Source organism: Verrucomicrobium sp. 3C, from assembly GCF_000379365.1.
In the GTDB taxonomy this organism is placed as follows: domain Bacteria; phylum Verrucomicrobiota; class Verrucomicrobiia; order Methylacidiphilales; family Methylacidiphilaceae; genus Methylacidimicrobium.
The window spans coordinates 1,629,418-1,740,215 of record NZ_KB901875.1 but is presented as its reverse complement, the minus strand read 5'-3'; the positions used below and the strand labels follow the sequence as shown (position 1 = coordinate 1,740,215).

The 110,798-nt window shown below is 62.7% G+C and carries 102 protein-coding genes, 1 tRNA gene and 7 pseudogenes (1 of these 110 running past the window's edge); 51 read left to right on the top strand and 59 right to left on the bottom strand.

The window, feature by feature from the left end; genetic code table 11:
• Together A37A_RS18385 and A37A_RS18380 are read right to left on the bottom strand one after the other, a co-directional pair.
• Positions 1 to 1,967, bottom strand: the 5' portion of a protein-coding gene (locus A37A_RS18385; RefSeq protein WP_020494228.1) for an FkbM family methyltransferase. Its footprint begins 145 nt before the window's first position; the window shows 1,967 of its 2,112 coding nt (coding positions 1–1,967); its start codon is at positions 1,965 to 1,967; the stop codon falls past the left edge of the window.
• A 172-nt stretch (positions 1,968 to 2,139) separates the two neighbouring features.
• Positions 2,140 to 3,243 carry a glycosyltransferase family A protein gene (locus A37A_RS18380; protein WP_081616235.1) on the bottom strand — a complete coding sequence of 368 codons (1,104 nt, stop codon included), beginning with the start codon at positions 3,241 to 3,243 and terminating at the stop codon, positions 2,140 to 2,142.
• On the opposite strand from A37A_RS18380, the gene A37A_RS20625 reads away from it, so the two are divergent.
• Complete coding sequence (locus A37A_RS20625; protein ID WP_040887698.1) at positions 3,224 to 3,925, top strand: hypothetical protein; 702 nt, start codon at positions 3,224 to 3,226, stop codon at positions 3,923 to 3,925. The genes A37A_RS18380 and A37A_RS20625 overlap by 20 nt on opposite strands.
• A 217-nt stretch (positions 3,926 to 4,142) precedes the next feature.
• Positions 4,143 to 5,843 (top strand): glycosyltransferase, encoded by a 1,701-nt coding sequence (locus A37A_RS16735; protein WP_051076260.1) that lies wholly within the window; start codon positions 4,143 to 4,145, stop codon positions 5,841 to 5,843.
• A 295-nt stretch (positions 5,844 to 6,138) separates the two neighbouring features.
• Here the strand turns inward: A37A_RS16735 and A37A_RS16730 are convergent, their stop codons facing one another.
• From A37A_RS16730 to A37A_RS0109145, 5 genes are all read right to left on the bottom strand, one after another.
• Complete coding sequence (locus A37A_RS16730; RefSeq protein WP_040887697.1) at positions 6,139 to 7,488, bottom strand: IS1380 family transposase; 1,350 nt, start codon at positions 7,486 to 7,488, stop codon at positions 6,139 to 6,141.
• 114 nt (positions 7,489 to 7,602) lie between these two features.
• A complete protein-coding gene (locus A37A_RS16725) occupies positions 7,603 to 8,856 on the bottom strand; it encodes a DEAD/DEAH box helicase (protein ID WP_020494227.1) in 1,254 nt (417 codons plus the stop codon).
• A complete protein-coding gene (locus A37A_RS0109155) occupies positions 8,853 to 9,068 on the bottom strand; it encodes a hypothetical protein (protein ID WP_018291213.1) in 216 nt (71 codons plus the stop codon). The genes A37A_RS16725 and A37A_RS0109155 overlap by 4 nt, the downstream gene beginning before the upstream one ends.
• Positions 9,069 to 9,076: 8 nt before the next feature.
• Positions 9,077 to 9,985 (bottom strand): hypothetical protein, encoded by a 909-nt coding sequence (locus A37A_RS0109150; RefSeq protein WP_231363842.1) that lies wholly within the window; start codon positions 9,983 to 9,985, stop codon positions 9,077 to 9,079.
• A gap of 32 nt (positions 9,986 to 10,017) precedes the next feature.
• Positions 10,018 to 11,217 carry a DUF3631 domain-containing protein gene (locus A37A_RS0109145; protein ID WP_155996544.1) on the bottom strand — a complete coding sequence of 400 codons (1,200 nt, stop codon included), beginning with the start codon at positions 11,215 to 11,217 and terminating at the stop codon, positions 10,018 to 10,020.
• 73 nt (positions 11,218 to 11,290) lie between these two features.
• On the opposite strand from A37A_RS0109145, the gene A37A_RS0109140 reads away from it, so the two are divergent.
• The 4 genes from A37A_RS0109140 (at position 11,291) to A37A_RS0109120 (ending at position 15,783) form a co-directional block, all read left to right on the top strand.
• Entirely contained in the window at positions 11,291 to 11,620 is a 330-nt protein-coding gene (locus tag A37A_RS0109140; RefSeq protein WP_018289699.1) for a transposase, read from the top strand.
• Positions 11,620 to 12,477 carry an IS3 family transposase gene (locus A37A_RS0109135; RefSeq protein ID WP_018290086.1) on the top strand — a complete coding sequence of 286 codons (858 nt, stop codon included), beginning with the start codon at positions 11,620 to 11,622 and terminating at the stop codon, positions 12,475 to 12,477. The genes A37A_RS0109140 and A37A_RS0109135 overlap by 1 nt, the downstream gene beginning before the upstream one ends.
• A gap of 125 nt (positions 12,478 to 12,602) precedes the next feature.
• A complete protein-coding gene (locus A37A_RS0109125) occupies positions 12,603 to 14,240 on the top strand; it encodes a SagB/ThcOx family dehydrogenase (RefSeq protein WP_018291210.1) in 1,638 nt (545 codons plus the stop codon).
• A gap of 109 nt (positions 14,241 to 14,349) precedes the next feature.
• Entirely contained in the window at positions 14,350 to 15,783 is a 1,434-nt protein-coding gene (locus A37A_RS0109120; protein ID WP_026195757.1) for an NAD-dependent succinate-semialdehyde dehydrogenase, read from the top strand.
• 13 nt (positions 15,784 to 15,796) lie between these two features.
• On the opposite strand, the gene A37A_RS0109115 is transcribed toward A37A_RS0109120, so the two are convergent.
• Positions 15,797 to 16,465 (bottom strand): isoprenylcysteine carboxylmethyltransferase family protein, encoded by a 669-nt coding sequence (locus A37A_RS0109115; protein ID WP_018291208.1) that lies wholly within the window; start codon positions 16,463 to 16,465, stop codon positions 15,797 to 15,799.
• Between the two features lie 205 nt (positions 16,466 to 16,670).
• Between A37A_RS0109115 and A37A_RS0109110 the strand changes: the two genes are divergently transcribed.
• Both A37A_RS0109110 and A37A_RS0109105 read left to right on the top strand, forming a co-directional pair.
• Positions 16,671 to 16,970 carry a type II toxin-antitoxin system Phd/YefM family antitoxin gene (locus A37A_RS0109110; RefSeq protein ID WP_018291207.1) on the top strand — a complete coding sequence of 100 codons (300 nt, stop codon included), beginning with the start codon at positions 16,671 to 16,673 and terminating at the stop codon, positions 16,968 to 16,970.
• A complete protein-coding gene (locus tag A37A_RS0109105; protein WP_018291206.1) occupies positions 16,967 to 17,401 on the top strand; it encodes a type II toxin-antitoxin system VapC family toxin in 435 nt (144 codons plus the stop codon). The genes A37A_RS0109110 and A37A_RS0109105 overlap by 4 nt, the downstream gene beginning before the upstream one ends.
• 55 nt (positions 17,402 to 17,456) lie before the next feature.
• Here the strand turns inward: A37A_RS0109105 and A37A_RS16720 are convergent, their stop codons facing one another.
• On the bottom strand, positions 17,457 to 18,173 hold the full coding sequence (locus A37A_RS16720; protein WP_018291205.1) for a cyclase family protein: 717 nt from the start codon (positions 18,171 to 18,173) through the stop codon (positions 17,457 to 17,459).
• 627 nt (positions 18,174 to 18,800) lie between these two features.
• On the opposite strand from A37A_RS16720, the gene mdh reads away from it, so the two are divergent.
• The gene (gene mdh, locus A37A_RS0109095) at positions 18,801 to 19,727 is read left to right on the top strand and encodes a malate dehydrogenase (RefSeq protein WP_018291204.1); all 927 of its coding nucleotides are present in this window, start codon (positions 18,801 to 18,803) and stop codon (positions 19,725 to 19,727) included.
• A 153-nt stretch (positions 19,728 to 19,880) separates the two neighbouring features.
• On the opposite strand, the gene A37A_RS0109090 is transcribed toward mdh, so the two are convergent.
• Both A37A_RS0109090 and A37A_RS0109085 read right to left on the bottom strand, forming a co-directional pair.
• Positions 19,881 to 20,240 carry a type II toxin-antitoxin system RelE/ParE family toxin gene (locus A37A_RS0109090; protein ID WP_018291202.1) on the bottom strand — a complete coding sequence of 120 codons (360 nt, stop codon included), beginning with the start codon at positions 20,238 to 20,240 and terminating at the stop codon, positions 19,881 to 19,883.
• On the bottom strand, positions 20,237 to 21,583 hold the full coding sequence (locus tag A37A_RS0109085) for an exo-beta-N-acetylmuramidase NamZ domain-containing protein (protein WP_018291201.1): 1,347 nt from the start codon (positions 21,581 to 21,583) through the stop codon (positions 20,237 to 20,239). Before A37A_RS0109085 ends, A37A_RS0109090 begins: the two co-directional genes overlap by 4 nt.
• Positions 21,584 to 21,707: 124 nt before the next feature.
• Here A37A_RS0109085 and A37A_RS0109080 point away from each other — a divergent pair, with 124 nt between their 5' ends.
• Positions 21,708 to 22,757 carry an Mrp/NBP35 family ATP-binding protein gene (locus A37A_RS0109080; RefSeq protein WP_018291200.1) on the top strand — a complete coding sequence of 350 codons (1,050 nt, stop codon included), beginning with the start codon at positions 21,708 to 21,710 and terminating at the stop codon, positions 22,755 to 22,757.
• A 491-nt stretch (positions 22,758 to 23,248) separates the two neighbouring features.
• Positions 23,249 to 23,416, top strand: coding sequence for a DUF4032 domain-containing protein (locus A37A_RS0109070; protein WP_231363840.1), 168 nt, complete (start codon positions 23,249 to 23,251; stop codon positions 23,414 to 23,416).
• Positions 23,417 to 23,429: 13 nt separating this feature from the next.
• On the opposite strand, the gene A37A_RS0109065 is transcribed toward A37A_RS0109070, so the two are convergent.
• Positions 23,430 to 24,758, bottom strand: coding sequence for an ankyrin repeat domain-containing protein (locus tag A37A_RS0109065; protein ID WP_018291197.1), 1,329 nt, complete (start codon positions 24,756 to 24,758; stop codon positions 23,430 to 23,432).
• Between the two features lie 169 nt (positions 24,759 to 24,927).
• On the opposite strand from A37A_RS0109065, the gene A37A_RS20090 reads away from it, so the two are divergent.
• Positions 24,928 to 25,092: a hypothetical protein gene (locus tag A37A_RS20090; RefSeq protein WP_020494222.1), complete on the top strand. Its 165-nt coding sequence runs from the start codon at positions 24,928 to 24,930 to the stop codon at positions 25,090 to 25,092.
• A 204-nt stretch (positions 25,093 to 25,296) separates the two neighbouring features.
• On the opposite strand, the gene A37A_RS16715 is transcribed toward A37A_RS20090, so the two are convergent.
• From A37A_RS16715 to A37A_RS16710, 3 genes are read right to left on the bottom strand one after another with little or no spacing between them, the layout of a single operon-like run.
• Positions 25,297 to 26,688 (bottom strand): glycerate kinase, encoded by a 1,392-nt coding sequence (locus A37A_RS16715; RefSeq protein WP_018291195.1) that lies wholly within the window; start codon positions 26,686 to 26,688, stop codon positions 25,297 to 25,299.
• Positions 26,685 to 27,476, bottom strand: a complete 792-nt coding sequence (locus A37A_RS0109050) for an ABC transporter permease (RefSeq protein WP_018291194.1) — start codon at positions 27,474 to 27,476, stop codon at positions 26,685 to 26,687. The genes A37A_RS16715 and A37A_RS0109050 overlap by 4 nt, the downstream gene beginning before the upstream one ends.
• Before the next feature lie 9 nt (positions 27,477 to 27,485).
• Positions 27,486 to 28,286, bottom strand: a complete 801-nt coding sequence (locus A37A_RS16710) for an ABC transporter ATP-binding protein (protein ID WP_018291193.1) — start codon at positions 28,284 to 28,286, stop codon at positions 27,486 to 27,488.
• Positions 28,287 to 28,395: 109 nt separating this feature from the next.
• Here A37A_RS16710 and glgP point away from each other — a divergent pair, with 109 nt between their 5' ends.
• Genes glgP through A37A_RS0109015 form a run of 6 tightly spaced genes read left to right on the top strand, consistent with a single transcriptional unit; the run spans position 28,396 to position 34,690 of the window.
• Entirely contained in the window at positions 28,396 to 30,918 is a 2,523-nt protein-coding gene (gene glgP / locus A37A_RS0109040) for an alpha-glucan family phosphorylase (RefSeq protein WP_018291192.1), read from the top strand.
• Positions 30,911 to 31,243, top strand: a complete 333-nt coding sequence (locus A37A_RS21395; RefSeq protein ID WP_018291191.1) for a hypothetical protein — start codon at positions 30,911 to 30,913, stop codon at positions 31,241 to 31,243. Before glgP ends, A37A_RS21395 begins: the two co-directional genes overlap by 8 nt.
• A 31-nt stretch (positions 31,244 to 31,274) precedes the next feature.
• Positions 31,275 to 32,417 carry an ABC transporter permease gene (locus A37A_RS0109030; RefSeq protein WP_018291190.1) on the top strand — a complete coding sequence of 381 codons (1,143 nt, stop codon included), beginning with the start codon at positions 31,275 to 31,277 and terminating at the stop codon, positions 32,415 to 32,417.
• Entirely contained in the window at positions 32,417 to 33,202 is a 786-nt protein-coding gene (locus tag A37A_RS0109025; RefSeq protein ID WP_051076280.1) for an ATP-binding cassette domain-containing protein, read from the top strand. The genes A37A_RS0109030 and A37A_RS0109025 overlap by 1 nt, the downstream gene beginning before the upstream one ends.
• Positions 33,192 to 34,004: an MlaD family protein gene (locus A37A_RS0109020; RefSeq protein ID WP_018291188.1), complete on the top strand. Its 813-nt coding sequence runs from the start codon at positions 33,192 to 33,194 to the stop codon at positions 34,002 to 34,004. The genes A37A_RS0109025 and A37A_RS0109020 overlap by 11 nt, the downstream gene beginning before the upstream one ends.
• Entirely contained in the window at positions 34,001 to 34,690 is a 690-nt protein-coding gene (locus A37A_RS0109015; RefSeq protein ID WP_018291187.1) for an ABC-type transport auxiliary lipoprotein family protein, read from the top strand. The genes A37A_RS0109020 and A37A_RS0109015 overlap by 4 nt, the downstream gene beginning before the upstream one ends.
• On the opposite strand, the gene A37A_RS0109010 is transcribed toward A37A_RS0109015, so the two are convergent.
• The 8 genes from A37A_RS0109010 to A37A_RS18375 form a co-directional block, all read right to left on the bottom strand.
• Positions 34,687 to 35,907 carry an NnrS family protein gene (locus A37A_RS0109010; protein ID WP_018291186.1) on the bottom strand — a complete coding sequence of 407 codons (1,221 nt, stop codon included), beginning with the start codon at positions 35,905 to 35,907 and terminating at the stop codon, positions 34,687 to 34,689. The genes A37A_RS0109015 and A37A_RS0109010 overlap by 4 nt on opposite strands.
• Before the next feature lie 108 nt (positions 35,908 to 36,015).
• On the bottom strand, positions 36,016 to 36,378 hold the full coding sequence (locus tag A37A_RS0109005; RefSeq protein WP_018291185.1) for a hypothetical protein: 363 nt from the start codon (positions 36,376 to 36,378) through the stop codon (positions 36,016 to 36,018).
• Positions 36,375 to 36,674 carry a hypothetical protein gene (locus tag A37A_RS0109000; protein WP_018291184.1) on the bottom strand — a complete coding sequence of 100 codons (300 nt, stop codon included), beginning with the start codon at positions 36,672 to 36,674 and terminating at the stop codon, positions 36,375 to 36,377. Before A37A_RS0109000 ends, A37A_RS0109005 begins: the two co-directional genes overlap by 4 nt.
• Positions 36,671 to 38,080, bottom strand: a complete 1,410-nt coding sequence (locus A37A_RS16705; protein ID WP_018291183.1) for a cbb3-type cytochrome c oxidase subunit I — start codon at positions 38,078 to 38,080, stop codon at positions 36,671 to 36,673. The genes A37A_RS0109000 and A37A_RS16705 overlap by 4 nt, the downstream gene beginning before the upstream one ends.
• 12 nt (positions 38,081 to 38,092) lie before the next feature.
• The gene (locus A37A_RS16700; protein ID WP_018291182.1) at positions 38,093 to 38,668 is read right to left on the bottom strand and encodes a c-type cytochrome; all 576 of its coding nucleotides are present in this window, start codon (positions 38,666 to 38,668) and stop codon (positions 38,093 to 38,095) included.
• Between the two features lie 137 nt (positions 38,669 to 38,805).
• Positions 38,806 to 39,639, bottom strand: a complete 834-nt coding sequence (locus A37A_RS0108985) for an N-acetylmuramoyl-L-alanine amidase (protein WP_020494221.1) — start codon at positions 39,637 to 39,639, stop codon at positions 38,806 to 38,808.
• Between the two features lie 108 nt (positions 39,640 to 39,747).
• On the bottom strand, positions 39,748 to 42,555 hold the full coding sequence (locus A37A_RS0108980) for an excisionase family DNA-binding protein (protein ID WP_018291180.1): 2,808 nt from the start codon (positions 42,553 to 42,555) through the stop codon (positions 39,748 to 39,750).
• A gap of 124 nt (positions 42,556 to 42,679) precedes the next feature.
• A complete protein-coding gene (locus A37A_RS18375; protein ID WP_051076259.1) occupies positions 42,680 to 43,060 on the bottom strand; it encodes a hypothetical protein in 381 nt (126 codons plus the stop codon).
• A gap of 274 nt (positions 43,061 to 43,334) precedes the next feature.
• Between A37A_RS18375 and A37A_RS0108970 the strand changes: the two genes are divergently transcribed.
• The 5 genes from A37A_RS0108970 (at position 43,335) to A37A_RS0108950 (ending at position 47,555) form a co-directional block, all read left to right on the top strand.
• The gene (locus A37A_RS0108970) at positions 43,335 to 43,853 is read left to right on the top strand and encodes a hypothetical protein (protein ID WP_018291178.1); all 519 of its coding nucleotides are present in this window, start codon (positions 43,335 to 43,337) and stop codon (positions 43,851 to 43,853) included.
• A 120-nt stretch (positions 43,854 to 43,973) separates the two neighbouring features.
• Complete coding sequence (locus A37A_RS16690) at positions 43,974 to 44,903, top strand: glycosyltransferase family 2 protein (RefSeq protein ID WP_018291177.1); 930 nt, start codon at positions 43,974 to 43,976, stop codon at positions 44,901 to 44,903.
• Entirely contained in the window at positions 44,900 to 45,892 is a 993-nt protein-coding gene (locus tag A37A_RS18370; RefSeq protein WP_018291176.1) for a glycosyltransferase family 2 protein, read from the top strand. Before A37A_RS16690 ends, A37A_RS18370 begins: the two co-directional genes overlap by 4 nt.
• Positions 45,889 to 46,704, top strand: coding sequence for an FkbM family methyltransferase (locus A37A_RS0108955; protein ID WP_018291175.1), 816 nt, complete (start codon positions 45,889 to 45,891; stop codon positions 46,702 to 46,704). Before A37A_RS18370 ends, A37A_RS0108955 begins: the two co-directional genes overlap by 4 nt.
• 221 nt (positions 46,705 to 46,925) lie before the next feature.
• Positions 46,926 to 47,555: a YceI family protein gene (locus A37A_RS0108950; protein ID WP_018291174.1), complete on the top strand. Its 630-nt coding sequence runs from the start codon at positions 46,926 to 46,928 to the stop codon at positions 47,553 to 47,555.
• Positions 47,556 to 47,586: 31 nt separating this feature from the next.
• On the opposite strand, the gene A37A_RS0108945 is transcribed toward A37A_RS0108950, so the two are convergent.
• The gene (locus A37A_RS0108945; protein WP_155996543.1) at positions 47,587 to 49,107 is read right to left on the bottom strand and encodes an aldehyde dehydrogenase family protein; all 1,521 of its coding nucleotides are present in this window, start codon (positions 49,105 to 49,107) and stop codon (positions 47,587 to 47,589) included.
• A gap of 268 nt (positions 49,108 to 49,375) precedes the next feature.
• Between A37A_RS0108945 and A37A_RS19225 the strand changes: the two genes are divergently transcribed.
• The 3 genes from A37A_RS19225 to A37A_RS18365 are packed head-to-tail and all read left to right on the top strand — an operon-like array spanning position 49,376 to position 50,663.
• The gene (locus A37A_RS19225) at positions 49,376 to 49,609 is read left to right on the top strand and encodes a type II toxin-antitoxin system Phd/YefM family antitoxin (protein WP_018291172.1); all 234 of its coding nucleotides are present in this window, start codon (positions 49,376 to 49,378) and stop codon (positions 49,607 to 49,609) included.
• Positions 49,606 to 50,013 carry a type II toxin-antitoxin system VapC family toxin gene (locus A37A_RS0108935; protein ID WP_018291171.1) on the top strand — a complete coding sequence of 136 codons (408 nt, stop codon included), beginning with the start codon at positions 49,606 to 49,608 and terminating at the stop codon, positions 50,011 to 50,013. Before A37A_RS19225 ends, A37A_RS0108935 begins: the two co-directional genes overlap by 4 nt.
• A 59-nt stretch (positions 50,014 to 50,072) precedes the next feature.
• Positions 50,073 to 50,663 carry a Uma2 family endonuclease gene (locus tag A37A_RS18365; RefSeq protein WP_026195753.1) on the top strand — a complete coding sequence of 197 codons (591 nt, stop codon included), beginning with the start codon at positions 50,073 to 50,075 and terminating at the stop codon, positions 50,661 to 50,663.
• Here A37A_RS18365 and A37A_RS0108925 read toward each other — a convergent pair.
• On the bottom strand, positions 50,660 to 51,076 hold the full coding sequence (locus A37A_RS0108925; RefSeq protein ID WP_018291170.1) for an HI0074 family nucleotidyltransferase substrate-binding subunit: 417 nt from the start codon (positions 51,074 to 51,076) through the stop codon (positions 50,660 to 50,662). The genes A37A_RS18365 and A37A_RS0108925 overlap by 4 nt on opposite strands.
• Positions 51,073 to 51,402, bottom strand: coding sequence for a nucleotidyltransferase family protein (locus tag A37A_RS18360; protein WP_155996542.1), 330 nt, complete (start codon positions 51,400 to 51,402; stop codon positions 51,073 to 51,075). Before A37A_RS18360 ends, A37A_RS0108925 begins: the two co-directional genes overlap by 4 nt.
• A 262-nt stretch (positions 51,403 to 51,664) precedes the next feature.
• Here A37A_RS18360 and ppa point away from each other — a divergent pair, with 262 nt between their 5' ends.
• A complete protein-coding gene (gene ppa / locus A37A_RS0108915) occupies positions 51,665 to 52,201 on the top strand; it encodes an inorganic diphosphatase (RefSeq protein WP_018291168.1) in 537 nt (178 codons plus the stop codon).
• Between the two features lie 235 nt (positions 52,202 to 52,436).
• On the opposite strand, the gene A37A_RS0108910 is transcribed toward ppa, so the two are convergent.
• The 3 genes from A37A_RS0108910 to A37A_RS18355 form a co-directional block, all read right to left on the bottom strand.
• Positions 52,437 to 52,658, bottom strand: coding sequence for a type II toxin-antitoxin system HicA family toxin (locus tag A37A_RS0108910; protein WP_026195752.1), 222 nt, complete (start codon positions 52,656 to 52,658; stop codon positions 52,437 to 52,439).
• A complete protein-coding gene (locus A37A_RS0108905; RefSeq protein ID WP_018291166.1) occupies positions 52,651 to 52,857 on the bottom strand; it encodes a hypothetical protein in 207 nt (68 codons plus the stop codon). The genes A37A_RS0108910 and A37A_RS0108905 overlap by 8 nt, the downstream gene beginning before the upstream one ends.
• Before the next feature lie 147 nt (positions 52,858 to 53,004).
• Positions 53,005 to 55,638 carry a glycosyltransferase gene (locus A37A_RS18355; protein WP_018291165.1) on the bottom strand — a complete coding sequence of 878 codons (2,634 nt, stop codon included), beginning with the start codon at positions 55,636 to 55,638 and terminating at the stop codon, positions 53,005 to 53,007.
• A 96-nt stretch (positions 55,639 to 55,734) separates the two neighbouring features.
• Here A37A_RS18355 and A37A_RS18350 point away from each other — a divergent pair, with 96 nt between their 5' ends.
• Positions 55,735 to 56,733, top strand: coding sequence for a glycosyltransferase family A protein (locus A37A_RS18350; protein WP_231363837.1), 999 nt, complete (start codon positions 55,735 to 55,737; stop codon positions 56,731 to 56,733).
• Between the two features lie 47 nt (positions 56,734 to 56,780).
• Here A37A_RS18350 and A37A_RS0108890 read toward each other — a convergent pair whose 3' ends face one another.
• The 4 genes from A37A_RS0108890 to A37A_RS0108870 all read right to left on the bottom strand — a co-directional run bounded on the left by A37A_RS0108890 (position 56,781) and on the right by A37A_RS0108870 (position 59,785).
• On the bottom strand, positions 56,781 to 57,233 hold the full coding sequence (locus tag A37A_RS0108890; protein ID WP_155996541.1) for a hypothetical protein: 453 nt from the start codon (positions 57,231 to 57,233) through the stop codon (positions 56,781 to 56,783).
• Between the two features lie 6 nt (positions 57,234 to 57,239).
• Positions 57,240 to 58,067 carry a peptidyl-prolyl cis-trans isomerase gene (locus tag A37A_RS0108885; RefSeq protein WP_231363836.1) on the bottom strand — a complete coding sequence of 276 codons (828 nt, stop codon included), beginning with the start codon at positions 58,065 to 58,067 and terminating at the stop codon, positions 57,240 to 57,242.
• A gap of 78 nt (positions 58,068 to 58,145) precedes the next feature.
• Entirely contained in the window at positions 58,146 to 58,316 is a 171-nt protein-coding gene (locus A37A_RS20085; protein ID WP_018291160.1) for a hypothetical protein, read from the bottom strand.
• Positions 58,313 to 59,785: a ShlB/FhaC/HecB family hemolysin secretion/activation protein gene (locus A37A_RS0108870; RefSeq protein ID WP_155996540.1), complete on the bottom strand. Its 1,473-nt coding sequence runs from the start codon at positions 59,783 to 59,785 to the stop codon at positions 58,313 to 58,315. Before A37A_RS0108870 ends, A37A_RS20085 begins: the two co-directional genes overlap by 4 nt.
• Positions 59,786 to 59,906: 121 nt before the next feature.
• Between A37A_RS0108870 and A37A_RS0108865 the strand changes: the two genes are divergently transcribed.
• Positions 59,907 to 60,731, top strand: coding sequence for a tetratricopeptide repeat protein (locus A37A_RS0108865; protein WP_018291158.1), 825 nt, complete (start codon positions 59,907 to 59,909; stop codon positions 60,729 to 60,731).
• Positions 60,732 to 60,820: 89 nt separating this feature from the next.
• On the opposite strand, the gene A37A_RS18345 is transcribed toward A37A_RS0108865, so the two are convergent.
• Together A37A_RS18345 and A37A_RS0108855 are read right to left on the bottom strand one after the other, a co-directional pair.
• The gene (locus A37A_RS18345) at positions 60,821 to 64,072 is read right to left on the bottom strand and encodes a class I SAM-dependent methyltransferase (RefSeq protein ID WP_018291157.1); all 3,252 of its coding nucleotides are present in this window, start codon (positions 64,070 to 64,072) and stop codon (positions 60,821 to 60,823) included.
• 82 nt (positions 64,073 to 64,154) lie between these two features.
• Positions 64,155 to 65,306: a sulfotransferase family protein gene (locus A37A_RS0108855; RefSeq protein WP_155996539.1), complete on the bottom strand. Its 1,152-nt coding sequence runs from the start codon at positions 65,304 to 65,306 to the stop codon at positions 64,155 to 64,157.
• Positions 65,307 to 65,455: 149 nt separating this feature from the next.
• Here A37A_RS0108855 and A37A_RS18340 point away from each other — a divergent pair, with 149 nt between their 5' ends.
• Both A37A_RS18340 and A37A_RS22150 read left to right on the top strand, forming a co-directional pair.
• Positions 65,456 to 66,145, top strand: coding sequence for a class I SAM-dependent methyltransferase (locus tag A37A_RS18340; protein WP_018291155.1), 690 nt, complete (start codon positions 65,456 to 65,458; stop codon positions 66,143 to 66,145).
• A 326-nt stretch (positions 66,146 to 66,471) separates the two neighbouring features.
• The gene (locus A37A_RS22150) at positions 66,472 to 67,056 is read left to right on the top strand and encodes a hypothetical protein (RefSeq protein WP_369324018.1); all 585 of its coding nucleotides are present in this window, start codon (positions 66,472 to 66,474) and stop codon (positions 67,054 to 67,056) included.
• A gap of 234 nt (positions 67,057 to 67,290) precedes the next feature.
• Here A37A_RS22150 and A37A_RS0108835 read toward each other — a convergent pair whose 3' ends face one another.
• From A37A_RS0108835 to A37A_RS0108815, 5 genes and pseudogenes are all read right to left on the bottom strand, one after another.
• The gene (locus tag A37A_RS0108835) at positions 67,291 to 69,588 is read right to left on the bottom strand and encodes a hypothetical protein (protein WP_018291152.1); all 2,298 of its coding nucleotides are present in this window, start codon (positions 69,586 to 69,588) and stop codon (positions 67,291 to 67,293) included.
• Positions 69,589 to 70,010: 422 nt separating this feature from the next.
• On the bottom strand, positions 70,011 to 72,386 hold the full coding sequence (locus A37A_RS0108830) for a glycosyltransferase (RefSeq protein ID WP_018291151.1): 2,376 nt from the start codon (positions 72,384 to 72,386) through the stop codon (positions 70,011 to 70,013).
• A gap of 195 nt (positions 72,387 to 72,581) precedes the next feature.
• A pseudogene (rfaD, locus tag A37A_RS0108825) lies at positions 72,582 to 73,550 on the bottom strand (ADP-glyceromanno-heptose 6-epimerase); the annotation flags it as partial.
• Between the two features lie 181 nt (positions 73,551 to 73,731).
• Positions 73,732 to 74,229 (bottom strand): glycosyltransferase family 9 protein, encoded by a 498-nt coding sequence (locus A37A_RS20620; protein ID WP_196799559.1) that lies wholly within the window; start codon positions 74,227 to 74,229, stop codon positions 73,732 to 73,734.
• Positions 74,157 to 75,551 carry a glycosyltransferase family 9 protein gene (locus tag A37A_RS0108815; RefSeq protein ID WP_026195750.1) on the bottom strand — a complete coding sequence of 465 codons (1,395 nt, stop codon included), beginning with the start codon at positions 75,549 to 75,551 and terminating at the stop codon, positions 74,157 to 74,159. The genes A37A_RS20620 and A37A_RS0108815 overlap by 73 nt, the downstream gene beginning before the upstream one ends.
• Here A37A_RS0108815 and A37A_RS18335 point away from each other — a divergent pair.
• The gene (locus A37A_RS18335) at positions 75,519 to 77,858 is read left to right on the top strand and encodes an FkbM family methyltransferase (RefSeq protein WP_018291148.1); all 2,340 of its coding nucleotides are present in this window, start codon (positions 75,519 to 75,521) and stop codon (positions 77,856 to 77,858) included. The genes A37A_RS0108815 and A37A_RS18335 overlap by 33 nt on opposite strands.
• A gap of 12 nt (positions 77,859 to 77,870) precedes the next feature.
• Positions 77,871 to 78,716, top strand: a complete 846-nt coding sequence (locus A37A_RS0108805) for a methyltransferase domain-containing protein (protein WP_018291147.1) — start codon at positions 77,871 to 77,873, stop codon at positions 78,714 to 78,716.
• A gap of 297 nt (positions 78,717 to 79,013) precedes the next feature.
• On the opposite strand, the gene A37A_RS16650 is transcribed toward A37A_RS0108805, so the two are convergent.
• Complete coding sequence (locus A37A_RS16650; RefSeq protein WP_018291146.1) at positions 79,014 to 79,526, bottom strand: hypothetical protein; 513 nt, start codon at positions 79,524 to 79,526, stop codon at positions 79,014 to 79,016.
• A 352-nt stretch (positions 79,527 to 79,878) separates the two neighbouring features.
• Positions 79,879 to 80,897, bottom strand: a pseudogene (locus A37A_RS16645) (integrase core domain-containing protein).
• 434 nt (positions 80,898 to 81,331) lie between these two features.
• On the opposite strand from A37A_RS16645, the gene A37A_RS16640 reads away from it, so the two are divergent.
• Entirely contained in the window at positions 81,332 to 81,820 is a 489-nt protein-coding gene (locus tag A37A_RS16640; protein WP_018291143.1) for a VOC family protein, read from the top strand.
• Positions 81,821 to 81,888: 68 nt separating this feature from the next.
• On the opposite strand, the gene A37A_RS21785 is transcribed toward A37A_RS16640, so the two are convergent.
• Complete coding sequence (locus tag A37A_RS21785) at positions 81,889 to 82,011, bottom strand: hypothetical protein (protein WP_018291142.1); 123 nt, start codon at positions 82,009 to 82,011, stop codon at positions 81,889 to 81,891.
• Between the two features lie 167 nt (positions 82,012 to 82,178).
• On the opposite strand from A37A_RS21785, the gene A37A_RS0108760 reads away from it, so the two are divergent.
• The 5 genes from A37A_RS0108760 to A37A_RS0108740 all read left to right on the top strand — a co-directional run bounded on the left by A37A_RS0108760 (position 82,179) and on the right by A37A_RS0108740 (position 88,941).
• Entirely contained in the window at positions 82,179 to 82,667 is a 489-nt protein-coding gene (locus tag A37A_RS0108760) for a nucleoside deaminase (protein ID WP_196799558.1), read from the top strand.
• A gap of 196 nt (positions 82,668 to 82,863) precedes the next feature.
• Positions 82,864 to 83,910 (top strand): aromatic ring-hydroxylating dioxygenase subunit alpha, encoded by a 1,047-nt coding sequence (locus tag A37A_RS0108755; RefSeq protein ID WP_018291140.1) that lies wholly within the window; start codon positions 82,864 to 82,866, stop codon positions 83,908 to 83,910.
• 124 nt (positions 83,911 to 84,034) lie between these two features.
• A complete protein-coding gene (locus A37A_RS0108750; protein WP_020494210.1) occupies positions 84,035 to 84,778 on the top strand; it encodes a hypothetical protein in 744 nt (247 codons plus the stop codon).
• Positions 84,775 to 88,320, top strand: coding sequence for a DNA translocase FtsK (locus A37A_RS18330; RefSeq protein ID WP_018291138.1), 3,546 nt, complete (start codon positions 84,775 to 84,777; stop codon positions 88,318 to 88,320). Before A37A_RS0108750 ends, A37A_RS18330 begins: the two co-directional genes overlap by 4 nt.
• A gap of 123 nt (positions 88,321 to 88,443) precedes the next feature.
• Positions 88,444 to 88,941, top strand: a complete 498-nt coding sequence (locus tag A37A_RS0108740) for a MarR family winged helix-turn-helix transcriptional regulator (RefSeq protein WP_018291137.1) — start codon at positions 88,444 to 88,446, stop codon at positions 88,939 to 88,941.
• Positions 88,942 to 89,045: 104 nt separating this feature from the next.
• Here A37A_RS0108740 and A37A_RS0108735 read toward each other — a convergent pair whose 3' ends face one another.
• The 5 genes and pseudogenes from A37A_RS0108735 to A37A_RS22020 form a co-directional block, all read right to left on the bottom strand.
• Positions 89,046 to 90,674, bottom strand: a complete 1,629-nt coding sequence (locus tag A37A_RS0108735; protein ID WP_026195747.1) for an IS200/IS605 family accessory protein TnpB-related protein — start codon at positions 90,672 to 90,674, stop codon at positions 89,046 to 89,048.
• Positions 90,667 to 91,227, bottom strand: coding sequence for an IS607 family transposase (locus A37A_RS0108730; protein WP_018291136.1), 561 nt, complete (start codon positions 91,225 to 91,227; stop codon positions 90,667 to 90,669). Before A37A_RS0108730 ends, A37A_RS0108735 begins: the two co-directional genes overlap by 8 nt.
• Before the next feature lie 171 nt (positions 91,228 to 91,398).
• Entirely contained in the window at positions 91,399 to 92,547 is a 1,149-nt protein-coding gene (locus A37A_RS0108725) for an RNA-guided endonuclease TnpB family protein (RefSeq protein ID WP_018291135.1), read from the bottom strand.
• A 3-nt stretch (positions 92,548 to 92,550) separates the two neighbouring features.
• Complete coding sequence (locus A37A_RS21780) at positions 92,551 to 92,703, bottom strand: transposase (RefSeq protein ID WP_255324891.1); 153 nt, start codon at positions 92,701 to 92,703, stop codon at positions 92,551 to 92,553.
• 77 nt (positions 92,704 to 92,780) lie between these two features.
• Positions 92,781 to 92,915: pseudogene (locus tag A37A_RS22020) on the bottom strand (transposase); the annotation flags it as partial.
• Between the two features lie 124 nt (positions 92,916 to 93,039).
• Between A37A_RS22020 and wrbA the strand changes: the two are divergent.
• From wrbA to A37A_RS0108710, 3 genes and pseudogenes are all read left to right on the top strand, one after another.
• On the top strand, positions 93,040 to 93,534 hold the full coding sequence (gene wrbA, locus A37A_RS0108720) for an NAD(P)H:quinone oxidoreductase (RefSeq protein WP_231363832.1): 495 nt from the start codon (positions 93,040 to 93,042) through the stop codon (positions 93,532 to 93,534).
• A gap of 26 nt (positions 93,535 to 93,560) precedes the next feature.
• A pseudogene (locus A37A_RS22145) lies at positions 93,561 to 94,261 on the top strand (pirin family protein).
• 48 nt (positions 94,262 to 94,309) lie between these two features.
• Positions 94,310 to 95,254, top strand: a complete 945-nt coding sequence (locus A37A_RS0108710; RefSeq protein WP_018291132.1) for a glutathione S-transferase family protein — start codon at positions 94,310 to 94,312, stop codon at positions 95,252 to 95,254.
• Here the strand turns inward: A37A_RS0108710 and A37A_RS0108705 are convergent.
• The 3 genes from A37A_RS0108705 to A37A_RS0108695 all read right to left on the bottom strand — a co-directional run bounded on the left by A37A_RS0108705 (position 95,251) and on the right by A37A_RS0108695 (position 98,522).
• The gene (locus A37A_RS0108705) at positions 95,251 to 96,030 is read right to left on the bottom strand and encodes a M48 family metallopeptidase (RefSeq protein ID WP_196799555.1); all 780 of its coding nucleotides are present in this window, start codon (positions 96,028 to 96,030) and stop codon (positions 95,251 to 95,253) included. The two genes, A37A_RS0108710 and A37A_RS0108705, sit on opposite strands and share 4 nt — an antisense overlap.
• Positions 96,031 to 96,139: 109 nt before the next feature.
• Positions 96,140 to 97,333 carry a serine hydrolase gene (locus A37A_RS0108700; RefSeq protein ID WP_026195744.1) on the bottom strand — a complete coding sequence of 398 codons (1,194 nt, stop codon included), beginning with the start codon at positions 97,331 to 97,333 and terminating at the stop codon, positions 96,140 to 96,142.
• A gap of 181 nt (positions 97,334 to 97,514) precedes the next feature.
• Positions 97,515 to 98,522: an NAD(P)-dependent alcohol dehydrogenase gene (locus A37A_RS0108695; protein ID WP_026195743.1), complete on the bottom strand. Its 1,008-nt coding sequence runs from the start codon at positions 98,520 to 98,522 to the stop codon at positions 97,515 to 97,517.
• 230 nt (positions 98,523 to 98,752) lie between these two features.
• Between A37A_RS0108695 and A37A_RS0108690 the strand changes: the two genes are divergently transcribed.
• The gene (locus A37A_RS0108690; RefSeq protein WP_018291127.1) at positions 98,753 to 100,360 is read left to right on the top strand and encodes an inorganic phosphate transporter; all 1,608 of its coding nucleotides are present in this window, start codon (positions 98,753 to 98,755) and stop codon (positions 100,358 to 100,360) included.
• A 75-nt stretch (positions 100,361 to 100,435) separates the two neighbouring features.
• On the opposite strand, the gene A37A_RS0108685 is transcribed toward A37A_RS0108690, so the two are convergent.
• Positions 100,436 to 100,765 (bottom strand): hypothetical protein, encoded by a 330-nt coding sequence (locus A37A_RS0108685; protein ID WP_018291126.1) that lies wholly within the window; start codon positions 100,763 to 100,765, stop codon positions 100,436 to 100,438.
• 216 nt (positions 100,766 to 100,981) lie between these two features.
• Between A37A_RS0108685 and A37A_RS18325 the strand changes: the two genes are divergently transcribed.
• The 4 genes from A37A_RS18325 (at position 100,982) to A37A_RS0108660 (ending at position 103,032) form a co-directional block, all read left to right on the top strand.
• Positions 100,982 to 101,650 carry an NlpC/P60 family protein gene (locus A37A_RS18325; protein ID WP_018291124.1) on the top strand — a complete coding sequence of 223 codons (669 nt, stop codon included), beginning with the start codon at positions 100,982 to 100,984 and terminating at the stop codon, positions 101,648 to 101,650.
• 119 nt (positions 101,651 to 101,769) lie between these two features.
• A tRNA-Leu gene (locus A37A_RS0108670) sits at positions 101,770 to 101,852 on the top strand.
• Between the two features lie 309 nt (positions 101,853 to 102,161).
• Positions 102,162 to 102,320, top strand: a complete 159-nt coding sequence (locus A37A_RS20080) for a helix-turn-helix domain-containing protein (protein WP_018291123.1) — start codon at positions 102,162 to 102,164, stop codon at positions 102,318 to 102,320.
• A 301-nt stretch (positions 102,321 to 102,621) separates the two neighbouring features.
• Complete coding sequence (locus A37A_RS0108660) at positions 102,622 to 103,032, top strand: hypothetical protein (RefSeq protein ID WP_018291122.1); 411 nt, start codon at positions 102,622 to 102,624, stop codon at positions 103,030 to 103,032.
• Between the two features lie 305 nt (positions 103,033 to 103,337).
• Here the strand turns inward: A37A_RS0108660 and A37A_RS16615 are convergent.
• The 3 genes and pseudogenes from A37A_RS16615 to A37A_RS16610 form a co-directional block, all read right to left on the bottom strand.
• Positions 103,338 to 103,724, bottom strand: a pseudogene (locus tag A37A_RS16615) (transposase); the annotation flags it as partial.
• Positions 103,725 to 103,990: 266 nt separating this feature from the next.
• Positions 103,991 to 104,983: a DUF6607 family protein gene (locus tag A37A_RS0108645; RefSeq protein ID WP_020494205.1), complete on the bottom strand. Its 993-nt coding sequence runs from the start codon at positions 104,981 to 104,983 to the stop codon at positions 103,991 to 103,993.
• 297 nt (positions 104,984 to 105,280) lie between these two features.
• Positions 105,281 to 105,952: a FadR/GntR family transcriptional regulator gene (locus tag A37A_RS16610; protein WP_018291118.1), complete on the bottom strand. Its 672-nt coding sequence runs from the start codon at positions 105,950 to 105,952 to the stop codon at positions 105,281 to 105,283.
• 197 nt (positions 105,953 to 106,149) lie between these two features.
• On the opposite strand from A37A_RS16610, the gene A37A_RS0108630 reads away from it, so the two are divergent.
• The gene (locus tag A37A_RS0108630; protein WP_018291117.1) at positions 106,150 to 107,085 is read left to right on the top strand and encodes a hypothetical protein; all 936 of its coding nucleotides are present in this window, start codon (positions 106,150 to 106,152) and stop codon (positions 107,083 to 107,085) included.
• Between the two features lie 131 nt (positions 107,086 to 107,216).
• On the opposite strand, the gene A37A_RS20605 is transcribed toward A37A_RS0108630, so the two are convergent.
• The gene (locus A37A_RS20605) at positions 107,217 to 107,489 is read right to left on the bottom strand and encodes a hypothetical protein (protein ID WP_018291116.1); all 273 of its coding nucleotides are present in this window, start codon (positions 107,487 to 107,489) and stop codon (positions 107,217 to 107,219) included.
• A gap of 171 nt (positions 107,490 to 107,660) precedes the next feature.
• Positions 107,661 to 107,966 (bottom strand): hypothetical protein, encoded by a 306-nt coding sequence (locus tag A37A_RS0108620; RefSeq protein WP_018291115.1) that lies wholly within the window; start codon positions 107,964 to 107,966, stop codon positions 107,661 to 107,663.
• A 176-nt stretch (positions 107,967 to 108,142) separates the two neighbouring features.
• Here A37A_RS0108620 and A37A_RS0108615 point away from each other — a divergent pair, with 176 nt between their 5' ends.
• A complete protein-coding gene (locus A37A_RS0108615) occupies positions 108,143 to 108,448 on the top strand; it encodes a transposase (RefSeq protein WP_018291114.1) in 306 nt (101 codons plus the stop codon).
• A 31-nt stretch (positions 108,449 to 108,479) separates the two neighbouring features.
• Positions 108,480 to 109,334: pseudogene (locus tag A37A_RS0108610) on the top strand (IS3 family transposase); the annotation flags it as partial.
• 101 nt (positions 109,335 to 109,435) lie between these two features.
• On the opposite strand, the gene A37A_RS20065 reads toward A37A_RS0108610, so the two are convergent.
• Positions 109,436 to 109,606: a hypothetical protein gene (locus A37A_RS20065; RefSeq protein ID WP_155996535.1), complete on the bottom strand. Its 171-nt coding sequence runs from the start codon at positions 109,604 to 109,606 to the stop codon at positions 109,436 to 109,438.
• A gap of 12 nt (positions 109,607 to 109,618) precedes the next feature.
• Complete coding sequence (locus tag A37A_RS0108605; protein WP_018291112.1) at positions 109,619 to 110,239, bottom strand: plasmid pRiA4b ORF-3 family protein; 621 nt, start codon at positions 110,237 to 110,239, stop codon at positions 109,619 to 109,621.
• 334 nt (positions 110,240 to 110,573) lie between these two features.
• On the opposite strand from A37A_RS0108605, the pseudogene A37A_RS21380 reads away from it, so the two are divergent.
• Positions 110,574 to 110,798 (top strand): annotated as a pseudogene (locus A37A_RS21380) (hypothetical protein); the annotation flags it as partial.

The window sequence follows — 110,798 nt, the reverse complement described above, 5'->3', positions numbered from 1 at the left end:
GCCTCGGGGTCGATCGCCGTCAAGCAGGCCTTTGCGTGGGGACAGCGGTTGGAATAGCAGGGAGAACAGGAAATCGGGATGCGAAGCAGGCTCACGCGGTGGCCTGCCGGATGGGCCATCCTCCAATCGACGACACCGGAAAAAACGGTCACCGTCGGAACCCCGAGCGCAGCGGCAATGTGGCTCAAGCCCGAGTCGTTGCCGACGAAGACCCGGGCCGAGGCGAGGAGGCCCGGGATCTCTGCCAAGGGAACCTTCCCGACGAGATTCCGGCAGCGCTCGGGCGGGAGGTCGCGGGCGAGCGCCTCGCCCGCCTCCCGTTCCGCGGGGCCGCCGACAAGCAGCACGGTGCAATGGTGCTTCTGGGTCAAGAGCGCGCAGAGCCGGGCAAAATGCTCAACCGGCCACGCCCGGACCGGGTCGCCGCAGCCGAGAGCGACGGCGATGAGCCTAGGCAGGGGGCTCTCGGTCGTGGCGATCCCTTGCAGGAAGGAGGGCAGGCAAGAAGAGGGGTCCTGGAGGGCTGCGCGGATCGCCTCGACGAGGAGCAGGGCCGAGGAGCGCCGGTGGGTCGGGGCGTAAAGATCCCCGGAGAGTTCTCCGTTGGGCAGTGCGATATCGAGGACGACGTCGACCTCGGGGGCGGCGAAGCCCGCGCGAAGCTCGGCTTGAAAATGGGAGAGAAGGAAGCGGGTGTCCGGGTCGGTGCGCAGGTCGACGGCCAAGTCGAACCGGCCCAGCGAGCGCGCGGTGGCGGCAACCCGCTCCGCCTCGAGGTTGCTCACTCCCCGCCATTCTCCGGCGCGCTCCCGGAAGAACTCGAATGGGATGATCTGCTGGAAGCAGCCGGTCCGCTCCGCCAGGGGAACGTTCCATGGACCGCAGAGCAGGGTGATCTCCGCTTCGGGCCAGGACCGGCGCAGGAGATCGTGCGCCGGCAACCGGTTGATAAAGTCGCCGATGTGATCGAGTTGGACCACCAGGATGCGTCGGATTGCGCCGATACGCCCGCGAAGTCCTTGGATTCCCGATAGGCGGAGGAGCTGGAGGGGTCCGCGGACCGGTTCCGCTCTCTCTCCCGCTTCGTCGATAGCGGTTCGGATGGCTGGTTCCTCCGACGGCTTTCCCCGACGTGCGAAGGACGTGCGGAGTGCCCGCTCGATCCGGCGCAAGGGCTGGCTCTCCCGCTTCCGGTGCAACCGGTCGACCTCGCGCCGGAGCTGCTCGTTGTAACCCTGAAGCTGCGCGATCTGCACGCGGAGCGTGCGGATCTCTTCCGGTAGTGCATGTATAATGAACCTGTCGAAGACATTGGGAGGAAGGGCGAGCCGCTCCCGCAGCGCCATCCGCTCCTTCGCCAGGTAGAATCGGTTGAGTCCGTCGAAGTAGACGAAGCAATAATCCTTGGCCAAAAGCAGAGGCTCCCATTCTTCGTGGGAAGGCTCTTGGCTGTTCGGCTTCGTCGCTTCCACGAGGACGATCCAGGGACGAACGGCCTGGAACGAAAACCCTCGCAATGCGTCGGCCTCCGACCCTTCGCAGTCGACCTTAAGGAAGTGGATCGTCTCGACGCGGTGCTCCGCGACGATCTCGTCGAGGGTCCGGACCACGACGCTGGCGGCTTGCGAAACCAAGCCGAGCTGCTTTCGGTGATCGAGGGCATACGGCTCGCGGAAGGTGCTTAGGCCGGATCCAGGGATCAGCCAGAATGACCGTTCCTCGTTCCGGGCCCCGGCCGCCATCAGGAGGTTGATGTCCCGCGGTCTTGCGCTCGCCAGTCTTTGCCAGAATTGAGGGTCGGGCTCGAGGTTGATTCCCCTCCAGCCATGGTCATAGAAGTGCTTGGTGACCGAGCCCCTGACCGGATCTCCGGCTCCGACGTCGACGTAAAACCCGATCGGGACTTCGGCCAGGGCCCTGCGGAGGATCACGTCTTCGAAGTTTTGCGCGTAGGAAATCCAGGGCATTCCCCCTTCCCGGTTTGCCGGTCCGCAGCATTCCCCAGCCAGAAGCCGGCCTCCAAGAGGAGGCGCGAACCCGCGCGGTTCTATCCGTTTTCCCGTAGGAAAAGGCAAGTTTATTTTTTTTTTTTTCTCTGCATCGCCATGGTGCGCCGAGCGCCTCGGCGCCCCCGCGGGACTACGAGCCATCCGCGGTCGAGCGAGGATCCAGGGCCCCCTTCCGCGCGCGGCGCACGGCTTGGCCGCAGGAGCGAACGAGGCGACGGACGCGGCACGCCCGGCGGAAGCCGAGAAGGCGAACGAGCCAGCGGACATGCGGCTCGGCCGCTTCGGCGAGCGCCCGCTCGCTCCAGAGATCGGAAAGTCGGGCCTCGCGGGAGAGCGGCTCGACCGACTGCGGGGCCAACCGGTCGAGCACTCGGAGGATCCGGGCGTATTCGGCCTGGGCCGCCTCGCGGCGCGGACGCGTCCATTGGTCCATAGCCTGGAGTTCCTTGGCGGCCTCCCGGACCATCGAAGCGCGCCAGCGGAGGGCTTTCGGGGATGTTGGAGGAGGTGAGGCTCGGCTCGTGGCAGACCCGGTAGACTGCCCCGGGGGTGGGGGTGTAGCGGAAGCGTAAGCCCGCTCGGATGGCCCGCCAGTAGATCTGGTAGTCGTCGTAATAGTCGACGGGAAGATCCTTCCAGCCGCCCAAGGCCAGAAGCTTCTCCCGGCGCCAGAGGAGGGCGCCGTTTTGGGGAAACTGCGAGGAGAGGCCAGGTCCGCGGGGAGATCCCGGGGGATCGTCGAGCGGCTGGCGCCTCGCAGGATTTGGACGCTTCCGTTGCTCCATCGCTCGAGAAGAAAGGGGGAAAAGAGGACGTCGGCCTCGGCGAGGCTGCCGGCCTCGGCGATCTGGGTGGCGATCTTTTCGGGTAGGAGGTAGTCGTCGTGGTCGAGCCACTGGACCCACTCGCCGGAGGAGGCTTCGAGGAGGAGCTGACGGGCGAGGCTACTCCGGCCCGTGCGGGCCTGGAGAAGCCGGAGCCGGTCGCCGAAGGCGGCAAGGCGTTGGACGGTCCGGTCGCTTGAGCCGTCGTCGAGGACCAGCACCTCCTTGTTCGGCCAGCTCTGCCCTAGGGCGCTCTCGATGGCGGGGACGATCCACGGGCCCGAGTTGTAGGCGGGGATCCCGATGGTGACCAGGGGGAAGGAGTTGCTCATCGGCGGAACGGAAAAGGGTAGCGCCGAGCCCAGGATCCCGGCAATAACTCCCTCGTCTATGGAGCCCCTGGTCACCATCGCCGTCGTCTCGCCGGCGGGCGGGGAGGAAGAGGAGAGGCTCGTCGCGGAGGCCCGCGGGCAGAGCTGGGCGAGGAAGGAGATCCTGGTCGCCGGGCCGGGGAGGGCCGGAGGAGCCCGGAAGCGCGGGCTGGCGGCGGATTCCGGTGGCGGCCGGGGAGGATCCCCGGGCGGCGCTGGTCCGGGCGGCCCGGGGGGAGTGGATCCAGTGGCTGCGGGGCGGGGAGAGCGGCTCTCTCCCCCTCCAAGATCGAGGAGCAGCTCCGGGAAGGGGCGAAGCTTAGGGGGAAGGGGATCTTCTCCTGCTCCCCCTATCGGCTCGGGGCGGGGGAGGGGACGCTCCGGTCGTCCGATCCCCGGGAAGGAGCCGCTGAGCTATGTCGCTCGTCTGGGGAGCCACTTTCCCTTGGTCGCTCCCGTTCTCTGGTCCGCCAAGGCGCTGCGCTCTTTTTTGCGGGATCCGGGCAGGGGATGGCTGCGGCTGTGGATCGGGTTGGGAGCCGAAGCGGGAGCCGCTTGCCCGGAGTCGGAGGGAGAGCCGGCGCAGGCCGAGTGGGCGGCGGCTTTGGCCTGGGCGTTTCTCTTGGCGTCCGCAACACCGGCCGTGTCCGTGGAGCGAGAACGTCTTTATCGTCTCTTGCGGGAGATGTCCCCGGATCTGGCGCAAGGGATCGCGCGGTGAGGCTGCGTGCTTGGGATCTCCTGGAAAAGATGGCCCCCAAAAAGGGCGTGGCGGGTGCCGTGGGCCGGGTAGGCGGTCCGAAGGCCGCCCTTCGCGTGGAGGCGACGATGCAGCGGCTGCGCCGGGCCGAGCGCGCTTTCCGGCGAAGGCGGAGGCAGATCCTCTATCGGATGGGGTTGCGGAAGCAACCGATCCCGGCGTGCCGGGAAGATACCGAATGGCGAGCCTTTGGGACCATGGCATCGGAAGCCTACGCGAGCTGGATCGCGGCCTACCAGCAACTCGACGGGGCGGATCGGGAGGCGATTCGCAGGGAGATCGCGACCGGTTTTCCCGAAGGCCGCTGCTTTCGATCGTCATGCCGGTGTTCAACAGCCCGGAGAAGTGGCTTCAGCGGGCCATCGATTCGGTGCGGGAGCAGCTCTATCCGGATTGGGAGCTCTGCATCGCCGACGATGGATCGACGGCTGCCCACATCCGGCCCTTGTTAGAAAGGAATCGGGAGAAGGACCCCCGGATCCGGGTCGTTTTCCGCGGGGAAAATGGGGGGATTTCCGCCGCCTCCAACAGCGCGCTCGAACTGGCGCGGGGGGAGTGGATCGTCCTCTTGGATCATGACGACGAGTTGCCCGAGGAGGCGCTTTATATGGTGGTGCGGGAGATCCTGCGCCATCCGGAGGCTGCGCTGATCTACTCGGACGAAGACAAGATCGACGAAGAAGGAAGGCGGTTTGGGCCCTACTTCAAATCCGACTTCTGCTACGACCTGCTGCTTTCCCAAAACTGCATCAGCCACTTGGGAGTCTATCGGTCGGACCTTTTACGCTCCCTGGGTGGATTCCGGATCGGTTTTGAGGGAGCCCAGGATTACGACCTGGCGCTTCGCTTCGTGGAAAAGCTCAAGCCCTGGCAGATCCGTCACATCCCCCGGGTGCTCTATCACTGGCGGGCGATTGCGACCTCGTGCGCGAGCCGGGAAGAAGCGAAGCCCTACGCCTACGCGGCGGCCCGAAAGGCGATCGGGGATCATCTTCAGAGAGTCGGCGAACGGGCGGAAGTCCTCTTTATGCCGATTCGCTGGGCCTATCGGGTGCGCAGGAGTCTCCCGGAGAATGTCCGCGTCAGCCTCTTGCTCAGGGCGGGAACGACGGCGGAGGCTCTGGGACGATCGATCGAGAGGATTCGGAAGCAGGCGGATTGCCCGGAATCGGAATTGCTCGTGGTTGCCGGCAGCCCGAGTTGCCCGAATGAGGACGATGAGGGCAAAGAAGGGGTGCGCTTCTTGGCTCCGCCGGCGGGACTGGCCGGCCCCTCCCTTTGGAACTGGGCGGCGCGGCAGGCGAAGGGGGAGATCCTGGTCTTCCTGGAGGCTCCGGCGGAGCCCAAGGGGGAGGATTGGCTTGCGGAGCTTGTGAGCCAGGCGGCCCGGCCCGAGGTGGGGGCGGTGGGAGCGCGGATCCTGGCCCCCGACGGCACGGTGGCCGAGGCGGGGGTCGTGATCGGGCCGGGTGGAGCGGCCGCAGCCGCCTTCCGGGGGTGGAGCGGGGGGTCGAGCGGCTATGTGGGGCAAGCGGTCCTGATCCGGAATCCGTCGGCGGTGAGCGCGGCCTGCCTGACGACGCGGCGGGCGGTTTGGGAGGAGTGCGGGGGATTCGACCAAGGGTATGGCCGGGATCTGTGGGACATCGACTACTGCCTGCGGCTGCGGGAAAAGGGCTACCGGATCGTGTATACTCCTTATGCCGAACTCGTGCGCCTCGAGGATTCCCCTGAGGAATCTACGGAGGATCGGGAGCGCTTTCGATTGAAGTGGCCAGAGTGGATCGAATGGGATCCGGCCTACAACCCGAACTTGAGCCTGGAAGAGGGGTACGCCCTGGCCTGGCCGCCGCGGGTCGGGCGGCCGTGGAGGGAGTAAGCGATCTCTGGTCGGGCTGAAAAAAGTCGAAGGCGGCGAAAACGGGTTGGGCGGGCGGAAAAAGGCTAGCCCCCATTTCTCACCAGTACGAGCTTTCGGGCGAGAGAGGTGCCGGTTGAGTCGCTTGCGAGCAGTTCCGCCCGCGCAGAGCTCTTCGTGAGGCGGGATCGAGCAAGATTTTCATTTGATTTGCCTTAACGCGAGCACTGCAAAGCGCAAAAAGCCGGTTGTGGAGCAAGGCTCCGCCTGGTCGTAGGCTTTGCCGAAGGAACAGATCTGCGGTTTTGGCACATGCTCAGCAACGCAGCACTCGGAAGACGTGGGTAAAGAGGCTCTTCCAAGGATAGGCGCTGCTCATCGAGAGGAAGACGCGGCGGACGCTGACTCGGACCAGCGTGCCGATCTTAAAGAGCTTGAGCCGGAGGGTGTCGACCTGGGCCTCGGCCCAGTCCGTTCCTCGCAGAGCCAGCCGTCGCAGCGCTTCGACCAGGGTGTAAGCAAGAGCCGAGAAGTAGAGGCGAAGTTGGTTGCTGGCCATTTGCGCGGTCGAGAGCCGGTCGGCAAAGAGGTGGAGTTGTTCCTTGATCCGATTCTCCATGTCGCCACGAGCACAGTAGAGCTTCTCGTAAAGGTTTTGGGCGGGCCACTCCTCGGTGGAGAGAGAGGTCACGACAAAGCGCGGATTCTCCCCTCTTTCCAGGTACTCGGCTTTGGCGACCACCCGGCGCTCCCTCGACCAGCTGCTCAAGGTGCGGTAGGCAAACTCGGTAAAGAAGCGGGCCGGCTTGCCACTCGACTCGTGCAGACGACGGGCTTGCTCCATCGACCCCTGAATGGTCCGGCACAAGCGCTCGTTGCGGGCCAAGCCGAAGAGGTAGTCGACTTGATGGGCTTCGCACCAAGCCATGATCTCTTCCCGGCAGAAGCCCGAATCGGCCCGGAGCACGATCCGGACTCCGGGCCAACGGGTACGGAGTTGTTCCACGATCCGGCTCACCTCCGTAAGGGAGCCCGCCGACGCATCCTGGTTCGATGGCCGAAGCCGGACGCCAAGGAGTTGATCGCCAGCAAAGATGTAGAGCGGCAAATAGCAGTAGGAGTCGTAGTAACCATGGAAGAAGCGCTCCGGCTGATGTCCGTAAAGGGGGATGTCGGTCGCATCCAGATCGAGAACCACCTCCTCAGGGGGCTGGGGATGCGATTCGAGGTAGAGATCGACCAGAAGACGGTCAATCGCTTCGGCCGAGTAGTCGATCTTGTGGTAGCGCTCGCTTCGACCCACCAGCTCCAGCCGGTTGAGCGTGCTCTTGCCCGCCAGATCCTCTTCCAGATCGCTTTTCCCGCTCAGGAGAGCAACCAACGGATCGGTCCGCAACTGCTCATGGTCGTTGAGGTCTTCGTAGCCCATCGCAATCCCGAAGATGCGCTGGGCAAGCATCTCCCGTACCCGATGCACAATGCGTTTCGGATGGCGTCGATCCCGAAAGCAGCCCTCCAGCCGTCTTAACAAACCGATCTTCCGATCCGCTTCCCGCAACAGAATTGCGCCCCCATCGCTGGAGATCCGACCCGCGGTAAATCCCGCTTCCACCCGTCGCGAAAAATGCGCTGTAAACCCAAAAGTCTCTTGGCTACACTCTGTCATGGAAGGCCGTTTCTTTTTTCTGGTTGTAGTAACGTCTTCTTAACGCACTTATACCAGGGAAAGACGGCCTTTCCTATGCCCTTTTGCGAACTTTTTTGCCTTCCGCTATGCCCGCTATTGGTGAGATATCGGGGTTAAGTAGTCCGCGACGATGCGGCGCGAGTGATCTTGCAAGCGGGATACCAGCGTTTCTTCCCGCTCCCGGCGCGCTTCTTCTGCTTTCTCGGCTGCCTCCAGTAGGTCCTTGCAGCCGGCTGTATCGATGCGCTTCTCTTCTTCTGCGTCCTTGGCGATCAGGGAGGAGGCCCGCAAGGGCGGCAGGCGATCGTGAACAAAGCAGGGATCGAGTATCAAACAATCGCGCTTGCCCTCGAAGAGCCTCGTCCCCCTCCCGATCATCTGCTGGTAGAGAACTCTCGAGCGCGTTGGACGCAAAAGCAGGATGGCGTCAACCGGGGGGCAGTCGAAGCCCTCCGTGAGCAACATGGCATTGCTCAAGACTTGGGTTTCGCCCTTCCGAAACCGCTCAAGGATCTCCGACCTATCGGGAGATTCCCCGTCAACGTGTTCTGCCCGCAGTCCGGCATCCCGGCAGAAGGCGACGAAGCTCTTGGAGGTTGCGCGGAGCGGGAGAAAGGCCAGGATGCGGCGTCCGGCGTAGTGCGTGGCGATAATCCCGGCAATCTCCTCGAGATAAGGCGTGATGGCGTCTGCCGCTTCCTCCTCGGCAAACTCTCCCTTTCGGATTGAGACACCGGCCAAATCAATTCCCCCGCCGGACAGCGGCAGGGTGTCCACGGTCAAGCGCGAGAGATAGCCTTGGCGGATCAGGTCGGCCAGCCCGATGCGGTAGGCTTCCTTCTCGAAGATAGTCCCTAACTGCTTCTCGTCTGCCCGGAATGGTGTCGCGGTGGCGCCCAATACGCGAGCGCTCGAGAAGTAATCGAGGATGGTGACGTAGGTTCCGGCGGCGGAATGGTGCGCTTCGTCGACGATCACCAGACCGAAGTGATTCTTCGGGAATCGAGACAATCTCCGCACCATCGTCTGCACGCTCGCCACCACCACCGGGCTTTTGAGCGATGCAACGGCGTTTGCCTGCTCGAGCGAAGAGGGAAGGCCGCAAAACTTCTTGAGTGAAGCCTGAGCTTGGCTTAGGAGTTCCTCTCTGTGGGCAAGCACCAACACCTTCCGGCCTGCCCTCGCCTCCTCGGCGGCGGCATGAGCGAAGATTACGGTCTTGCCCGATCCAGTTGGCGCAGAAATCAAGAGACGGCGGGCTTCCTTCCAACCCTCGCGGATGGCTTCTAAGGCGGCGCTTTGGTAGGGCCGGAGCAAAGCCTTAGTTGTGTAAGGAAGTCCGCTCATCTCTGCCCCTCCGCGCCGGCCAGGGTCTCCTCGATCAACAGGCGGAAGTAATCCTCGGGCTCCGTCTCCAATCCGGCCTTGACGGCTACCATGACCGATTCGGCGATCTCGGTGGCTAAATCCAGCGCTGCATCCTTGCCCGCTCCTGCGCGCAGCAAAGTCCGGTAGGCCCGGTCCTGCAGGTCGAGGAATAGTCTGGGGCGGCTGTTCATTCTAAAGCCTATCCTTGTTCTCCCCTCCTCTGCGCGCCGTTCCCCCACATTTCATTTCTCTCTCGCTCTCTCAGGCTCTTCTCGATTGCGCGGAGTGTTACCGACGGAAGAAAACCTTTCATCCGTTGGGCGCGCTCGCAGATCTGCTTGATGTCCTGAGGAGTAGGCGGTCGCTCCAACTGGTTAAGCTCCGACATGACAAGCAAGCGAAGCTCGTTGCGGTCACGCTTGGTTTGAAACCAGCCAGGCGGCTCCGGGTGAGTGCAGGCGCCAATCTCAAGCCTCCGGGCGCAATCGGGGCAGACTTGCGCCATATCCTCTATGGCTGCGCGAACCGCAGTCTTGGGATGCCTGGGATACCTGTGAAACGACTCGTCGATGGTCGGCGTGCGCCCGTATACGTTCCAGTAGGTAAGAAGCTTTTCCCGAAGATCCTTATACTCTTCGGTCTCCCGAAGCTCCATCTCCTCGGTGGAATCGAGCGGGATGGGCTCTTCCTCCCGCGGGCTCGGTTCGGCCGCGGCCAACTGCTTCTGGAGTTCCTCTAGGATGGCAGCCTGGTGGTAGACGTAGACGAGGGTGAGTTCGTCCTTCACCTCTCTGGGGGTGTCGGCGGCGAAGCTGATCCACGGCCGGCCGTCGTCTTTGATCGTGAGCGAGCCTCCGGTTGCGCGTAGCTCCTTGAGGAACTCGGCGGGTTGCATGTAATGGCGGCGCGCGGGATCGTCGGGTTCCTGCTCTGCTGCTTCGGCGCGGAGAGCCTCTTTGAGTGCCTCTATGTTCTGCTCGATGATCTGCCCGAATTGCATCCGTTCGCTCTCGGGCAAGTTCTTCGCCCACTTAACACGGATCCTGCCGTCCGGAACCAACTCAATCGTCGATCCGGTTGCTCGCAGTTCGGAGATCAATGTTTTCATCGTTTCCCCTTTCTGCCTAATCGTCGGGTTCATCAGCCGAAGTATTTCTCATCCTTAAAATCCATCCCGGCTTCGGAGGTGGGTAAACCTTCCGATTTCTGTCCTACATCGCTCCCCCCCGCAGACTCGGCTTCCAGTCCAAAATCGGGCTGAATACCCCCTCCCCCCGAAAAATCCGCATTTTGAAACGCTGCTCCGCTGCTTTTGTTCGGCATCAACGAGTTACATGCGGTTTTTGAAACGCTTGAAACGCCACAAAAGGGGTTTATAGAGTTTTGAAAATCGGGGTTAACTCTTTGGCCATCAACATTTGCAGCGGAGTATCGGATTGAATCCCCGAAATTAGGGGTGGGAGGGGTGTTGGCGTATAACTCGCATGCTTTCCGAATCGGCGCGGCTTCATACCCTTTGCCTACACCACCCTCTTGAGTTCTCATGTTTTTTGAGCCGATGCGGAACCGCCGCAGTGCCCTGGCCAGCCAGTGTGCATTGACTCCCTGACCGCGGCGCTGGTCCCTCCACGGAGCTTCCTCCATGTCGTTGAGCTTTTGGATGATGGCTCGCGTGGTTAGCTTATTGGCCCTCTCCTGGTCGAAGATGGTGCACAGATCCCGCAGGAGAGCGATCTGTAGCGGTTCCTCGTCTGGTGTCAGGCTGAAGGCGTGGGAGATGGCTGCCCGTGCTCTCTTCTCCCAATCCTGCCCCGCCATCGAGGCCAGGATGAGGATCGGCTCCGCTACCTCCTGTTGGCGGCCATCCGCTAGCCAAAAGAGATCGGGAGGCTGTGCGCTCTTCAGCGCGGGCAAAAGGCCCCGCAGCCTGTCCAGCCGAGAGCGGATCTCCGCGGCCTTCGCTTGCTCCGACTTGCGGTCCGGGCGGAACGGCTCGAGGGTAGCCGTCGGAGGCCGCTTCTCCATCAGGATGGTGAAGCAGCGAGAAGCGGTTGTGTTTGGTAGCCTACCCAGTCCGGCAATCACCTTGGGGCAGAATACGAGGTAGTCCGTATCCTGGTAGTTCCCATCCGGCATCCTCACCGACCGCGTAACCAGAGCGCCTCTCCTGTAGCCGGCATTGATGATCTCCCGGATGGCGGCGGCATCCTCTCCTGCTAGGTTGTTTAGCTCGTCCAGCAGAAGGATGAGACCCTCTCCAAGCCTATCGATCTTCCGAAAGAGCGAAGACGCCGAAGGAGAGACGGCATGGCATGTCCGGTCTCCTCCGATCTTGTCCATGATCTCCAGCACCAGGTGAAGTTTCTTCGATTTTGCGGACGAGGGTTTTGGGGGATAAAAAGGAAAACCCCAAATGAACAACGGAAAGAGCAGCAGCAAGTTCGCGCGTCGTTATGACCGCGAGTTCAAAGAGAATGCGGTGGCCCTGGTGCGAGGGGGGCGTTCGGTTCTCGAGGTAGCTCGCGATCTCGGCGTTTCCCATTGGTCGCTGAATCTGTGGGTCAAGGATGCCCAAGGCGGTCGGATTTTCAGCGATCCCAAGACTTTGGCGGCCGAATCGCCCGAGCAGCGCGAGCTGCGAAGGTTGCGCCAGGAAAACGACTATCTGCGCCGTCAGCGCGACATTTTAAAAAAAGCATTGGGCATCTTGTCGGCCGAGATGCCTGCCAACGATATGCGGTGATGCAAAAAATGACCAAAGATCATTGCCTCACTGAATTGGCCGAAGCTCTGGAGGTTTCGCGGAGCGGCTTCCATGCTCACCAGCACAAGGACCGGGGAAGCCGTCGGCAACGGGACAAGCAACTGCTTGCGGCCATCCATCCAGTTTTCCTGGAAAGCCGGAGAACCTATGGCAGCCCGCGCATCACCTGGGCGCTGCGTAAGGCCGGAGAGCCTTGCGGCAAAAATCGCGTGGCCCGCTTAATGCGGGAGCTCGGTCTGCGCGCGAAACAAAAACGCCGCTTCCGTCCCCGAACCACCGATAGCGCCCATCGCCTTCCGGTCGCCGACAACTGGCTGGCCCGGATGCCCGCGCCGGATCGCCCCAACCAGATCTGGATCGGTGACATCACCTACATCCCCACCGCCGAGGGCTGGCTCTATCTTTGCGGCATCCTCGATGCTTGTTCCCGCCGGTGTGTCGGCTGGCATGCCGAGGACTCGCTCTCNACGCCTTTGGTGACAAGAGCCTGGAACAAGGCGTGGAAAAGCCGGCGCCCCGACCCAGGGCTCTTGCACCATTCCGATCGCGGCGTCCAGTATGCCAGCGGAGAGTTCAACGCGCTACTGCACTCCTGCGGTGCCGTCGCCTCCATGAGCCGCAAGGGACAGTGTTATGACAATGCCATGATGGAATCCTTCTGGGCCACGCTCAAAACCGAGTGCTTCGGCTCCTTCCTCCCGAAAACAAAACAAGAGGCCAAGATCATGATCTTCGATTACATCGAATGCTTCTACAACCGTCGCCGCCTTCATAGCGGCCTCCATTACCAATCCCCGCTGGACTTCGAAAAGAATCTCGCTAACCTAAACAACTAAATCCTCCGAAGCCCCGTCCACGTTTTCGAAGAAAGATCACCGGAGGGAGAAGAGGTGGGACGATCCGTGCGAGGTCGAGAGGATTGCTTTTTGGGCCTTTCTTCCCAAGCTTGGGAACACATCCGATGGCCTCCTCCATCCTCGCCTATCACACCTCCTCCAAGCACTCCTTTTCGGGCTACGCGGACAGCCCCGGATTCCTCGACTGGGAGAACCAGCCCGACCCCTTCCGCCGGTTCGAAGGCAGTCCCGAAACCCTACTCGACCTCCCTTCCGATGAAGCGGGACCCTGCTACGACCTTCTTTTGGATCGGCCTCCGGAACCCGCACCCCTCTCTCTCCGCTCGCTGAGCCGGTTCCTCTATGAGAGCCTCGCCCTTTCGGCTTGGAAGCAGGCGGCCCACTCCTCTCCCTGGTCGCTGCGAGTCAATCCTTCGAGCGGAAACCTCCATCCGACCGAAGGCTATCTCCTCCTTCCGCCGCTCTCCGGGAACGAAAGCGCCGGGGTCTTTCACTATTCTCCTCTTCGGCACAGCCTGGAGGCCCGCCGGTTTCTTGGGGCCGACCAGTGGGAGGAGATCGTCGCCAGCCTGCCGCCGGGAACCTTCTTCGTCGGCCTGAGCTCGATCTATTGGCGCGAAGCGTGGAAATATGGAGAGCGGGCCTTCCGATATTGCCACCACGACCTCGGGCACGCCCTCGCCACCCTAGCGCTTTCCGCCAGGATCCGCGGCTGGCGATCGCTCGTCTTGCCAGCGGTCGGCGCGCCCGAGCTCGCCCGGATCCTGGCGGTTGAAAACCAGCAGGGGCCCGAAGCGGAGCATGCCGACTGCCTGCTGGCCATCTTCCCGAACCGGAATGCCCGCCTCGACGGGGCCACCCGAAGCTTTCAGCTTCCCTCCGCCCTTCTCGCCACTCTGCGGGACCAGCGTCCCCTGGGAGATCCCAACCGGCTCTCTTCCGATCACCTCCCCTGGCCGCTCCTAGAGCAAGCGATCATCTCCGCTGCCTATCCCGGCGGCTGGTCGGGGGAAGAACCCCTCTCTTATCCCACCGTCCCGCCCGTGGTCCCTCTCTCCTCGGAAGGGGCGAGCCTTCTGCTGCGCCGGCGGCGGAGTGCCATGGCGATGGACGGCAAGGCGTCGATCTCCCCAGACTCTTTCCTTCGCATTCTCTCCCAACTCCTGCCCAGGGGGGACGGCTTCCCCTTCTCCCTTCTCCCCTGGAGGCCGAAGGTCTCTCTCCTCTTCTTCGTTCATCGGGTCGAGGGCCTCTCCCCCGGACTCTACCTCCTCCTCCGTTCCCCGGCCCACGAAGCCTCCCTTCGCCGGGAGCTGCGCCCGGAGTTCGCGTGGCAGACCCCTCCCGGCTTTCCGGATGCTCTCCCCTTCTGCCAGCTCGCCCAGGGAGATTTCCGAGAGTTGGCAGCCAAGATCAGTTGCTACCAGACCATTGCCTCCGGCGGCTGCTTCGCCCTCGCCATGCTGGCCGACCTCTCCGGCGTCCAAGAGCGACCCTGGTTCTATCCCCGTCTCTTTTGGGAATGCGGCCTCCTCGGCCAGCTCCTCTACTTGGGGGCCGAAGCCGCCGGGCTCCAGGGGACCGGGATCGGCTGCTACTTCGACGACGGCCTCCACGATCTCGTAGGCATTCGCGGACTCCCGTGGCAGAGCCTCTACCATTTCGCCGTTGGCCGAGGAGTCGTCGATCGCCGCTTGCAGACGCAGCCCGCCTACGCCCGCCTCCGTCGCGCCGCCGACTAGACAGACTCCGTAGGGAAGCCGGGAGGGCGCATTGCTCTCGCCCGCGAGCCGCTCTTTCGCTAGAATGAGATTCGCCGACCGATCCCTTCTTCTCAGTTTGGAGCCATCGATGGATAACCCCTCCCCTTTTCTCTCCAAGGCATTCCTTGCCGGTTCCTGGGTCGAAGCCTCGCGCACCTTTTCCGTGAGAAGCCCGGCAACGGGCTCTCTTCTCGCCGAGGTGGCCGACTGCGGAGCCGCAGAAGCCCGCATCGCGATCGAGTCGGCGGCAGAGATCTTCCCGCAATGGAAATCGGCGACGGCCTACGTCCGCTCCAACCTGCTCCGGCAATGGCACGGCTCGATTCTTCGCGATGCCGAAACGCTCGCCCGAACGATGGTGCAAGAGATGGGGAAGCCGATTGCCGAAGCCAGGCGTGAGGTTCTCTATGCTGCCAGCTTTGTCGAATGGTACGCCGAAGAGGCCAAACGGATCTACGGAGAGACCGTTCCGAGCCAGCACCCTCACAAGCGCATCCTGGTGCGCTCCCAACCCGTCGGACCCGTCTACGGGATCACCCCGTGGAACTTCCCCGCGGCCATGGTCACGCGGAAGGTGGCTCCGGCCCTTGCGGCGGGCTGCCCCTTCGTGCTCAAGCCTGCCGAGCAGAGCCCTCTCACCGCCCTTCTGCTTGCCAGGCTCTGGGAGGAGTCGGGAGGATGGCCCGCCCTCTTCCAAGTTCTTCCCAGCTCCGATCCAGAAAGCCTTTCAGCGCCATTTTTGGCCGACAGCCGCGTTCGCAAGCTCACCTTTACGGGAAGCACTCCCGTGGGAAAGCGCCTCTACGAGGGGAGCGCCTCGACTCTCAAGCGGGTCAGCCTTGAGCTCGGCGGCGGCGCTCCTTTCCTCGTATTCGCCGACGCCGACTTGGAAAAGGCGGCCGACGGAGCGATCACCGCGAAGTTCCGCAACGGGGGACAGAGCTGCGTCGCGGCAAACGCGTTTTATCTCCAGAAGGAGATCGCACGCGAGTTCACGCGGCTTTTCGCCGACCGCGTTGCCTCCCTTCGGCTGGGAGATCCGCTCGATGAGCGGACCCAGGTGGGCCCGCTCGTCAACGCGCAGGGCCTGGCCAAGGTCCGGGATCTCGTCGAAGACGCTCTCGCCCGCGGAGCAAAAACCATCCTGGGAGGTCCGAGCCACGAGCTTTTCTTCCCCCCGACGATCCTTGCCGAGATTGGCTTCACTTCCCGGATCCTGGAGGAAGAGGCCTTCGGTCCGGTCGCTCCCGTCTGCACGTTCGATAGCGAAGAGGAGGCGCTGACCGCCGCCCGCCGCGGCCGGGCCGGGTTGGCCGCTTATCTTTGGACCCGTGACCTCGAGCGCGCCCTCCGCTTCGCCGAGGAGATCCCCTACGGGATCGTCGGCATCAACGACGCCCTTCCCTCGACCGCCCAGGCCCCGTTCGGCGGCTTCCGCGAGTCGGGACTCGGCCGGGAGGGCGGCAAGTGGGGCCTCGCGGAATATCTCGAGCCCCAATACCTCTCTCTCGGCCTGGACTGAGCCAGCCAAATCGCTAATAGATTCCCGGAATCATCCGGGCAGTCCGCGAGCGATACGCATCGTATTCGGCTCCGAACTTGGACCGTAGGAGCCGCTCTTCGGCCGCGATCCGCGCCAAGAGCGGAGGAAGCAAAAGCCCGGCGAGGACGACCCCAGCCCATGAGCGAAACGCCAAGCCCCATCCCAACACGTAGACGAGCAGCCCAAGGTAGCTCGGGTGCCGGAGATACCGGTAGGGGCCGCTCGTCACGAGCTTGTGCTCCGGCTGAATCGCCACCAGCCCGCTGAACCGCCGCCCAAGCACGAAGACCGGCCAGATCCGCAGAGCTCCCCCGCCCACATAGAGCACTACCCCCACCCAGCGGACCCCTTCTCCATCCACGACCCAGAAGTTCCATCGATCGCAGAGCGCCGGGAGAAAGCCGTCCAGAACGCCGATCAACCCGAAAGCGAGAACCACCCAGCGATTCCCGCGGTCCTCGCGCTCCCCCGGGCTCAGATTGCCCCGGCTGAAGAGGGAGATCCCGGCAAGGAGGAGCGTTGCCAGGGCGAGTGCCGCCCGCGCCGGGTTGGCCAGGAAGGGACGGATTCCCCCGAAGAGCAAGATCGGCAGCGCGAGATAGGCGAAGGTCGATACGAAGATGAGCCCAATCGGCAGCGCGGGCCTCGCCTTGAGTTTCATGGAGCAGTGAAGATTCGCCGGAAGTTTGCACCGGCTATTCGGAAAAGAAGACGCTTTCCTCTCACACAAGAGCCGGCCAGGCTGCGTGTTCGGCCCGTCCAAAGCGCCGGGAATGCCCGCGCTACTGTTCCTAACGCTATCCAGCCTGCCTGTCTCACAAATGGACTAGCTTGAATAGCCTATTCATTCCGACTATTCTACCCTCATGAGAAAGGCGAGCGTGACCGAAGCCAAAAACAACCTAAGCGCCCTGATCGATAGCCTCAAAAGCGGCCAACCCGTGCTGATCGTCGATCGGGGCCGGCCGGTGGCTCGCCTGGAACCGGCCCGCGGAGATTCCCGAGAAGAACAGGAGGGGAAGCTCTCACGGCTCGTCCGGCAAGGGCTCGTCCGGCCGGGCCGCGGCCCGATGCCCTCGCCCCTTTTGCGCAGCCAGCCGCCTCGAACCGTTTCCGGAGCCTCGGCGCTGGAAGCTCTCCTGGAGGAGCGCCGACAGGGGCGATGAACTTTTGGGATTCGTCGGCCATCGTTCCCCTGCTGGTCGCCGAACCAGCAACGGCACAAATGCAGGCCCTCGCCCGACAGGACCCGGATCTGCTCGTCTGGTGGGCGTCCCAAACGGAATGCGCCTCCGCTCTCGCCCGCCTCGAGCGCTCCGGAGCCCTTAGCCAGGAAGGCGTCGAGGAAGCGCTCCGCCGCTTGACGGATCTGGCTCAGGGCTGGCACGAAATCGAACCTTGCGAGATCGTGCGGGAAGCCGCAGCGAGGTTTCTCCGCGTCCATCCGCTGCGGGCGGCGGATGCGCTGCAGCTTGCGGCCGCGTTCGTGGCAGCAGAGGGTCGGCCAAGATCGCTCCCGCTCGTCGCCCTGGACGACCGCCTCCTCGAGGCAGCTCGAAAGGAAGGCTTTCCCCTGGCGGAACGGGTGAGGCCGTAGAGAGAGCGCGCTTCTCCTCCGGGGAGCCAACGCCTAGGGACTTCTCCTCACTTCCTCAAGGGATGGCGGCAAAGACGCGAGCCGGAGCGCCGGTGCCCCCGGCGATCTTCATCGGAATTCCGTAGATCGTCGCTCCCCGCGGGGGAAGTGCTCCGACGTTCGCGAGATTCTCGAAGCCGGGCCGACCCGCCCCGAGCCAGAGCCGGTGGACGGGAAAATCCCGCGAGCGACCCGGATCCAGGCTGGCCGTGTCGATCGCCAGCGCCGCAATATTCCGCTCGCGGAGAAGAAAGGAGGCCAGCTCTGACGAATAGCCCGGAAAGTGGAGGTTCTCGACATCCGCCCACCGGTCCGTTCCGAGGTACTGCTTCTTTTGCGGCCAGAACCTCCCCCACCCCGAGTAGGCAACGACAATCGCTCCGTCGGGTAGCCGGCCCCATTGCCGCTCATGCCGCTCAAGGTCGGAGACCGAAAGAGCCGCGTCGGCATCGCTCTCCGCCCGCCTTCGAAAGTCGATCACGCAAGCCGGCCCAATGCACTTCTCCAGGGGAACCCGATCGACGGAAGCTCCCCCCTCCGAAAAGTGGAGCGGGCCATCTAGGTGAGTGCCGCCATGCTCGGGAGCGTAAAAGGTTCCAGCTGCGTAGAAGCGTTCCTCCCCGGCAACCGGCCCATGGTGTTCGTACCAGTAGTGGAATCCCGTCTCCGTCGGCCAATAGAGGGTACGCTCCTCGAAGGAATAGGTGAGATCGAGCACTCTTTGCGCGCTCATGATCTACTCCCCACGAGCGAAAGCCGAAACCGCGACCCTGCCGAGAAAATTGCGCGCCCCCACCCCTCCCGCTTTTCTTCCCGCTTTTCGTTCAAATGACAAGGAGAATGCGATTCCCAGTTTCTCCGCGGATTTGCCCCTGGATCGCAGTGCCGGGGGGGGCGGCCTCTCGGGCCGCCCTCCCCCAGCTAGGAGAACAGGCAATGGCTAACCATAACAAAGCATGACGCGTGCCAAAAGGAGGCGTTCGCCGAAAGATTCTCCGCTCTCTTCGTCTCAAGCCCGAAAGCGCGCAAGCCGATTGTTGCGTGTTTCTGCCGTCATCGGCGAGCCGCAGCTTGTCAGGCCGTCCTCTGATTCCCTAGAATCCCTAACCTGCATGTCTCACAAAGTTCGTACCCGAGGCGAGGGCCGATGTGCCTGGAGGCAAGGCGGGGCACAGGTTTCCCCCGGAATGGTATGACGACATACTGCGAGGAGGACCAAAAACCCAAGCCCCAACGAAGCAGACAGGTCCAATGCGCAAGCCGCAGGAGAACGCTTAGGAAACAGGCAGGCCAGGACGGGGCATCACTCCGGGCAGAAAGTCTTCCCCAAGGGAATTGAGCAGACCAGAAACAAGACATCATGAAGATCGCAGTCATCGGAGCGGGTTTTGTCGGCGCAACCACGGCTCAGCGCCTGGTAGAGAGGAACTTGGGCGACGTGGTTCTCTACGATATCGTCGAGGGTCTTCCACAAGGAAAGGCGCTCGACATGATGGAGTCCGCTCCAATCTGGGGATTTGAGTCCCGCGTGTTCGGGACGAACGATCCAAAGGATCTATCCGGATCGGAGATCGTCGTCATCGCCAGCGGGATGGCTCGCCTGCCGGGGATGAGCCGCGATGACCTCCTGGAGAGGAATGCGGGCATCGCGGCTTCGGTCGCGGACCAGGTTCGCGAGCATGCACCCCAGGCGATGGTCATCGTCGTGACCAATCCGGTCGATGCCCTCACCCACCTTGTGGCCGTGAAGGTTGGCACACCAAAGGCGCGCATCTTCGGGATGGGAGGCATTCTCGACTCGGCGCGCTTCCGGCATTTCCTCGCATCAGAGCTGGGAGTCGCTCAGGCGGACGTAGATGCGATGGTTCTGGGCGGCCACGGGGATGACATGGTTCCCTTGCCGCGGTTCGCCACGGTCAACGGGGTTCCCATCGAACTCCTGCTCCCTGCGGACCAGATCCAGAAGCTCGTGACGCGAACGCGGGATGGAGGGGCCGAGATCGTCCGCTATCTCAAACGGGGCAGCGCCTACTACGCCCCGGCCGCAGCGATCGCCCAAATGGTCGAAAGCGTGGTCCGCGACCAAAAGCGGCTGCTTCCCTGCTCAGCCTGGTGCAGCGGGCAATATGGCATTACCGGCCAGTTCGTGGGATTGCCGGTCATTCTCGGTCGCTCGGGCGTGGAGAAGATCGTCGAGCTACCTCTCAACGCGGCCGAGCTAAAGGACTTACAGGTAAGCAGCTCCCGCGTGGCCGCGAAGGTAGCCAAGCTGCAGCTCGCCGGTTAACCTGCCTGTCTCACAAAGTTCGTACCCGAGGCGCGGCGACGGTTTTCCCCCGGAGCTGGATGACGACGTACTGCAAGGAGGGAAAACCAAGCGAGAGCGAAGCAGGCAGGCTCATTGCGCAAGCCGCAGGAGAACGCTTGGGAGAAATAGCGGCTAAGGCTCTCGCCCGTCGATCATCCGCCAAAAAGCGGCGCTCTTTTCCAGTTCCTCGTCTTCGGCCAAGGGCAGGTTGCTGCGAAAAAGAAAGTCGGCGAGGGTATTTTTGTGGAGAATCCGGTAGACCTCCACTCCGCTGTCCCGAATCGCAAAATAGATGCGGTAATCCCGGCAGCGAAAGCGACGAAGCTGCCGTCCTTCCCGCTCGAGCGTTCCGAGCTTCTCTGACCCTCCTCCTTCTAACTCCCGCGGGAGCACTTCGAATTCGGCGAGCACCTGGAGCTGGATATCCTTGGGAAGCACCGCAAGCTCACCAAGGCTTGCTTTGCTGAACACGATCTGGAAGGGCTTGCTCATGGGTCCTTTCGGTTCGCGGGTACGGGTTGCGCTTTGGGAATGGCCCCTTCCAGGGGTGGATCCTCGCCCCCCGTCTCTCCGAAGGAAGGATGAGCAGCGGCTTCCGGATAGAGAAGATATTTTTTCCGCCGCGTTCGGTACTCGTCGAGGTAGGGCTCCCAGCTCTCCCACAGGTCCTTGACGGACTTCCCCTGCTGGAGGGCCAGCCGCACGGCATCCCCGCCGCAGAGCTTGTCGAACATCACGCCATCGTCCGCCCGCATGCCGGCGATCGGAGTTCCGTTGAGCGCCTTGTTCACCTCCTCCAAGAGCGTCAAAGCCGTCGGGACCAACGGCACCCTACGGGGATCACGTAAATGGATCTGAGTTCCTCCGAAGATCTTGCCCCGCCCTTCCTTGCCGAACAACCGGTACCAGGCCGGCCGGAAGACGACCCCCGCGATGCGCGACCGGCTCATGGCTCGAACGAAGCCATAGGGATCGAGCTCCGGAGAGCCGACCAGGGCAAACGGCAGAGGGGTGCCGACCCCGTTATTGACCCCGCTGGCCTCTCCGAGCAGCCCCGTGAGAACGTAAAAGAAGGCGCTCTGGGACTGGGGAATATTGGGGGAGGGCGGAATCCAGAGAAGCCCCGTATCCTCCCAGATCATTTCCCTGCGCCATCCGTTCATGGGGATCACCGTAAGCGCGGGGCGCTTGCTGATCCACTGCTCTCCGGCGATCATCTTCGCCAGCTCCCCAGCGGTCAGCCCATAGACGTAGGGAACGTCCCACTCGCCAACAAAGGAACGAAAGCGAGAGTCGAGCGGCATGCCTTCGCAGCGCACGCCCCCGAGCGGGTTCGGCCGATCGAGCACAAAAAACTCCTTGCCGTTTTCCGCAGCCGCCTCCATCGCCAATCCGAGCGTGCTGATGTAGGTGTAGCTCCGGCAGCCGATATCCTGAACATCATAGACCAGCGCATCGAGGTCTCGAAGCATCTCGGGCGTCGGTTTCCTCGTCTCTCCAAAGAGAGAGTAGATCGGCAGGCCGGTCCGTGGATCCTGAACGGAAGCGACCCGTTCTCCCGCCCAGGACGTTCCGTAGAGGCCATGCTCGGGAGCAAGAATCGCCGTCAGACGCACTCCAGGGGCATGGAGCAGAAGATCGAGGGTCGATGCTCCGTTCTTGTTGACTCCCGAAGCGTTTGTGATAAGTCCCACTCGTTTGCCTTGGAGTTCGCGGAATTGCCCCCTCGCCAAGACGTCGACACCCAAATCGACCAGAGCGGCAGCTTGCAAGGCTTGGGGAAGAGCCGATACTAGGAGTAGGAAACGGAACCCGAAGCCGATGAGTCGTGTCATATGCCGGTAAGAAGCAGGGCCTTTCATACGGGCTTGCCCCGCTCCGGGTCAATGGCGTTCCCCGAGCGAGCCTCTTCCTTGCGCACTCCCTTGCCGAGCAGGCTTACTGCTTCCTCCTAGTCTTATGCCGGAATCCGTTACAACCGAAGCGGTCCGTCAGGAGCTCCGGCAGGTCAAATACCCCGGCTTCAGCCGGGACATCGTCTCCTTCGGCCTCGTCAAGGAGGTCAGTGTGCAGAACGGAACGGTTTCCCTCCGTCTGGAGATGACGACGGCCGATCCCCAAGTGCCCGCGCAGATCGAGCAACGGGTGCGGGAACGGCTCTCCGGGCTTCCGGGTGTCGCGCGGGTGGAGGTGGCCATCGTCCCGTCCGGTTCCCAACCGGCCGCGCGCACACGGCCGGCCGCTCCCTCTTCGATCCGCCATATCGTCGCGGTAGCCAGCGGAAAGGGCGGGGTCGGCAAGTCAACGGTCGCCGTCAACCTGGCGATCGCCCTCCAGAAGGAAGGGACGAAGGCCGCCGGCCTCTGCGACTGCGACATCTACGGACCCAGCATTCCCCTCATGCTGGGTACCCAGGAGTCTCCGCAGGTCACTTCGGAGCAGCGTCTCGTCCCGATCGAGCGGTTCGGCTTGCGGGTCATGAGCATGGGGTTCTTGCTCGAATCCAATCAACCCGCAGTCCTCCGTGGACCGCTCGTCACCCGTTACACGCAAGAGTTTCTTCGTAACGTGGAATGGGGCGATCTCGACGTCCTCGTCCTCGACCTCCCGCCGGGAACCGGAGACATTCAACTGACGATCGTTCAAACCGTGCGCCTCTCCGGAGCCGTGGTCGTGACCACGCCGCAGGAGGTCGCCTTGATCGACGCGCGGAAGGCGGTCGGCATGTTCGGAAAGGTCAACGTCCCGCTGCTCGGCCTCCTCGAAAACATGAGCTACTTTCTCTGTCCCAACGATCAGAACCGCTATGACATCTTCGGGGCGGGCGGGGGGAGGAGGGAGGCCGAGCGGATCGGCGTGCCCTTTCTCGGGGAGATCCCCTTGGAGATCGCAATTCGGGAATCGGGCGACCTGGGTGTTCCCATCGTCCTTGCGGAGCCCGATCGCCCCTCGAGCCGAGCCTTCCGGGATGCGGCAAAGAAAATCCTTGACACACTTTCTGTATCGTAGTTTCCATCACCCCACAGTTAGGCGCAGGGAGGGTGCGGCACCCTCCCTTCTTATCGGGAGCACGAGGAGAACGAGGAGTTCGAGAAATTGGTTTGCGAGGTTCAACGCGGGAGCGCAAAAACGCACGGGATTGAGCATTTTCTGCAGGGCCCAACGGATCGGCATCTTCGCTGGTCAAGCCTGCGGAATCCCGGCGTCCTTTGCGGATCGGCCCTGGATTGGGACAACCACTCCCAAGCAAGCGTCGCATTGGCTTCAACCGAAAGGAGCTATTCGAGAAGAGCAGGAGCGCCTTCTTTGGCACCGCGCTCTTCGGTCTGTGGTGGGAACTTTGGCTCTCCGAAGCCGAGCCACCTCCCTCCCAATCCTCATCAAAGGGCTTTCACGTGAGCCGCCTAGCATTTGCGAGCCAAGGAGGAAGGGTTACTGCCAGAACCATGCAACGCGTCTCTGACCAAGATTCGTCCCTGCGGGAAGGGGAATCGCTACTCATGAACTCCGCACTCTATCGAGCCTACCTGGAGGAGCGAAAAGAGATCCTGAAACACAAATGGCTGGAGAGTGAGAAGCAAGGCCACGACATCGGCTTTGAGAAGGCGCTCCTCGACTGGATTCTCCACCACCGCGCGGGCTGGCGCGAAGGGCGTCGTCTCGAATAGCCCGACCACGCCTTCAAGGGCTCTCGTTCAGCAGCTTCGTCAGGGTCGGATCTTGCAGGCGGAGCGCCATTTCCGCTGCCGATTCCCCGACGCTGTTTTTCTCCGTGTGCGCCTCGGCGCCGTGCTCCAGGAGAAGCTTCGCTATCCTCGCATCCCGCCGCTCCACCGCGATCATCAGCGGCGTCATTCCGTTGCGATCTTGCCCATTGAGGTTGGCCCCCTGGGCCAGCAGGAAGGCGACCGCGGTCGGATAGCCGAGCGCCGCGCACCGATGCAGAAAGGTCTGTCCCGTTTCCGACGTAGCTTCGATTCCAAGACCGTGCTTAAAGAAACTCTGGAGCATCCTAACGATCGCTTCCTCGTTGGCCGACGGGGGAAGAGCGGCGACCAGGGTGGAAGCCTGATGAGCCGGATCCGCACCGTAGCGCTCGACCAGGAGACTCGCTAGCCCGGGATCCCGGCGGGTTGCTTCCGCCAGCGCCGAATCGGAATTCCCGTAATCGATGGGATAGCGGGGCTCGGAGGCAAGGATCCGCTCCAGGCTTGCCTTGGAATGGTCGCGGATGGCGTCCCTCAGCGCGGAGAGAGTCTTCCGCCTCCGGGCATCCTCACGTCCAGCTCCTTCTCCCTCCCTCGCCCCCTCGTCGGCGACTCCCGAGGCCTCCCCTTCCCCCGGTCCCCAAGTGATCCTCACCTGCCGCCGGGAGATCTCCTGGGGAAAAACGGCGGCGGCCATCTCCGCGAGTCCGACGGTACCCGCTGCGATCACCTCCGCTCCGGCAAAATTGCCCTGTCCGTTCGGAAGTGATCCTGGTCGAATCACAAAAAAGGAGAGCTTTTGCCGGCGGAAGTAGGGCGCGCGCGAACCAACCAACTCGTTGTAGTAGGAGAGATAGGCGTCCCGCAAAAGCCGCTCGAGCGTTTCGCGCGGTCTCAGGCCCTCGGAGGTGGAGGGGAGGATGAGAAGGCAGGAGATGTCTCTTTCTCCCTCTTCCCGACCCTTTGCCAGAGCGGCATCCTGAAATCCGACGATATCCGGTGAATGATGAACAAAGATCCAGCGCCCGCCTTGCGGAAAATTCCGCGCCTCGCCAAATTCGATGGCTGCCGGCGATGGCAGGCTTCCCCCCACCCAGAAGCCGGCGACGGCTGCCCAGACCCACCGGGGAACCCATGCGCTTCCCCGATCTCTCCCCATGCCTATCCGCCTTACCTCACCTCTCACCGGAAACCCAAGGGAAAAGAAGGTTCCCCAAGGGGGAAGAACCGGGGAGACGATTCCTGCACTCTTCCTCTGAAACAGGTTGGCAAGCAGCCGCACGCAAGCCGCTTCGAAGCGCACCCATCCCGACGGCTCCAGCCGCCCGCCAGGGTGAGATCCGCCACCCCATCCATAGAAGCAATGCCGGCAAAGTTTTCTCTCGACAGATACATTCGCTCTGCTTATATATCGGCAATTGATTCTCACGCATTAATCACAAAGACAAGCAGCATAGAAAATGGAGACTATTATGTTAATTAATGTCATTGCCGCTTTGGCGACCGGGGTGGCGACCTCCTGCGGTCTTTTGCTTCTCTTTCTTCTCTTCGGGGGCTGGATCGTGGCTCTCGGCGCCGCAGCCGCTTTCAGCTGGTTGCAGGGCGATCGTCCGGAGTCCCCGGCGCTCCCCGAATAGCTTAGCCGCCATTTCTCAATTTCTCACAAAGTTCGTAGCCGAGGCGCCGCGAATGGACTTGGATGCGAGGCGCGGCGCCGGTTTTCCGGCCAGAGCTGTATGAGGGACATACTGCAAGGATGGAAAACCGAGCGAGGGCGAAGCAGACAAGCCCATTTTGCAAGCCGCAGGAGAACGCTTGGGAGAAATGGCGGCTAGAACCCGCTACTCGGCCAACAGCAGGCTGAAGTCGTTGACGTTCGTGCCGGTCGGCCCGGTGCGAAGCAAGCCACCCACGACCTGAAAGAAGGCGAGCGAATCGTTCCTTGCCAGAAGGCCATCCGGGTCGAGGCCCGACGCCTCCGCGCTCTTCCAGCTCTCCCCATCCACTACGACTCCTGCCGCTCCGCTGTTACCGTCTATCCCGTCGCTCGCCACGGTGGCGAGCAAGACCCCGCGGAGCCCGGCCAGACGTGAAGCGGCGCTGAGGCCGAGCTCCAGATTCCGTCCTCCCCTCCCCTTTCCCGCGATCGAAACCGTCGTCTCGCCGGCGGCCAGGAGCGCACAGGGGCGTGGCAGCGGGCGGCCGTGGAGGGCCTCTTCCCGCAGAATATTCCCAAGCACCAGGCCGACTTGCGACGCTTCTCCTTGGAGCGTGCTCGTGAGGCACGCGGCGGCAAAGCCCTGGGCCTGAGCCGAACGCATGATCGCCGCAACCGCCTCTTGCGCGCTGCCCACGCAGAGGTTCTCCACCCGCGCAAAGACCGGGTGGCCGGCTTTCGGAGTCTCCGGGAGCTTTCCGGAGAGCCCATCCTCCAGCCGGGCTCGCACCGCGGAAGGGATCTGATCGAGTATCCGCCTCCGCTCCAGGATGCGCCATGCGTCGGCGAAGCGAGAGGGATCGGGCATCGTCGGGCCGGACGCGACCGCCTCCAGCCGGTCTCCGACGACATCGGAGAGAACCAAGCCGAGAAAGCGGGCCGAAGGGGCCAGGAGGGGAACTCCGCCACCCTTGAGGAGCTCGAGATGCTTGCGAACCGCGTTGATCTCCTCGATCGCGGCTCCGCTTTCGAGCAGGAGCCGGGTCGTCTCCCGAAGATCCGTGAGGCCGAGTCCGTTTGCCGGCAGGCTCCAGAGCGCGGAAGCCCCTCCGGAGAGAGCGACGAGCACGAGATCTCCGGATCTTGCCCCTCGCAGCAGCCGGGCCGCCTCCTCCGCACATGCCCGGCTGGCCTCGTCCGGAAGCGGATGGCCCGCCTCCCGCACCGGGAGGGAGAGCGGGGGAGCGGTCGCCCCCGCCGGCATGGTCACGAGCCCGCCTGCGATCCATCCATCCAGGATCTCCTCGAGCGCCGCCGCCATCCCGCCCGCTGCCTTGCCCACGGCGAGCAAGAGCACCCTCCTGCCGACCAGCCGATATTCCCTCCCGCCGGCCCAAAGGGTCTCTCCCTCCCTGCGCACCGAGCGGCGGACCGCTTCCTCCGGATCCACGGCCCGAAGGCCGCTTTCGAGCATCGTCAAGGCGGCGTCGGCTAGACCGGTCCGAGCGAGCCCCCGATGACTGCCCTCCAGAGCAATGCGGATCCTCTTCTCCCCAATTCGCTCGGCGCCGGTCATTGGGTGCCGATCTTCACGAGCAGCCCCTTCTCTCTGGCGGAGGCGAAGAGAAGGGCGAACAAGATGCCGGCCAGGGCCAGATAGACGAGGTTGAGCAGCGTCGCGTAAACGAGGTGATCCCAGGCAAAGCCTCCGCGGAGAGCAAGGCGCATCCCCTCGAAGACATGGGTTGCCGGGATGCTCCAGGCCACGGGCTGCAGCCAGGAGGGCAGAACGCTCACCGGATAGAAGACGGCGGAGAAAGGCTGGATCGCGAAAGGGACGGCCCAAGCGATCCCTTCCGCAGCCTGCCCCCAGCGCAGAAGGAGAGCGGTCGTCGCGATTCCCAGCGCCCAACCCGTCAAGAGCAGGTTGACGAAGAGCGGGAAGAGCGCCGGCCCTACGGCGAGCAGGTTGAATCGGTAGAGGAAAAAGGCGAGCACGGTCAAGTAGAGTCCAACCACCAAGGTCTTCAGGATCCCCACGACACAGGTCGCTCCCACGAACTCCGTGACCCGCACTGGAGCAGAGAAGAGGTTGAGGAGGTTGCGAGACCAGATGTCTTCCAGGAACGAGAGCGTAATTCCCTGCTGGGAGCGGTAGATGACGTCCCAAAAGATCACGGCTCCCACCAGGAAGGCGACTCCGGAGGGAAGCTCCCGCCCGCGCTGCTGCAGGTAGAGGGTCAGGAAGCCCCAGACCAACAGGTCGATGGCCGGCCAGAAGAAGACCTCGAGAATCCGAATGGCGCTCCTCCGATAGACATAGGTGTAGCGAAGGACAAGAGCCCAGATGCGCCAAAGATTCATCGCATCGTCTCACCGCGTCCCGGGCAGCCTCCGCGACGGCTCCTCCGGGCCCGCCTCGCTCTCCACGGGCAGACTCTCGCTTTCCTCCCGGGACAATTGGATGAACAGCGTTTCCAGGTCATCGCATCGGAAGCTCCGGAGAATTTCAACCGGGCTTCCCTCGGCGAGCAGGCGGCCCCTCCGAAGAAAGAGGACCCGGTCGCAAACCGCTTCGATATCCCGCATGTTGTGAGAGGTGTAGAGCACGGCGATTCCGCGCTCGACCTGGAGCCGGCGGAGAAGACGGCGCACCTTGTCCGCAATGTCGGGATCGAGCCCCGCCGTCGGCTCGTCCAGGAGCAGAAGCTCGGGATCGTTGAGCAGCGCCTTGCAGAGGCTCACGCGCGCCGCCTCCCCTGCGGAGAGCCTCCCCGCCACCTGGTCAACCAGATGCACGATCTCCAGCTCCGCCACGAGCCCCGCAATCTTTTCCCGCGGCCGGGCGACCCCGTAGAGGCGGGCAAAGACCATCAGGTTCTGTCGAACGGTCAGATTCGAGGGGAGGAGGGCATAGGCGGAAGCGAAGTTCACCCGCTGGAGAACCCGGATCCGTTTTTGAGGCATCGGCAGGCCGAAGATCACGATTCTTCCCGAGGTCGGGGTGGTCAATCCGAGGAGAAGATGGACGACGGTCGTCTTTCCCGCCCCGTTGGGCCCCAAAAGGCCGAGCGCCTCTCCCCGATTCAGGACAAAGGAGAGTCCGTTCACGACCGGCCGGTTGCGCGAGAACTCCTTCCGCAGCTTCTGCACCACCACGACGGGTTCGCTCATTCTCTCTTTTGGGCTCTCCTCAATGGATCATCTTCGCAGAAAGGAGGGGAAAAGGAAACGAGCGCTATTTCTGTCGCCTTGCCCTCTCCGAAACGATAGAAAGGCCAGTATGGTCCTCACCCACTACTTCGCTCGCCCGCTGCCTCCCCAGCTTGCCGGTCTGGAGGAACTTGCCGCCGATCTCCTCTGGCTCTCCAACACCGGGGCCGAAAAGATCTGGCAGATGATGGATGCCGGGCTCTGGGATGCTACCGCCAATCCCTGGTTCCTTCTGGAGAGCGTCTCGGAGACCCGCTTGGAGCATCTCCGCGGCAACCCCGTCTTTTTGCAGGAGCTGCGGAATCAGCTCGAGAAGAGGAAAGCCTACTTGGAGTGCCCGACTTGGTTCGACACGACCCATAGCCTCCACGGACTCAGCCACGTCGCCTACTTCAGCATGGAGTTCGGCTTGAGCGAAGCGCTGCCGATCTATTCGGGAGGCTTGGGCATCCTCGCGGGGGATTACCTCAAGGCGGCGAGCGACCTAGGCGTTCCGCTGGTCGGCGTAGGGCTCCTCTACCAGCAGGGATATTTCCGTCAAGGGATCGCCGGCGATGGTCACCAGGTCGAGTATTACCCCTTTAACGACCCCACGCTCCTTCCGGTCGTCCCGGTTCGGGATGCCGACGGGGAGTGGCTTCGCATCGCTCTTACCCTGCCGGGGCGTCCCCTCGTCCTGCGCGTCTGGCAGGCGACCGTCGGACGGGTCCCGCTCTACCTGCTCGACAGCAACGACCCGGTCAACAGCCCGGCCGACCGCCCGATCACGGGATCGCTCTACGGCGGCAACCCGGAAATGCGTCTGCTCCAGGAAATTGCCCTCGGGATCGGAGGATGGCGCGCGCTTCAGGCGCTCGGCATCGACTGCCACATCTGCCACCTCAACGAAGGCCATGCGGCCTTGGCCGTCCTCGAACGCGCCCGCGCCTTTGCCAAGCAGACCGGCCAGCCCTTTGCCGTCGCTCTCCGAGCGACCAGGGCGGGCAATCTCTTCACCACCCACACGCCGGTACCCGCAGGGTTCGACCGCTTCTCTCCCAATCTCATCCACCACTACTTGACCGATTTCGCCCGCGATTGCGGGATCTCGGTCGAGGAGATCCTTCGCCTCGGCCAAGGAGGCGGCCGAACCGATGAGCCGCTCAACATGGCCTATCTTGCGATTCAGGGATCGGCTGCCGTCAACGGGGTGAGCCGTCTTCACGGCGACGTCAGCCGCCGCATCTTCCAATCGCTCTTCCCCCGGTGGCCGCAAGCGGAGGTGCCGGTAGGCTATGTCACCAACGGCATCCACGTTCCAACCTGGCACTCCGCCGAATCCGACGCACTCTGGAGCCGGCTCTGCGGTCCCAACCGCTGGCGGCAGCCCACCGAGCTGCTCGAAGAGCGGTACCGGCAGACGAACGACCTCGATCTCTGGGAATTCCGGGCCAAGAGCCGGATGAAGCTCGTCCTGGCGATCCGTAAGCGACGGAAATGCCACTGCTCGATGCTCGGAAAGATGCCGCATGAGATGGCCACCTGCTCCTGCGTCTTCGATCCGAACGCGCTGACCCTCGGCTTCGCCCGGCGGTTTGCCACCTACAAGCGCCCCGCCCTCCTTCTCCACGATCCGAACCGGCTGCTACGGATTCTCTCCAACCCGGCGGCGCCGATGCAGCTGGTCATTGCCGGAAAGGCGCATCCTGCCGATGATTTCGGCAAGGAGCTGATCCGCCGTTGGAACGCCTTCGCCGAACAGCCGGAGGCGAGCGGCCGGATCGTCTTCCTCGACGATTACGACATGCAGATGGCCAAGGAGCTCGTCTCCGGCGTCGATCTCTGGATCAACAATCCGAGACGGCCCTGGGAGGCGAGTGGAACCAGCGGCATGAAGCTCCTGGCCAACGGCGGCCTCAACCTTTCGGAGCTCGACGGCTGGTGGGCGGAAGCCTATTCCCCGGAGGTGGGCTGGGCCTTGGGCGATGGCCAAGAGCACGGGGAGGATCCGGCCTGGGATGCGGCCGAGGCGGAGCAGCTCTACCGGCTCCTGGAGGGGGAGGTCGCTCCCGCCTTCTACGATCGCGACTCCCGCGGGATTCCCACCCGGTGGATCGCCAAGCTGCGCGAGAGCGTCGCTCAGCTCACCGGGCGCTTTTCCGCCAACCGGATGGTCCGCCAGTATACGGAGCAGTACTACCACCCGCTCAACGCCTCCTTCCAGAAGCGTTCCGCCAAGAACGGTGCGCGTGCCGGGGAGATCGAGGAGCAGCTGCAGCAGATCGCCCTCCATTGGAGGGAAGTCCGCTTCGGCCCGCTCTCCTTCGACTCGTCGGAAACCGAACTCCGGTTCTGCGTGCCGGTCTACTTGGACGAACTCTCGCCGCAGTGGGTTCAGGTCGATCTCTATGCGGAGCCGCGCGGCCCCGAAGACCCGTCGGTCTGCTTACCGATGGTACGGTCCGAGCCGCTGGCCGGAGCGATCAACGCCTTTCTCTATCGGGCTTCGGTCCCGGCGGGAAGACCGGCGGCCGACTATACTCCGCGTGCCAGACCCTTTCACTCCGAACTCTTCGTCCCGCTCGAGGCCCACCAGATCCTCTGGTATGCCTGAAGGAGGCGGCTACGCCTCCGCACTCGCTCTCGCGGAGGCGCTTCCCACGACCACGCCCACCGCCATTTCCTGCGACGCGACCATTCCGCGGCCGGCCGATCTAACCGCCATTTCTCACAAGCCTTCTCCTGCGGCTGGCAAAGTGGAATGGTCTGCTTCGCTCTCGCTTGGTTTTCCATCCTTGCAGGATGTCCTCATCCAGCTCCGGGGGGAAACCGGCGCCACGCCTCGCATCCAAGCCCATTTGCGGCGCCTCGGCTACGAAATTTGTGAGAAATGGCGGCTAAATGGCGTTACGCCCTTCATTCCTCTTTCCCCTCTTTGACTCTTCCCCAACCTAATATACGATCCACCCCGTGGCGCAGAAAGGCCTGTCCAATCCGCCGGACCTCTTCCGATTCGAGATTGTTCCGGAGGGTTCGGATACGGTGCGGCTGCGGCTCACGGGCCCGCTCGATGCGGAAAGCGTCTCCCGTTTCTGGCGACCCATGGAGCGCCGCCTGGGGAAGCTCCGCTTTCAGCGCCTGCAAATCGAGGCGGGTGAAGTCAATCGCTGGGACAGCGCAGGAGTCGCCTTTCTCCATCAGCTCCGTCGGGAAGCCGAGGGACGCTTCCGGGCCGAAGTGCACATCGATGGACTCCCTCCCGAGTGGGAGCGGTCTCTGAAACCCCCGGCCTCAACCGCACGAGAGAAATCGGCAGCGGAACCGGCGGGCCTCATCGGGACGATCGGGCAGACAGCCATCGAAGAAGCGACTCTTCTGGTCGATGCCTTGGCGTTTCTCGGCCGACTGACGCAGGGGCTCGGGGCAGCATTCCATCCCCGCCTCTTCCGGCCGCGGGAATTCCTGCGGATCTTCGAGTCGGCAGGGGTCGACGCGCTCCCGATCGTCTCCCTGATCAGCTTTCTGATCGGCCTGGTCATCGCCTTCGAATCGGCTCGACCACTGGCTACCTTCGGCGCCCAGATCTTCATCGCGAACATGATCGGCCTGCTCATGGTCCGGGAGATGGGTCCCATCATGACCGCCATTCTCCTGGCCGGCCGTTCCGGCTCGGCCTTTGCCGCCGAATTGGGCACCATGAAGGTCAACGAGGAGCTCGACGCCCTCGAGACGATGGGCATTGATCCGATCCGCTTCCTGGTCATTCAGCGGGTGATCGCCGGGGTGATCGTCACCCCCCTTTTGACGATCTATTCGATCTTCGTCGGCATCCTGGGAGGGGTTCTCGTGATGATCGGCCTTGGCTATCCCCTGGAGGCGATCTACCACCAGATGGATGCCGCCGTCCATATCCACGACATCTTCGTGGGCGTCTCGAAGGCAGCCGTCTTCGGCCTGCTGATCTCGGCCAGCGGCTGCTTCCTTGGCCTGCGCACGCGGCAGGGACCGGCGGCAGTGGGCGCCTCGGCCACCGGAGCCGTCGTGACCGGCATTCTCCTGATCATCGTCGCCGACAGCGTCTTCTCGGTCCTTCTCTATCTGCTCAATCTATGATCGCGTCCTCTGATCCGGTCATCCAAATCCGCAATCTACGCGCGGGATACGGAGAGACGGTCATTCTGGATCAAATCTCCTTTTCGGTGAACTGCGGAGAGATCTTCGCCATCCTGGGCGGCTCCGGCTCGGGAAAGAGCACGCTGCTCAAGCATATCATCGGGCTCTATCCTCCTCGGGCCGGGGAGGTGCTCATCGAGGGCAAGAACCTGGTGGCGCTCGAGGGCCGGGAACGGACTCAACTCCTCCAGCGATTCGGCGTGATGTACCAGAACGGAGCTCTCTTCGGATCGATGACCGTTCGGGAAAACGTCCGGGTTCCCTTGGATGTCTTCACCGATCTTCCGCTCAAGATCCGGAACGCGATCGTGGACGCCAAGCTGGCCCAGGTCGACCTTTTGGCTGCGGCCGAAAAGATGCCCTCGGAACTCAGCGGCGGCATGCGCAAGCGAGCCGCCATCGCACGGGCCATGGCGCTCGACCCCGCGATCGTCTTCCTCGACGAGCCTTCGGCGGGCCTCGATCCCGTCAGCTCGGCCGACCTGGACAATCTGATCAAAAGACTTGCCAAAGAGTTCACCATCACCTTTGTAATGGTCACCCATGAATTGGAGAGCATCTTCGGGATCGCCGACCGCGTGATCCTCCTCGATGGGCGGACCAAGAGAATCATCGCCGAGGGGGATCCAAGAACCTTGCGGGACACCTCGACGAACCCGTTAGTCCAGCACTTCTTCCGCCGAGAGGGCAAATCCCCGGAGCTCAGCGAAAATCGTGAACCGTAAGGTCAAGGACATCAAGATCGGCCTCTTTGTGCTCGTCTCCGCCGCTCTCCTTGTCGCAGGTCTCCTGGCCTTCGGGTTGCGCGATCTCTTCGTCAAGCACGACTACATTGAGACCTACGTTGCCGGAGGAGTGACGGGCTTATCGGTCGGCTCTCCAATCCTGCTGGACGGGGTGCCGATCGGCAAGGTCACCGAAATCACCTTCAGTTGGCTCGCCTATCCGCCGCATCGCGAGCATCTTGTCGTCGTCGTCGGCGAAGTCAACGCCGGCGTGGCGCAGGGAAAGACCCGGGAGGAACAGGAAAGGAACCTGCAAGAGGCGATCGACCATGGCATGCGGGCACGGATTCAAGGTCAAGGCATTACCGGGACCAGTGTGGTCGCTCTCGAGTATGTGAATCCGAAGCGCTTTCCGCCGCTCTCCGTCCCCTGGGAACCGAAGCACTACTACATCCCTTCGGCTCCGGGGCAGTTCAAAGACATCGTCCAGGAGGTGGAGACGCTGCTCCAAAAGCTGGGTGCCGTCGACTTCCCGGCCCTGGGAGCCAGTGCCAACGGACTCCTGGGAGAGCTCCGCCACACCAACGAACAGATTAAGATCCTCCTCGACGAGACGACCACGACCTTAGCCGCGGGCAACCTCCCGCAGCTCTTCGAGACGACCGACCGGACACTGTTGCAAGTTCGCGACACCTCGGCCGCCCTAAGCGAGATGATCCAGGACTTGCGACGGTATCCGGCCGGCTTCCTCTTCGGTCAACCCCCTCCTCGATCCCCGAGCCTGCAAGGATCGAACCGATGATAGGCGACAAGAGCGCCGGTCGCCGGCTTTTCTTCCTCTCGCTCTGCCTGTCCCTTTTCGGCTGCGTGAGCCGCCCGACTCGCCTCCCCTCGGAAACCTTCGACTTCGCTCCTTCCACCGGCTCTTCCGTAAAACAGGGAGATTCCCGCCCCGCAGTCGTGCTCCGCACCGTCCGCGTGGTCGCCGCATTTGCCGGTGAGGATTTCGTCTACCGCGCTACGGACTACCGCTACGAACGGGACCCCTACGCCCACTTCCTCTCTTCTCCCGAACTGCTGATCCGCACCGCGATCAGCGATGGCCTCCAAGCCTCGGGTCTCTTCCAAGCGGTGGTCGGCGCAGGGAGCGCGATCATGACCCATACCTTCGCGGAAATTTCCGTCCGGCAGCTCTACGGAGATTTCCGTCCCGGCCGACCACCGGCAGCGGTGATCGCTGTACGCTTTCTCCTGATCCAGTCTCCGCGGGGAACCCCTCTCTGGGAACGGACCATCGTCCGCCGCGTCCCGATCCGGGAGCGGAGCGCCTCGACCCTCATGCGCGGCTGGAACACGGGTCTGCACCAGATCCTCGCCGAAGCCGCCCCCTTGCTGGCCCAACAGATCCGGGAGGCAGACCAAACCGCGGAAAAAACAGCCGCGCCGACAGGCCACGAGCCAACGCCCCCTTCCCCACCGAAGAGCTAATCCTCGACATCGGGACAGCGCACCTTGGGCAGGATCGCCCAAGCCCACAACACGAGCGCCCCCAGCCAGAAAAGGGACGCCCCCGAAAGAAGAAGATCCCGCCTGGCCGGCATCAGGTCCGCCGCGATGCGAAGGAGGATGGCGCCCAGGATCCAGGCCATCGCTTGGGATAGCGGCCGATATCGGCCCGCGAGCAGATCCCCTCTCCCGCTGAAGCCCAGGATGACCCGTGCCCCCACGGTCAAGATGAGAAGGCCCGCGCCTCCCAGGAAGAAGAGGTGGAGCCAGGCCGCCCGGAGCGGCAAGGAGAGGGAAGCGAGCAGAAGCCCGAGAACCGAGAGGAGAAGCGACAGGCGCGCGCAGCCGGCAACCGTGCCTCGAGAGAAGATCTCTCGCGAAGCCGGAATCACGAACAGGAGATAGGCGAGCACCGTGCCGGCCCGGAGGAGTCCTCCTCCCAAAGAGGCCCCCGCCGCCTCCCAGACAAAGCTGATCAGGAGCAAGATGGCGGCGGCAAGCGCACCGAGCGCCCGCCCGATCCAGGCCCGAGTGGGAATCCTGGCCTCCGGCAGGCTCTCCCGGCTGGGCAAACCGTAGAAGCGCGGGAGGAGGAAGGCGCCCACTCCCAGGATCGGCAAAAGCGGCAACCCCTGGTAGAGCAGGAGGAGCCCAAGCTGGCGCAGCCCCGGGGAAAGCGTAAGACCCATCCGTTCGGTCGACTCGACCAGGGCTCCGGCCGCTGCGCCCAAGACGCCAAAAAGAGCAAGAACAAAGCTCGGCGGTGGATTGTCTTTCCGATTGGGAAACCGGCTCGCCAGCCTCCCGAGGAAAAAGAGCAGCGTGATCCCGAAAAGCCCGTCCCCCCATCCGGCCACCCCAAAGAAATGGAGCAACCCGACCGCGAGGAGCGCCCCGGAAAAGGAACCCGTTTCCCAGAGCGCGAACCCCCCGACCTCCAGGAGCCGCGGCACCGAGGTCCCCAAAAAACCGAGGACAAAGCTCCCGACAAAACCCTCAATCAGGATCCGCGGATGGCTGATCGGCGGAGGCGCCCAAGCCACTCCCCAGAAAAAAAAGAGCGGCCAGACCGCCACACCCAACCCTCCGAGGAGGATCCCCAAGGGAAAGAGGAGCCGATAGGGCTCCCGCGCGCTGAGGCCGATCCATTCGCCCCAAGGCAGAGGCTTCGTACCCGGAGGCTCGGCGCCTTTTGTCATTTCATCCTCTGCTGAATCCCCTGCCTGTCTCACAAAGTGCGTGCCCGTGGCCACCTGCCCAAATGCTCGCCCAACGCAGCGGCAGCAAGAGCAGATGGCGGCATCTCCTCATCGTGGCCCGTCCTGTTCCGAGGGGGAAGCCGGGTTCCCCTCGCCTGGCCGATAGAGAGCTCCCCAGAGGGCGACAACGGAGAGAAGAAGTCCCGACCAAAGCTCGATCCAAAAGGCAAAGAGCTCCGACGAAACCCAAGGCCGCCCGACCCCGAGCGCCAAAAGCGCAGCTCCGGCCCCCATGCTTGCTCGCACGCTCCACCGCATCGATCCTTCCCGCCCCGCGAAGGCGGCAGCCCCGATCGCAACTAGTCCTGCCAACGCGACGAGCCAGCCCCGCCGAAGGAACAGGTCTGGAGTCAGCACGGCCACCGCCGTCACCCAGATGCCGAGAAGGGCGTTCCCGAGGTTCCCGATCATGACTTCCCTTTCTCCTTCCCATGCAAGCTCTCCAAGGCCGACCAGGCCAAGGGAGGAACGACGGCGTAGCCGAGCAGGCTCGCCACCAAAAAGAGCTTCCAGCCTAGATGCAGGGTGCTCACCCGCAGCAGCACGAGGCAGAGGACCGCCTGGAGACCAAAGAAGACCCTACTGGTGAAAAGGAGGAGCCGGGAACGGCCAAGCTTCCCGATCGCAAAGAAGGAACCGTACGCTCCACCCGCCAGGGCAAAGACCCCGAGAAGAAGCGAGGCGAAGAGAAGCTCCTCGGGCTTCATCCAGACGCCTCCTTCCGAAGCGTAGTTTCCGGCGCTCGCCTTCCCTTCCCGATCTTCCAGAAGTCGTAGAGCAGAACGAAATACCCGAGGGTGAAGACCAACCCGAAAAGGACCCGCGCTTGCAATCCCTCCGTCATCCATCGGTTGGCTTGCGCCGTGAGAAAGGCCTGGAAGGTCGAGCCCCCGATCGCCCGCTCGTAGAATGCCTGGGCCATCCCGGCAATCAAGAGCGCGCTCGACATCCCCACCAGCCCAATGTTGAGCAGCGCAAAGGCCCATTTCCACGCTTGACTTTCGAAATCGCCTCTGCCGGCGCGAATCTTCTGCAGAACAAGGTAGATGACCGAAATGACGGCGCAGCCATAAGCGCCCCAGAAAGCAAAATGGCTATGGGAAGCGGTCCATTGGGTGCCATGCGCAAAGAGGTTGATCTGCGGCAGGGTCATCATGAAGCCCCAGACTCCGGCGCCGAGGAAATTCCCGAAAGCCTCGGCCAGCAGCCAGGCAAAGGCGGGGCGGTTGAGGATCTGATGTCGATGAGCTCCCGCATCATAGATCGCGTGAATCACCATGCCCAGAAGCGGCAGTGGCTCCAAAGCCGAGAAAAAGCCGCCGATCCCAAGCCAATAGGAGGGTGTGCCGATCCAAAAATAGTGGTGGCCAAGCCCCAGGATCCCGGTGCCGAGAACCATGGCGACCTCCACGTAAAGCCAGGATTCGACGATCGCCCGCGAGGCGCCGAGCAGATGGAGGAGCGACCAGGCCAGGACGCAACCAATGAAAACCTCCCAGGTGGCCTCGACCCAGAGATGAATCAACCACCACCACCAGAAGAGGTCTTTCGACATGTTCGGCTCGGCGGAAAAGGCGTTGAGAAAGAGAACGATCAGCGGGATCAGATCGGCAATCAGCACCGCGAGAATGCCCGTCATCCGCCGGGCGCGTAGGGCCGTTGCCACCACGTTGACTCCGAAAAGAACGAGCACTGCGGCAATCAATACGCAGGCCCACCGAGGCGCCTCCACATACTTTCTCCCTTGATTGATCAGCCAGAGGCTCGCGGCACTGGTTCCTCCGTACTGCACAAAACTCAGCGTGGCAGCAACTGCGGCCACCGTACCCACGAAGATCCAAAACGCTTTCTGCGCCAGCCCAATCCATTCGACCTCCCGCTCGAGCTCCAATGGCAGGAACCAGTAGACCGAGCCCAGAAAACCCATGAGCAGCCAGAGGACGAGGGTATCAATGTGGAGAATCTTCGCCGTGCTGAAATGGAAGACATCAAGGAGAAAGCCGACACGCAGATAGTAGAGAGAAGTGAGCAGGCCCGCCGCGATCATCACCCCGAAGAGGAGCATCGACGCGGCGAAGTATCGCAGAGCCAATTGCTGGGACCGGTAGATCATTAACTTTTCCCGCTAATCTCCGAATCGAGCCGGAAAGCCGTTGGTCTCGATCGACGAGAGCCATTTCAAGTAGGCGACGAGCGCCTCCGCATCCGCTCGATCGATCCGGAGGTTCGGCATGATTCGGATGCCGATCGGGTAACGATCCGGGTTTTGAAGGAAGCGGACCATCGCCTCTTCGCGGCTGGAGGCCTGCGTCATCGCTTGCCAAGAGGGCCAGATCGGATCGAGCCAGCTTTTCGTCAAGTCGGGCGCGTAGTAGGCGCCGATTCCAAACATCGTGTGGCAATCGAGGCAAGCCCGCGTCTGGATCACGAGCTTGCCTCTCTCGATCAGCTCCGCTGCCTCCTGCGCACTGTACCGGCGGCCAAAGAGGAGCTCTTCTCCGCCGAGAACGGGGCGATACCGATTCGTCGCGGCATCCATGGCATAACCGATCCGCCGGTTGATCACGGTGTATGCGGGAACATTTCGCCCTCCCGCCCGAATTGCGCGAAGAGTGTCGATCGACAGGATGACCAAGACGGCGACCATCACCGTCGTTGCGCTGAGCGCCCCCGAGCGCCAAAACCTGGGATCCCCGATCACGCCAGTCTCCGGACCACTCCAAACTCTTCGCTTGGCAAAGCTACCCCGTTAGCAGGTGGCAGACGGAGCAATCCTAGCCGGCTCCACTCACGCGAACAAGGACGCTTGTCAAGCCCGACGGGCTTCTAGCGTCCGCTTCACAACCAGCCGTTCACCGAGGCACGAAGCTTGCCGCCAAGAACGCTTGCGCAAGGAAGGGCCTGTGCTGGGTCCACGCTTTCGACGCTCGCGCTGATATGGTGCTTCCGATGCCGCTTCTTGCGCGACTGCTTCGAAACTTTCCGCCCCTCGCTGCCCCGAGAAAGCGGCGCCCAGATTTCCGGCACGGCCGCGATCCCCTCGTCTCCGAAGCGCGCCTCTTCCACGATGCCGTCTGCGATCGCCCGGGCAATCCGCTCCCGCACTTGCGGCTGTGCCACCAGGCTCGCCTCGCGTGCGTTGGAGAGATAGGCGCATTCGACCAGGACCGCAGGAATCGTCGGATTGCGGGTGAGCCGCAGCCTTCGGCGCACCAGCCCGCGGGCCGACCCGCCGACCACAGCCTCCAGGTTGCGGTCGATCCGCGTCGCCAAGCCGTGGCTGTCCGCATGCCAAAAGAAGGTCTCGGCTCCCCGGATGCTTCGATCCCCAGTCGCATTGTAATGGATGCTGACCGCCACCGCCCCCGGTCCGAGCCGATTGGCCACCTTCACCCGCTCGTCGAGATCGACGAACCGGTCGTCGGTCCGCGTCATCACGACGTGGAAGCCACGCGATCGTAGGAGCTGGGCCACTCTCCTCGCCGTGTCGAGAGCGAGATCCTTTTCCAAAAGCCTTCCCCCCGGAAGCGGCCGACTCATTCCCCCGTTATCCATGCCCCCATGACCAGGGTCGAGGAGCACCGTCGAAAACGGACGGATCGGCGCCGCCGCCCTCAGGGAACGGACAAAACACCCGCCCTGGGCGACTAGCCCCACCAGAAACCACCGCATCCAGGCTGCTTTCACACCAGGTCGAGAGCACCCACAGTAAGAGACTGCGGCCAAGCTAGAAGTAAAGCATTTTCTCGTGAGCGATCGGCGGAAGGCTTCGGGCGGAGATCAGAACCGGTAGCTCACCTGCGCTTGCACCCAGAAGGGCAAGCCCGGAAGCACATAGTCCGAGTTGGACGCCACGTCGGAGGCGAGCCCGGTGGCATACGGCATCCAGTAGACCGAGTTGGTGAGATTCCAAATGTAGACGGTCAAGACCCAGTTGTCCTTCTGGTAGGTCGCGCTCAGGTTGGTGACATACTGGGCCGGCACCACCGCCGTGTCGTTGAAAAAGAGCGGGTAGCTGCTCATAAACAGGGCCGAGGCGGTGAAGGAGAGGCCGAAGTCGGTCCGGTAGGTGACCATCGCGTTGGCGGTCTGAGTGGGCAAGCCGGTCCAGTCATAGATCCCGGGAACTCCCGAGACGTTGATCGGTGATATGCTCGATCCGTTGTCATCGAGCGGCAGGTTGTGTCGGAACGCATAGCCCGTCGAATAGCTCTGCGTCTCGCTCGGACCATAGGGAAGCGACGAATAGTTCCAGGTGCCATGCATATAGGCGTAGCCCGCCCGGAACATCCAGTGGCGATCGGGCTGGTAGGTCATGTTGTACTCGAAGCCCTGGAGCAGTCCCGGATTCGGCTGGAAGCCGATCTGGTCCATGTAGAGGTTCTGGTGGAAGAAGGCGAACGACATGTAGAGCTTGTCGTGGAGGAGGCTCAACTTGGCGCCTACTTCCCCGAGCTCATTGAGCAGATGCATCTCCTCCGAGGTTTGCGTGGGAACGAAGCCCCCCATGTCCGCCGCCGCCGTCACATATTCGTAGTTGAAGTTTCCGTAGAGGCTCAACCAGGGAAATGGCTTGTAGACCGGCCCGATCGAGAAGAGCGGGTCGATCATCGAAGTCTGGAGCTGGGCGGTGAGCATCGAGGGAGTGCCGGGAGGCGTCTGGGCATCAATGAAGTAGGTGGTTGCCCGGAGCCCATACTGGAGGCTTAGCTTCTCTCCAAACTTGATGTCGTGCTGCCAGAATGGGGCGAGCGACCAGTAGGTCGAGTCGGTCGTCCCGGTGGTCCCGTTGAGCGGCTCAAAGTAGTAGCCGGGAGGAGCCGAGGGAATGTGCCACTCGCCTCCGCCCGGGGCGTTCGGGTTACGGATCGCCGCCTGGAAATAGGGAGTGTTCCGGACATCCCAGAGCAACGGATTTTGATACGTGCTGAACATGTTGGGCATGTTGATCAGCATCGTCGAAACATAATCCATGTTCCGCTGGAAGACCCATTCGAGGCCCGTGTCGATCATGTGGGAAATGGAAAAGGAGCCATCCTCGCCCTTCCCCGCTTTCCCTCCGCCGACGGGAGTGTCGAAGGCCAGCCGGCATTCGGTCCGGTTGTCGACCTCGTAATCCCCCATCACCGCCTCGTCATAGAAGTAGGAGGGTTGCATCCCATCGTGACGGGTATACCAGACGAGCGTGTTGTTCACTAGGTCGAACCCCTCGTCCACATGGACCTTCTGGATGAGCTGGGTCATGCCCTGGTAGCCCGTGTCCTGCGCGTAGGGGCTCATCAGGAGTGTCCGGCGATTCACTGGACCCAAGCCGACTCCGTACGTCCCAAAGCCCAAAGGCGAAGGAGCGATCGATGCCCCCGGATTGGCGGCCCAGTAGTTCCGCAAGGAGGAAACGCTTCCCATTTGGGACGGCGCAAGCGCGCCGATATAGTCGAGGGAGCCTCCGCTCTGGAAGAGCGCATTGGTCGGCCGGTTAAAGCCCGCGTAACCGATCGGAGAGGCGGAGGCGAAGTCGGCATCGACGTAGAGATCGGCCGAGTAGTTCTCCACCGGCTTCCATCCAAGGGCGAAGTAGACGTTCTGCTGGTCGTTATGCACATACTGGTACCAGCTTCCGCTTTCCATCCCCATGTAGCTCAGCCGGTAGGCCAGCTTGTGCTCCTTGTCGATCGGCCCGCCGATGTCTGCTCCCCACATGTAGTTCTCGTACATTCCCGTCGAGTCCCAGACGTTTCCCCGGAACTTGTCGAAGTAGGGCTGCTTGGTCGTGTAGTTGACGTAGCCCGAAGCCTCCTGCCCCGCGCCGAAGACCGCGTTCCCGGGACCTTCGACGAGATCGGTCGACTCGATCATGTTCCAGTTCCACGGGAGCCCCGAGTTGACCATCTCCACGTTCATCACACTCATCGACATCCCGTTGATGAACGGTAGAGCCTCGTTCCCGCGGATGTAGGGAGCGGGCGCAATCGTGCCATCGAGCCCCCCGAAGGCTGTCGGGTTGATCATCGCAAAGCTGATGGGGTTCATGTAGCCGACCGAGGTGGCCCCCGACTCATCCAAGAGGGTCTTGTTGATCGGCGTCACCTGCCGGGGGATGTCCATCACATCCATCGGCATCCCGTAGACCGAATCAATGGGTGCCGCGGTCGGCAGCATATTCGGGACGTTGGAAGCCGCTTTCACCGTGACGGGCGCCATGGTCGACTCGGTCGTCGGCTGCTGCAGCGCTGCCGCCGCCTTGGTCCCGGAGCCACCGGAAGGACCGGACAGCTCCGCCGACGGATCGACCGGCTCCGGAGAGAGCTGCGCCCAAAGGAGACCGTGGAGGAGCAGCAAGAAGCCCAGGGCCAAAGAGAGGCAACGGCTCCCCTTGGGGCTTCTCCGGGATGGCGGCCGGCTTCCCGCCGCCTCCCCCACCCGGTTGCGACGGATCAGCCCATCAACCGACTCGGCGAAGACCCGCAGCGATCCGGGTCCCACCCGCGTTCCCTCCAGCCGCCCTTCGCCTACCCAGCGGTAGATCGTCCAGCGGCTGACATTCAGCAGCCGCGCAGCCTCTTCGGGCCGCAGCAATTTTTTGTACATCTTTCCTCCCAAGGATTGACATTCGCGTTTCCCGGCGCCGGCACCTGGAAAATGCCTGCACTACTTATCAGGACAGGCGATTCCGCAAATCGCCGAGCGCACCTCGCCGTGACCGGCAAAATGGCTACGCGACGGTTCGGGGAGGAGGAGAAAGAGGTCGATCCGTGCGAATCGACAGGTGGGGCCGCCAGATCACCGGCCTTTCCGCAGAAAGAAGCAACGGGCTCAAAAGAGAGTCGTACGCCAAGAAATAGAGCCCGATCTCTTCCTGCGACCTTTCGGACCTCGAAGAGTGCTCTTCCTTGTTCTTCCCTTTTACCACCCTTTTGCAGATTTGGCAGGGATGCTTGCCGTCAAAGGTCATGAAGAGTCCCGTCTCCATCCCATAGCTCTGCGAGTACCGCACGAGCATGCTAGCCCATGCCGCTCCCTGCCAGAGAAGCCAGTGGCCTCCTGCCAGGTGGCACGCCGCAAGCATGGCAAACAGGATTCCTGCTCTTTTCAACGCAAGTACCTTTTGCCTGCATCACCATTTCGTGTCAACGGGTTTTCTTCCCCTTTGGCACTCCGAACGTCGCGGAAAGACCTCTCGTCCGGGAAACCTTCTGGAGCCCAGTCGAAAGGCGCTTCGGAGGCTTCGCAGCAGGAGACGCCAAAGCGTCCATTTGCCTTTATTATAAGTTATGCGCATATTATTTTGTCCTTGCACATTTAATAAGTATGCGTAATATTACGATCATGTTTCGCGCCATTTGCGAAACGCTTATCAAGGAGACGACATGATTGCCGAATACGACACGACCAAAACGACAGAGGGAAAAGAGACGTCCACTCCGAATCGGGCGGCCGCTCCGGTCGCCGGCGGTGTCCGTGCACGACTGGTGCAGTGGACTTGGCTTGCCGCTTTGACGCTGCTGCTCGTTTCGCTCCCCGCCACTGCCGCGTTCTTCTACGACCTCTTCCGCTGGCCCGGCGCCGACGGGACCTTCGTGAAGCAGTGGATCACCGATGGTTATCCCCGTAGCCTCGCCCTTCTGGGCCTGCTGACGGAGGCGAGCCTCACCTATGTGCTTCTCGCCCGGCGAGCGGTACGGTGGCCCTACCTCCTCCTGCCCTCCTTCGTCGGGCTGGCTTGGATCGGGCAGCTCGCGATCGTGCTGTCCACACCGGGGCACCCGGCGCTCACTCCGCTGCTCGCCTTGAAGACCGCTGCGGCCGCTCCGGCGATCGCCCTGCTCTTCGCCATTCCCCCGTGGATCGCCGAAGGAGTGGAGCGCCGGCCCTCCGCCAGCGCCTAAGGGTTCTGCGCGATAAGCACAGGGGGGCCCGGCCCCCCTGTGCGACCGCGCCGGAGGCCGCCGAGGGATGCGGTCTCTCTTCTTGACTCACGCGGCCTCGATTGGGCAGGCTCCCTAGTCGTGCTTGCGCCGCTGGTCTCGATTGGCATCCCCGCGCACGACGGCGCCGACACGGTTGCTGCCGCGGTGGAGAGCGCCCTCGCCCAGACTTGGCCCAATAAGGAAGTGATCGTTGTCGACGACGGCTCGACCGATGCCACGCGAGAATGCCTCCAAGCCTTCCTGCCCCGAATCCGGCTCCTTGCCCAGCCCAACCAGGGGAGGGCTTCCGCCCGCAACGCGATCCTCGAAGCCGCCCAGGGAGAATGGATCCAGTGGCTCGATCAGGACGACCGGCTTCTTCCCCAAAAAATTGCAACCCAGCTTGCGGAGGCAGACGGGAGAGACCGCGCGGATCTCCTCTACAGCCCCTGCCTGTTGGACGAAGGTTCGGGGAATCTCCATCCGCAGCGCTCCTGCCCTTCGGAGCGTCTCCTCGCCGGCTGGTTCATCGGGGAGCTGCCGCAAACCGGCGGCTACCTCTGGTGCCGCGAAGCCGTACAACGGCTCGGCGGCTGGAGCAACCAGGCTCCTTTCTTCGATGACTACGAGCTCGTGGGCCGGGCCCTTCGCCAAGGACTCCTCTTCCGGCTGACTCCCTCCCCGGGGGCCGTCTGGCGGATCCGCCGTGGGCCCATCTCCGCGGAACGGACCGGGACCTTCGCCCGCCAAAAGGCAGCCGTCTTGGAAGAGATGGCCCAATGGCTCGACGATGGCCGCAGTTGGACCGCTTCTCTCCGCCGCTGCGCTGGCGAGGCGTTTTTCCTGGTCGCCCGATGGCTCGCCCGTAGCGGAGAGGCCCAGGAAGCGGAGCGCTTCTTTATCAAGGCTTCCGCCCGCGGCTGGATGCGCGCGCCGCGCAGCCCCCTCTACCGCATCCTCCTGGGCGGGCTCGGCTTCTCCCGGGCGGAACGTTTTTCGGCGGTTCTCCGCCGCCTCTCTCCCGTATGACCGCCCCCCTCGTCACAATCGGGATTCCCGCCTACAACCGCGAAGAGTGGATCGCCCAAGCGGTCGAGAGCGCGCTCGCCCAGACCTGGCCCCACAAAGAAGTGGTCGTCGCCGACGACGGCTCGACCGACCGGACCCGGGAGATCATGGAAGGCTTCGGTGATCGGATCCGGCTCCTCTCCCTGCCGGGCAACTCCGGTCCCTCCAGCGCGCGGAACGCAATCCTCGAGTCCGCTCGGGGAGAGTGGATCCAGTGGCTCGACAGCGACGATTATCTCCTCCCCCAGAAGATCGAGACGCAACTGGGCGAGGTGGGAGAGGAATCCGCCGACGTCCTCCTCTCCGCTTCCCTAATCGAGCAGTGGGGGAGCGAGGGACCGACTCCGCCTTGGACCGCTCACCTCCCCGATTCTCCCGATCCCTTCTATCTCTGGTTGGCGTTCTGGTTTCCGCAAATTGGGGCCCAACTCTGGCGGCGCGAAGCACTCCTCCGCATCGGCGGCTGGAGCCCAGGCCACCTAGTGGACGATTACGAGCTCTACGCCCGCGCCCTGCAAAAGGGGCTCCGCTTCCGATTCACTCCATCACCCGGCGCGGTCTACCGCATGGGCCGACACTTCTCCTGGACCTCATCCAAGCTACGCCAGCTCCTCCCCGCCCACAACCAGGAGACCGAGGCGATGCTCGTCTGGCTCATGGGCGAGGGGCGCATGACTCCGCCGTTGGCGCAGGCGGCCGGCATCGGCTTCTTCCAGCGTCTGGGGGCCTACAAGCAGTTTGACCCGGCCGAGGCCGACCGGCAACTCGCCCGCTATGGCGAGTGGATCTGGCCGGTTCTCCCGTCCCGGGACCGGCGGCTGCTCCGCCTCGGCCTCTCCTACGCGCAGGCGGCCCAAATCAAGGCCGCAAGCAAACCCTGGTTGACCCGCCTGGAAGAGTTCTTCCGCTTTCTGCGGCGCAGACCTGTTGCGGAGGGGTCCCTCCCATGAAACAATGGGACCGTTGGCTCGGATATTGGCGGCTCATCCGCACCTTTCGCAACTGGCCGCTCTACTTCCTCCATCGACGGGGCTTCCTCCGTCAGCCGGAAGTCCTGGAGTTCCGCACTCGAAGGGGGTACCTGCTCCCGCTCCCCTCGGCCCGGATCGGGGATTTCCACGAAATCTTCCTTTCCCACCACTACCTGTTCCCCGCTTGGTGGAGGGATCTCCGCCATTTCCACACGGTGATCGACATCGGGGCGAACATCGGGCTCTTTTCGCTCTTCGCGGCCGAACGCTTCCCGGGAGCGCAGATCCTCGCCTTTGAGCCATGGGAGGAGAACTTCCGCTATCTCGAGAAGCTCGTCCGAGACAACCGCCTTCCCGTCCTTCCCTTCCGAGAGGCCCTGTCGGCGACATCGGGGACCCTCTCCCTCCACCTTCCCCGCTCGGAATCTTTCTCGAGCCGCGCCACGGTCTTTCCCCAGCCGCCAGGTCCCTCCTGGTCCAGCCAAGAGGACCTTCAGATCGAGGTTCCCGCCGTAACCCTCGAGGAAGTCTTTCGCCGAACAAAGCTTGCCGTTTGTGACCTTCTCAAGATGGATTGCGAAGGCTCCGAGTACGCCATCCTCTACGGAACCGCCCCCGAGCTCCTCGCCCGCATCCGACGGATGGCGATCGAGGTCCATCCGGGCAGCGCGCCCAGCGAAAACGTGGCGAACCTTACCGCCTACTTGAGCGCCTTGGGATTCTTTACCTCAACCCGGGCTGCAACCGAATTCACGACCATGCTTTACGCCTGGCGCCGGCCGCCGCATTGACCTGCCTATCTCACAAAGTTCGTACCCGAGGCGAGTGGGGGCCTGGATGCAAGGCGGGGCGCAGGGTTTCTCCCGGAGCGGTAGGACGACATACTGCGAGGAGGGAAAACTAAGCCCCAACGAAGCGGACAGGTCCATTTCGCAAGCCGCAGGAGAACGCTTGGGAGACAGGCAAGTCAAGCAGCCGCGAAAAGCCCTTTTCAACCGGAGCGCAAACGCGCATGCTTCGCGGCACCCACTCCTCCATGCGCTTCCTTCCCCGAGCCTGCCTCCTCCTCTGGCTGGCGCTGGGAACCCCCTCCCTGCTTTCCGCCGCCGTCTACCAGGTCGACTCCGCCAGGAGCAAGGTCGAGATCCTCGTGATCCGCGGCGGCCTGCTCGGCTTCCTTAGCCACGATCACGAGATCATCTCCAGGAAGCTCACGGGGACGATCGACTGCAGCCCTTCGTCGCTCAGCTCCCTCGCGGCCGAGGTAAGCCTGCCCGCCAGCTCCTTGACGGTCGTCGACCCCGAGGTTCCTCCCGAAGAACGCCGCGAGGTGCAATCAACGATGCGGGGCGAGCAGGTGCTCGACGTCGCCCGCTACCCCGAGATCCACTTCACCTCGACGGGAACCACCCCGGCCCGCGACCCTGCCCATGTTCTGGTTGCCGGTGAGCTCTCCCTACACGGCATAGTCAAAAAGATCGTCTTCCCCGTCCGGCTCATCCCGTCTTCCGGCGCGATCCGGGTCGCCGGCACGGCCAAGGTGCGCCAGAGCGATTTCGGAATCCAACCGATCCGGATCGCCGGAGGAACGATGCGGATCAAGGACCTGGTCGAAATCCACTTCACGGTCGTCGCCCGCTAAGGGCCATTGGCCCTGCCGCAAGCGCTTCCGCCTATAGGCGCACGCAGACCGACTTCAACTCGGTATAGTTTTCCAACACCGCGTGGCCCATCTCGCGGCCCCATCCCGACTGCTTGTAGCCTCCGAACGGAAGAGCGGCATCGAAAACGTTATAGCAGTTGATCCAAACCGTCCCCGCCCTCAGCCGGCTGGCGAGCTTGTGGGCCTTGCCGATCTCCCGGGTCCAGACCCCAGCCGCCAAGCCATAGATCGTATCGTTGGCCGCCACCGGGATCTCCTCCTCCGTCCGGAAGGAGCTCGCGCAGACGACCGGGCCGAAGATCTCCTCCCGCATGATCTTCATCTCGGGCCGGACATCGGTGAAGAGCGTGGGCGGCACGAAGTAGCCCCGTCCGCCGGTGGTCAACTCCGCCGACCTCGCGCGGGCCCCCCCTTCGGTCCCGCTCCGGATATATCCCTGAACCCGGTCATACTGCTCCCGGGAGACGAGCGGCCCCATCTCAGTGTCGAGCGCCATCCCGGGCCCCACCCGGATCTTCTCCGCTTCCTTGGCGATCCGCTCGGCCACCTCGTCCGCCACCGGTGCCTCCACGAAGAGCCGGCTGCCCGCGCAGCAGCACTGGCCATGGTTGAAGAAGATCGCCATCGCCGCCCCGGCCGCCGCCTCCTCGAGGTTCGCGTCGGCGAAGATGATGTTGGGCGACTTGCCGCCCAGCTCGAGGCTCACCTTCTTGAGATTTCCCGTCGCTGCTTGGGCGATGAGCTTGCCGACCTCCGTCGATCCGGTGAAGGCGACCTTATCGACGTCGGGATGCGCGGCCAACGCCGCTCCGGCGGTCTCCCCGAAGCCCGTGAGAATATTCACGACCCCCTCTGGGAAGCCCGCTTCCTGGATCAATTCCCCCAACCGCAAGGCCGAAAGAGGCGTCTGCTCCGCCGGCTTGAGCACGACCGTGCAGCCGCACGCGAGCGCGGGACCCAGTTTCCAGGCCGCCATCAAGAGCGGGAAGTTCCAGGGGATGATCTGCCCCACGACCCCGACCGGCTCCCGAACCGTGTAGGCGAGGTAGCTCTCCGGCTGCGCCATGCCCAACGGGATCGTGTTCCCCTCGATCTTGGTCGCCCAGCCCGCCATATACCGAAAGAGATCGACCGCCAGCGGCACGTCCGCCACCCGCGCTACGGCGAGCGGCTTTCCGTTGTCGAGGGTCTCGATCTGCGCAAACTCCTCCAAATGCTCCTCGATCCGGTCCGCGAGCTTCCAAAGCAGCTTCCCGCGCTCCGCTGGCGTCATCTTGGCCCAGGGCCCCGACGCGAACGCCGCCCTCGCCGCCCGGACCGCCCGGTTTACGTCTTCCGCATCCGCCTCGGCCACCCGGGCGAGCGTCTCCTCGGTCGCCGGGTTGACCGTGCCGAAGGTCTTCCCAGAGGCCGAATCGACCCATTTGCCACTGATGAGGAGCCGTTTCGGACTCCGCAAAAACTCCCCCACCCGCGGGTGGATCGGAACCAGGTTCGTCTTTGCTGCCTGCACCTTGTCTTCCGTCACCATGGCCATGCGTTCTCCTTGGTTAAATCATCGATCCACCAATCTACCGCCAGCACGCCGATCCTGGCAAACCCGCTCTACTCGGAAAGCGGGCGCATTCTCCCAGCCGCTTCCGCGTCTGCTTACCCCTAGGCCCGTTCCTTGCCAGGATGAGGCAACGGCGGAGTTCGTTCTTCGACGGGAGTGAGAGCGGTCGGGGAAGCGTCGCTCTGTTTGAGGCGACGATGATGGCAGGATTGACTAAGTCTCCTAGTTTAGTCATGCATCCACTATGCAGACCGTTACCATCCACGAAGCTAAGACCCATCTTTCTCGCTTATTGCGAAAAGTCGCAGGTGGCGAAGAGCTTCTCATTCTGCGAGGCAAAGTTCCGATCGCCAAGATCGTACCATTGGACGCGGACCATGCCCCGCGTCGACTGGGGCTCGACAAAGGCAAGATTTGGATCGCTCCCGATTTCGACGCCCCTCTTCCCGAGGAGATCCTCCATGCCTTCGAGCAATGAAGATCCTCTTAGACACCCAATGCTGGCTCTGGATGGAAGGCGAGCCGGAACGCTTCGCCCCGGAGGCGAGGGATCTTCTCCTCGATCCGGCCCATACGCTCTACCTCTCCGCCGCCAGCGCTTGGGAAATCGCGATCAAAATCGCGATCGGAAAGCTCCGACTCCCGTCTCCACCATCGGCTTACCTGAGCAACCGGATGCGCCGGGAAAAGATCCGACCCCTCTTCATCGAACATGAGCACGCGCTTCTCGCGGGCAGCTTGCCCCCTCACCATCGGGATCCTTTCGACCGGATGCTCGTCGCACAGGCTCTTCATGAAAAGCTCACCCTTTTGAGCGCCGATCCGATCTTCGCACGATACCAAGCGTTGGTACTCTGGGCGGACCGAGGGAGGAGACCGTAGCCGGCCGCTTGCCATCCCACTCAAGGCAGGATTATCGTCGAACCAGCAGAAAGGAGGCCATGATGCCGACCACCACACTCGGTTCGCACACGGCGAAGGATTGGCTTTCCACGCCTGAGGGGGAACATTGGCAGCTCACTCACGGGAGGCTCATCCTAACGGAGGAGACTTACGCGAATAGCAGCCTGGCTCGGGAGATCGAGGTGGAGATGGCACTCTACCTCAGGGAACATCCCTCTGGGGTGGTCGATCGACAGATCGCCTTTTCCTTTCCGGGCATGCCGCCCTCCGACCGGGAGGGGGTGGTGCCCGATCTCTATTACCTCCCCAAGGGCGAACTCTCCAAGATAGATCCCAGAGCGAACGCGCAGGAAGGGGTGATCCCAGCGCTCGTGGCGGAAATGCTCTCTCCTTCCACTCGCAAGATCGACCTAGTCGACAAGGTGGAGATCTACCGTGAGGCCGGGGTCGCCGAATACTGGATCTTCGATCTGGAAGAAGAGAACGTGCGGATCTACCCGCTTCCGGGAAAAACGGGAGGAGCCCGTCGCCATCCACAGCCTCGAGGAAACCCTGACCACTCCCCTCCTGCCGGGATTTTCCCTGAATCTGCCGAAGATCCTCCGATCGATCCGCCTAAGACAGCCTAACGAAGGAATCCTCCTCCCAGCTCCCGGCGCATCCCCGCCAGAAGCTCGGCGAACCCCTTCCAGAACTCCGGGAGCTGCCGAAAGAGCTCTTGAGCCAACTCTTCCTGGTAGACATGGACCGCCAGGTTCCTCGCCCGCAGGATCCGGTCCCATAGCTCCTCCCCGCTGGTCCACCCGAGGGAGAACGCGGCCTCGAACGCCGCCCGCGGTCCGGGCGCCTCCAGCCCCGCCCGCCGAGCCATCGCGGCCGCAGCCTTCCATCCCACCTCGTAGGCGAGCTCGAAGCGGAGAATCGCCGAATCCCGCGCCATCTCGCTCGAAGGAGCAGATAATGCTTCCTCCCAACGGGCCAGGGCCTTCTCCAGATCCGCGAGCCGTTTCTCTTCCCGCCCGCTTCCCTTGGGTGCACTCATAGCGGAACGCCTTCCCTGGCGGCTTCGCTCCGAAACGCTTCCCTCGCCGCCCCCAGGTCGACCAGCTCGATCCGCCGGATCGTCGGGAGCTCGCCCACCGCCCGGAAAAGTTCTGCTTCCCCTTCCGGCCGCCTCGCTCCCTCCCAGAAGTAGCCAAGATCGAGGTCGGACCAGGGCCGCGCCTCTCCCCGGGCAAAGGAGCCGAAGACGACCAAGCGAATGCCCCGAGGCCGGAACCGCTCCGCGAGCCGATGAAGCCCTTCCCGAAGCGGGGAAGGAAGATCGCCCAAGGTCAACCGAGGAACCGCTTCGCTGCGCTGGAGCATATCTTCCCAACGATCTTCCTCTGGACGGACGCCAAAGACAACTCTTCCGAAAAGCCTCTCCCTCAGGCTTACTCCTGGGCGAGCTCCCGTCCGCAACACCCATCCCGCCTCTCTTCCCTTCAGCGTCGAAAGAGATACGCGGACCTCTCCGGATGTCGCTACGCTGGACAACGCGCCCCATCTATGAACAATAGCCCGCCAACCGAGGTCGAACTGAAGTGAGTTCGATTCCTCCAGGAACAGATCCGCTCACAAGGTCCCTATGGATATTTCCCGCATTCCGATCGGAGGCAACCCTCCCCACGAAGTCAATGCCATCATCGAGATCCCCCAGGGTGGGGTGCCCGTCAAGTACGAGATGGACAAGCAGTCCGGCGCGATGTTCGTCGACCGCTTCCTTCACACGGCGATGTACTACCCGGCCAACTACGGCTTCATCCCCCACACCCTTTCGGAGGACGGGGATCCGCTCGACTGCATGGTGGTTTCCCAAACGCCGGTCTGGCCGGGCGTGGTCATTCCCGCCCGCCCGATCGGCGCCTTGCTCATGGAGGACGAGCATGGGATCGATGAGAAGATCATCGCCGTTCCCATCGACAAGCTCCATCCCTTCTATACGCGCGTCACGAGCTACCGGGATCTGCCCGAAATCTTCATCGAGACGGTCGCCCACTTCTTCGAGCACTACAAGGATCTCGAAGACGACAAGTGGGTGAAGCTCCTCCGCTGGGCGGAGCCGACCGAAGCGGCCGACCTGATCCGCTCCGGAATCGAGCGGGCCAAAAAAACCTCCGGTTGAGGGCCTTGGTCCGGCTGTGGACGGCTCACCCCCTCCAGGGCCGCCCGATCCTCGGGGGCCAGGCCAAGGCATATCCCCGCTCCAGGCTCAGGTTCGGGTTGTAGGCCGGATTCCGGCCCACACACGAGCCTCACCCTTTCCGAAAGAGCTCTCAGGCCTCGGCTTTCGCCCTCCCTGCCGCATAGCAAGCCACGATGCTTTCTTCCCAGAAGAACGAAACGATGTACTCCGTGGTTTAGCTGCGCAGCGCGTCGAGGAACTCTTCCGGGGAAATCCCGGCCTGCTTGAGAACTCCGGCCAATGTTCCCGTTTTAAGTTCCCGATGATTGGGCACTACGCGTCCGGCGCTTCCACGACGCAGGATCATGTGGCTGCCGCGCCGCCGGACCAACGCGAAGCCCAATCGACGCAACACTCTCACAACGTCTTCGCCGGATACGACGGGCAGTCTAGGGATCTTCTGCCACGTGGAAGGAAGTCAACCGAGGGCGTCCGGCGACGGTCAGGGGAAATTCCTCCACGTAAAGCTCGGTTGCTTCCTGAAGATTCTCCAAGGCCTGCTCCACGGTTTCCCCTTCGGTCGTAGTCCCCGTTTCGGGATTATAAGCGACATAACCCCCTTCCGGAGCAGGCATTAAGACGACGGACAGTTCCATGATATCTCCCGCAAGGTCCTGTTGCGGTAGCTCACAAAATAGGAATCCCCCCGTTTTCCGAAAGCAAGAGTTTTCCCGAGGAGATGGACGCACCAAACTTCTCTTTGGCTGCCTGCGAACTCTTACAAGGGTGGTTTTCCCCTCCACTCACCCCCTCCAGGGCCTTTGGACCCGCAGCGGCCAGGCCAAGGCATAACCCAGCTCCAAGCTCAGGTTCGGGTTGTAGGCCGGATCCCGTTCGATCACCTCTGCCCACCTCGATTGGAAGCGCTCCCGGTCTTCGGCGACCACTTCCCGGGGCCTCGCCTCGCGCGCGAGCTCGGCGTAGGGGGTGAAGACGATCCGGTAGCCCTTCTCCCGGAGCCTCAGGCAGTAGTCAATGTCCCACAGCTCTCGGCCATACCCTTCGTCGAATCCGCCGCACTCCTCCCAAACCGCCCGCCGCGTCGCCAAACATCCTGCGCTCACCGCCGATGGGTTCCGGATCAGAACTGCTTGCCCCACATAGCCGGTCGACTCGCCTCTCCACCCCTGGAACGCCGCTCCAGCACTCCCCTCAAGTCCCATCACGACACCGGCCTCGGCCATCGTACCGTCGGGCGCCAAGATCCGAGCTCCTACAGCGCCCACTTCGGGCCGGGCCACCTGACTCACGAGTTCCGCGAGCCAGCCCTCTGCCTTCGGCTCCGCGGGAGCCTCCAGGAAGACCAGAACCTCTCCCTTCGCCTGCCATGCAGCCCAGTTCCAGAGAGAGGACCCGGCCCACTCCGCGGGAGGAGCCAAGAAGCGTACACCCTCTTTGCCCTCGCTGTCCGCTTTCGGGCATCCCGGGCCACTCGCAACCACGAGCAATTCCAATTCCGGGCAATCCGCCTGCTTCCGCATCCTCTCGATCGATCGTCCCAGAGCCTCCGCCGTCGTTCCCGCCCCGAGCAAGAGGCTGACGCGGAGCTGCTCCGGGAGACTCCTGCGCACCCGATAGGCCCAGCGAATGGGCGTAAAGAGGACCTCCGCCGGTTCTCCGACTCTCCGGAGATGATCCCCGATCGCCCGCCGCGCCGCCTCGTAAGCGTACGGCTTGGCCTGATCGCAGGCGGCTCCGGATCCCGGAATCGCTCGCCAATGGTAGAGCACCCGGGGGATGTGCCGGATCTGCCCAGGCAAAAGACGTTCCGCAAAGCGAAGAGCCAGGTCGTAATCCTGTGTCCCGTCCAAACCGCTCCGAAATCCTCCCAGGGAGCGCAGAAGATCCGACCGGTAGGCTCCCAGGTGGCTGATGCAGTTTTGGGAAAGCAGCAGGTCGTAGCAGAAGTCGGGCTTGAAATAGGGCTCGAAGCGGCGGCCCTCCTCGTCGATCTTGTCTTCGTCCGAGTAGATCAGCCCCGCCTCCGGATGGCGCAGGATCTCCCGCGCAACCAGGTAAAGCGCCTCCTCGGGCAACTCATCGTCATGATCCAAGAGGACGATCCACTCCCCCCGCGCCCGTTCGAGCGCGCTGTTAGAGGCGACGGAAATCCCCCCGTTCTCCCCGCGGAAAACGACCCGGATCCGGGCGTCCTTCTCCTGATTCCTGTCTAACAGGGGCCGAATGTGCGCGGCGCTCGATGCATCGTCCGCAAGGCAAAGCTCCCAATCCGGATAGAGCTGCTCCCGAACGGAGTGGATCGCCCGCTGGAGCCACTTCTCCGGGCTGTTGAACACCGGCGTGACGATCGACAGGAGCGGCCTGCGGGGAAACCGCTCGATCTCCCTTCGAATGATCTCCCGGTCGGCCTCGTCGAGCGTCTGGTAGGCCGCGATCCAGTTCTGGTAGGCCCCCGATTCCCTGCTCCCATAGGCTCGCCATTCCGTCTCTTCCCGGCACGCCGGGATCGGCTGCTTCCGCAAACCGACCCGATGGAGGATCTGCCTCCGCCTTCGCCGGAAAGCGCTCTCGGCCCGGCGCAACTGCTGCATCGCCGTCTCCATGCGAAGCGCGGCGGTTGGACCGCCTACTCGACCCACCGCCCCCGCCAAGCCCTTTTTGGGAGCAACCTCTTCCAGGAGATCCCAAGCGCGCAGCCTCACCGCGATGCCTTGCGCCAGATCCGAAGCCATCTCCCAGAGCAGACGATAAAGACGTTCTCGCTCCAGGGAATCGCCCGGTGCCGCGGACGCCAAGAGAAACGCCCAGGCCAGAACGGCCGTCCACTCGGTCGCCGTCGGCTCACTCTCCCGCCCCGGGCAGACGGATCCCGCTCCTCCAACCAGCGCGATCCGCCGAGCCGAGCGAGGCCAGAAAAGGAGTTCTCTAGGACCTACGTTCGCAGAGCGATCCTGCCAACAGGACAAGAAGGAACGGAGGGCGGCCCTCGACCAGAGGAGAGGAGCAGCGAAGGGAAATGCAGGACCCAAACGCGCCACGTAGGCGAGCGCCTCCGAGCGCGGATCGAAGAGATGCGCGATCTCTGGATCCCGCAGTCGATAAGCTGAGCAGAGCAGATCCCTCTCCGACTGAGTTCCTGCCTCCCGGAGCTGCTCCCCGATCTTGGACGGGACAAGCCGCTCTCCCGCTTGCAGCCACTGGATCCACCCCCCTCGGGCGCCCCGGACCAGTGCCTCCCGAACATCCTCCCCGCTGCCCACCGCGATCCGCCGCACGCCCTCGCTTTCGGCCCCTCCCGAGCCGGCCACCAAGATCTCCTTCTCCCGCCAACTCTGGCTCCGGGCTTCCTCGATCAGCCTCCTCTCCTCCTCTCCGCTTGCCGGAGAGACGACGGCTATGGTCACGAGTGGCTCCATCCTGGAAGGAGTTATTGCCGTAATCTGGTGCTCGGCGCTAACCTTTTCCTTTCCGTTTGCTTAATGCTTATCCCGATGAGCAGCTCTCCTCCCCTCGTGACCATCGGCATCCCCGCCTACAATGCGGGGTCCTGGATCGTCCCCGCCATCGAGAGCGCCCTTGGCCAGACTTGGCCGAACAAAGAGCTGCTCGTCCTCGACGACGGCTCGAGCGACGGGACCGTCCAACGCGTCGCCGCCTTCGGCGACCGCCTCCGGCTTCTCCAAGCCCGGACGGGCCGGAGCAGCCTCGCCCGCGATCTCCTCCTTGAGGCAGCTTCGGGCGAGTGGATCCAGTGGCTCGACCACGACGACTACCTTCTGCCGGAAAAGATCGCCACCCAGATCGCTGAGGCCGGAAGCCTAGCCGATGCGGATATCCTTTTTTCCCCCTATCTCCTCGAGCGGTGGAGTCATGGGAGCGTCGAATCCCGCGATCTCCAGCCGCTCGATGATCCCCGGGATCTCCCCCGGACCTGGCTCTCCTCGCAGTTTCCCCAAAACGGCGCCCTCCTCTGGCGCCGGGAGAAGCTTCTCGCCTTGGGCGGCTGGAAGGATCTTCCGATCGACTACTACGATGACTACCAGGTCTACTGGCGGGCCATCCGATCGAGCTTGCGCTTCCGCTATACCCCCACTCCCGGTGCGGTCTACCGGGTCTGCCACCTGGAGAGCCTTACCTCCTCCAACATCCCGGACGCCCTCCGCTGGCGCGCTCGGATGGTCCAGCAGGCCGTCCGGGAACTGCAACCTTTGGGCCAATGGACTCCCCCGCGCCGGGAAGCGGCCCAGTCCGAATATGCCCGGATCCTCCGGGTGCTCGATCGGTTGGCACCGGAGTTCGTGGAGCCGCTCTCCGACGAGGCTCGTTTGACGGATCTCTGGAGCGAACGGGCGCTTACGGAAGCGGCGGAGCCGCATTTCCGCTGGCTGGTCCGCCTCTTAGGCTTCCGCCGGGCTCGCCGAATCCGCCGTCTCGTTCGCTCTTGCGGGCGTCCCCTGCGAAGCGCCCGGAAGGGGGCCTCCGGTCCTCGGGCCTCCGCGGGCTCCCGATAGCGCCCGGCCCTTCCCCGGGATCGGCGCCGCGACGGGATTCGACCGGATCATTCTCCGGACGAGGCTTCCCCCGTAAACCGGATCGCCGTGGCGCGATAGCGCGGGATCATCTGCATCCCGGGGTTGACCGTGTACATTCCTCCGGTCGGATTCATGACCAAAGGATTGCCGATGGGTTGGCTCTTGTTCTCCACGATCACCGCTTCCGCGCCCAGCTCGCGCGCCTTCTCCACGATCGAATCCAGGAGTTGGCTCCTCGGGGTATCCGGCTGACCGCTGGCTTCGAGCACTGCGATCTTCTCGTACGGCTTCTCGGGAGTCTTTCGGTAAACCTGGACGTAGCGGGAGGGAAGATATCGGGCGGACGTCAGGTGCCGGACCTGAACCGTCTCCTGATGGACGCATCCGACGGATGGGAGCAGCAGCAGCAGGGCAAGCAGTCCCGCCGTCCTTACCCGGTGACCCCTTCCGGCAGCAATCCAGCGCACAGGACCCGACACGTTTCCTTACCGAAAGGCGGAGGCGACGGGCTCCCCGGGTGGCGGAGCCAGGAATACCTCGACCTGCGAGCTTGCCGCAAGCCGCTGCACGAGCTGCTGAGCCGTTTCCTGCTGAAGCTGCTGCCGCAGCTGGGGTTTGACTTCGGCAAAAGTCGGACGCGCGACCGGCCGCGTTTCCATCAACTGAACCACCTCCCAGCCGGCGCCCGAGAGGATCGGCCCCCCGATTTGCCCGGGCTTGAGCTTCTCCACCAAGGCAAGTGCAGAGGTCGGAAGGGTTTGCGCGTTCTGCCACCCGACCTCTCCTCCTCGATCGGCGGTCGCCTTGTCGAGGGAACCCCGGGCCAGGATCGAGAAGTTCCCCCCGTGGCGCAGCCGATCCAGAGCAACGGCCGCCTTGCTCCTCGTCCCCGTCACGATATGGCGCAGGCGATATTCCGTCCGGGGAAGGCTCGCGATCGCCTGGTCATAGCGCTGGCGAAGCTCCTGGTCGGTCAACTTCCTCCGCTGGAGGTGATGCTTGAGGGCGGTCGTAGCCAAAATCTTCCGAGTCGCTTCCGCCACCTCCGCCTTCACCTCCCCAGATTTCTCGAGCTCCTCTTTGTACGCCTCCTGCACAAGAAGCTCTTGCTGAATCAAGGCATTGATCGCGCTGCGCTCCGCCTCGGGGGTCGGGTTCGCCATGCCCGCACCAGCCAAGGTCTTCCGCACCTCCGACTGTCGGATCTCCACCCCGTTGACGGAGGCGACGATTGGATCGTTCGCTTGGTCTCCTTCCGCGAGGGCAGAGCCCGATCCGCACAGGATCATGAAGAGGAATACGCCAATGCGCAATCGCATCCTGGTGCCGGACATGGTCGTCTTTCTTCTGGGGGTCGTAGCCTTGCTGAACATCCTACTCTATTGGATCAGCTAGAAATTCTGTCGCAAGACAAAAAGAACGGCGACCCGGCCCCCGTCGGAGTAGCCGTGCGGGTTGTCCGTGGGCCCGATCATCGGGGCGTCGATCGGCAGGGCCGCCATCGCGCTGATCGTCGTTCCATAGCGATGGACCATGTCGAGCCCGAGCCCCACGTCCGTCAAATAGTGCCAAGCCGGTCCCGAGCCGGGCGCATTATAGCTGAACCGAGATCCGCCGGTTTCCACGAAGAATTGCCCCGAAATCGTAAATCCCCACTGCTCGACGGGGGGGCAACGAGGGCGGCACGGCTGATGTAGCCCGTATCGCCGTACAGGACGCCCGGATACCACGCCGCCAGGTTCCCCATGCCGCCCAGCACGAAGTACTCCATGATCGGCAGTGTGTTTTGCGAGATCTGCCCGTAGCCGGTCAGCACAAGCTGCATCCCTTCGGGGAGGGTTTGCGTATAGCTCACGTTGCCCCGGTAGTAGGTGAAATACGCCGTCGGCACCCCAGGTCCCGCCAGCGGCGCGTCGTTCACCCCGGAAAACGCCCCAAGCCGGGTCCCGCGAACGCCGTAGATGTTTCCACCGATCTGCGCGGGCAATCCGAAGGTCCGGAAGCTTTGGCTCATCGTCGTGCCGAGCTGGGCCGTGCCGTAATCCTGGGAAAGCAGCCGGGTCGCGCCCTGGAAGCCCTCTTCGACGAAGTTCATCGAGGTCAGCCGCTCGTTCATCGTCCAGCGAAAGCTCTCGCTCGCGTAGACCGTCTGCTGCCCGTAGATCTGCCAATTCTGCATGAACACTGCGGGAGAGAGCGGAGCCGTCGCCGCGCCGAAATCGGACTGCATGTTCGAAAAGGTCATCCCGTAGACACCCCAAGGAGTCGCCCAGGAAAGACCGCCGTTTTCCATCTGGAACATCCCTCCCTCCGTATAGGGATTCAAGCCATCCCAGCCGTTGGTGAACCCTCCTGTGAGCTCGAGGCCGTAACCCGGGCGGTAGGCGGTCTGCGCATCGCTCATGTAGCGCCCGTTAAAACGGTTCCCATAGTTGCCGAAGCCCACGGAGGCATTCCAGGGATTCGCCTGGTTGAGGGGGTTCGGAGCAAAAGTTTCGATCGGCCGGGACTCGACCTCCATCACCGAGCTGGCGAAATCGGGACCCGGACTGAAGTTCACCTTCGGCCGCTCCTGCTGGCGGGCGGCATAGGCCTCCGCATCGACCGTCCGCCGGACCACGTCGCTTGTCTTCACCGAAGGTCGATTCGTGAGCCCTCCATAGAACCAGCGCAGGGAGGGGACGATTCGGGCTTCGGTGATCTTTCCTTGAATCACCTCGAGCTCCACCCGCTTCTCCTCGACCGCCGCGCGGATGGTAACCAGAAAATAACCCGCCCTTTGATAGGCCTCTTTGAGCCGATTGACCGCGTCCTCCGGACCCTTGGCGCCCCGTAGCGCATCGGCGATCCTTCCTTCGGAGAACAGCGTGTTTCCGGTCACGACGTAGCGAAGCCCGCCGCTTTCCACGACGATGGGCTTCGCGGCCAGGGAAGCCGGATCGTAGGGGACAACCTCCTGCCTCTCCGGAGCCGAATAAAAGACGCTCGGCTGCTCCAAGAGCGCGAACAGGAGCGGGAGCACAAAAATCATCGTGGCAACATCGAGCCCATAGCAATTTTTCTCGTTTGCTGGCAAGCTAACTCTGGGCTTCCCGGTCCCGGAAGTCGTTTCTTTCTGGAACGAGCGCGGGCCGGTCGCATACCCTGGGAGCATGGATCGCCCCTCTTCGAGCTCCTTGCTCCGGCGGAGCTTTCCGCTACTCCTCGCCCTCGCGGCTTCCTTTCCTCCGCTCTCGCGGAGCTCCGGCGCCCCAACCCCTGCGCTTTCCCAGCCCTCCCCGCACGGCAGCCTGGAGCAGACGATCGCCTCGCTCCGGGCGCAGGCCCAAGCCAACCCGCACTCCGCCCAAGATTGGCTACGGCTGGGCGAAGCCCTTTGGCTCGCCGGCAAACCCGCGGAGGCCATTTCCCCCTTCCGCAAGGCGGCTTCGATCGATCGCCGCAGCGGAGAGGCCTGGCTACGGCTCGGCCGCGCCTACGGAGCAGCCGGTTATCGCAAGCAGGCCCTTGAGTGCTTCCGCCGAGCGACAAAGCTGAGCCCGGCCGATCCGGCCGCATGGCTCGCCCTCGGGACCGAACAAGTACATCTGAGTCATCATGCCCAAGCCCTGCCCGCATTTGAAAAAGCCTGCCGGCTGGCACCGAGCTCCACCGCCTGGTTCAACGTCGGTGTCGTTTACGGCGAACTCAATCGCTTTCCAGAAGCCGTTGCCGCTTACCAGAAGGCGCTTGCGCTCGAGCCCGGCAATATCGAGGCGTGGAACAACCTGGGAGTCGCCTATGAGAAGCTCGGCCGGAACCGGGACGCGTTGCAAGCCTACAGCAAGGCCTTTCTGCTCCAACCCGCCAACCCCACTATTCTTCAGAACGCCACCCGCGTTGGCGCTCGGATCCGCTCTCCCGCCAAGGCCGCCTCCCCTCCAGCCCGGAGCGCTCCGCAGGTCGGTCGTTCCCAGAGCGTGACCCAGTCGCCGTAGCGGGCAGCCCGACGGCGTGCGCTCCCCAAGGAGTCTCGCGGTGGGCGGATCGCGTGGCTCGACTACTCGGCCGCGACCCGGCGGGCTCTTCAGCGCCCCCCCTGCTCCGGTCGGGCCAGCTCGTCGAGCAACCCGCGAACCGCTTCCGAGAAGCGCTTCGGATCGCAATCCCGGGTCGCGGAGGCCAACACCCCGGCCCGCATCCGCTCCCAAAGCGCCGGATCGGTATAGAGAGCCCGGCAGGCTTCGGCAAAGGACTCCTCGTCCTCGACCGGGGCACTCAGGAGTGCTTCCCCATTCCAGCCCAACTGGCGGGCGATCAAGGCACTCGCGACCATCGGCACGCCTCGCGCGGCCGCCTCGTGCGCCTTCATCGGAATTCCCGCGGCAAACCGGGTCGGTGCCACGAAGACGCGAGCCCGCTCGTAGTAGGGAGTCAAGTCCGCCGCTGGTCCGATCCCCACCACCCCCGAACCGAGACGACCCAGCAGCTCCGGGGAGTCGGTTCCCTCGCCGACGACGACCAGCTTGGGGGGATCTTTCGCCCATCCTTCGCGAACCCTAGGGAACACTTTTTGAGCGAACCAGAGCAGGGCATCGCCGTTGGGGCTCTGCCAGTCACGAACTCCCCCCACCAGGAGGAAATCCTTTCGTTCCTCGAAGGACGCCGCGGTCGGCGCCGGCCAGAGAGCATGGCCGATCACTCGAACGTTTTCGATTCCGCGACCACGGAATTCCCGGGCCTCCTCCTCGGAGACCGACACGACCCGGTCGGCGCCGCGAGCCCACCCGATCTCCCGGTCGATGCGCCGTGCCGCCTCATCCTTTGGTAGCGCGGCACCATGCAAAAGTTCCGCGCCCCGGATCTCGCGCAACGCAAAGAGGGCCTCGGCGTCGTAGACCAGCCGAGTTCCCGGCAGGAGCTTCTTCCAGCCCTGGATCGCAGAGAGGTAGGCCATATTGTAGGGCCGGGAGATCCAGACCAGATCGAACGCGCCGACCCGAACTTCCAGGTAGGATTTGAGGACGGAAGCGTCCATCCCGCGGAGCACCTCGACCTCCCGAGGCACGTTCCAGTAGATCTCCTCCCAATCCTCCCAGGCTCCGCTCATCGGGAAGAGGGTGACCTGCGCGCCCCAACGAACCAGCTCCCGCACGATGGCGTTGGCCCGAGGATAGCCCGACCCAAGCTCCGGTCGGGGAACCCGGTCGTCGATGTAGAGCAGTCGGACCTTGGCACGCGGAGGGACGGGCGCGAGAAACGGACCCGGCCGAGCCCCTCCCCGCCCTTCCAAAAAGGGCCGGTGGCGTTCTACGAAGACCTGCTGGTGCCGCCGCATCCACTCGATGGCTTGCTCCGCATCGGAGCTTCCGAACTCCCAGTGGAGCACGACCGCTTCGGGCTCGTAAAGCACCCGCTTCCCACCCTCCCAAAGCCGAAGGCAGTAGTCCGCCTCCTCGAAATAGGCGGGGGCAAAGACCTCGTCGAATCCCCCCATCTCACGGAAGAGAGAGGAGCGCGTGAGGAGAAATGCTCCCGAACAGTAATCGGCCTCCCTTCGGAAGAGGTACTCCCTTCGCAACGGGCTATCGCCCCGCCCGTAACCCTGGGGGCTTCCATCTCCCCGGAAAAACGATCCTGCCTCCTGGAGCCGGCCGTCGAGATTGACGATCCGAGCTCCCACGGCACCGACGGCGGAATCGCTTTCCAGCGCCTCCCGCGCCGCCTCGACCGTCCCCGGGAGAATCTGCGCATCGTTGTTCAGAAAAAGCAGCAGCCGTCCGCGGGCGGCCGCGGCTCCCTGGTTGGCCGCCCGCAAGAAATGGAGATTTTCCGGGTTGCGGAAGATGCGCACCCCGTCTACCCGCTCCAAGAGCTCCCCGGTCCGATCGGTCGAGGCATTGTCCACCAGGATCACTTCGGATGAAGGAGCAAGGTGGATCGCCAGGGAGCGCAGGCAGGCGTAGGTGAGTTCCGCCTGGTTGAAGAGGACGATGACGATCGAGATCTCCGGCTCGGCGGCCGAAGGGAGACCCAGCCGATCGCCGTCCTGAAGAAACTCCTCCAAGCTCTTCCGATAGCACTCCCGCAGGGCCTGCCGGTTCGCGCCCTTCTTTAGCGGCAGCGAGAGGCTGTCGCGCCACGGAAGGGCCTCCTCGGCTCCGGCTGCGGCCAAGAGAAGCTCGAAGCTCTTCCGCAAGGCGTTCCGTAACCGCGCGCCGGCCCCTTCTCCCTCCCCCCGGACGAAGCTCCGGGAGGTCGTCGCCAAGAAGGCGAACGAACGAAAGCTCCGGGAGCCTATCAGGTTTTCCGCCGCCTGCCGCAAGGCCACCAGTGCCTGCCACCGGCTCGAGCTCGGCAGCCCTTCATCGGCCAGTTCCTGGGCGAGCGCACGCGCCCGGGACAGGAACTCCCTCGACCGCAGGGAGAGCACCTGCATCCCCTCGAGAAGCCTCCATGCCGGATCTGTCCCAATCTTTTCAAGGAGAAACCCGGGCTCCGCCAGGGCGTCATCCTGCGGGACTCCCCGATCCAGAGGAACCCGGTCCTTCTTCGATCCCCCTTCCGGCGCGTCGGCGGTGACCCGCTGCCCCAACCGGGCAAACCAGCGGCGCACCCGGGCGGACCCGCTGCCGGAAAGGTTCACCAGCTCCTGAAAACCCTCCGGCGCGTCGGGGCCGATCCTGAGCACCCCCAATCCGTGGGCATGAGGAAAGAGAAAGGAAGGATACGCCGTCTTGAGCTCGTTCCAAAGCCGCCAGACCCCGAAGCCGCTCTGCCACTCGGTCACGTCGTGGAGCAGGACCACCGCACGCCGGCTCAACTTGGGCAGCCAACCCAAGAAATCGCGGCGCACCGCCTCGTACCGGTGGCAGCCGTCGATGTGGAGCAGATCGATGCTCCCTTCGGGGAAAAGAGCGAGCGCTTCCTCGAAATCCATGCGGAACAGACGCGAGAACCGCCCGTAGCGCTCGTCATGGTATCGCTTCAGGCCTTCGTAGACTTGATCCCCGTAAAAACCCGCCTGCTCGTCTCCCTTCCAATGATCCACGGCGTGGGCGCGCGTCGAGAGGGAAAGGGCCTCGATCGCTTGGCAGAAAGCCAGGTAGGAATCCCCCGCCATCGTCCCCAACTCGACCAAGACCCTCGGGCGAAGCGCCGCGATCGACCAGAAGGCGAAGGGGATGTGGCCCGACCAACTGGAAGAACCGGAAAGAAAGATCGGCCGCGCCGCCGCGACCGGAAACCAGGGGATGAGGCGTAAGAGGCCCCTGCCCGACGTCCATTCCGTGTGCCCGGATGGATCCTCGATGGATTGATTCGGCCCAGTGGACGTCATCGCGTTAATCCCTTACGAGCGTGGCCCGGGGATAGCGGCGAAGAAGCTCCGCCGCTAGACCTTCTCCCTCCTTCCACCGCGCTCACTCCGACTCGTCGGCCCGCCGTCCGAGCCGTCGCTTCCTCAGCCCGCGGAACGATCTTTCTAGAGCTCGCAGCCGAAGAAGGAACTTCCAAGTGCGCGACGTTTCGATCCGCGTCCGCCAGGCGGCTAATTCCCGCTCTCGCACCGCGAGGATCGCCCGGCTCTCTTCCCTCTCCGCCTTGAGTGCCGACTCCGTTCGAAGCCACTCCTCCGCTTGCCGTTTCCCGGCTTCTTCCCGCTCCAAAGCCCTCCGGCGCTCGGCAAGCAAGTTGCTCTTCCACCGCGCCGCCCGCATCGTCTCTGCATCGAGAAGGCGGAGCAGCGGAACCGATCGGCGGAACTCCGCGTGGAGAGACCGCATCCGGGAGGAGGCCGCCTTGGGTTCACGGTCGGCGCAAAGGTCTTCGAGCGCTTCGAAGGTCTCTACGACCAGGGGGGAAATGTCGAGTCGATCTTTCAGATCCTCGGTCGCAAAACGCGTGTGCCGGAGGTCGGCCCGCAGGAACTTCCGCGCCTCCTCCACCGCCGCCTCGCGCCAGGGAAGCCCCAGCCGGTCGCTCAGCCGCCGCAGCTCCCGCTCCGGTTCATCCAGGACGCGGTCGTAATCGACCGCGACAAAGGGCCTGGCGGCGACTCGGGGCCAATGGGCAAGATATTGGCCGGCCCAGAGAAGGAGAGACCTCTCCTCCGGAATGTCGTTACGCCGCAGAAGCGACTCGGCGCAGGCGAGCGGATGGCGGACGGCGACCACCTCGAGGATCCGTGCGTCGGCTCGAACCAACGCTTCCTCCCAAAAGGGAAGCGCCCGCAGGGTCCGCGGATCCTTGAAGGCCCACCACACGGAGGCGGCAAGCCTCCCCCGGATCTCCTCGACCGCCTCGGACAGGAGGGAGCGCACTCCCGGGGAAGACAACGGGATTTCCGGCGGGATCGCATGCTCCCACCAGCGATCCCCCTCCTCTCCCAGCAGATCGGTCAACCGTTGATTGATGGCGAGAAACCTGGCGTCCTCCCAAAAGCCGGTCGGATTGTCTCCGGCCGGCTTAACGAGTTCCGAGCCGAGGTCCGCGCCCAGAAAGCCGAGGCACCGGGTCAGGGCGCTGGTGCCGCAGCGGTGCATGCCGAGGATGAGGACCGCGTGGGATTCCATCGGAGGAAGAAGGATGCTCCTACGCTTGTCCCGGGGGTAGCAAGCCCAAATTCCACGGCGTCCTTCCGTGCTCGCCCGGGTCCAGGCCGAGCCGACAAGGCAGGAATCCCCTTGTTCTCTCTTTCCCAAAGCCGATATAGAACCCTTTGATGCGATTCGCGGAACAGGTGACTTCCTCCCTGAGAAACCTCTGGTGCCGGGCAACCGGGCTTCCTCGGGATCTTCTCCCCGAAGGGACGGAGGGGATCCGGGCTCTCGGGCCCAAGGAGTATGTCGGCGGCCTGTGGGAGGAGATCGGCGAACTCCAGTTCCGCTTCCTCCTCGATCAAGGACTCCGACCGGACCACATCCTCTTGGATGTCGGCTGCGGCTGCCTCCGGGGTGGCATCCGCTTCATCCGCTACCTGGAGCCCGGCCACTACCTCGGTATCGACAAGGAACCCCTGCTCCTGGAAGCGGGCAAGCGGGAGATGGGAGCCGATCTGCTGCGGGAGAAGCGGCCGGAGCTTCTGGCCTCGGGCTCCTTTGCTTTCCGCCGCTTTTCGCGGCGGCCGCAATGGGCGCTCGCGCAATCGGTCTTTACCCACCTCTGCCGGCGGGACCTCGAGCGCTGCCTCGCCCGACTTCGCCACGTTATCCTCCCGGGTGGGGTCTTCTTCGCGACCTTTTTCGAAGCCACCAGTCCCAGCCGCAATCCGCGCGCCAGCCACTCCCTGGGCTATTTCGCCTATACCCGGCAAGAGATGGAGGAGTTCGGCTCCCGGAACGGCTGGAATCCGACCTATATTGGAGAATGGAACCATCCGCGGGACCAGCGGATGATGGTCTTTGGCGCCTAGGCGCTCCGGCGCAGGCATAAGCGCGACGCTTTTCCCTCCCAGACTCTTCGAAAGCTGCCTGCGCGGGAGTCATCCGCCGCGTTATGCCCTTCGCCTTCGCTCCTTCCCTTTCGCCCTGATGGACTCGCTCCCCCCCCGGCTCCTCCGCTCCCGGCAACGCGCGCCCGCGAATCTGCTTGGCGACCTCAGAGGCGGCGGCCTTTCCCCACAAGATCGAACCTAAGTTTCCGAAGCCCGTCTCGCAGGTCGTGCCCCAACCCAATGTCTAGCTGGGAACCGCCCGGAACCGGGCCGCTCGCGAGGCCAAAGGCGAATTCGTTCTTTCCATGGACGACAACAACCTCACTCGTCCAATGCTCATCGAGACACTGGTGCACGCTGCTCTCCGAAGCGGACCAGACGTGATGACGTGCGCCGTCAGCTTCTTCGAAGGAAGCCAGACGCCGCTCGGCGGTGCCGTGGGGACCGGCGCTTGCGGCAAAGCCTTTGGCGATGCTGATCCTCTCCGGCGGCGGGAAGCCTTCTGGCGGATCGCCGGCTACTCGGCCGATTACCGCGTCTTGTTCCAGGATCGGGAACTCCTTGCCGAAGCGCTTCTCTCCGGCCTCCGGCTGCAAATGGTCCGGGAAGCGCTGTTCTCGTACCGCGTCCACCACGGCAGGATGAGCCGGGCCACCGCTTCCAGCGCGAATCATGAAAGGAGCGTCCGTCGCTCTCTCCGCCACGATCCTCGAGGATTGGCATGGCGGTCGCACACGGCGTCTTCCTCTTCCTCGAACCTCAGCGCACCCAACAAGAGATGCAAAAGCTCACGCACGAAAGCCAAAGCCGACGCGAGGAGCGGCAGGCGATGGACGAGCTTGGCCCTCGTTCAACGCTCGCGGACCTGGCGCCTCGCGGGGTTCGGCTAAAGCCAGGGAAGCCAAGGTTGCGGGGCCTCCGCAAGTTACGAGGCGTCCGCCAAGGAGATCCCGGCCCAGGATAGAAACCTCGGGCAAGGCCGGGGAGGCCTTTTGCGAACTAAAGAGTTACTCCGAGATCCAGGCGGCCCCTCCCTCGGGTGCGCCCCTACTGGGCGCACAGAAAGCAGGAAGGGGGGCCGTAGCCCCCCTTCCCGGAATCCCCAGATCTGCTTCGCTACGCCTTTAGTAGGGGTAGGAGCGGATGTGGTAGGCGGTATTAGTGGTGTTCGTGATCGTGTACGCCACCGGTGAGATATTCTGCGCGAGAGTAGCCCCATAGATCGCCGGGATGGTCGACGGGACCGTGCTGAAGTTAACCCACGCATTGCCACTGGTGATCACCGGACTGTCGGTCGCGATATGGGGAGCCTGGAAGAAGATCCCCTGGCCCGCGACCACGGTCGGCGCATAGCCGTTGTCGACCACCGTGTTCAGGGTCAGCGTGTGCCCCGCGATCAGGTTGATCCCTCCGGGGAAGACGAAGCCCGCGGTGTGCAGCGCGGTGGTGGAGAGCGCATAGCCGCTGACAGGCCCCTTGGGCGGGTGCGGCCCCGCCACCAAGCTCGGATGCGGCCCGCCCACCAAGCTCGGATTGACCGTCAGGTTGCCGCTTGCCTGGACGAGCAGGTTGCTCTGCACGTTCGCCTCGGTCGGGAGGCTCGCAAATCCCCGGATGCTGTTCATGAACGTCGAGGTGCTGCCCGAAGTCAGGACCGCATTGCCCACCACGTTCAGGTTGACCGCCTGGCGGCCAATCGCTCCCTGCTGTGTGGTCGGCATGTTGAGGGTGATTTGCGTCGTCCCGCTCGTGCCGTTAGCCACGTGGAAGCCGTTGGCCAGATAGTTGGTCTGCGAGGTGACGTTGTTCACGTTCCCCGTGAAGTCCGTCAGCAGCAGAGAGTTCGTCGTCACGATGCCGGGACCCGTCAGACTGCCACCGGTGAAGAAGACCAGATTCTGCGCCGTCACGTTCGTGCCGAGCGTGAAGGTCGAGACCGGGCTGCTCCCCGACTGGAACGAGGCCGTGGCCAAGCCGTTCGGAGAGTTCGGAGTCGTCACCGTGCCGCCCAGGAAGGCGTTGCCGGTCATGCTCCCGACGATCAACTTCCCGGTCCCGGCCCCCGATTCAGGGCTTGCATTCAGGATCTGAATCGACCCGTTGCTGTATTCCCCGCCGCCCGGGTTCGGCCCCACGTGATTCGGGTTGGAGGCCTCGAGGAGCACGCCAATATTCGCGATGATCGCGCCGTAGTTAATCACCGCACCGCCCACTCCGGTGAACAGGGGGAGATCGACATTACCCGCGAGGAGTGCAACCGTGCCACCCACGTTGGAGATCGTCGCTCCGCTGTTATTGATGATCGTGCCCGGAAGATTGACAAAGAGCGTAGAACTGCTGTTCGTCGCGATCGTCCCGTTGTTGACGAGCCCGCCGTAGGCCAACTTAGCCGATGTGTTTCCCTGGAAGCTCACCCTGCCGCCCCTGACGCCACTACCCAACTCGGCATCGATCGTGCCATTGTTGGTCAGCGTCCCCGTCCACTGGAGGAAGGGGATCAGATTCCCCGTGCTGCTGGTCAGGACCCCATTGTTCACGATGCTCCCATTGGCCAGGACCATGGTTCCGACCGTCGGCGCAGCACCGTTGGGACCGCTCAGACGCAGGTCATACGGATGCGCCGAGGTGCCCAGGTTGAGGGTCACGGTCGTTGGAGCGGTTGCCGAGGGCGTCGACGAGCCGGGTGCATCCCCCGGGGTGAAGACACCCGCTGAAAACGTCCCGCCCACTCCGCCGACCACCGTCACGTTGGTTCCCGGCTTGAAGTAATGCGCGGCCCCATTCGGGATCGGCGCGATGTTCACCGCACCCGAGCCCGCAAGGATGATCGAGCGGCCCGGACCGCCCGCAGCATGGAGATCACCCGCCACGGTCAATGGGCCTGAAGCATAAAAGCTGATCGGCAGGGCCCCGGTTGCAGCAAAGGCCAACTCGTTGACGGTCGCCGCGATCAAGCCAAGCCCGGCGGGGGCAACGATGCTCGCGCTGTGTCCTACAATGATCCCATTGGCATTGGCGACGAAGGTAGGAATGTTTGTATTCATCATGCCAAGGATCTGGGAGGGGTTGGCGGTCACGTCGACGTTGAGCAGCGACGCTCCATGTCCGCCGGAGATCGTCAGATGAGCGCTACTCCCGATGTTGAAGCCTCCCGGCTGACTCGTTCCGATGGTCCCGCCCGTGTTGCCCCAGTTAATGACGGTGTCGGATGCAGTAACCTTGATGTGTCCGGTACCTCCGGCTCCGTAGTGCCCGGTAGTCGAGGCGCCGCCGTCTACCACGGTCCCATGACCCGGCAACTGTTGCGGCCCGATAACCGTCGCCCGGACCGAGCTGATTCCTAACCCCGCCAGCCCCGCGCAGGCAGCCGTCGCCAGCAGCGCCCGCAGAGCCGAAAAATAACCCTTCGTTTTCCTCTTCATATTCCTCGGTTACTTACCTAGAAGCCTCATTCTCTCTCTCCGTCCGATCCGGACTGCGCCGAAGCGCAGCCCGCCGAAGTCCACTCTGGAGAGTTTTCCACTCGCTTATCTGATGACGGGGGAGATCCGTCAAGCTCGTATTCAAGACAAAATTAGTAAAAACAGCGCTCAGACCGCCGTCGCCTGGAATGTTCGGGCTCCCGGGGCGTTTTGGGGAGGCAAACCTTCCGCGGATCCTTGCCGGCCGATATGGGATGAAATGTGCGTAAGGTGTTGATAATCCGCATGCGAGTCTTCTATCTGCCACTATGGAGCGTTTTGAGAACCTGTTTGCGTTTTCCAAGACTCCAAGGCGCTGATGCGCAGGGGAGAACCCTAAAACAGCAAAGGCTCCAAGATCATGCGAACCCCAACACTTATCTTTACCGCCTAAGGCGCCGCCACAGGGGCCTCAAACTCCTCTCGATAGAGCGAAGCCCACGACGGATATCGGTCACGACCCGCTGCCTCCCGATGCGAACGCCTCGCTCCACCAAGTGAAGCGGCCGGGAGAGTTCCGCTTGGAGCCGGCTGTGGTCCAATTGCAGTCGGCTGTGGTCCAATTGCAGTCGGCTGTGGTCCGACTCGAGCCGGCTATGGTCCGATTGGAGCCGGCTATGGTCCGATTGGAGCCGGCTGTGGTCCAATTGGAGCCGGCTATGGTCCAATTGGAGTTGACAATATTCCGCCCAAACCTTTTGCAGCCTCTCCCAAATGCCTCTGGTTAAGATCGCTAGCTCCTGGAGCGACGGGGTCAACGCCTCCCGGGCGGAGGCAAGCACCGGATATTCCCGAAACTGACGGATCGCCGAATTTCCAGCGTTGCTGGCAAAAAGGCTAAGATGCCCCCTCCGGTACCAGTAGAGTGGAGCGGGGACTACCTCGAGACGAAAGCCCCTCAGCACCGCACGAAGAAAAAACTCCCAATCCTCTATGAGGTCTCTCTCTTCCGCAAATCCGCCCAGCCCATCGAAGATCGCCTTCCGGACCAGGGCATTCGCATCTCCGAAGCCGTTCATGAAAATGCCCAGGAGAGCCGATCCTCCGGTCGGGATCCAGATCTCCTCCGGATCTTTCCCGGAAGGTTCTTCCTCCCCGGAAAAATAAGCGGGGATGCAGGTGTAGAGATCGGCATGGCTCCGAATCGCGGCCTGAACAAAGGTCGAGACTTCTTCCGGACGGGCGATGTTGTCGTCGTCCATGAAAAGGAGATAGTCCCCTTTGGCTCGCGCGGCGGCGCAGTTTCTGGCGGCTCCCAGGCCGCGGTTTTTCTGGCGCAGCAGCATCCAGTTCCGCTCCGCGAGTTCCTGCTCTAAGGAAGAAAGTGCCTTGAGCGCCTCCGGCGTTTGGCTACCGTCATCGACCAGGATGACCTCGAAACGCGACGCCGGGTAGTCTTGACGCTTGAGCGAGTCGAGCGCTTGGCGAAGATATCGGGGTCGATCGTGATGCGTGAGGCAGACGCTCACGAAAGGCAATGTTCCGTCGACAACGATTCGAGCCGCATCCTGTTCCTCGGCGAGATATTCATGAAAGCGAATCCAGCGTTCGCGCACCTCCTCCGGATCGTGGGCCAGCGAAGCCGGCCGTACTCCTTCCCGAAACGCTTGGGATAGCTTCTCCGCCAATTCCGCCGGGTCCGGTGAAAAAAGAACACGCGAACGGTCGCTTGGCGCCACGATTTCCGGGATCCCCCAACTCCGAGCCGCGAGAACAGGAATCCCCAGGAGACAGCATTCGAAAAGAGTGTAGGGATAATTGTCCGCCCGGGAGGGTACCAGGGCCAACTTTCCCGTTCCCTCCTGGAAGTAAGCCAATGCCTGATCCCGACTTCGGTCGGACAAGATTTGCCAAGGCCAAGGCCATCGGTGGGCCCGGTCTTCGAGGTACTCCCTTGCGTTGCGACCGTCTACTACGCCGATATGGCCAAGGAACGTGATCCGTTCCAGTCGGTTCTGTCCTGCCTCTGCCAGCCGGTCCAGGGCGTCGCAGAAGAGCGGCACCCCTTTACGCGAGTCAAGTCTTCCGAAGAACACCAGCTCTTGAAGCGTGCTCGGAACGGACGCCTTCCGGCTCCTTCGCAAAAAGGAGGGAGGAACAAGGTTCGGCTCCACGTAACACCGTTGCGGAAGCTCCCACCGGCGTCGTTCCATCCGTTCCAGGTAAAAGCGGCTCCGGCTCACCGCGAAGTCGGCGAGCCGAATCGATTCCTGCTCCAAAAACTCAAACTCCATCGGGCCGAGATCGGGAGGAAGCTCTCGGGAACCCTCCTTCATGAGTTCTCCGCCGTGGACTCCCACCACGAAGGTTACCCGGGAAAAGGCCAGCCCCTGTCTCTTGGCCAGAAGCGCCATGTAGCCGAGCCCCAAGTGGTCTGCCACGTGCACGATCGAAAAGCTCTTCTCCCGCGCCCGCAGCCATTCATAAACTTGGTAAGAGCGCACCGTTGCCGGTCTGCCCGAAACTCCGTGCGGAGGGTCCCGATCCAAGAAATGGAGTTCGACGTTCCGTGCGCGCCACCTCTCCCGGAAAGCCGCCTCATCGCCGCGAATGGCCCACGGAGGCAGGGCGCAGAGGACCGTGACCGGAAATCCCGCAGCGACCAGCACCTCTGCCAGGTTGCCGTAGGCGGTTGCGACCCCTCCAGTACCCGGCCACCCGAGGAATTCCGGGGCAACAACGCAAACGGGAGGGCGCTCCCCGCGACTCGGAACTTCCGGCACGGGGAGGCGGCCCCATCTTGGGTTTTCCTGCTTCATGCCTTTTTGCCCATGAGCCGCCGTCGATCCTTACGCGCTGGAAAGAGAAATTCCCTTGTTCTTGGATGGAGGGGTGGAAAAGCCCGCCGCCTCCGTCTATTTTCCTCCACCGAAAGGATCCTGCTTCGAAACGCGATCCAAACGAATCGGAGATGCTCCTTTCGGCTCGTGAGGTCGGCTCTCCCAAAGCCGAAGCATATAGGCCGGGACTCCTTCCTCCACGGAGAGGAATCGGTGTTCGCAGCCCGCGCCACGCAGACGGGTCAAATCCGCTTGGGTGCGAGTCTGGTATTTGCCCTTTAGCTCCTCGGGGAAATCGACGTATTCGATTTCTCCCCGCGCCACCAGCTCCTCTAGGGAAAGCTCCTTCTTCCCTTGTTGGTTGCGAAGGGTGTTGACCACAGCAAGGGCCAGCGCGTTGAAGCTCTGCGCCCGGCCCGTTCCCAAGTTAAAGATCCCGCTTTTCTCGGGATGGTCCCAAAACCAGAGGTTGACCGAGACTAGGTCCTCAATCCAAAGGAAATCCCGCTCCTGCTCCCCTGGGTCATACCCTCCGTACGCACCAAAGAGGCGAACCCTGCCTTCGCGCAGATATTGGCCGAACTGGTGGAAAGCAACCGATGCCATCCGGCCTTTGTGGGCCTCTCCAGGGCCGTAAACGTTGAAATACCGTAACCCGACGATCTGCCGGGACGATTGGGTCAGTTCTCGGCGGACAACCTGATCGAAGAGGAGCTTGGAATAGCCATAGACGTTCAGCGGACGTTCCGCCCTCGGCTCCTCCGCACAATCCGGGATGGTCCCGTAGACGGCGGCCGAGGACGCGTAGAGGAGCCGCGCTCCCTGCCGGCGGCAACCCTCCAGAAGGGTTCGGCTCGCCCGGTAATTATTCTCCATCATGTACCGACCGTCCCGCTCCATCGTGTTGGAGCAAGCCCCTTGATGAAACACGGCTTCCGCTGGTCCATAGCGCCCGGCGGCGAACTCCTCGTAGAAGCGGCTCTTGTCGAGATAGTCTTCGATCTGAAGACCGACCAGATTGTGGAACTTTTCCGCAGCCGCAAGGTTGTCCACGGCAAGAATGTTGCCATAGCCGCGAGCGTTCAAGGCGCGCACTAGATTGCTGCCGATGAACCCGGCCGCGCCGGTCACGATGATCCGCATCCGCAATTGGTTCCTCCCAAAAGCTGGCAGAAATCCACAGGGGCAGTCGAGTCCAATTCGATCACAGGGACCGAGGAGGCTCGATGTCCTGGATACCCTGCTCCTTTGGGCTTACGTTCTTTCCAAAAAGCGGGGCCGCTGGCAGCGGTCTTCCGGCCGCCTCTTCACGCTGCCCCCAGGGTCATGGAGTCCGAACGTCCCGGAGGACACTTTCCACTGCGGCAAAGGCATCGTCCGGCGTGAGCTTCTGCAGGCACTGCAGGTTCCACGGACAGTCCGCAGCCTGCCGGTAACAGGAAGAACAAGAAAGGTCGGTGCGAAGGGTGTAGCATCGGGGGCCGAGCGGGTGGAATTCGCTGACGCGCGCGCTCCCTCCGAAGATCGCAAGAGTGGGAACTCCCAGCAATCCCGCCAAGTGCGCCGGGCCGCTATCGTTGCCGATGAAGAGGTCAAAGTGCGGCAGCAGATCGAGAAACTCTCCTAAGGACGTACGCCCGGCGAGCATGGCCGCCTGCGAGGGATGTCGCATGGCTCGATGAGCCTGACCGGCTACTTCCCGGTCCGTTTGCCCTCCGCAAAAGACGATCCGGGCGGAAAGCCTCTCGATCAAAAAGTCGGCCAAGCGACCAAAGCAGTCGGCCGGCCATTGGGTTTCCCTCTTCCCACTGCCGGGGTGCATCCCAACGGTCCATGACCCCGCCGGACCCTTCCATCGTCCGAGGAGTTCCGGCCGGAGCTCTTGAAGGGAAAAATCGGAAGCGGCTGCTCCCTTTTCGAGGGGAAGGGCCCGATCGGAAGCGCCGCCGCTAGAGCCAACTTCAGCTCGGCCGCATGCGGCCCCCCACCTCTCCACGGAACGCGCCGGGCCTCCGGAGGCAGCGGCATCCGAAACCAGAGCCAATCCTCGCGATCTCCCCTCGCATAGGCCGCGAGGCGCCTGGCCGGCACCCTTCGAAGCAGCATGCGCGTGTCCAACGCATAGCGAAAGTCGACCGCAAGCGAGAATTCCTCCCTTTCCAATGGGGCGAGCAGCGAAGCCAGATCGGTGCGGAAGCCGGCATCGGCCCGCTCCGAGAAGAACGGGATGGCAACCACTCGATCGGCCACGGGGCAGCGTTCTAGGAGCGGAAGGGCCCACGGTCCCGCTGCCACGGTCAGTCGAGCACCGAGAGGAAGCCTCTCCCGCAGAAGAGCGAGAGCGGGAAGAGTACAAGCCACATCTCCAATGTGATCGAGCGCTAAGGCCAAGACTTCCCGGGCTGCTTCGCCCGAAGCCATCGTCTCCCCGCTTGGGGGAGGGGGCAGAGGGAGGGATTTCCGTGGCCAAGGTTCCAACCTGGCGGCAGCTCTTGGTAGTGGGGACTCCTGGCTTGGGCCGACAGAGAAGATGCGGCGCGCCCCCAGGCGGATGCGCAGGCCCGACTTCATCCGCGCCCACACGGAAACCTTGTGCCAGCCTTGCGGGAGCGATAGGCGCTGATCGAATCCCCAGAAGCGATGGGGAGGGAGCCAGCCGAGCGCGCTTCTCTCCCATGCGGGAAGGGCGGTCGGTGGAGAAGAGGCGATCCGCCGCCCTCCGGAATAGAACAAGAAGGCCTCCGGCGGACCGGCCGGATGCCAAAACCAGCCTTCGAAATGGGCGTCCGCCTCGAAGCGCGACCGCTTCCCCTCGGGATGCAATTTCCACCGGACGCTTCGAGCCCCGAGGGCATCGGAGAGAAACGATGCCGTTCCGAGGAGCGTAGCAGTCAGCCACCGATTCACCGGAAACGGCCCGATTCGCACAAGCCACCGGCGGCCCAGGCGCATCCTTTTCCCATTCGATTCGAGAGCCCACACCGTCAATCGGCGGTAGCCAAAAGGAACGACGACCCCCAGGCTCGTTTCCTGCGGCGTCCCGCATGGGGCCGCATCGGCGCAAAATTCTCTTCCTCCGATTCGCCCGACAACCCGGACGGAGCGGGGTGCTTGGCCGGGAGGCCAGCGGATCCGGATTTCCATCCGCTCGCCCTCCGCCGGGACAGGGGAGCGCGGCAGCAAGAGCGAAGCGGCGGGCTCCGTCTCACAATCATCCGATGGCGGCACGACACCGTCGCCCGTTGCTTCGTCTCCGCAGGGACTTGGACACGCTTTGGTGCCGGCGTCGTTCGGATTCACCAGGCCCTCAATCTAGGGGGTTCCCGATGGTTTGCAAGCTGCCAGGGACAAATGGCGGATTTCTTCTTGACTCATCCTTGGCTTACTGAGAGTTCCGGAGGAACTTGTAACGGAATCGCGGCGCCAAATGACGGAAAAGGCACCAATCGTATCGCGCAACACTACGAGGATATTCGCCTACTCCGCTCCCTTTCCGGAGTCGAGCGTGGGTTCTACGTCGACGTGGGTGCGAATGATCCGACCGTCGATTCGATCACTCGAGCCTTCTACGAACGCGGTTGGCGAGGGATTCACGTCGAGCCTCTGCCGCACCAAGCCGAGCGGCTACGCCTCGCGCGGCCGGGCGACCTAGTGTTGCGCGCGGCGCTTTCGGATACCCTCGGCGAAGCCCTCTTTTATGACGTCGATGGGGGAGGTCTTTCCACTCTCGACGCGGATTTGGCGGAGCATTGGCGAGCAGCGGGGCTTGCCGTGAGGAAAGAGACGGTTCCCGTAACGACGCTACCTGAGGTTTTGAAGCGCTGCGCGGGCCAAGAGATTCATTTTTTGAAGATTGACGCAGAGGGATCGAAGGAACGGATTCTCTCGGCCTGCGATTTTCAGACGGGTCCTCGGCCTTGGATCCTTTTGGTGGAAGCATCCGATCCTGGGATTTCGGACCCCGCCTATCCGGCTTGGGAACCCAGGCTTCTTGCCTCTCACTACTCCTTCGCCTGCGAAGACGCGGCCAACCGGTATTATGTAGCCAACGAGCACCTAGAGGTGCTCGAGAGGCTCCGCCGCCCATTGTCGCTGCTTGGGGTCGTCCGCAGAGAGGAAGCGGAGGCGATGGCCCGCGCAAGATTGGTCACAGAAGAGTGTGCCCGCTTAGGGTCGGAATGTGCGCGTTTGCGAAGCCAGGTTCATCCACGTCCAGGAACGTTGCGGCGGCTGGAAAAGAGCTTCCGTCTTTGGCGCAGGGAAATCTTCGGAGGCTCCGCTCGTGCTCCTTCTGCTGGTCTTGTCCTCGAGCGAAGCGCGCCGCTTCTGCTTGGCATCCGAATCACCGGGGGGGTGGGCGACTGCGTGGTCGTTGCTCGCTTTCTTCGCGACATGGCCCACTGGCTTGACGGCGAGGTGTGTTTTCGCATTCGGCCCTCCGGGCCTAAGAACATCGGCTTTCTCTTCTCAAGCCTTCCCGGCGCCGTCCTCGATTCGGAACGAGACGCGGTCGACGCGGAGATGACGATCAACCAGTTTATTTTTTGGGATCCAGGGCAGATCTCCTGGGAAGCGGTGGGACGGAAGAGTTCGGCCTTCCTCCGATTGGTGGCCGAAGCGGAGGGACGGACCAAGGAGATCGCCAAGTATCGGGCGATACACCCCTTTTTGGATGGAGCCTACGCGAATCTAGCCGCCCTGCGTGGCATCCGGAGGGAAAACTCGCTTCATGCACAGTGCGGCATCCCTTACGGGGGCCCTCTATTTCCGCTCTCGCTGCCGGTAGAGGTCCCAGCGGCTTCTGGGCTAGAGCCTGCAACCTACCTGACCCTGCACGACGGCTGGGATCCCAATTTTCCGATCGACGGACCTCGTCCCACGAAAGCCTACCCACCCGAGCGGTGGGGAGAGCTGGCAAGGGAGTTGCGACAGAGGATTCCGGCGATTTCCTTGGTTCAAATCGGAGGAGAGGCGAGCCCGCCGATTCCGGGGGTCGATCGGGATTTGCGGGGCAAGACGACACTCGCGGAATCGGTCGCGATCCTGGCAGGGGCGCGGCTCCACGTCGATAGCGAGTCGGGTCTGGTCCATTTGGCCTCCTGCGTCGGAACCCGCTGCGCCGTTCTCTTCGGCCCCACCAATATCGACTTCTTCGGCTATCCGGGAAACCTCAACATCCCACCCCAGGTGTGCGGGAATTGCTGGTGGACCACCGATTCCTGGATGTCGAGGTGCCCCAGAGGCTTGCCGGGCAGTCCCTGCATGGAGAGCATCGATCCCGTACGGGTCGCCGAAGGGATCGCAACCGCGCTCGCCCTTCCTCCCCGCGCAACAACCGGACAGAGATGTTCCGCTGCGAAGGAAGCATTAGATGCAGCTTCAATTGAGAAGAAATCTGTCTTGCCGTCGGGGTCCACGGAAGCCTCTGCGGACCGATTGGTTCCGCATTAGGAGACGCTGGAAATGAAGCTTTATGTTGGCGCCAACGGCATGCGGCCGGAAGGCTATCAGACGATCGACATCGACCCCGCGACCCGTCCCGACGTGGTCGCTGACCTGCGGGACATGGCCCACGTTCCGACCGGGTCGGTCGAGGAGATCGTGGCGAACGCCGTGCTCGAGCACATCGAATGGCCCGACGCCTTCCAGGCGCTTTCCGAGATGGTGCGGATCCTGAAGGTGGGTGGCCAGCTCAAGATCAGCGTGCCGGACATGGCGCTCTATGCGCGTCGCCTGATCGCCGGCGATAACAGCTTTCACCTGATGGCCGTGATCTACGGCGTCGGCGGCCGCGTCAATTCTCACCAGGCGCACCGCTTCGGCTATACGCCGGGAATGTTGTGCGATCTCGCCGAGTTGCTGGGTTGCGGCAAATTCGACTGGTTCGACATGAACGGCTTCCAGGATGCCGCCGGCGGCTGGATGCCGCGCGCGGCTGGTCCCATGGCCGAGGCCCTGAACTTCTGCTGCACCAAGCTCGGCGCACCACCCGTGCCGCCCGACGATCTCTACAAGGCGATGGTCGCCCAGCCCATGACAGACCCGCTGGTGCTGGCCGGCGAATGCAAAGCCGGTTCCGGCGTCGCGCACGCCGAAGCCGAAGCGCCGTCGCTCTATCAGCGGCTCCACTACAAGTACACCGACCTCTTGATGCGGTGTAAGCAACTTGAGCGCGGGAACGCCGAAGCACGGCAGGCACGGGACGAGCTTGCCCGCATCCAACGGTCCTGGACCTGGCGCTTGGGGGTTCGCCTAAGGCAATGGGAGCGGAGGCTGCGGAGCGTCCGCAAGGTCCTGTTCCGAGGATAGCGAGCCCGGCTGGATCGTCCGAAGGAAACTCTTTTGGTTCGGCTTTTCTCTGTCGAAGACATGTGAAGTTTCTTCGATTTTGCGGACAGGGGTTTTGGGACATAGAAAGGAAACGCCAAATGACGGACTAGAAGAACGGTAGCAAGTCCTGCGCGGCGTTAGGACCGCGATATCAAAGAGAATGCAGTGGCCCTGGCATGTGGGAAACCGGCTGCCTCCCGGAATTGCCTTCCGGCCCAACGCGAACGCAACCTGAGACCTTCGCGATCCGGATCCGCGGATCGGCTCCATTCTTCATCACCGGTCCAGTCCTTCTGAAATCAGCAGGTCTGCAAGGACTCGTTTGAGCCAGCGAGCCATGCAGACCTTTCCTAAAGCCTCTTTCGGCCGATGCCCGACACCGTCAAGAAGTGTCTCCCGGGCGATCCGTCGATCCTTGAGCCCAAGCCGAACGCCCAAACGCAGGCTCGCCTTGTTTCGCCCGCACAGAACCCAGCCGTCGCTTCGCGTGAGAGCATGGGCCCACAAGGATCGTTCCCCGACATCGAGCGCCATGTCGGGAGCTCGAACCGCCAGGACGGCACATTCCCGATGGGTCACCGGATGGCCTGCCTGGAGAGTGTCTTTGAGCCGTGCGGGATCGATGAGCAATTCCGCCCGCCGCCGCTGAAATCCCGTCTGCGTCTCCGTAACGCAAGCCTCGACCGTCTCCACCCCGTAGCCGCTCGAAAGGGCGCGCCACGACCCAACCCGGAAGCACTCCAGGATGACGTTGGTGTCGAGCAGAACGGGACCACGGTGGCGAGCCATGCGACCTCACAGAGCGACCGGGGACCGAACCCCATGGGTCGCGAAGAGGTCCGCAAGATCCTCAACCTTCAAGACCATGCCGGCCTGTTCATAGCGCTTGGCACCACCTGGAAAAATAGGGGATATCCGATTTCCATGATTGAAACGCCTTGCGCCGCACGGCAAGCGCGTGAGTGAAACCCGTGTTGTCTGATCGACGCAAACGGGATGTATTGGTATCAGGAAGCCGTGTTCAATGATTGATGGAGTCTGGCGACATGGCTCTTTTTGATGCTCTTGGTTTTCGATGGGACAGATCGGCAATGCCGACTTCTGTTCCGTCTCACTCGATTGAGCGGGTCTGTTTCCGCTTTTACAAGATGCTTCCCGAGTTCGTTTGGGATGCCTCGGTGCTAGAAGGCAACCCCTTCACCTTCCCGGAGGTGTCAGGTCCCGGATGATTGCGTACTGCTTTTGGGAGGAGATGCGGATGGGATTGTTGCCATGTTTTGAGGGTCGGAAGCGGGGTTTGATGGTTGAGCGATTTTTGAGGGTGGTGTTCGTTGTAGAGTCAGGCGTAGCGGTGGAGCCTGGTTTTCAGGTCCAGGGAGCTTGGGAAGGGATGAGTACGGAGGATCTGCGACAGTCTTCCGTTGAAGCGCTCCACCATGCCGTTGGTGCGAGGAGTTTTCGGCCTGGTCAGGCGGTGCTCCATGCCCAATGCTTGGCAGAGCGCGTCAAACTCATGGGTTCTTGGCCGAAGACCCGATCGGTGAACTCCTCTTGCCGTGATCGGTGAGGATGGTTTGGATTTTGATGGGTGCCGCTTTGGCCAGCGCGTGGAGGAAGCTGGGGGCGGCCGCTGGGGTCTTTGCCCGCTTGACCACCCCGAAGACCCAACGGGTCGCTCGATCGATGGCGACGAAGACATAACGGCGAGAAGCCTCGTCCGCCATCTGGGGCAGGGATTTGAGGTCCATAGGAAAGTAGCCCGGCAGGTAAACAAGAAAGGATTGGGTGGGATTGGCCTTTTTTCCGGTTGAGGCAGCCGGGAGTGGCCGAGGGCGCCCGCAGGAGCCGGCCCAAGGCCGAGCGGGTCATGGAGGGTTCGATCCATTCGCGGATGACGGCCAGCAGATCGTCCAGCGGCAGCCGGAACTGCGTGCACAACTCGATCACCAGCTCTTCCTGTCCCGGATTGAGTGTCGTTGGAAGACCATGCGGGGTGTGGCTGGCATCCGCGGGCGTTATCCCATCTTCCGTCACCGACGAATCGTCTGTCGAGTCACGCGAAATTACCTCGCCAACTCGCAATCGCTGCCTGTTGCCCGCCAGAATCGCCGTGCGGATCGCCGGCGTAGTCGTCGCATTCTTGTGCAGGGTGATTCTCATGCTTTTACCTCGGCTTTCCAGTTTGCCACAACCTCCCGAAGCATCGCATGCCCGATCAGCAACGAACGGCGATTTTCTAGAATGTAATCATGCGAACCCCAACGACTAACCGCTGTGGCTATGGATGGTCGTTTCCTTTAAGGTTCTTGCGCTTGCCCTGGAGCAAGCGAGTCACTCGTCCTAGACCATGGCGACCATAGCTAGAAATCTGCCTTACTTGCCTTCCGCATAGTCCGAAAGTAGGATCTGTTTGTCATGCGTCCTTACGGCAGGAACGAATGCCCGCCAAGGTCAGACGACCGTCCCCCAAGAAAGCCGCTCGGCCTTCCATCTCGTCCTAGGCGACCTCATTGCGTGCTCGTCCAACGGAGCGCAGGTCCGCGCGGCTCTCGTGGCGTTTCTCCCCATAGGTAACTGACCCAAGCGGAGGCTGGATGGACCCGATAGGACGGCCGCTACTCAACCAGGTCAATCTGACCGTGTGCGATATGGACGCCTCGATCGCCTTCTATCGACGGCTAGGACTCGACGTTCAGCCGGCGACCTCGCCGGATTGGGCACCCCACCATGCGACGGCCCTCCTGCCGGGCGGCATGCGTCTCGAGATCGACACTATCGCCTGCGCGCGCCAATGGAATCCCCGCGGGCGGCACGTGCCCGGCGGGGGAAACGTCCTCTTCTTCGGGGTCCCGTCCCGAAGGTCCGTCGACGATCTCTTTGCTTCCATGACCCGCGCAGGCTACCGGGCACAGAAGGAGCCAGAAGATGGCTTCTGGGGAGCCCGCTACGCAATCCTCGAAGACCCGGACAGCAACCCGATTGGCATCATGAGCCCGATCGATCCGGCCCTTCGGAAGCCGCCCCCTCCCGCGCCCGGCTCCGCCAAAGGGATGCCGCAGAGGAGACCCTTTCCGGCCGCTTAGCGGCCCGATTCCGATGTCTCCTTGGGCAGGCGGAAGCAGTGCTCCCCGACGAGACAGATGATTTCGTTTCACGCGTACTCTCTGCTCTCCTTTGCCGGATCGAACTTCTCCGCAGGCTCGAAGAGACTTTCCGCGAGCTCCTTGGCATCCTGCTTCCCCTTGTAGCCGACCTCCCGATTCTGCTCGAGCATCCGATCCCAAGCGGAACGGACGGCCTACCAAAAGGGAGCGATCTTTGGGAGAGGGCCGGCTGAACCCATGGAGGACGAGGGTTGTTCCGGCGGCGGCAGTCGGAGCGGCGGGGAATCGGTCTTGCTTCGGGCAAGCCAAGGGACGTAAACCAGCCGAGGCGAGCATCGTGAGACCCGAAGACATCGATTTCCATTCGAACGCCCTCCGAGAAGCGGCGCTCTTGGCTCAGGAGAATGTTCGCCAAGGCAAGGGAGGCCCCTTCGGAGCGGTGATCGCCCGAGAGCGGAAGGTGATCGCCCAAGGCGTCAATCGAGTCACCGTCCAACTCGACCCAACCGCCCACGCGGAGATCGAAGCCATTCGAGCGGCAGCCCTTCTCCTGGGAACCTTCGACTTAAGGGGCTGCGTTCTCTACACGAGCTCTTACCCATGTCCGATGTGCCTGGGGGCGATCTACTGGGCGCGGCTCGACGAGGTCTTCTTCGGCTCTTCGACCGAAGACGTGGCCCATGCCGGCTTCCGCGATGCGCTTCTCTATCGGGAATTTCAATCGCCTCCTCGAGAACGGCGCCTGCGTCTGGTTGCAATTGACTCCCCGGAGTGCCGCGAAGCATTCGCCCTCTGGTCGAACTCGCCAAACAAGGTCTGGTATTAGGAGTGCCTGCGCCTCGGGCACCACTCCTCGGAGAAGGAGCCGATCCGCGAAAGCACACGCGATTCCGGCAGGGAGCAATTCCTTGACGGCGGCGCGCGCCAAGGCGAGTTTTTCGACAGAGTGGTGGCTGCGGAAGTCCCTAAAGTGGTCCTCCCTCGGTCGCGGGAAAGACAACCGCCTGACTCATGACTCGTCCATGACGGCTTCCTCTTTCGAGAATCCGCCTCCCTCCCCTGCGCTGCTGGAGGGCTACCTCCGAGCGATGGCGCCGTTTTGGCATCCGACCTGTCCTACTGCCGCCCTTGGCAAAGACCCGATGCCGATCGAGCTCTTGGGAAAGCGGTTGGCGATCGTCCGCCTCGATGGCCGGATTGCCGTCTTCTCCGATCTCTGCCCCCATTTGGGAGCAGCACTCTCGCTAGGAAGCGTCGTGGAGGGCCGACACCTTCGTTGTCCCTACCATGGCTGGAGCTTCGATGGCATGGGTCGCTGCGTCGACATCCCCGCCCGCCGGGGTCTCTCCATCCCGGCAGCCACCCAAGCGGAGACCTTTCCCTCGACGGAGGCTCATGGATTCATCTGGACATGCCTGGCGCCGCCAGCCCGATATCCGATTCCGGACTTCCCGGAGCTCTCGGATTCCCACTTCCACCTTGGGCCGTGGAAGGAAGGATCGGCTTGGCGCGCCAGCGCTCCCCGCGTCATCCTCAGCCAGCTCGACGATACCCATTTTAGCTGGGTTCATCCCGGAACCATCGGGAGCGCGGCCCATCCGGAAACTCCAGACCACAAGGTCTCTCGAACGGCGTCTACGGTGGTTTCCCGATTTACGGTTTGGCAGCGGGCAGAGGCTCCTTCCGTCGGCCTGGGAAGCGCGGCTGCGGAGAAGGACCCTTTACCGGTCTCCTACGTGATCGAGGCGGGGACGAGCAGCGTGCGCATCCGCAAGCAGCGAAAGGACGCTGCGTTCGCAGTATTCCAGGCGGTATCCCCCGTGAGGCACGATCGCTGCCGAATCTTTTGGCGGATCGCCCGAACCTACGATCGAAAAACGGAATCTGACCCCATCCATGATCGAGTCCAGGACGCGATCCTCGAAGAAGACCGGAGAGTCGTCGAAAGCCAGCGTCCTTGGCTTCTCCCGCCGATTTCCGCAGGAAGAATTCGTTACCTGGGCCCCTGCGATCTGCCGCTGGTGGAATACCACCGCTGGATGGAGGAGCTCGGGGTGCCGCAACTGTGAGGACGAACCTCCCTTTAGAAGCTTGCGGGGAACGGCCGCTTCGCGCTCTCTTCGATTTCGCGAACGCTCCACAAAGAAAAACTTGTCTCCCCGGAAGAGTTCCGATAGCGCAGACTTCATCCGGATGAAACGAGACGACAAGGCTGCGCGTCGGACACCGGTCGTTGATTGGGAGAAGCGGATCCTTGGCGCGCTCGAGAAGGCCGGTTCGAAAGGCCTCGCCCGAAGTCGGCTTTCGCCGCCTCGGAAGCCCGAGGCCGAAGAGGTGCTCGCCGCCGAGATCCGGAAGGGACGCATCCTCCGGCTCGGATCGCCCCCGAAGTCTCTCTATTTTCTCGCCCAGTTCGCACCAAACGTCGGACAAGCCGTTGAGGCGATCGATCGGGGAGCGGCCCAATCTCCTGCTCGGCTCTTCCTGGAAAAGGAGCTCGGGAAGTTCTGCGGTCGCGGGGAAGCCTTTTTTCTCAAAGAAGCGGTCCAGGAGCTGGTCCAAGGGAAGATTCTCGTTCGGCTGACTCGGGGGAAGACCTCTTACTACGTCCACCGGGCAGGATGGTTGACACCTCCGGATGCGACCCGAAGCTCCGGCCCCTTTGACCCAAAGAAGGTGGAAAAAGCCTACCGAGAGCTCGTTGATGAGCAGGGCTTTCTAGACGTGCGACCGGCCGAGCTCGCCTCCCGAAGCGGGGCCCCGTTGGAGCCCTTGAAGGCTTGGCTGTTGGAGCAGAGCCGGACTGGGCACGCTCACCTCTCCCGCGGGGATTGGTCGCTGGCAAGCGAGGAGGAGCGGAGGGCGGCGGTCTTTCTCGGCGGCCAACCTCACCTTCTCGTCCGGTTCGACGCGCAGCCGGAAGCCGAATCGCGATGAGCCCCTTTTCTTCACAGATCGTTTCGGATCCCTGGCAGATCGAGCCGCCGGTTGCTGGCCTGAACGAAAAGCCTTTGGAGAGGCTGCTTTCGATCTTTTCCGATCTCCAGGAGAACCGACGCCTGGAACGGGCCCTGGTCGTGGTCTCTCCAGAACCGGGCTACGGCAAATCCCATTTGATCGGACGCCTCTTTCAAAGGCTCCAGGGAAAGGCCACCCGGATCTACCTCCGCCCTTTCGAGGCCGTCGACCGGTGCTGGCAGCGGATTCTCGATCGGGTCGTTGGCGAACTCGATCGTGCCGAGCCACTCGATTCCGGGCACGGGGCGCCCCTTCCCCGCACCCAGCTCGACCAGATCGCGGCCCATACCATCGGAGATCTGGCCACCGATCTGATCGATATGGGACTCGTCAAAAGCGGCGAGTTGCCGCCACCCTGGAACGCGGACCTCGACCATCTTCGGACCCTTCTTCGAAGCGATCCCTTGCAACTCTGGGAAGCGGCCGACTCCCAACCCTGGATCGACTGGATTTCCCGGGGAGAGACGTTCAGCTGCCTTGAACCTGGGCTTGGAAAGCGAGAGATCCGGTTTCGATCGGTACGCAATCCCCTCTCCTGGTTCAAGGTCCTTCTGGCCTACCTTGCCCATCGGGGCAATTCCCAACGCCATCGCCTCTGCCTCGATTGGCTGCGGGGGATCTGCTTCGACCCGGAGGAGGCAGCCTTCCTCAATATCCATGCCGTCGACATCCCTCCGGCCGAAATCTCGCTGGAAGCCTCCAACGAGCTCGCCAAAGAGCGAATCCTGGACCTCTGCCAGCTTGCGCGCTTCGTGCGCCCCTTCCTCTTCTGCTTTGACCAGACGGAGGCCTTTGCCCAAGACCCGCAACGGCCCGCACAGTTCGGGTACGTGGTGGCCGAGCTCGTCGATCAAGCCCCCAACCAGATGGTCGTGATCACCGCGAATCGAGAGGTGTGGGAAAAGAAGATCCTTCCCGAGATCGAGACCGCCTACCGCGATCGGATGTGCCACACCGACCGCGACCTGCACTTATCGGGGTTGAACGAAGATCAAGCCCGCTGCCTCCTGGAGCGGCGACTCAAGGACGCGAGAGCCGATCCGGAGCAAGCCGCCCGCTTCTTGAAGGCCTCTTGGCTTCCGCACTTCTTCTCCGGTGGCAAAACCTGCGGGATTCGGTTCTTCCTCCAAGAAGCCGAAAAACAGTGGGAAAAGAAGCCGTCCGAGACTCTTCCGCAATGCTACGAGCGGATCCTTGCCGGGTTGAAGCAAGAGCCGCCGCTCGACGACTACGATGCGCTCCAATGGCTCTTGCGGGAAGGAGGACGTTCCCTTCCCGGCTGGGAGGTGGAGGACCCCTATCCTGGGCGCAAGCACCATCTGCTGCTTCGGTGGAAGAAGAGCGGGCAGAGGGTCGGCTTCGGCTTGGAATCAGGCCACAACGGAAAGCGATGGGAGTCGATTGCGCGGGAAGCGGAACGGGAAGGGAGAGATCCTGCCGGCTGCCAGCGTTCGATCTTCGTTCGCTTCCCTGACCTGCCTCGAGTTCCCGGCCCAAGATGGAAGACGGTGGCGGAGACCATCCACCGGGCCTGCGATGGACCGATGCGGATTTGCGTCTTGGAGGAGGAACGTTGGATTCGGATCGCGGCTCTCTACGAGTTGCATGCGAAAGTGCTCGAGGGAGACCTCGATTTCCCACGGGAGGAAACCCTTGCCTTCGTTCGAGAGCAGCTTCGCCCGTGGACGCAGGAGATGGTCGAAGGGGAAAAGCCGCCGCCAAAAAGCGGGGAAGGCATTACCCTTACGGTTAGCGAACTCGTGACGCGGTGTCTTGCCGAAGGGCCCGCGCCTTCGAGTCGCGCCGACCTCGGCACCGCCTTCCACAAGATCGTCGAGGAATTTACCAGCCAGATCCTCCGGGAAGAGCAAAGCCCTCAAACTCCGGAAGAATATTGGATTCGGCTGCGGGACCTTGCCCAGAGAGAGATTGCCGAGCGGAGGAGCCGCCGCGGGACTCGGGAGGAAGCCAAATTCCTTGAGGCCGCACTCCGCGCGTTCCATCAGAACCTCAAGCGGGTTGCCGATTCGGAAGATCTCTCTTCCTGGAAGGATCTCTTCGAGGGAGCCGAAATTCCCATTTCCGGCACCTTTGCTGGATCCGGAGGCCGCCCCATTCGCGTTGAGGGCCGCTTGGACACGCTGCGCCACCATCCAAAAGCAGGATGGCAGCTAGTTGATTATAAGCTCTCCCCACAGTCCGACTCCCCTCGCGATCTCATGCAGTTGGCGATCTACGCCGAGCTCTTGCGCCAAAGCCGCAAAGATTTCCCCTTTTCTGGACTCCTGGAGTATTACAATCCGTCGCTGACCGAACGAGGGGTTTCCGAAGCCCAGTTGCAGGCGATCTTCCGGGAGCAAGTCCTCCCGTTGCTCGAACAAGGAAAAGGCGAATCCCCAGAGGAGAAAAAGCCCGACTTACCGCCAGAAGCAAAAGCGATAGAGAAAAGGCTGGAAGAGTTCTTCGCCTCCCATAACTTTCCCGTACGCTGCGTCGGACAACTCCAAGGCCCCCAGCTGATCCGCTTCCAACTCTCCTGCCCGCCGGGAGTGCGGATCGAAAAACTCCTGAGCTTGGCTCCGACCCTGCGTGTCCACCTCGGCCTGGATGGCAACCCCCTCATCTCTCCCGTTGCCGGCTTTGTGGCGGTCGACCTTCCCAACCCTCGTCCTTTCTCCTTGGCTTGGGAGGAGGCCAAACGGGCCATCCCGTCCACATACGAACTGCCGCTGCTGGTGGGACGGACCATCCAAGGAGAGATCTTGGTCACGGACCTGACCGATCCCAACAGTCCCCATGTGCTCGTGGGGGGAAGGTCGGGAAGCGGAAAGAGCGTCCTCCTCCAATGCTTTCTCGCTACGCTCTGCGACGCCCTGCCCGCGGATCGGCTCGAGGTTCTGTTGATCGATCCAAAGATCCTGACCTTCCGGGATTGGGAGCGAATTCCTCATCTCCGGGAGCGGGGGCTGCTAACAGAGACAGACCAAGCGCTCCACTGTTTGGAGGAGACCGTGGAGGAGATGGATCGCCGCTACCGCCAGCTTAACGACGAGGGATTCGATTCTCTCTCCCAGCGGATGGCTGCGGGAAAGACAGAGATCCCCTACCGGGTGATCCTCTTCGATGAGTTCGCCGACTGGCTACTGGGAGCGCGTCCAGTAAAGCAGCAGTTCGAGAAGACTCTCTCCCGCATCGCGCAGAAGGGTCGCGCCGCAGGCATCCATCTCATCCTGGCGACACAGAGGCCGGAAAGGAAGGTCGTCACGGGACTCATCAGCGCAAACCTCTCCGTCCGTATCTGCCTCCGGGTTGCGAATGCGACTGAATCCCAGATCGTGCTGGGCAAAGGCGGCGGGGAAACCCTGCTCGGGAAAGGCGACCTTTTATGTAACCTCGGGCCGGGCGGGGAATTGATCCGGGCCCAAGCCCCGTTTCTCGAGTCTCGGCCGCCGACCGCTTAGGCCGACCCTTCTCCCCATCTCCGAGCCTCCGGGATGGGAGTTGCGGGCAACCCGGGACACTCTCCGTTGACAAGAATGTTCATCCAGGTAATTTGAATTGACATCATTTGAATTTCAATTGTTATGCCGACTCGATACAAAGGCTCCCAAGCCGAGGTCCAGGCGCTCAACTGCTACATCAAGCTGACTCGCGCCTCGGAGACGCTTGCCGCCAAGCTGCGCGTTCCTCTCGCCCGCGAGGGGCTGACGACCGGGCAGCTCGGGGTGCTTGAGGCGCTCCTCCATCTCGGTCCGATGAACGAACGAGAGCTCTGCCGTAAGCTCTTGCGGAGCGGGGGCAATATCACGGTCGTCGTCGATAACCTGGAGCGGCGCGGCCTGGTGCAGCGTGCAAGGAATCTCAAGGATCGCCGCTCCGTGACCGTTGCCCTGACGCCCGAAGGGCTCCGCCTCATCCGCGGGGTCTTTCCAGGTCATGCGGCCAGGATCACTGCCGCCTTGGGTGTCCTGAACCCAGAGGAGCAGAGGGAGCTGGGGCGGCTCTGCCGCAAGCTCGGGCGGGGCAAGGCGGAGCAAGGAGGCGCCCTAGGGGAGCTCGTATCGACTCTCAAGAATCCATAACCCGAAAAAAGGAGCATCCGCTATGGCAACCAAGGTACTGGTCGTCTTTTACAGCATGTATGGGCATGTCTATACCGTTCCTAAAAACATAGACAAGCATTCCACTACCAGGGTAGATCGTCCAGGACGCCGGCCGAACAGTGCTGCCGACGGTTCGCGTGCCGGGGTTCCGCCGGCAAAGCCCGGGTAGCGCCCAATGCCCGCGCTTTCGGGGACAGAGGGTCGGGAGGCAGTCGATTGCCTCCCGACCGGGCATGCGCTGCATGCGGCGCTTTGAGCCTCTTCCGAACGCCTGCCCAGGACGACCATACATGCTTCGTCCGATTCCTCACGGGTAGGACGAAGGTGACATGACCGCCATTGCGGGTCGGCACGACGGCCTCCCGCACGGTCGGGCGTTCGGATAGACCCAATCCTCTCCGGGCGACGGCGTAGGCCGCGCCCTGGTGAGAACCGATACCATGACGGCGCGCGTGGTTCACCGCGCCGATCACGGAAGTGTAGGCCGGGTTGACTTCGATCACTTCAACTCCGGCACGAAAAGAAGCCGCCTTCGGCATGGAGATCGCCTTGGCGTAGGAGAAGGAAGAGAGCGAGCGAGCCCGAACGGGATCGACCGACTCAAGCTCGACCTTCCTCTTGCAAAGATCCAATCGCTCGATCACGAGCGGCTTACCCGATTCGGTGCAGGCCCGGACGATCTCCCGGCACGCATCGCCGATGATCGCTTTCGCCTGCTCCTCGCTCTTGCCATAGAGATTCAATCCAAGCCGGCGAATCCTCACCAGGTTGCCGAAGCGCTCCGTTTCGGCTACCGCCAGATGGTCCTCGTTGATGTCGAGGCCGACCGCTCCGGCAAGGCGGCGTGTCACCAGGGCAACAGGTTGCGCCTCGACGCTCACAAACACCCGCCACCCCTTCCGGTCCCGCACGAAGCGGTAGCTCACCGCGGATCCCTCCCGCTTGCGGACAAGCTTCCCCGTCTTGGTTTGCGCGGTCACGATCCGGCTGGCGGAGAGCGCCTGGAGAATCGCTTCCTGTCCGTAGACGAAGCGCACGCCCTCCAGCACCATGTGTTTGCTCGGGCCTCCCAATCCGTCCGACAGCCGCAACCGCAGCCGCAGGCTGCCGTCCGGGGCGACTGCGGCTTGGCAGGACTGGTTGCCCGCCGTCTCGTCCTTCGACCCGAGCACGAAGAACTGGCTGCTCCGTTCCGACTGCCAATCCTTCTTCCAAGCGGCATGACTGGCGTATCCGTTCTCTTCCAGGGCAAACTGCTTACGGAAGAGGCGGCGGGAACCGAAGCAGAGCCGGACCTGTCCGGACTCCTGATCGGAGATCAAGGCATCAAGCTTGGTCCGTAGGATGGCCAGCCGCCGCTTTTTCTGGTGCAGCAGGCTTGAGCCCGGCTTCTTCTCCTTAAGCCGGCCGATCGCCTCTTCTGCTCTTTCGATCCACCCTTTGGCTTCCTCGATCAACTCGGGCCGCCTTTCCTGGATCGAGGCGATCTTGCCTTCAAGCTCGATCCGGATGGCGTTGAACTGCCGGGCGGTGAGGCCGAAGCGGCGCAGGAACGACCGCTTGAGTTCGTTCAGGGGAACGCCTGCCCGCATCTTGGCGAAGAGACTCCGCTGCGCCAGCCCGTGGAGCGCCGCATAGGCATCGAGACACGAAGCCTGCTCGGGGTTCAGCGTCAAACGGGTCTGGTAGGTGAAAACAGGGAGCTTACTCATGGATCGCTTCGAGCGCCTTCTTGGCGCGGTTTTGCGCGGACCTCTTCCCGTAAAGCCTGGCACACATAGAAACGATAACTTCGTGCAAGTCGCGCACGATATCGTCGGTCCTCTCGTCCGGATCCACCACCAGGATCGATCGGCTCTGCGCAGCCAATGCCGCATCAAGGTACTCGAAGCCAAAGCGCATCAGCCGGTCGCGATGCTCGACCAGGATGACGCCGACCTTCGGATCACGGAGCAGCCCAATCATGCCTTTCCGATGGCCGTTCAAGCCGGAGCCAACCTCCTTGACGGCCTTGACGATCGGCAACCGTTTGCTCAGAGCAAACTCGGTCAACCGAGCCAATTGCCGGTCCAGATCCGCTTTTTGATCGGCGCTGGAGACTCGTGCGTATAGGGCCACGCCATCGGGTTGTGCCGCCTCCGCATGCACAATCACCGTTCCGGTCGGCAACTGCTCGGCTGGAACTGGCAAACGTCCCTCCTTCCACATCCGCCAAGCCGTCTTGTAGCAAACGCCCTGCCGCTTGGCCCAGACACTTAACTTCACTCTGACATACTACCATACAACTCCCTATGTGTCCATATATGATTTAGCTCTTGGCAACCCTCGCCGAGGCGATCGCCGCGGGAGCCCGCGAGATCCCCGAAGTGGAGGTCACCCTCCGGCAGGTAGCGGAGCTCGTGTCCGGTAAACAACCCGCGACTGAAGTCGCAGGCTTTATCGTGAAGCGCAGACATGGTTGCCAACATCCGCACCTCCAACATTAGACGTGCTTACGGCCGCCCTTGGCGGAACCATCGTTCCGCCAATCCGGGCAAGGTTCCGACTTGCGTTCAAGTCGCTGTGCGCCCGGAGACCACAGTGAGGACACGCGAAACGATGCTTCGTGCGTCTGCCCAATTGTTTACAAGACGAGCAGGTTTGGCTCGTGTAGGCCGGATCGACGTATTCGACCGCGATGCCGGCCGATTTCGCCTTGTACTCGACAAAGCGTTGGAGCTGCCGGAAGGCCCAGCGATGCAATCTTCCTCGCATGCGCTTGCCAGCCTTGATCCGGTCTCGGATATGCGTCAGGTCCTCCATCATGATCTTGGCAACTCCGGCCTCGAGCGCCTCCCGCACGATGGCCTTGCTCGTCTCGTGGTTCACATGGGTGACGTGCCGCCTCTCCTTGCCGGAGACCTGCCGAAGCTTCTGTTTTGCGCTTCGGCTGCCATTGGACTGGAGACGGCGACGCAGGGCGAGATGGCGGTCGCGACGATCGCACAGACGACCGCCGCCGAATATCCCTCCCAAACTATGTGCCGCGAGATTGTTTTCGCCGACATCCACGCCCATTACCGGGCCGGATGCGATTGGCTCCTTGTCGTCGGATTCGACGACGAGGTTGAAATACCAGTTCCCCTTCCGAAACACCAGTTCCGCCTCCTTCGGCCGGCCGAAGGAGAGGATGCGCCGCTGGTGTTCCCCAAGACGCATCGGAACGATGACGCGTCCGCCCAGGGTGTAAAGCGAGACGGCATTCTTCTTGAGCGCGTAGGTGCGCTTGTCGAAGTGGACGCTGGCGCGCTGGAAGCTGATTGCCGGAACCGGCGTGTCTTTCGGAATCCGCCCGGTTACCTTGAGTGCCTTGTACGCCTTGCAAACCGAAAAGATGGCATTGCAGCACATCTGGCTGCCCAGCGGAGTCGAAGAACGCAGATCCGAATAGGTCCGTTGATGCAATGCCACCCGATTCCAGACCCGATGCTCGCGAACGACGGCGGAAAGCCGCTGGCAGGCGTTCGCAAAGTCGGATTGCAGCGCGGCAAGCGCCGCTCGCTGCTCTGGCGACGCGTCCAACTTGATCGACGCCGTGCGCATCATGGCCTATCGCCTCTTGGTGACGTGTTCGGATCGTTCGATGTAGCGACGGATGGTTTCCGCGCTGACATTGCCGGCGGTGCCGACGTAATAGGATGGAGACCAGAGATGTCCATCCCACAACCGCTCCTTAAGTGCTGGAAACCGTTGAAACAGCAAGCGAGCCGTAACGCCCCTTGAGCACCCTTGACGGCGTCGGCCACGGCAATGGCGGGAGGCATGCTGAGAAACAGATGGATGTGGTCCGGCTGAATCTCCTTGGAGATCATCGGCCAATCTCGTTCCGCGCAAATCGAATCCAGCATCGCTCGCATTTCCTCGGCCACCGGTCCCGTCAACACGTCGATCCGATACTTTGGACACCATACCACATGGTATGCGGTCTGGTAAACACAATTGCGATTGGTGACAACGCGTTGCGTGTCGGAAAGACTACATCACGTGTTGCGTTCCGCGCAACCGCAATTCCTCCCGCGATTCAAATCGCAGGTTTCCTTGCAGGAACTCTATGAAGTTTTAGAAAAGAGCGGCGCCAAGGCGGCTCGGCAAGCTTTCGCCCATGTCCCGCTCGCCCGGGTGGAAGAACTGACCGAAGGGGACGCGATCCTCTTCGGGACGCCCACCCGCTTCGGCAACATGGCGGCGCAGATGCGCAATTTTCTCGACCAGACAGGCGGCCTCTGGGCTAAGGGAGCGCTGGTCGGAAAGGAGGGAAGCGTCTTCACGAGCACGGCAAGCCAGCACGGCGGACAGGAAACCACCATCACCAGCTTCCACTCCACCCTGCTCCATCACGGGATGGTGATCGTGGGCGTGCCTTACACGGCTCCAGGCCTCACCAACATGGGGGAGATCACCGGGGGAACCCCATATGGGGCTTCTACGCTCGCAGGCGTCGACGGCTCCCGGCAGCCTTCGGACAATGAGAAGGAGATCGCTCGTTTCCAGGGCCGCCACGTGGCGGAAATCGCCAAGCGCCTCCAACGCTAAAGCCAAACAGGCTGTTGGGAGAATCCATGCTTACGGTAAGAAAGAGCGAAGTACGGCAGAGAACCGAACTCGATTGGCTCGAGAGCCGGCATACGTTCTCCTTCGACCAGTACTACGAGCCGGCGGCGATGGGCTTTTCGGTTCTGCGGGTCCTCAATGACGACTGCATCGCCGCCGGAGCGGGCTTCCCTACCCATTGCCCATCGCGACATGCAGATCTTCACCTGGGTCCTGTCGGGAGCCCTGGAGCATCGCGACAGCCTTGGCAACGGTTCGATCATCCGGCCCGGGGAGGCTTGAGCGCATGACCGCCGGTCGCGGGGTAACCCATAGTGAATTCAATCCCTCGCCGGAGGAAGCTCTTCATCTCCTTCAAATCTGGCTTCTTCCGGCTCGCCGGGAGCTCGAGCCCGGCTATGAGCAGCGGAAGTTCCCGGAAGCGGAACGCCAGGGACGACTGCGGCTGATCGTTTCGCCCGATGGCGGGGATGGCTCGATCACGATCCATCAGGACGCGCGGATCTATGCCGGCCTGCTTGACGTGGGCTCTTCTTGGGAAGCGGAGATCGGGCCAGCGCGGCGGGTCTGGCTTCAGGTGGCACGTGGGGCCGTGCGAACCAACGGGCATCGGCTGGAAGAGGGCGACGGCGCTGCACTGGTCGAGGAAGGGAGGATCTCGATCGAAGGCGTCGCCCATGCGGAGCTGCTTCTCTTCGATTTACCCTGAAGCATCGGAAACCATTGCCGTTATCGGAATCCACGAATAGGTTTGCGGATGGTCAGCCGATCGCAATTTCCCGACGAGCAGTCTCCCGAAGGCTCCTTCGTCCGCCAGGAAGACGCGTTCCGCGACTGGGTGAGCGCGGACGGCAGTTCCGGATTCCCGGCCGAAGCGGGGCGCTATCATCTCTATGTTTCCTGGGCCTGCCCTTGGGCTCATCGGACGATCCTCGCCCGGAAACTCAAGCGCCTGGAGGGGGTGATCGGGATGACCGTGGTCGACCCGATCCGGGACGAACGGGGTTGGGCTTTCCGGGAGGTTCCCGGGGCTTCCGCCGACCCGGTCAACGGATTCCGGTTCCTGAGCGAGGCGCATACAGCTACCGACCCGGCTTATCGGGGCCGAGTCACGGTCCCGGTGCTCTGGGACATGCGGACTCGACGGATCGTGAGCAACTCAGATGACGACATCCTGCGGATGTTCTCGCTCTGCTTCGGAGCCTGGGCGGATCCCTCGGTCGATCTCTATCCGCATGCCATTCGGAAAGAGATCGACGCTCTCAACGCCTGGCTCTACGAGCGAATCAACGACGGGGTCTACCGCGCGGGCTTCGCCACGAGTCAGAGGGTCTACGAAGAGAAAGTCCGCCTCCTTTTCCAGGCGCTCGACGAGCTCGAGAAGAGGCTCGGGACCACCCGTTACCTCTTCGGCAGGAAGCCGGTCGAAAGCGACTGGAGGCTCTTTGTCACCCTCGTCCGCTTCGACGTGGTCTACCACGGCCACTTCAAGTGCAACCTCCGACGCATCGGCGATTATCCCCACCTCTCGGGCTACCTGCGGGATCTCTATCAGCGGGAAGGGATTGCCGATACCGTCCGCTTCGACCAGATCAAGCGCCACTACTACATGACCCACGATGAGATCAACCCGACCCGCATTGTTCCACTCGGACCCATCCAGGATCTGACCGCTCCCCATGGACGGGAAACTCTCGGCTAGGGATGCGGGCGGGGCGGAAAGGTATCGAGCCGCTGCCTCCGCGCCTGCCAGTCGGGCAGGAAGCGGTCGAGCAGCGCGCGGAATCGGTCGTTGTGCAGGCGGACCAGAAGGTGCGCCATCTCGTGCACCACGACGTATTCGAAGCAGTCCACAGGCTTCTTCGCCAGTTCGCTATTGAGCCGGATTCGTCTCCGGCGGACATGGCAGCTCCCCCAGAGCGTCTTCATCCGCTGCACCGCCACGCCGTCGACGCGGACGCCCATGCGCGGCTCCCAGAGCGCGATCAACGGAAGGGCGGCCTCTCGGACCCGGCTTCGGTACCAGGCGTCGAGAAGGCTGCCTCTTTTTTCCTTCGGCGTCCCCGGGGAAAGATGGAGGAGGATTTCGCCGGCGACCAGCTCCACCTGAGCGCGAGCCCCGTTTTCGATCAGCCGGAGCGGATAGGCATCTCCCCACAGATAGTGGCCTTCGCCTTCGCAGTAGGAAAAAGGGATGGCCAGCGATCTGCCGCGAACTTCCGTCTGCTTCCTGCGGATCCAGTCGAGCTTGGAAGCAGCAAACGCCCGAACGGCTTCTAGCGGCATCCGGTATGGGACCGAGAGGCTCGCGCGTCCGTCCGGCGGATGGATCCGGAGGTGGAGGTTCCTGATCCGCTTGCGCAAGAGCAGCAACTCGATCTCCCCGATCCGGAGCAGCATCCCGGGGCCACATGCCGCATCGCGTCCACCGGAACCCTTCTCCCTCTCCTTGCCTTCCTCGCAAACCATTGGGAACATCCCTCCTTGCCAAGCCCATTTGCCGTCCTGCTCGGGATCGCGCAGGCGCGGCGCGGGCCCAAGTCTGCTTCCTCCCCTTCTCCACGGCAGGCCGGCGGGGAAGAGCGGATCAGCTGCCGCCGATTCGCTTGCAGGCTGCGTAAACAGCGGCTTCGAAGTCGACATAACCCCCGAACGAGATCGGATCGCCAAAGGGTAGCAGTTGAGTCGCCCAGTAGCCGCCCAGCCCGTTCTTGCGATCGATCCAGAAGAAAGTATTGGCAAGTCCGGCCCAACTGAGCGAACCCGCGGGACGGCCGGTCGACAAATCTTGCTCGTGGATCAAAAAGCTCAAGCCCCAGGTTTTCGACGGCCCCGGAAGGAATTCCGCCAGGCGCGGATGGCGGGAAGCCACTCCCGGAAAGGTGCCGACCCTCCTCGCGCCAAGCTGGTTCTCTCCCGCCATCTGGACCGTCTCTGGCCGAAGCAGCCGGCCGTGCTCGCCCATTCCATCGTTGAGCCATAGGCGGATGAGCTTCATGAAGTCGCCCACGGTTCCGTAGAGGCCGTGGCCGCCCATATGGACCTCAGGGTTGGCGGGCAGTTCGCAATTGGTCGGCTGGAGGGATCCGTCGGGCTTTCGCTGGTGGAGGACCGCCAGCCGCGCCCGCATCGGCCCGGTCAGCTCGAAGGCGGTGCTTTCGATCCCGAGTGGCGCAAAGAGTCGCTCGGCGAAGACCTCGCCCAGACGGCGGCCAACGACGCCCTCGATGACCTGACCGCACCAGTCCATGCCCGTGCCATACTCCCATCTCTCTCCAGGCTCGAAGAGGAGCGGGGTCAGCAAGCTCGCCTTGCACCCGGTGGCGCTCGAAGGCTGGCCTCTGGTCCGATGGAGCCGGAAATAGGTCGGGTCAAAAAACTCGTAGCCAAATCCGGCCGTGTGCGTGAGCAGCATCCGCGTGGTGATCTCGCGTTTCGGTGGGCGAAGAATGGGCTCCCCATGGGGGTCAAATCCTTCGATCAGCGGCAATTCCCCAATCTCAGGAGCATACTGCTCGGCGGGAGCATCGAGGTCGAGCAGGCCCTCCTCGACCAGTTGCAAGGCGGCCGTCGCGGTGTACGCCTTCGTGGTCGAATAGAGAGCAAAGACGGTATCCGCCGTCATCTCCGCCTCGCGATCCAGCCGGCGCTTGCCCGCCGTCCCTTCATAGAGGTTGCCCCGGCGGTCGGTAACCATCGCGACGACTCCGGGAACGCCGGGGCTCGCGGTGACCGTCCTCTCGAGGATCGGATCGATCTCGGAGCGGAGATGGAGACTCATTAGCCGCCATTTCTCACAAATTTCGCAGCCGAGGCGCCGCAAATGGGCTTGGATGCGAGGCGCGGCGCAGGTCTTCCCCCGGAGCTGTATGAGGACATACTGCAAGGAGGGAAAACCAAGCCCAACGAAGAGGACAAGCCCATTGGGCAAGCCGCAGAAGAACGCTTGTTTGACATGCAGGCTAAAACTCGAGGCAGATCTTGCCGACATGCTTCCCTGACTCCTGATAGCGGAAGGCACCGGCGATCTCGGCCAGCGGGAAGGAGCGATCGATCCGGGGACGGAGGCCGGTCGCCTCCATCGCGCGCACTAGGTCGATCTGATGCCGCCGGCTTCCGACGACAAGCCCTTGGAGGCGGATCTGCCGCTGCATCAGCAAAGCGGTCCCCACCTCTCCGCTGGTTCCGGTCAGGACGCCGATCAGGGAGATCTGGCCGCCGACCCGGCAGGCCCGAATCGACTGGTCCAGGGTGCCCGGCCCTCCCACCTCGACCACATGATCCACGCCTCGCCCCTCGGTCCAACGCAAGACCTGCCGGGACCAGTGGGGCTCCTGGGGATAGTGGATCGCCTCATCGGCTCCCAAAGAGCGGAGCCTCTCGATCTTAGCGTCCGAGGATGAGGTGGCCATCACGCGCGCTCCCATTGCTTTGGCGATCTGGAGGGCGAAGATCGAAACGCCGCCGGTGCCCAGCACGAGCACCGTGTCGCCGGCCTTGAGCTTGCCGTCGGCCACCAGGGCACGCCAGGCGGTGAGGCCCGCCGTCGTCAGGGTGGCCGCCTCCGCAAAACTCCAGCCGGCGGGGGCGCGGGTAAACCAGGAGGCCGGTGCGACCACCGCCTCCCGCGCGTAGCCGTCGATGCCGTCTCCCGGCACCCGGCCGAAGTCGCTTGCCGTCGGACCGCCTTCCTGCCAACACGGAAAGAAACAGGAGACAACCGAATCGCCCACAGCAACCTCGGATACTCCTTCCCCGATCCCCTCGACGAGCCCCGCTCCATCCGCCATCGGGATCCGTCCCTCTTCCGTCGGCAGCTTACCCGTGGCCACCAGATAGTCGTGAAAGTTGAGCGAGCTGGCACGGAGCCGGACACGGATCTCCCCCGGCCCGGGAGATCCAGGATCTTCTCGGTTCACCAGCCTGAGCTGTTCCAAACCACCGGGGCGTTCCAGAATAATGGCTCTCATCTGCGGGATTCTCTCCCTGCCCATGCACTACTCTTTGGGAGACCGCAAGCCGAATGAGAAGGCCCCGTTCCTCCTGCCGCCAGGCTCCGGGGAGAGACTTTCTCTGGTGCTGCCGAATTCCTTACGCATCGCGCTCTCTTTGCGCTAATGTTGGCCAGGGTCGGGGGCGCAGCCTTGACCAAACGAGCCTTCGTGTTAATCTGCGCTGAGGATCTGCACTCTGGGGAGGGATGGCTCAGATTTCGACGCAACATAATCCCCTTCCCAAACCGGCGCTTCGGCCAAGCTTCGGAGGAGGAAGACGAGGTTTTGTTCCGCTCGCCCTCGTCGTCCTGACCGGCGGCGCTTACACGGCGGTCCACTTCTTCCGGGATTTAGCCGGTACGCATCCCCTCGCCTTTCTGCCCTTCCTCCTGTTGGCGGTAGCCCTCTTGACCGCCTTGTCCTTCGAGTTCGTGAACGGCTTTCACGACACGGCCAATGCCGTGGCGACGGTCATCTACACACGCACCCTCCACCCCGATGCCGCCGTCCTCTGGTCGGGTTTTTGGAACTTCCTCGGAGTGCTCGCCTCTTCCGGTCTGGTCGCTTTCAACATCATCGCGCTGCTGCCGCCCGATCTCGTCCTCCATGTCAGCAGCCAAGCGGGATTCGCGATGATCTTTTCCCTCTTGTTTTCGGCGATCCTTTGGAATCTCGGAACCTGGTACCTGGGGCTCCCCGCTTCAAGCTCGCATACGCTGATCGGCTCGGTGATCGGCGTCGGCTTAGCCAGCCGGCTTTTTTCGGGCCGAGGGGACTTTTCCGGGATCGACTGGTCCCAGGCGATCAACGTGGGGAAAGCGCTCCTCTTCTCGCCGCTGATCGGCTTCGTCCTCGCCTGCCTTCTTTTCCTGGTGACCAAGGCTCTTGTCCGCGATCCCCGGCTCTATCGCCCGCCGGCTGGTGAATCCCCCCCCCCACTCTGGATTCGCTCTCTGCTCCTCTTGACCTGCACGGGGGTGAGCTTCGCCCATGGATCCAACGACGGCCAAAAGGGGATGGGGCTGATCATGCTCATCCTGATCGGAGTCGTGCCGACCGTCTACGCGCTCAACCATGCGATCCCGGAACGGGAGACCCGTGAGATGCTTGCCGAGACCAACGCCTGCGTCCGCGTCCTGGATCGCTACGCCCCTCCCGAAGCGCTTTCCGAGGGCGATCCCAGCGCGAGGGCAACAGCCTTTGTCCAGAACCGGAGGCTTCAGCCGGATACCGTTCCGGCAATCCGTCAGCTCCTCGAGGAGGTCGCCGTTCAGCTCCGCTCCTGCAAATCATTGGCGGAGGTCCCGGCCGTCCAGGTCGCCAACATCCGGAATAAACTCTTCGTCTTGAATCAGTCGCTGCGTACGCTCACCCGATCACCCCAGATCGCCATGAGCGGAAGCGACCGGGAAGCGCTGACCATCTACCGCCACCAGATGGATCGCGCGATCCAGTTCATCCCCTTGTGGGTCAAGGTCGCCGTCGCGCTTGCTCTCGGCTTGGGTACGATGGTCGGCTGGAAACGGATCGTCGTGACGGTCGGGGAAAAGATCGGAAAGGAGCATCTGACCTACGCACAGGGCGCGGCGGCCGAGCTCACCGCGATGACCACGATCGGCTTCGCCGACTTGTTCGGCCTCCCGGTCAGCACGACTCACGTGCTCTCCTCGGGAGTGGCCGGCACGATGACCGCCAACGGCGCCGGTCTTCAGTGGACAACCGTCCGGAACTTGGCCGCGGCCTGGGTTCTCACGCTGCCCGCCTCGATCCTGCTCTCCGGCCTGCTCTTCACCCTCTTCCGCTGGTGGAGTTGACCTCGAGGGAAATCCTCCTGGATGGGGAAGATCCCCCTCGGGTCACTTGCTTATGTTTCTTGAGAAAAAGCAGGCTTACAGGCCCAGGTTTTTTTCCGCGCTTTTCAAGGAGTTCTTCTCCTTCTTCCCCTTGTGGTGGAGATTCTTCTTGGCCTTTTTCTCGTCCTTCTTGAGGCCCTTTTCCGTTTTCTTCTCTTCCTGCTTGCCTTCGTTCTCTAGCTTCTTTTCCTCTTTCTGGGCTCCGTTCTCTACTTTCTTTTCTTCCTTGTTTACCTCCCCTCCGGCCTGCTGCTCCAGCCCGGAGACCGAGGGGACTCCCTGAGCGAGCAGACGTCCGGAGATTCCGCAACCGAGGCCCAGCAGGGCGCTACAGACCACAAACCGCGACAGAACTTTCGTTTTCATTCTCCTCCTACAGAGCCGTCCGGAAAGGCTTCGTTTCGGGTTCCCTCACCCAAGGGCCCCGATCTTCGCGATCTCCGGCGCGGGAGACGCGCTTCCGCAAAACGGCTTTCCCTTCGTATGACCTCCGGTCCAATCGTTGTCAAACCCCATCCCGGAGGCGACGCGGGCGCGATTTTTCTTTTCCCGCGCTGGTACTTCGGGTAGGTCCCGACGCGAATGCGGCGCAGCCCACTGCGTTTCACTCTTCTTCTGGTCCTCGCTCTGTCTACCGCCAAGGCACGCCCGGCCCCTCCCCCGCCCGCGCTTGCCGCAGCCACCCAGGGAAGCCAAGAGCTTGCGACGAAGCATCTTATCCTTCAGGAGATTCGCCGCCTGGCGGCTCGCCGCATCGGATACGGCGCCCGCTGGCTCCCGGAAGGAAGCTCCCGCCCTTGGGTGATGGATTGCTCCAATACGATCCGCTACCTCTTTCTGCGCTTGGCGGGGGAAGATCTCGGGCGGACGGCCTCCGACCAGTTCTGCCGCTTGCGGGAAAAGGGGCTTCTCTGGTCGATTCCGTCCGATCCCCACGGCCGACCGGATCCCCTCTACCTTCGGACCCATCTTCGCCCCGGTGACCTCCTCTTTTGGGAAAATACCTATCGCCCGGAACGCGACCCTCCGATCACTCACGTGATGGTCTTCCTCGAAAGAACAACCCGTGGCCGCTGGCTCATGGTCGGTTCGGAGCCCAATCGAGGCTTTTACAACCCTCGAGGAAGCGGCCCGGATGTACGCTTCTTCGACCCGTTTCGCTCGATGGGAGGATACCATCGAGGCTTTGCCTATGTGCCGGCCAGGCTCGTTGCTCATGGTCGCCTCCTTGGAGAGAGCCGGCCGCGCTGATCGATCGTCCTGTTGCTTCCGCCCCTGCTTTCTTGACGGGCGCAAGGGAAAGCGCTTTTCTTGTTTTCTAGCTTTTCGCCGTGACCGGTCTTCCTTCTAGGATCGGCCAGGCGAAACAGGCCGGCGTGGCGGAATGGCAGACGCGCCAGACTCAAAATCTGGTCTCGGCAACGGGGTGTGGGTTCGAGTCCCTCCGCCGGTACCCCTGGAAGCAGTAAAATTTTCCCTGGAAGCCTTTCTCTTTTCTGGAACCCACCGGAAGCAGGTTCGCGCACCGAAAAGCAGCATCGAGCAAGATTAAGTGGGTTTATCGAGGGTTACGTGGGCTTATGTGGGAGTGCCACTCTATTTCATAGCGCTTTGTACTCTGGTCATCGCAATAGATTGCTTCGTCAGCTCCGAAGTTGCGCGCCGTTACTCGTCCTTGCGGCGATCAGCGCATGACAACTCCATGAAGCCGACGATTCCCAAAGATGCATCTTGATGGGAAATCGAGGAGTTCCCGGCCGTGATGTCCAAGCAGACGCTCGCCGAACTCCTCGGCGTCTCGATCACGACGATGACCGACTGGACGACGAAAGGGTTACTCAAGACTTGCCGGCCGACGCTGCGCGTGACGCGCTTCCTCTGGAAGGACGTGATCGCGTTTCTCGAACAATGGACGGTTTAGGAGGCGGCGGTAAGCGGCGCGCCCGTCGTGGCGCACTGTGGCGGCACTACCGCGTAGAAGCCGCGCCGGGGCCGCCACGACCGACAGCTTCCATCCGCACCCCCCCCTTCGCCCATCCGGCAGACCGAGACGCTCCTGCCGATACCCGCCCCTACGGTGAACAGCACGGCTGGAAAGCGCTCGATCACCGCCGGGGAGGAACTTTCACCCCTGTGGAGTAGAAGTATGTCCGCCGACAAAAGACCTCCTCGGTTCATGGGCTCCGGACGATCGCCGCATACTGCGAAGTAGTTTAAACGTAATGAACCCATATTGGATCGAACACTTGGTTTCCTGGATCGTAGGCACCTACATCGGACTGCTGCATTCGGTCATCGGCTGCTTCCGCGATCCCGTATCCTTCACGAACATCCTCGTCGACCTAGCCGCCGAGCTGGCGCTCGTGCTGCTGGCCGGATTCGCGGGGATCTCATACCTCGCGCATACGGTCATCCGGGCCGTTCACAAGGCTCACGAGCTTGCGCTGGAGGTGCGCAACGAGGCGGTGTGGACCTGGAACCGGGTCTCCGGACGGGAGGCGAAGAGGGAGATGGATAAAATCCCCAAGGGGGAAGGACGAAAGGAATGGGAGACTCTTGACGATTTCCTAAAGCAATTCGCCGGGCGGCCGTCCGGGATGTGCTCCTCGTCCAAGTCCAATTCGCGGAATTAGCTGGCGTGGAGCCATGACGGCTTGCCGGACGAATAATCGGGCGAGAATTCGGGCATCTCGGGTTTCCGCAATCCCGGCTCAAGATCGAAGCAGCCAAGATCCTCCGGAGGAAGCCGATGGACCGAGAGTTGCTTCCCACGCCTTGAATAACCCCCAAGCGGGTTATTCACAACTGGCCCGGCTAGAGCCGACCGCTTTGTGGAAGCGGTCTCGCCGGTCCCAGTTGACAGCGTGCAAATCACTCTCTTTACTGTTAGACAACAAAGCGGAAAATCGACCCGCACACAAAAAAGCGGACACTACCCAAACCGCCGTTGCCCCTTGCGGACAAACCGAGGCTCGAAGTCCCCGGCTCGATCACGCGGCACCTCGATCTCCAGATGCCCATCCTCGCTCACCAAGGTCTTTCTGCTGGTCCCATTCCGATGGTTCTCCCGCCTCCGGCCCGCTTCGCCCTTGGGCGCCTGGCCCTTCTCGTAACCCAGATAGTGGGTCATCTCCGCTCCCAGCACCCGCTCGTAGAGCCGCTTGGTCAGCTGCTCCATGATCCCCCCAGGACCGACCAGATCTTCCGGCTTCTGGTAGTCCTTCATCAGCTCTTCAATGATCGCCGCACTGATCCCAGGCTTCTTGCCTCCTCGGTCCTGCGCTTCCTGCTCGTTGTTCGTGGTCACTTCCCTTTCCATTTTCATCTCCTTCTACTTCGGTTGTGACCCACACACAAATTTTCGGATAGGCTCACATGGAATCATCACCACTACTCGTCCAGCACCGAATCTGGCAACTCACTCCTGTCTTCAACAGAGGGCTTCTGGGGAGCCCGCTCCTCTATCCTCGAAGACCCTGACGGCAACCCGACGGCATCCTTGAGCCCAGTCGATCCATCCCTCAGGAACCCGCCCCTTCCCGCGCCCGGCTCCGCCACGGGGATGCCGCAAACCGGGCCCTTTCCGGCCACTTAGCGGCCCGATTCGGATGTATCCTTGGGCAGGAAGAAGCAGTGCTCCCCGATGAGCCCGAGGATTTCGTTCCACGCCTGCTCTTCCCTCTCCTTTGCCGGATCGAACTTCTCCGCAGCCTCGAAGAGACTTTCCGCAAGCTCCTTGGCGTCCTGCTTTCCCTTGTAGCCGACCTCCCGATTCCGCTCGAGAATCCGATCCCAAGCGGAACGGACTGCCTTCCAAAAGGGGCCGGTCTTTTGGAGGTAGCGACCAGCGGCCGGAAAGTCGGCTCCGCTTCCCTTTCTGTAGGAAATGACCCCGATCTCCCGGGCTAATACCGATTCCTCGCGTTCTCCCCGGCACACCTTGTCGTTCTCCTCTTCCAGGATCCACCCGTCTCCGAAGGCGATCTGATGCATTACCGACCGCAGGAGGTCGTAATCCCTTCTTCGGGTGATCTCGCGCCGAGGAAGCGGACGCCGCAAGGGATGAGAGACCCATTCCGAAACCCCTCCTTCATGGCGCCACCGTCCGTAGCCCGCATACCGGGGCGCGTCATCAACATTCCAGACCGTCTGCGTCCAGTTCCCTTCGACCTTCTTGGGGTCCAAATCGAAGGAACGCCATCTCCCCTTGCCGGCATATTCCCAGAATGAACTCCTCTGGTAGTCCCAATCCTGCCGCCAATGCTTGGTTACCTCTCCCTTGGCGCCCACCAGCAGGTGCTGGAGGGCGATGTGCCCACCCGTATCCTCGAGGAGGACCACTGCTTCGAATCCTCGGATCTTGTACGGAGGACGGAGAAGATAGCCGGGCTTCCAGGACAGGATCTCCTCGAACCGGTAGACGACCCGCCACTCTCCGACCATCGACAGGATGGCCTGGCGATCCGCAGCAAACGACGTTTTTTCGGAAGAGGAGGCCAAGGGATGGGGCGGCTCCGCGGAGCCTAGGCCAGGAACGAGAACTCCGAGGAGAAGGAGCAAGCTCGGCACCGAAAGAGGATGCATCACCTCCCAAGGATACGTTCCCACGCAAGTCGACGCTAAAAATGGGCAATGTGTCGTTAGCAGCCGCAACGCCCGGCACGCTACTCTTCCTCTCGTTCATCTTCTCCTCGCCCTTTCTCCTTTCGGCCATCGGAGCGACCGCCGTGGGCCTCTACCCCAACTGGCAGCCGGCGCGCCCACCCTCCGAATGGGATTCCTCTGGTTCGGGATCGGGGCCCTGCTGATCCTCGGCTAGATCGTCCTTTCGTGTTGCAGCTTCCGAAGGAAGGTGCGGAACCAGGCCGAGGGATATCGAGGCTAACACCGGTCGAAGAGAGCGGCTTGGGTCTCCTCCAGATGGAGCCGCATCGCCTGTTCGGCGGCGGGAGCGTCGCGGCGGCGGAGCGCTTCTAGGATCGCTTCGTGGGAACGGCAGTAGCGCTTCCGCTGCTCCGGACTGAAGCTCTCCTTCTTGAGATCGAGCCACGAGTTCTGGTAACGGATCAGCGAGAGGAGCCGGTGGATCCCGAGCAGGAGCTCGTTGCGGGTCGCGGCGAAGATCCGTTCATGGAACCGCGCATCCCACTCCTCGAAGCAGGTGGCTTCGCCGTTCTCGCAGCCGAGTCGGTGGGCTTCCGCGATCGCGTCGATCTCGGCACGGCTCCCCTGCGAGGCGGCCAGCGCGGCCGCCTGCGGCTCGAGCATCCACCGGACCTCCATCAGGTCGGCCGGGGAAACACCCGTCACGTCGCGGAGGAGTTGCTCGATCGGGCTCGGCTCGCGATTGAGCAAGATCCCTCGGCCGACCCGACGGGAGATCCTCCCCTCCCGGGCGAGCGCCCCGAGCGCCTTGCGCACCGTGTTGCGCGCGGCGCCGTAGTGGGCAGCGAGCTCGCGTTCGGAAGGAAGTCGGCCGCCCGACGCCCACTCTCCGGAAGCCAGCCGTTCCCGCAGAGAGCGCTCGATCTCGACCGCGATGCGTTTGGCCATGACCGTTTTTTTAATTTGAACCAATACTATACCATTTGCGGAAGTACAACCTATTTCACCATCGTTTGCATTCCCTCTGGTTCATGATAATGTGAACAATAGAATCATTTCCATGCTCCGGCAACCGTCGCACGGAAAGAAGACGCTCGCGGCACCAGGCCGGGTCGCGCAGGCGAGCGGGGAATGGCCGACGAGGGATGAATACCGAACAGACGCAGGAACTCCTCTCCGAGGAGATCTTGCAAAAGGATACGCTCTTCTTCGAATACAGCCAGGCGGCCGATCCGATCGGCTCCGGAACGATGCCGAAAGTTCCGCTGAAGCAGTTTCTTCCCGAAGCCTATCTCTTCGGAAAGACCGTTCTGGCTTCGTTGGACCTTTCCGGCGAGCTCGGGGTTCTCTATCCTGCGACCAGCCCGAGCCTGCTAGCCGGGTTCGTTGAGATTCGTGCGGCAGAGTCGCTGGCGACCGCCCCTAATGCCACAAGCCAGCTCTTCTACGTGATCGACGGCTCGGGCTTCACCGACACCGACCGGGGAAGCATCCACTGGAGGAAGGGAGACATCCTCGTGCTTCCGGGCGCTCCGGCGGTCCACCGGGCGGAAAAGGATGCCCGCTTCTACGTGGTCGATGATAGCCCGCTTCTGGCCTACTTGGGCGTGACGCGGCTGGAGAGCCGGTTCGGTCCCCTCCTCTTCCGCGGGGAATCAATCCGCGAGGCGCTGGCCAAGGCACAGGCCGACCCGGAAGCGGCCCGGCGAAGCCGGGTGAGCGTCCTCCTGGCCAACCGGCAGTTCCCGCAAACCGTAACCGTGACGCACTGCTTGTGGGCCATGTTCGGGATCATCCTTCCGGGGACACGGCAGAAGCCCCACCGCCACCAGTCGGTAGCACTCGACTTCGTGGTCGAGGGGAGGCCGGGGGTCTACACCCGAGTGGGCCGGGAGCTCCAAGCCGACGGATCGATCCGGGAGCCGGCTCGCATCAACTGGCTCAGCAGCTCCGCCTTCGTGACCCCCCCGGGCTATTGGCATGAGCATGTGAACGAGTCGGACGGGTCCGCCTATATCCTACCCATCCAGGACGCGGGACTCCACACCTACCTCCGGACGCTCGACATCCGGTTTACGTAGAGCCCGGAGCGGATGCCCCTGAGGCAAAAACCGACCGAAAGCGAGCCGAACGTCTGAGCCAGACCGGCTCGACCTGCTCCTGATCGATTCGAAGATCCTCCCGTACGGCACCTGAAAAAGGAATCCCGCAACTACAGGAGCGCGGGGGCTGCCCACCCGAGCTGGAAGAGACGATCCAGGCCTTGCAGGAAACCGTGGAAGAGGTGAATCGCTGCTATCGGGTCCTCGCGGACCAAGGTCTCGATTCCCTGGACTGACGGATCGCCGCCGGGAAAGCGGAGATCCCCTACCGAGTGATCTTCTTCGATGAATTCGCCGACTGGCTGCTCGGGGCTCGGCAGACCAAAAGGGCGGTTCGAGCAGATCATCGCCCACACGACACAGAAGGGGCGGGCCGCTGGCATCCATCTCACTCCGGCGACGCACGAACCGGAAAGGAAGTTGGTCAGAGGCCTAGCCGCCAGTCTGCCCGTCCACGTCTGCCTCCGGCTCTCGCACGCGATCGACCCCCCGGATCGTGCAGGGAGAGAGCGGTGCGAAGAGGTTGTTCGGGAAAGGCGATCTCTTGTGCAACCCTAGGCGCGGGAGGCGTCCTCGTCCGGACGCAGGCTCCCTTTTTGGGAACGCCACACCTCCCACTGCTTAAGAAAACCTCCCTCCTTCGGTAGGCTGCGATTCACCCTGGGCATCGGGTGTGCCGATCCGGGTTGTGAAGCCGCCTCCACGCGTCTCCTCCCAGCGGGCGCGGGAATCCGCTGGACGGCTCCATGCGCATCACTCTCCCCGACCTGGAACGTCAGTCCGAGTTGGCGTGCAGCCTCCTTCATCGCCTTGAGCGCTAGGTCGTCGGCCAATGGCGGGTTGTTGTCGCCAGCGCTCATGAGGGTCGATAATCCGCCGCCGACCACTTTACAGCCAATGCAAGGAATAACGCCTCGGCGGATTCTGGCGCAAGCGCTAACAAGTCAAGTGACCGATGCGGAGACAAATGAGGTCACCGTGAAGTGCTCCCTAAAAATCCGACCAGTGGTTAAGCTAAGAAAAGGAAGCCACTGGAATGATAGAGAAGACAAGCAAGCGGACGCGTCGCCGGCACAGCGCGGAGTTCAAGGCCAAGGTGGTCGTCGCGGCGCTGCGCGAGGACAAAACGATCAACCAATTGAGCACGGAATTTGGGGTGCATCCGGTCGTGGTCGGGCACTGGAAAAAGCAAGCGCTGCTGGCTTTGCCCGGATTCTTTGGCCGGCGGCTGGAACGCGAGACCCAAGCCGTCGAGTCGCGGGAGCGGGAGCTCTTCGAGCAGATTGGACGGCTGGAGGTGGAAAACCGCTGGCTTAAAAAAAAGTTCGGCCCTCTCACTTGAGGCTCGTCGCGCCATGATTGACAGTCGAGGGAAGCTATCCGTGCGCCGCCAATGCGAGTTGCTCGGGCTGGACCGCAGCGGGCTTTACTACCAGCCGGTGGGTCCGGATGCCGAGGAGATCGCGTTGTGTCATCGCCTGGACGAGCTTTACACGGCGCATCCGTTCTACGGAGTGCGGCGGATGACCGAGGCGCTGCGGCGCGAAGGCTCCACCGTGAATCCCAAGCGGGTGCGGCGTTTGTTGCGGCAGATGGGGTTGCTGGCGGTCTATCCGAAGCCGCGATTGAGCCTGTCGGCATTCGGGCAAAGCGTCTTTCCGTATTTGCTGCGCGGTCTGACGATTGAGCGACCGCATCAGGTCTGGGCTATTGACATAACGTATGTGCGGCTGCGTGGCGGCTTTGCGTTCCTGGTGGCTCTGCTCGAATGGTTCAGCCGCTACGTGCTGGCTTGGGAACTGGCACCGAGCCTGGAGACGCTGCATTGCTTGCGCGTCCTGGAGGCGGCATTGGCCCGAGCGGGCTGCTCGGCGCAGATCGTCAACAGCGATCAGGGGAGTCAGTTCACCAGTTCCGAGTGGACCAGTGCCGTGCAAGCGACGGGGATGGCGGTCAGTCATGATGGGCGTGGACGAGCCTTGGACAATGTAATGGTCGAGCGGCTCTGGCGGACGGTGAAGTATGAGGATATTTACCTCCGGGACTACGGCAACCTGCCCGAGGCCCGGGCGGGCCTGGACGACTACTTCCGGTTCTACAACAGGGAGCGGCTGCATCAGGGGCTTGATTACCGGACGCCCTTAGAGGTATTGGAAGAAACCCCAAGAACGAACCGGGAGGGGACTGGCAACGGCTCGTTGCTTCCAGCCCCTCTCGATTCAAAATAGGGAAGGAAGAGACGCTCAAAAATTAGTCTAAAAACCGCTTCCATTGGTCGGACGTACTGGGAGCACCTCAACCGCTTGGGCATCGGGGATGGCGGGTTTAGTCAATATAGGTCCTGCTTGCTCGGCTCCCCTGCTTCCCGGGTCTTTTCCCAGAGGCTTCGACCGCTGGGGCTGACGCCAGCGGCCGCTACGGCTGCTTCTGGCTGGAGCAAGAGTTGCCGGCCGGGCTGACTTCCTCTCCACTGGGCGATGTGCCCTTGGTCACGGCTCACATGGACGTCAGCTTAGCTCGCGCGGCGACCGCGGAGACTTCCGCGGGGGCGTTTGGGTGCTGTCTTTCGTGACCAGTGTTCTGCCAGATGGGCGACTTGTTCACCGAGCCAGTCGGCATCAATGACGTTGGGATCGAAGTCCTCGGGAACCAATTCTTTGAACTCGGCATGGCACTCGTGGCCGGGATCGCTCAGGGCTGCGAGGAACTCGGCATAACCCCAAGGACCACCGACATCTTCGGGTGGACATCGTCCGGCGGCTTTAGTCAGGCGCGGATAGGCGATGCCCGGCACAGGATCGATTAAGCGCTCGATCTTGATCGAGTGCTCCCAGCCGTCGCCAAAGTCATAGAGATATTTCAGGGTGTTTGTGCCCACGTCCTCGAGTACGTCCACGAGGCGGGCTTTGCGGGCATCGCGCACGACACCGCCAAAATCGGGATTCGGAACTCCCCACCCGATATCTTTCGCGCGAATCTCATAGAGGTGCGAGTCGGTCCAGCCCATCGCCACTTGAATCACAAGATGCAGGCGATCGAGCTGGATAGAGAGCGGCACTTCGAGACGACGGGTGACACGAGGCTTGACGTCATCGAGCGCGATCTTGAGGACGGCAATGGCGGCAGGGTTCATGCTGCAGTTCTGGTACTGTCTGCTTTTTTGTGTGTTGTGTGCGGGTCGATTTTCCGCTTTGTTGTCTAACAGTAAAGAGAGTTGTTCTCGCGCCGTCAACTCGGACCGGCGAGACCGCTTCCCCAAAGCGGTCGGCTCTAGCCGGGCCAATTGTGAATAACCCGCTTAGGAGTTTCAGAGGTCCAGCACATCCTTGGTGCCATCGCTCCGGATTCCCCAAGCCGGATAGGCGAGTGGCGCGGGCATTGTAGCCCCGCGCTCTCTCAGAACCGGACGTGAACCTCTCGATTCATCCGGCTCCCATCATCCAGCCATAAATAGTTTGGCTTCAGTCATGCGAGTCCTCCCCTTGCGGGTTGCCCACACTTTGAAGCCGGATGACGACGCCCCTTCGGTCCAGTCCCATTACAAGACCTTCAACCCTCTTACGGGCGTCTCCGCCCCCGTGTCCCGCATCGATACTCTGACCCTTATGGCGGCTGGCCACTTGGGCTTCTCTCTTGGCATCGGGACGACAGGTTCCTGCGTTCCTTATCAGAGCCAGACTCATGCTCACGCC

Excerpts from the sequence above, each read along its gene's own strand:
- A37A_RS20625 (WP_040887698.1), top strand. The coding sequence starts at position 3,224 with ATGGAGCCCCTGGTCACCATCGCCGTCGTCTCGCCGGCGGGCGGGGAG.
- A37A_RS18380 (WP_081616235.1), bottom strand. The coding sequence starts at position 3,243 with ATGGTGACCAGGGGCTCCATAGACGAGGGAGTTATTGCCGGGATCCTG.
- A37A_RS16735 (WP_051076260.1), top strand. The coding sequence starts at position 4,143 with ATGGCGAGCCTTTGGGACCATGGCATCGGAAGCCTACGCGAGCTGGAT.
- A37A_RS16730 (WP_040887697.1), bottom strand. The coding sequence starts at position 7,488 with ATGACAGAGTGTAGCCAAGAGACTTTTGGGTTTACAGCGCATTTTTCG.
- A37A_RS16725 (WP_020494227.1), bottom strand. The coding sequence starts at position 8,856 with ATGAGCGGACTTCCTTACACAACTAAGGCTTTGCTCCGGCCCTACCAA.
- A37A_RS0109155 (WP_018291213.1), bottom strand. The coding sequence starts at position 9,068 with ATGAACAGCCGCCCCAGACTATTCCTCGACCTGCAGGACCGGGCCTAC.
- A37A_RS0109150 (WP_231363842.1), bottom strand. The coding sequence starts at position 9,985 with ATGAAAACATTGATCTCCGAACTGCGAGCAACCGGATCGACGATTGAG.
- A37A_RS0109145 (WP_155996544.1), bottom strand. The coding sequence starts at position 11,217 with ATGGACAAGATCGGAGGAGACCGGACATGCCATGCCGTCTCTCCTTCG.
- A37A_RS0109140 (WP_018289699.1), top strand. The coding sequence starts at position 11,291 with ATGAACAACGGAAAGAGCAGCAGCAAGTTCGCGCGTCGTTATGACCGC.
- A37A_RS0109125 (WP_018291210.1), top strand. The coding sequence starts at position 12,603 with ATGGCCTCCTCCATCCTCGCCTATCACACCTCCTCCAAGCACTCCTTT.
- A37A_RS0109120 (WP_026195757.1), top strand. The coding sequence starts at position 14,350 with ATGGATAACCCCTCCCCTTTTCTCTCCAAGGCATTCCTTGCCGGTTCC.
- A37A_RS0109115 (WP_018291208.1), bottom strand. The coding sequence starts at position 16,465 with ATGAAACTCAAGGCGAGGCCCGCGCTGCCGATTGGGCTCATCTTCGTA.
- A37A_RS0109110 (WP_018291207.1), top strand. The coding sequence starts at position 16,671 with ATGAGAAAGGCGAGCGTGACCGAAGCCAAAAACAACCTAAGCGCCCTG.
- A37A_RS0109105 (WP_018291206.1), top strand. The coding sequence starts at position 16,967 with ATGAACTTTTGGGATTCGTCGGCCATCGTTCCCCTGCTGGTCGCCGAA.
- A37A_RS16720 (WP_018291205.1), bottom strand. The coding sequence starts at position 18,173 with ATGAGCGCGCAAAGAGTGCTCGATCTCACCTATTCCTTCGAGGAGCGT.
- mdh (WP_018291204.1), top strand. The coding sequence starts at position 18,801 with ATGAAGATCGCAGTCATCGGAGCGGGTTTTGTCGGCGCAACCACGGCT.
- A37A_RS0109090 (WP_018291202.1), bottom strand. The coding sequence starts at position 20,240 with ATGAGCAAGCCCTTCCAGATCGTGTTCAGCAAAGCAAGCCTTGGTGAG.
- A37A_RS0109085 (WP_018291201.1), bottom strand. The coding sequence starts at position 21,583 with ATGACACGACTCATCGGCTTCGGGTTCCGTTTCCTACTCCTAGTATCG.
- A37A_RS0109080 (WP_018291200.1), top strand. The coding sequence starts at position 21,708 with ATGCCGGAATCCGTTACAACCGAAGCGGTCCGTCAGGAGCTCCGGCAG.
- A37A_RS0109070 (WP_231363840.1), top strand. The coding sequence starts at position 23,249 with ATGAACTCCGCACTCTATCGAGCCTACCTGGAGGAGCGAAAAGAGATC.
- A37A_RS20090 (WP_020494222.1), top strand. The coding sequence starts at position 24,928 with ATGTTAATTAATGTCATTGCCGCTTTGGCGACCGGGGTGGCGACCTCC.
- A37A_RS16715 (WP_018291195.1), bottom strand. The coding sequence starts at position 26,688 with ATGACCGGCGCCGAGCGAATTGGGGAGAAGAGGATCCGCATTGCTCTG.
- A37A_RS0109050 (WP_018291194.1), bottom strand. The coding sequence starts at position 27,476 with ATGAATCTTTGGCGCATCTGGGCTCTTGTCCTTCGCTACACCTATGTC.
- A37A_RS16710 (WP_018291193.1), bottom strand. The coding sequence starts at position 28,286 with ATGAGCGAACCCGTCGTGGTGGTGCAGAAGCTGCGGAAGGAGTTCTCG.
- glgP (WP_018291192.1), top strand. The coding sequence starts at position 28,396 with ATGGTCCTCACCCACTACTTCGCTCGCCCGCTGCCTCCCCAGCTTGCC.
- A37A_RS21395 (WP_018291191.1), top strand. The coding sequence starts at position 30,911 with ATGCCTGAAGGAGGCGGCTACGCCTCCGCACTCGCTCTCGCGGAGGCG.
- A37A_RS0109015 (WP_018291187.1), top strand. The coding sequence starts at position 34,001 with ATGATAGGCGACAAGAGCGCCGGTCGCCGGCTTTTCTTCCTCTCGCTC.
- A37A_RS0109010 (WP_018291186.1), bottom strand. The coding sequence starts at position 35,907 with ATGACAAAAGGCGCCGAGCCTCCGGGTACGAAGCCTCTGCCTTGGGGC.
- A37A_RS0109005 (WP_018291185.1), bottom strand. The coding sequence starts at position 36,378 with ATGATCGGGAACCTCGGGAACGCCCTTCTCGGCATCTGGGTGACGGCG.
- A37A_RS0109000 (WP_018291184.1), bottom strand. The coding sequence starts at position 36,674 with ATGAAGCCCGAGGAGCTTCTCTTCGCCTCGCTTCTTCTCGGGGTCTTT.
- A37A_RS16705 (WP_018291183.1), bottom strand. The coding sequence starts at position 38,080 with ATGATCTACCGGTCCCAGCAATTGGCTCTGCGATACTTCGCCGCGTCG.
- A37A_RS0108985 (WP_020494221.1), bottom strand. The coding sequence starts at position 39,639 with ATGCGGTGGTTTCTGGTGGGGCTAGTCGCCCAGGGCGGGTGTTTTGTC.
- A37A_RS0108980 (WP_018291180.1), bottom strand. The coding sequence starts at position 42,555 with ATGTACAAAAAATTGCTGCGGCCCGAAGAGGCTGCGCGGCTGCTGAAT.
- A37A_RS0108970 (WP_018291178.1), top strand. The coding sequence starts at position 43,335 with ATGATTGCCGAATACGACACGACCAAAACGACAGAGGGAAAAGAGACG.
- A37A_RS18370 (WP_018291176.1), top strand. The coding sequence starts at position 44,900 with ATGACCGCCCCCCTCGTCACAATCGGGATTCCCGCCTACAACCGCGAA.
- A37A_RS0108955 (WP_018291175.1), top strand. The coding sequence starts at position 45,889 with ATGAAACAATGGGACCGTTGGCTCGGATATTGGCGGCTCATCCGCACC.
- A37A_RS0108950 (WP_018291174.1), top strand. The coding sequence starts at position 46,926 with ATGCTTCGCGGCACCCACTCCTCCATGCGCTTCCTTCCCCGAGCCTGC.
- A37A_RS0108945 (WP_155996543.1), bottom strand. The coding sequence starts at position 49,107 with ATGGTGACGGAAGACAAGGTGCAGGCAGCAAAGACGAACCTGGTTCCG.
- A37A_RS19225 (WP_018291172.1), top strand. The coding sequence starts at position 49,376 with ATGCAGACCGTTACCATCCACGAAGCTAAGACCCATCTTTCTCGCTTA.
- A37A_RS0108935 (WP_018291171.1), top strand. The coding sequence starts at position 49,606 with ATGAAGATCCTCTTAGACACCCAATGCTGGCTCTGGATGGAAGGCGAG.
- A37A_RS18365 (WP_026195753.1), top strand. The coding sequence starts at position 50,073 with ATGATGCCGACCACCACACTCGGTTCGCACACGGCGAAGGATTGGCTT.
- A37A_RS0108925 (WP_018291170.1), bottom strand. The coding sequence starts at position 51,076 with ATGAGTGCACCCAAGGGAAGCGGGCGGGAAGAGAAACGGCTCGCGGAT.
- A37A_RS18360 (WP_155996542.1), bottom strand. The coding sequence starts at position 51,402 with ATGCTCCAGCGCAGCGAAGCGGTTCCTCGGTTGACCTTGGGCGATCTT.
- ppa (WP_018291168.1), top strand. The coding sequence starts at position 51,665 with ATGGATATTTCCCGCATTCCGATCGGAGGCAACCCTCCCCACGAAGTC.
- A37A_RS0108905 (WP_018291166.1), bottom strand. The coding sequence starts at position 52,857 with ATGGAACTGTCCGTCGTCTTAATGCCTGCTCCGGAAGGGGGTTATGTC.
- A37A_RS18355 (WP_018291165.1), bottom strand. The coding sequence starts at position 55,638 with ATGGAGCCACTCGTGACCATAGCCGTCGTCTCTCCGGCAAGCGGAGAG.
- A37A_RS0108870 (WP_155996540.1), bottom strand. The coding sequence starts at position 59,785 with ATGATTTTTGTGCTCCCGCTCCTGTTCGCGCTCTTGGAGCAGCCGAGC.
- A37A_RS0108865 (WP_018291158.1), top strand. The coding sequence starts at position 59,907 with ATGGATCGCCCCTCTTCGAGCTCCTTGCTCCGGCGGAGCTTTCCGCTA.
- A37A_RS18345 (WP_018291157.1), bottom strand. The coding sequence starts at position 64,072 with ATGACGTCCACTGGGCCGAATCAATCCATCGAGGATCCATCCGGGCAC.
- A37A_RS0108855 (WP_155996539.1), bottom strand. The coding sequence starts at position 65,306 with ATGGAATCCCACGCGGTCCTCATCCTCGGCATGCACCGCTGCGGCACC.
- A37A_RS18340 (WP_018291155.1), top strand. The coding sequence starts at position 65,456 with ATGCGATTCGCGGAACAGGTGACTTCCTCCCTGAGAAACCTCTGGTGC.
- A37A_RS22150 (WP_369324018.1), top strand. The coding sequence starts at position 66,472 with ATGGACGACAACAACCTCACTCGTCCAATGCTCATCGAGACACTGGTG.
- A37A_RS0108835 (WP_018291152.1), bottom strand. The coding sequence starts at position 69,588 with ATGAAGAGGAAAACGAAGGGTTATTTTTCGGCTCTGCGGGCGCTGCTG.
- A37A_RS0108830 (WP_018291151.1), bottom strand. The coding sequence starts at position 72,386 with ATGAAGCAGGAAAACCCAAGATGGGGCCGCCTCCCCGTGCCGGAAGTT.
- A37A_RS20620 (WP_196799559.1), bottom strand. The coding sequence starts at position 74,229 with ATGCACCCCGGCAGTGGGAAGAGGGAAACCCAATGGCCGGCCGACTGC.
- A37A_RS0108815 (WP_026195750.1), bottom strand. The coding sequence starts at position 75,551 with ATGGAAATCCGGATCCGCTGGCCTCCCGGCCAAGCACCCCGCTCCGTC.
- A37A_RS0108805 (WP_018291147.1), top strand. The coding sequence starts at position 77,871 with ATGAAGCTTTATGTTGGCGCCAACGGCATGCGGCCGGAAGGCTATCAG.
- A37A_RS16650 (WP_018291146.1), bottom strand. The coding sequence starts at position 79,526 with ATGGCTCGCCACCGTGGTCCCGTTCTGCTCGACACCAACGTCATCCTG.
- A37A_RS16640 (WP_018291143.1), top strand. The coding sequence starts at position 81,332 with ATGGACCCGATAGGACGGCCGCTACTCAACCAGGTCAATCTGACCGTG.
- A37A_RS21785 (WP_018291142.1), bottom strand. The coding sequence starts at position 82,011 with ATGCTCGAGCAGAATCGGGAGGTCGGCTACAAGGGGAAGCAGGATGCC.
- A37A_RS0108755 (WP_018291140.1), top strand. The coding sequence starts at position 82,864 with ATGACGGCTTCCTCTTTCGAGAATCCGCCTCCCTCCCCTGCGCTGCTG.
- A37A_RS0108750 (WP_020494210.1), top strand. The coding sequence starts at position 84,035 with ATGAAACGAGACGACAAGGCTGCGCGTCGGACACCGGTCGTTGATTGG.
- A37A_RS18330 (WP_018291138.1), top strand. The coding sequence starts at position 84,775 with ATGAGCCCCTTTTCTTCACAGATCGTTTCGGATCCCTGGCAGATCGAG.
- A37A_RS0108740 (WP_018291137.1), top strand. The coding sequence starts at position 88,444 with ATGCCGACTCGATACAAAGGCTCCCAAGCCGAGGTCCAGGCGCTCAAC.
- A37A_RS0108735 (WP_026195747.1), bottom strand. The coding sequence starts at position 90,674 with ATGAGTAAGCTCCCTGTTTTCACCTACCAGACCCGTTTGACGCTGAAC.
- A37A_RS0108725 (WP_018291135.1), bottom strand. The coding sequence starts at position 92,547 with ATGATGCGCACGGCGTCGATCAAGTTGGACGCGTCGCCAGAGCAGCGA.
- A37A_RS0108710 (WP_018291132.1), top strand. The coding sequence starts at position 94,310 with ATGGTCAGCCGATCGCAATTTCCCGACGAGCAGTCTCCCGAAGGCTCC.
- A37A_RS0108705 (WP_196799555.1), bottom strand. The coding sequence starts at position 96,030 with ATGTTCCCAATGGTTTGCGAGGAAGGCAAGGAGAGGGAGAAGGGTTCC.
- A37A_RS0108700 (WP_026195744.1), bottom strand. The coding sequence starts at position 97,333 with ATGAGTCTCCATCTCCGCTCCGAGATCGATCCGATCCTCGAGAGGACG.
- A37A_RS0108695 (WP_026195743.1), bottom strand. The coding sequence starts at position 98,522 with ATGAGAGCCATTATTCTGGAACGCCCCGGTGGTTTGGAACAGCTCAGG.
- A37A_RS0108690 (WP_018291127.1), top strand. The coding sequence starts at position 98,753 with ATGGCTCAGATTTCGACGCAACATAATCCCCTTCCCAAACCGGCGCTT.
- A37A_RS0108685 (WP_018291126.1), bottom strand. The coding sequence starts at position 100,765 with ATGAAAACGAAAGTTCTGTCGCGGTTTGTGGTCTGTAGCGCCCTGCTG.
- A37A_RS18325 (WP_018291124.1), top strand. The coding sequence starts at position 100,982 with ATGCGGCGCAGCCCACTGCGTTTCACTCTTCTTCTGGTCCTCGCTCTG.
- A37A_RS20080 (WP_018291123.1), top strand. The coding sequence starts at position 102,162 with ATGTCCAAGCAGACGCTCGCCGAACTCCTCGGCGTCTCGATCACGACG.
- A37A_RS0108660 (WP_018291122.1), top strand. The coding sequence starts at position 102,622 with ATGAACCCATATTGGATCGAACACTTGGTTTCCTGGATCGTAGGCACC.
- A37A_RS0108645 (WP_020494205.1), bottom strand. The coding sequence starts at position 104,983 with ATGCATCCTCTTTCGGTGCCGAGCTTGCTCCTTCTCCTCGGAGTTCTC.
- A37A_RS16610 (WP_018291118.1), bottom strand. The coding sequence starts at position 105,952 with ATGGCCAAACGCATCGCGGTCGAGATCGAGCGCTCTCTGCGGGAACGG.
- A37A_RS0108630 (WP_018291117.1), top strand. The coding sequence starts at position 106,150 with ATGAATACCGAACAGACGCAGGAACTCCTCTCCGAGGAGATCTTGCAA.
- A37A_RS20605 (WP_018291116.1), bottom strand. The coding sequence starts at position 107,489 with ATGCCAGCGGCCCGCCCCTTCTGTGTCGTGTGGGCGATGATCTGCTCG.
- A37A_RS0108620 (WP_018291115.1), bottom strand. The coding sequence starts at position 107,966 with ATGAGCGCTGGCGACAACAACCCGCCATTGGCCGACGACCTAGCGCTC.
- A37A_RS0108615 (WP_018291114.1), top strand. The coding sequence starts at position 108,143 with ATGATAGAGAAGACAAGCAAGCGGACGCGTCGCCGGCACAGCGCGGAG.
- A37A_RS0108605 (WP_018291112.1), bottom strand. The coding sequence starts at position 110,239 with ATGAACCCTGCCGCCATTGCCGTCCTCAAGATCGCGCTCGATGACGTC.